The sequence below is a fragment of the Mycobacterium sp. BMJ-28 genome, assembly GCF_054404835.1.
In genome coordinates this window covers 625600-736692 of sequence record NZ_CM136783.1, presented here as the reverse complement: position 1 = coordinate 736692, position 111093 = coordinate 625600, and the positions used below count along the sequence as shown (strand labels likewise).

119 protein-coding genes and 5 tRNA genes (1 of these 124 only partly in view) are annotated in these 111093 nt (G+C 67.8%); 64 read left to right on the top strand and 60 right to left on the bottom strand.

The annotated features are described in order from the left end of the window. Together ACXPWS_RS03705 and ACXPWS_RS03700 are read right to left on the bottom strand one after the other, a co-directional pair. A protein-coding gene (locus ACXPWS_RS03705) for a cytochrome P450 (protein WP_458711139.1) crosses the window boundary here: on the bottom strand, positions 1-731 show its 5' portion. It extends 616 nt beyond the left edge of the window; 731 of the gene's 1347 nt are visible here — the first part of the coding sequence; it begins with the start codon at positions 729-731; its stop codon lies beyond the left edge, outside the window. A gap of 87 nt (positions 732-818) precedes the next feature. After that, positions 819-1415, bottom strand: a complete 597-nt coding sequence (locus tag ACXPWS_RS03700; protein WP_458713402.1) for a TetR/AcrR family transcriptional regulator — start codon at positions 1413-1415, stop codon at positions 819-821. Between the two features lie 74 nt (positions 1416-1489). Between ACXPWS_RS03700 and ACXPWS_RS03695 the strand changes: the two genes are divergently transcribed. The 4 genes from ACXPWS_RS03695 to ACXPWS_RS03680 all read left to right on the top strand — a co-directional run bounded on the left by ACXPWS_RS03695 (position 1490) and on the right by ACXPWS_RS03680 (position 5899). Next, complete coding sequence (locus ACXPWS_RS03695; protein WP_458711138.1) at positions 1490-2419, top strand: cytochrome c oxidase assembly protein; 930 nt, start codon at positions 1490-1492, stop codon at positions 2417-2419. Between the two features lie 6 nt (positions 2420-2425). After that, entirely contained in the window at positions 2426-3277 is an 852-nt protein-coding gene (locus ACXPWS_RS03690) for an undecaprenyl-diphosphate phosphatase (protein WP_458711137.1), read from the top strand. A 1-nt stretch (position 3278) separates the two neighbouring features. After that, complete coding sequence (locus ACXPWS_RS03685) at positions 3279-4823, top strand: LCP family protein (protein ID WP_458711136.1); 1545 nt, start codon at positions 3279-3281, stop codon at positions 4821-4823. A gap of 68 nt (positions 4824-4891) precedes the next feature. Then, positions 4892-5899, top strand: a complete 1008-nt coding sequence (locus ACXPWS_RS03680) for a VWA domain-containing protein (RefSeq protein ID WP_458711135.1) — start codon at positions 4892-4894, stop codon at positions 5897-5899. A 12-nt stretch (positions 5900-5911) separates the two neighbouring features. Here the strand turns inward: ACXPWS_RS03680 and ACXPWS_RS03675 are convergent, their stop codons facing one another. Next, positions 5912-6175, bottom strand: a complete 264-nt coding sequence (locus tag ACXPWS_RS03675) for a hypothetical protein (RefSeq protein WP_458711134.1) — start codon at positions 6173-6175, stop codon at positions 5912-5914. Positions 6176-6746: 571 nt separating this feature from the next. Here ACXPWS_RS03675 and ACXPWS_RS03670 point away from each other — a divergent pair. Further along, positions 6747-8165 (top strand): amidase, encoded by a 1419-nt coding sequence (locus ACXPWS_RS03670; protein WP_458711133.1) that lies wholly within the window; start codon positions 6747-6749, stop codon positions 8163-8165. Here the strand turns inward: ACXPWS_RS03670 and ACXPWS_RS03665 are convergent. The 7 genes from ACXPWS_RS03665 to ACXPWS_RS03635 are packed head-to-tail and all read right to left on the bottom strand — an operon-like array spanning position 8162 to position 15356. Then, positions 8162-9136, bottom strand: a complete 975-nt coding sequence (locus tag ACXPWS_RS03665; RefSeq protein WP_458711132.1) for a phosphotransferase — start codon at positions 9134-9136, stop codon at positions 8162-8164. The two genes, ACXPWS_RS03670 and ACXPWS_RS03665, sit on opposite strands and share 4 nt — an antisense overlap. Beyond that, positions 9133-10077: a phosphotransferase gene (locus ACXPWS_RS03660; RefSeq protein WP_458711131.1), complete on the bottom strand. Its 945-nt coding sequence runs from the start codon at positions 10075-10077 to the stop codon at positions 9133-9135. Before ACXPWS_RS03660 ends, ACXPWS_RS03665 begins: the two co-directional genes overlap by 4 nt. Position 10078: 1 nt before the next feature. Next, positions 10079-11491 carry an amidase gene (locus tag ACXPWS_RS03655; protein WP_458711130.1) on the bottom strand — a complete coding sequence of 471 codons (1413 nt, stop codon included), beginning with the start codon at positions 11489-11491 and terminating at the stop codon, positions 10079-10081. Continuing rightward, positions 11488-12735, bottom strand: a complete 1248-nt coding sequence (locus ACXPWS_RS03650; protein ID WP_458711129.1) for a M20 family metallo-hydrolase — start codon at positions 12733-12735, stop codon at positions 11488-11490. Before ACXPWS_RS03650 ends, ACXPWS_RS03655 begins: the two co-directional genes overlap by 4 nt. Continuing rightward, positions 12732-14288 carry a sodium:solute symporter family protein gene (locus tag ACXPWS_RS03645; RefSeq protein WP_458711128.1) on the bottom strand — a complete coding sequence of 519 codons (1557 nt, stop codon included), beginning with the start codon at positions 14286-14288 and terminating at the stop codon, positions 12732-12734. Before ACXPWS_RS03645 ends, ACXPWS_RS03650 begins: the two co-directional genes overlap by 4 nt. Before the next feature lies 1 nt (position 14289). Further along, on the bottom strand, positions 14290-14568 hold the full coding sequence (locus tag ACXPWS_RS03640) for a hypothetical protein (protein WP_458711127.1): 279 nt from the start codon (positions 14566-14568) through the stop codon (positions 14290-14292). After that, positions 14565-15356 (bottom strand): inositol monophosphatase family protein, encoded by a 792-nt coding sequence (locus ACXPWS_RS03635; RefSeq protein ID WP_458711126.1) that lies wholly within the window; start codon positions 15354-15356, stop codon positions 14565-14567. Before ACXPWS_RS03635 ends, ACXPWS_RS03640 begins: the two co-directional genes overlap by 4 nt. A gap of 164 nt (positions 15357-15520) precedes the next feature. Here ACXPWS_RS03635 and ACXPWS_RS03630 point away from each other — a divergent pair, with 164 nt between their 5' ends. Further along, entirely contained in the window at positions 15521-16294 is a 774-nt protein-coding gene (locus ACXPWS_RS03630) for a GntR family transcriptional regulator (RefSeq protein ID WP_458711125.1), read from the top strand. 369 nt (positions 16295-16663) lie between these two features. Further along, complete coding sequence (locus tag ACXPWS_RS03625; protein ID WP_458713401.1) at positions 16664-16810, top strand: helix-turn-helix domain-containing protein; 147 nt, start codon at positions 16664-16666, stop codon at positions 16808-16810. Positions 16811-16941: 131 nt separating this feature from the next. On the opposite strand, the gene ACXPWS_RS03620 is transcribed toward ACXPWS_RS03625, so the two are convergent. The 3 genes from ACXPWS_RS03620 to ACXPWS_RS03610 all read right to left on the bottom strand — a co-directional run bounded on the left by ACXPWS_RS03620 (position 16942) and on the right by ACXPWS_RS03610 (position 17244). After that, positions 16942-17015: transfer RNA gene (locus ACXPWS_RS03620), tRNA-Phe, on the bottom strand. 47 nt (positions 17016-17062) lie between these two features. Further along, positions 17063-17136 (bottom strand) — tRNA-Asp (locus ACXPWS_RS03615). Between the two features lie 35 nt (positions 17137-17171). Then, positions 17172-17244, bottom strand: a tRNA-Glu gene (locus ACXPWS_RS03610). Positions 17245-17413: 169 nt separating this feature from the next. Between ACXPWS_RS03610 and ACXPWS_RS03605 the strand changes: the two genes are divergently transcribed. Both ACXPWS_RS03605 and ACXPWS_RS03600 read left to right on the top strand, forming a co-directional pair. Further along, positions 17414-17489: transfer RNA gene (locus ACXPWS_RS03605), tRNA-Lys, on the top strand. Between the two features lie 148 nt (positions 17490-17637). Further along, the gene (locus ACXPWS_RS03600) at positions 17638-18531 is read left to right on the top strand and encodes a glycosyltransferase family 2 protein (RefSeq protein WP_458711124.1); all 894 of its coding nucleotides are present in this window, start codon (positions 17638-17640) and stop codon (positions 18529-18531) included. A 7-nt stretch (positions 18532-18538) separates the two neighbouring features. On the opposite strand, the gene ACXPWS_RS03595 is transcribed toward ACXPWS_RS03600, so the two are convergent. The 3 genes from ACXPWS_RS03595 to ACXPWS_RS03585 form a co-directional block, all read right to left on the bottom strand. Then, positions 18539-18901 (bottom strand): group I truncated hemoglobin, encoded by a 363-nt coding sequence (locus tag ACXPWS_RS03595; protein WP_458711123.1) that lies wholly within the window; start codon positions 18899-18901, stop codon positions 18539-18541. Between the two features lie 106 nt (positions 18902-19007). Further along, positions 19008-20141, bottom strand: a complete 1134-nt coding sequence (locus ACXPWS_RS03590; protein WP_458711122.1) for a serine/threonine-protein kinase — start codon at positions 20139-20141, stop codon at positions 19008-19010. Positions 20142-20188: 47 nt separating this feature from the next. Beyond that, entirely contained in the window at positions 20189-21184 is a 996-nt protein-coding gene (locus tag ACXPWS_RS03585) for an oxygenase MpaB family protein (RefSeq protein WP_458713400.1), read from the bottom strand. A gap of 64 nt (positions 21185-21248) precedes the next feature. On the opposite strand from ACXPWS_RS03585, the gene ACXPWS_RS03580 reads away from it, so the two are divergent. Beyond that, a complete protein-coding gene (locus ACXPWS_RS03580) occupies positions 21249-21851 on the top strand; it encodes a TetR/AcrR family transcriptional regulator (protein ID WP_458711121.1) in 603 nt (200 codons plus the stop codon). Positions 21852-21857: 6 nt separating this feature from the next. On the opposite strand, the gene ACXPWS_RS03575 is transcribed toward ACXPWS_RS03580, so the two are convergent. Further along, the gene (locus ACXPWS_RS03575) at positions 21858-22325 is read right to left on the bottom strand and encodes a hypothetical protein (RefSeq protein WP_458711120.1); all 468 of its coding nucleotides are present in this window, start codon (positions 22323-22325) and stop codon (positions 21858-21860) included. Between the two features lie 210 nt (positions 22326-22535). On the opposite strand from ACXPWS_RS03575, the gene ACXPWS_RS03570 reads away from it, so the two are divergent. From ACXPWS_RS03570 to phoU, 4 genes are all read left to right on the top strand, one after another. Next, on the top strand, positions 22536-23540 hold the full coding sequence (locus ACXPWS_RS03570; RefSeq protein WP_458711119.1) for an acyl-ACP desaturase: 1005 nt from the start codon (positions 22536-22538) through the stop codon (positions 23538-23540). Beyond that, positions 23537-24709 carry a tRNA dihydrouridine synthase DusB gene (gene dusB, locus ACXPWS_RS03565; RefSeq protein ID WP_458711118.1) on the top strand — a complete coding sequence of 391 codons (1173 nt, stop codon included), beginning with the start codon at positions 23537-23539 and terminating at the stop codon, positions 24707-24709. Before ACXPWS_RS03570 ends, dusB begins: the two co-directional genes overlap by 4 nt. Positions 24710-24928: 219 nt before the next feature. Continuing rightward, on the top strand, positions 24929-26959 hold the full coding sequence (locus ACXPWS_RS03560; RefSeq protein ID WP_458711117.1) for an LCP family protein: 2031 nt from the start codon (positions 24929-24931) through the stop codon (positions 26957-26959). Between the two features lie 85 nt (positions 26960-27044). Continuing rightward, entirely contained in the window at positions 27045-27710 is a 666-nt protein-coding gene (gene phoU / locus ACXPWS_RS03555; RefSeq protein WP_458711116.1) for a phosphate signaling complex protein PhoU, read from the top strand. A 12-nt stretch (positions 27711-27722) separates the two neighbouring features. Here phoU and ACXPWS_RS03550 read toward each other — a convergent pair whose 3' ends face one another. Further along, the gene (locus ACXPWS_RS03550) at positions 27723-28232 is read right to left on the bottom strand and encodes a MarR family winged helix-turn-helix transcriptional regulator (RefSeq protein ID WP_458711115.1); all 510 of its coding nucleotides are present in this window, start codon (positions 28230-28232) and stop codon (positions 27723-27725) included. 81 nt (positions 28233-28313) lie between these two features. Here ACXPWS_RS03550 and ACXPWS_RS03545 point away from each other — a divergent pair, with 81 nt between their 5' ends. Further along, positions 28314-29288: a quinone oxidoreductase family protein gene (locus ACXPWS_RS03545; RefSeq protein ID WP_458711114.1), complete on the top strand. Its 975-nt coding sequence runs from the start codon at positions 28314-28316 to the stop codon at positions 29286-29288. On the opposite strand, the gene pstB is transcribed toward ACXPWS_RS03545, so the two are convergent. From pstB to ACXPWS_RS03515, 6 genes are all read right to left on the bottom strand, one after another. Further along, positions 29285-30061 (bottom strand): phosphate ABC transporter ATP-binding protein PstB, encoded by a 777-nt coding sequence (gene pstB / locus ACXPWS_RS03540; RefSeq protein ID WP_458711113.1) that lies wholly within the window; start codon positions 30059-30061, stop codon positions 29285-29287. The two genes, ACXPWS_RS03545 and pstB, sit on opposite strands and share 4 nt — an antisense overlap. Positions 30062-30075: 14 nt before the next feature. Further along, the gene (pstA, locus tag ACXPWS_RS03535; protein ID WP_458711112.1) at positions 30076-30990 is read right to left on the bottom strand and encodes a phosphate ABC transporter permease PstA; all 915 of its coding nucleotides are present in this window, start codon (positions 30988-30990) and stop codon (positions 30076-30078) included. Continuing rightward, a complete protein-coding gene (gene pstC, locus ACXPWS_RS03530) occupies positions 30987-32045 on the bottom strand; it encodes a phosphate ABC transporter permease subunit PstC (protein ID WP_458711111.1) in 1059 nt (352 codons plus the stop codon). The genes pstA and pstC overlap by 4 nt, the downstream gene beginning before the upstream one ends. A gap of 47 nt (positions 32046-32092) precedes the next feature. Next, a complete protein-coding gene (gene pstS, locus ACXPWS_RS03525; RefSeq protein WP_458711110.1) occupies positions 32093-33223 on the bottom strand; it encodes a phosphate ABC transporter substrate-binding protein PstS in 1131 nt (376 codons plus the stop codon). Between the two features lie 135 nt (positions 33224-33358). Then, positions 33359-34204, bottom strand: coding sequence for a mycothiol synthase (gene mshD, locus ACXPWS_RS03520; RefSeq protein ID WP_458711109.1), 846 nt, complete (start codon positions 34202-34204; stop codon positions 33359-33361). Then, positions 34201-35007, bottom strand: a complete 807-nt coding sequence (locus ACXPWS_RS03515) for a winged helix-turn-helix transcriptional regulator (RefSeq protein ID WP_458711108.1) — start codon at positions 35005-35007, stop codon at positions 34201-34203. Before ACXPWS_RS03515 ends, mshD begins: the two co-directional genes overlap by 4 nt. Positions 35008-35156: 149 nt before the next feature. On the opposite strand from ACXPWS_RS03515, the gene lmeA reads away from it, so the two are divergent. The 7 genes from lmeA to ACXPWS_RS03480 all read left to right on the top strand — a co-directional run bounded on the left by lmeA (position 35157) and on the right by ACXPWS_RS03480 (position 39121). Continuing rightward, entirely contained in the window at positions 35157-35954 is a 798-nt protein-coding gene (gene lmeA / locus ACXPWS_RS03510) for a mannan chain length control protein LmeA (RefSeq protein ID WP_458711107.1), read from the top strand. Beyond that, positions 35951-36382, top strand: coding sequence for a thioredoxin family protein (locus ACXPWS_RS03505; RefSeq protein ID WP_458711106.1), 432 nt, complete (start codon positions 35951-35953; stop codon positions 36380-36382). The genes lmeA and ACXPWS_RS03505 overlap by 4 nt, the downstream gene beginning before the upstream one ends. A 20-nt stretch (positions 36383-36402) precedes the next feature. Further along, positions 36403-36504: an Ms5788A family Cys-rich leader peptide gene (locus ACXPWS_RS03500; RefSeq protein WP_458713399.1), complete on the top strand. Its 102-nt coding sequence runs from the start codon at positions 36403-36405 to the stop codon at positions 36502-36504. 96 nt (positions 36505-36600) lie between these two features. After that, positions 36601-37071 (top strand): DUF4395 domain-containing protein, encoded by a 471-nt coding sequence (locus tag ACXPWS_RS03495; protein WP_458711105.1) that lies wholly within the window; start codon positions 36601-36603, stop codon positions 37069-37071. A gap of 17 nt (positions 37072-37088) precedes the next feature. Continuing rightward, positions 37089-37922, top strand: a complete 834-nt coding sequence (locus tag ACXPWS_RS03490) for a sulfurtransferase (protein WP_458711104.1) — start codon at positions 37089-37091, stop codon at positions 37920-37922. Position 37923: 1 nt separating this feature from the next. Further along, positions 37924-38226: a DUF1416 domain-containing protein gene (locus ACXPWS_RS03485; RefSeq protein WP_458711103.1), complete on the top strand. Its 303-nt coding sequence runs from the start codon at positions 37924-37926 to the stop codon at positions 38224-38226. A gap of 241 nt (positions 38227-38467) precedes the next feature. Beyond that, positions 38468-39121 (top strand): heme-binding beta-barrel domain-containing protein, encoded by a 654-nt coding sequence (locus ACXPWS_RS03480; protein WP_458711102.1) that lies wholly within the window; start codon positions 38468-38470, stop codon positions 39119-39121. 298 nt (positions 39122-39419) lie between these two features. On the opposite strand, the gene ACXPWS_RS03475 is transcribed toward ACXPWS_RS03480, so the two are convergent. After that, positions 39420-40214 (bottom strand): aminotransferase class IV, encoded by a 795-nt coding sequence (locus ACXPWS_RS03475; RefSeq protein ID WP_458711101.1) that lies wholly within the window; start codon positions 40212-40214, stop codon positions 39420-39422. Positions 40215-40255: 41 nt separating this feature from the next. Here ACXPWS_RS03475 and ygfZ point away from each other — a divergent pair, with 41 nt between their 5' ends. Together ygfZ and ACXPWS_RS03465 are read left to right on the top strand one after the other, a co-directional pair. After that, positions 40256-41335, top strand: coding sequence for a CAF17-like 4Fe-4S cluster assembly/insertion protein YgfZ (gene ygfZ, locus ACXPWS_RS03470; protein WP_458711100.1), 1080 nt, complete (start codon positions 40256-40258; stop codon positions 41333-41335). Positions 41336-41474: 139 nt separating this feature from the next. After that, positions 41475-41657, top strand: coding sequence for a DUF3073 domain-containing protein (locus ACXPWS_RS03465; protein ID WP_090354456.1), 183 nt, complete (start codon positions 41475-41477; stop codon positions 41655-41657). A gap of 36 nt (positions 41658-41693) precedes the next feature. Here the strand turns inward: ACXPWS_RS03465 and purM are convergent, their stop codons facing one another. Next, complete coding sequence (gene purM / locus ACXPWS_RS03460; RefSeq protein ID WP_458711099.1) at positions 41694-42770, bottom strand: phosphoribosylformylglycinamidine cyclo-ligase; 1077 nt, start codon at positions 42768-42770, stop codon at positions 41694-41696. Positions 42771-42877: 107 nt separating this feature from the next. On the opposite strand from purM, the gene ACXPWS_RS03455 reads away from it, so the two are divergent. Continuing rightward, positions 42878-43303, top strand: coding sequence for a cupin domain-containing protein (locus ACXPWS_RS03455; RefSeq protein WP_458711098.1), 426 nt, complete (start codon positions 42878-42880; stop codon positions 43301-43303). A gap of 22 nt (positions 43304-43325) precedes the next feature. On the opposite strand, the gene purF is transcribed toward ACXPWS_RS03455, so the two are convergent. Continuing rightward, positions 43326-44867, bottom strand: coding sequence for an amidophosphoribosyltransferase (purF, locus tag ACXPWS_RS03450; RefSeq protein WP_458711097.1), 1542 nt, complete (start codon positions 44865-44867; stop codon positions 43326-43328). 163 nt (positions 44868-45030) lie between these two features. Here purF and ACXPWS_RS03445 point away from each other — a divergent pair, with 163 nt between their 5' ends. Continuing rightward, complete coding sequence (locus ACXPWS_RS03445) at positions 45031-46395, top strand: DoxX family protein (RefSeq protein ID WP_458711096.1); 1365 nt, start codon at positions 45031-45033, stop codon at positions 46393-46395. A 4-nt stretch (positions 46396-46399) separates the two neighbouring features. Here the strand turns inward: ACXPWS_RS03445 and ACXPWS_RS03440 are convergent, their stop codons facing one another. Beyond that, positions 46400-46783, bottom strand: a complete 384-nt coding sequence (locus ACXPWS_RS03440; protein ID WP_458711095.1) for a sterol carrier family protein — start codon at positions 46781-46783, stop codon at positions 46400-46402. Between the two features lie 32 nt (positions 46784-46815). Here ACXPWS_RS03440 and ACXPWS_RS03435 point away from each other — a divergent pair, with 32 nt between their 5' ends. Both ACXPWS_RS03435 and ACXPWS_RS03430 read left to right on the top strand, forming a co-directional pair. Next, positions 46816-48012: an MCE family protein gene (locus tag ACXPWS_RS03435; protein WP_458713398.1), complete on the top strand. Its 1197-nt coding sequence runs from the start codon at positions 46816-46818 to the stop codon at positions 48010-48012. Between the two features lie 40 nt (positions 48013-48052). Next, positions 48053-48475 (top strand): PPOX class F420-dependent oxidoreductase, encoded by a 423-nt coding sequence (locus ACXPWS_RS03430; protein ID WP_458711094.1) that lies wholly within the window; start codon positions 48053-48055, stop codon positions 48473-48475. Here ACXPWS_RS03430 and ACXPWS_RS03425 read toward each other — a convergent pair. The 6 genes from ACXPWS_RS03425 to ACXPWS_RS03400 all read right to left on the bottom strand — a co-directional run bounded on the left by ACXPWS_RS03425 (position 48472) and on the right by ACXPWS_RS03400 (position 55912). Further along, positions 48472-49032, bottom strand: a complete 561-nt coding sequence (locus ACXPWS_RS03425; protein ID WP_458711093.1) for an Rv0804 family intramembrane glutamic endopeptidase — start codon at positions 49030-49032, stop codon at positions 48472-48474. The two genes, ACXPWS_RS03430 and ACXPWS_RS03425, sit on opposite strands and share 4 nt — an antisense overlap. Then, positions 49032-50750 carry an alpha/beta hydrolase gene (locus ACXPWS_RS03420; protein WP_458711092.1) on the bottom strand — a complete coding sequence of 573 codons (1719 nt, stop codon included), beginning with the start codon at positions 50748-50750 and terminating at the stop codon, positions 49032-49034. The genes ACXPWS_RS03425 and ACXPWS_RS03420 overlap by 1 nt, the downstream gene beginning before the upstream one ends. Further along, positions 50747-53050 carry a phosphoribosylformylglycinamidine synthase subunit PurL gene (purL, locus tag ACXPWS_RS03415; protein ID WP_458711091.1) on the bottom strand — a complete coding sequence of 768 codons (2304 nt, stop codon included), beginning with the start codon at positions 53048-53050 and terminating at the stop codon, positions 50747-50749. Before purL ends, ACXPWS_RS03420 begins: the two co-directional genes overlap by 4 nt. Before the next feature lie 3 nt (positions 53051-53053). Then, positions 53054-53590 (bottom strand): cation:proton antiporter domain-containing protein, encoded by a 537-nt coding sequence (locus ACXPWS_RS03410; protein WP_458711090.1) that lies wholly within the window; start codon positions 53588-53590, stop codon positions 53054-53056. 676 nt (positions 53591-54266) lie between these two features. Next, positions 54267-54617: a VOC family protein gene (locus tag ACXPWS_RS03405; RefSeq protein ID WP_458711089.1), complete on the bottom strand. Its 351-nt coding sequence runs from the start codon at positions 54615-54617 to the stop codon at positions 54267-54269. A 29-nt stretch (positions 54618-54646) separates the two neighbouring features. Beyond that, complete coding sequence (locus tag ACXPWS_RS03400) at positions 54647-55912, bottom strand: M18 family aminopeptidase (RefSeq protein ID WP_458711088.1); 1266 nt, start codon at positions 55910-55912, stop codon at positions 54647-54649. A gap of 108 nt (positions 55913-56020) precedes the next feature. Here ACXPWS_RS03400 and ACXPWS_RS03395 point away from each other — a divergent pair, with 108 nt between their 5' ends. After that, positions 56021-56989, top strand: coding sequence for a Dyp-type peroxidase (locus tag ACXPWS_RS03395; protein ID WP_458713397.1), 969 nt, complete (start codon positions 56021-56023; stop codon positions 56987-56989). Further along, positions 56986-57783: a family 1 encapsulin nanocompartment shell protein gene (locus ACXPWS_RS03390; RefSeq protein WP_458711087.1), complete on the top strand. Its 798-nt coding sequence runs from the start codon at positions 56986-56988 to the stop codon at positions 57781-57783. The genes ACXPWS_RS03395 and ACXPWS_RS03390 overlap by 4 nt, the downstream gene beginning before the upstream one ends. A gap of 16 nt (positions 57784-57799) precedes the next feature. On the opposite strand, the gene purQ is transcribed toward ACXPWS_RS03390, so the two are convergent. Next, positions 57800-58474, bottom strand: a complete 675-nt coding sequence (gene purQ, locus ACXPWS_RS03385; protein ID WP_458711086.1) for a phosphoribosylformylglycinamidine synthase subunit PurQ — start codon at positions 58472-58474, stop codon at positions 57800-57802. Then, entirely contained in the window at positions 58471-58710 is a 240-nt protein-coding gene (purS, locus tag ACXPWS_RS03380) for a phosphoribosylformylglycinamidine synthase subunit PurS (protein ID WP_458711085.1), read from the bottom strand. The genes purQ and purS overlap by 4 nt, the downstream gene beginning before the upstream one ends. 101 nt (positions 58711-58811) lie before the next feature. On the opposite strand from purS, the gene ACXPWS_RS03375 reads away from it, so the two are divergent. Beyond that, positions 58812-59465: an MBL fold metallo-hydrolase gene (locus ACXPWS_RS03375; protein WP_458711084.1), complete on the top strand. Its 654-nt coding sequence runs from the start codon at positions 58812-58814 to the stop codon at positions 59463-59465. A gap of 47 nt (positions 59466-59512) precedes the next feature. Continuing rightward, positions 59513-60106 carry a phosphatase PAP2 family protein gene (locus ACXPWS_RS03370; protein WP_458711083.1) on the top strand — a complete coding sequence of 198 codons (594 nt, stop codon included), beginning with the start codon at positions 59513-59515 and terminating at the stop codon, positions 60104-60106. Here ACXPWS_RS03370 and ACXPWS_RS03365 read toward each other — a convergent pair. The 6 genes from ACXPWS_RS03365 to ACXPWS_RS03340 all read right to left on the bottom strand — a co-directional run bounded on the left by ACXPWS_RS03365 (position 60019) and on the right by ACXPWS_RS03340 (position 66693). Next, positions 60019-61659 (bottom strand): FAD-binding dehydrogenase, encoded by a 1641-nt coding sequence (locus ACXPWS_RS03365; protein WP_458711082.1) that lies wholly within the window; start codon positions 61657-61659, stop codon positions 60019-60021. The genes ACXPWS_RS03370 and ACXPWS_RS03365 overlap by 88 nt on opposite strands. A 35-nt stretch (positions 61660-61694) precedes the next feature. Beyond that, complete coding sequence (locus ACXPWS_RS03360; RefSeq protein ID WP_458711081.1) at positions 61695-62411, bottom strand: DUF2334 domain-containing protein; 717 nt, start codon at positions 62409-62411, stop codon at positions 61695-61697. A 71-nt stretch (positions 62412-62482) separates the two neighbouring features. Next, positions 62483-62977 (bottom strand): glutathione peroxidase, encoded by a 495-nt coding sequence (locus ACXPWS_RS03355; RefSeq protein ID WP_458711080.1) that lies wholly within the window; start codon positions 62975-62977, stop codon positions 62483-62485. An 11-nt stretch (positions 62978-62988) separates the two neighbouring features. Beyond that, complete coding sequence (locus tag ACXPWS_RS03350; RefSeq protein WP_458711079.1) at positions 62989-63552, bottom strand: TetR/AcrR family transcriptional regulator; 564 nt, start codon at positions 63550-63552, stop codon at positions 62989-62991. 106 nt (positions 63553-63658) lie between these two features. Beyond that, positions 63659-65809, bottom strand: a complete 2151-nt coding sequence (locus tag ACXPWS_RS03345; protein WP_458711078.1) for a S9 family peptidase — start codon at positions 65807-65809, stop codon at positions 63659-63661. Next, the gene (locus ACXPWS_RS03340; RefSeq protein ID WP_458711077.1) at positions 65806-66693 is read right to left on the bottom strand and encodes a phosphoribosylaminoimidazolesuccinocarboxamide synthase; all 888 of its coding nucleotides are present in this window, start codon (positions 66691-66693) and stop codon (positions 65806-65808) included. The genes ACXPWS_RS03345 and ACXPWS_RS03340 overlap by 4 nt, the downstream gene beginning before the upstream one ends. 30 nt (positions 66694-66723) lie before the next feature. Between ACXPWS_RS03340 and ACXPWS_RS03335 the strand changes: the two genes are divergently transcribed. Next, positions 66724-67341: a hypothetical protein gene (locus ACXPWS_RS03335; RefSeq protein ID WP_458711076.1), complete on the top strand. Its 618-nt coding sequence runs from the start codon at positions 66724-66726 to the stop codon at positions 67339-67341. 95 nt (positions 67342-67436) lie between these two features. Further along, complete coding sequence (locus ACXPWS_RS03330; protein ID WP_458711075.1) at positions 67437-68309, top strand: DUF559 domain-containing protein; 873 nt, start codon at positions 67437-67439, stop codon at positions 68307-68309. Positions 68310-68324: 15 nt separating this feature from the next. Here ACXPWS_RS03330 and ACXPWS_RS03325 read toward each other — a convergent pair whose 3' ends face one another. From ACXPWS_RS03325 to ACXPWS_RS03315, 3 genes are read right to left on the bottom strand one after another with little or no spacing between them, the layout of a single operon-like run. Continuing rightward, complete coding sequence (locus tag ACXPWS_RS03325) at positions 68325-69533, bottom strand: cytochrome P450 (RefSeq protein ID WP_458711074.1); 1209 nt, start codon at positions 69531-69533, stop codon at positions 68325-68327. Next, entirely contained in the window at positions 69533-70951 is a 1419-nt protein-coding gene (gene purB, locus ACXPWS_RS03320) for an adenylosuccinate lyase (protein ID WP_458711073.1), read from the bottom strand. Before purB ends, ACXPWS_RS03325 begins: the two co-directional genes overlap by 1 nt. Before the next feature lie 18 nt (positions 70952-70969). Continuing rightward, positions 70970-71578, bottom strand: a complete 609-nt coding sequence (locus ACXPWS_RS03315) for a TetR/AcrR family transcriptional regulator (RefSeq protein WP_458711072.1) — start codon at positions 71576-71578, stop codon at positions 70970-70972. Between the two features lie 81 nt (positions 71579-71659). On the opposite strand from ACXPWS_RS03315, the gene ACXPWS_RS03310 reads away from it, so the two are divergent. Beyond that, positions 71660-72550 (top strand): alpha/beta hydrolase, encoded by an 891-nt coding sequence (locus ACXPWS_RS03310; RefSeq protein ID WP_458711071.1) that lies wholly within the window; start codon positions 71660-71662, stop codon positions 72548-72550. 12 nt (positions 72551-72562) lie between these two features. On the opposite strand, the gene purD is transcribed toward ACXPWS_RS03310, so the two are convergent. After that, the gene (purD, locus tag ACXPWS_RS03305) at positions 72563-73831 is read right to left on the bottom strand and encodes a phosphoribosylamine--glycine ligase (RefSeq protein ID WP_458711070.1); all 1269 of its coding nucleotides are present in this window, start codon (positions 73829-73831) and stop codon (positions 72563-72565) included. Between the two features lie 116 nt (positions 73832-73947). On the opposite strand from purD, the gene ACXPWS_RS03300 reads away from it, so the two are divergent. After that, positions 73948-75180 (top strand): cytochrome P450, encoded by a 1233-nt coding sequence (locus tag ACXPWS_RS03300; protein WP_458711069.1) that lies wholly within the window; start codon positions 73948-73950, stop codon positions 75178-75180. Positions 75181-75197: 17 nt separating this feature from the next. Beyond that, entirely contained in the window at positions 75198-75791 is a 594-nt protein-coding gene (locus tag ACXPWS_RS03295) for a TetR/AcrR family transcriptional regulator (protein ID WP_458711068.1), read from the top strand. Here ACXPWS_RS03295 and ACXPWS_RS03290 read toward each other — a convergent pair. Continuing rightward, entirely contained in the window at positions 75788-76078 is a 291-nt protein-coding gene (locus tag ACXPWS_RS03290; RefSeq protein WP_458711067.1) for a hypothetical protein, read from the bottom strand. The genes ACXPWS_RS03295 and ACXPWS_RS03290 overlap by 4 nt on opposite strands. Here ACXPWS_RS03290 and ACXPWS_RS03285 point away from each other — a divergent pair. Beyond that, positions 76077-76751 (top strand): MFS transporter, encoded by a 675-nt coding sequence (locus ACXPWS_RS03285; protein ID WP_458711066.1) that lies wholly within the window; start codon positions 76077-76079, stop codon positions 76749-76751. The two genes, ACXPWS_RS03290 and ACXPWS_RS03285, sit on opposite strands and share 2 nt — an antisense overlap. Here ACXPWS_RS03285 and ACXPWS_RS03280 read toward each other — a convergent pair. The 5 genes from ACXPWS_RS03280 to ACXPWS_RS03260 are packed head-to-tail and all read right to left on the bottom strand — an operon-like array spanning position 76738 to position 81477. Further along, complete coding sequence (locus ACXPWS_RS03280) at positions 76738-77964, bottom strand: hypothetical protein (RefSeq protein ID WP_458711065.1); 1227 nt, start codon at positions 77962-77964, stop codon at positions 76738-76740. The two genes, ACXPWS_RS03285 and ACXPWS_RS03280, sit on opposite strands and share 14 nt — an antisense overlap. After that, on the bottom strand, positions 77954-78364 hold the full coding sequence (locus ACXPWS_RS03275; RefSeq protein WP_458713396.1) for a carboxymuconolactone decarboxylase family protein: 411 nt from the start codon (positions 78362-78364) through the stop codon (positions 77954-77956). Before ACXPWS_RS03275 ends, ACXPWS_RS03280 begins: the two co-directional genes overlap by 11 nt. A gap of 42 nt (positions 78365-78406) precedes the next feature. Continuing rightward, entirely contained in the window at positions 78407-79246 is an 840-nt protein-coding gene (locus tag ACXPWS_RS03270) for an NAD(P)-dependent oxidoreductase (protein ID WP_458711064.1), read from the bottom strand. Next, positions 79243-79995: an SDR family oxidoreductase gene (locus ACXPWS_RS03265; RefSeq protein ID WP_458711063.1), complete on the bottom strand. Its 753-nt coding sequence runs from the start codon at positions 79993-79995 to the stop codon at positions 79243-79245. Before ACXPWS_RS03265 ends, ACXPWS_RS03270 begins: the two co-directional genes overlap by 4 nt. Before the next feature lie 12 nt (positions 79996-80007). Further along, positions 80008-81477 carry an aldehyde dehydrogenase gene (locus ACXPWS_RS03260; protein ID WP_458713395.1) on the bottom strand — a complete coding sequence of 490 codons (1470 nt, stop codon included), beginning with the start codon at positions 81475-81477 and terminating at the stop codon, positions 80008-80010. Between the two features lie 201 nt (positions 81478-81678). On the opposite strand from ACXPWS_RS03260, the gene ACXPWS_RS03255 reads away from it, so the two are divergent. From ACXPWS_RS03255 to ACXPWS_RS03215, 9 genes are all read left to right on the top strand, one after another. Beyond that, complete coding sequence (locus ACXPWS_RS03255; RefSeq protein WP_458711062.1) at positions 81679-82275, top strand: TetR family transcriptional regulator; 597 nt, start codon at positions 81679-81681, stop codon at positions 82273-82275. Continuing rightward, on the top strand, positions 82272-83474 hold the full coding sequence (locus ACXPWS_RS03250) for a cytochrome P450 (protein ID WP_458711061.1): 1203 nt from the start codon (positions 82272-82274) through the stop codon (positions 83472-83474). Before ACXPWS_RS03255 ends, ACXPWS_RS03250 begins: the two co-directional genes overlap by 4 nt. A 12-nt stretch (positions 83475-83486) precedes the next feature. After that, positions 83487-84314: an SDR family oxidoreductase gene (locus tag ACXPWS_RS03245; RefSeq protein ID WP_458711060.1), complete on the top strand. Its 828-nt coding sequence runs from the start codon at positions 83487-83489 to the stop codon at positions 84312-84314. Then, a complete protein-coding gene (locus ACXPWS_RS03240) occupies positions 84311-85672 on the top strand; it encodes a cytochrome P450 (protein WP_458711059.1) in 1362 nt (453 codons plus the stop codon). The genes ACXPWS_RS03245 and ACXPWS_RS03240 overlap by 4 nt, the downstream gene beginning before the upstream one ends. A gap of 1 nt (position 85673) precedes the next feature. Further along, positions 85674-85880, top strand: a complete 207-nt coding sequence (locus ACXPWS_RS03235; protein WP_458711058.1) for a ferredoxin — start codon at positions 85674-85676, stop codon at positions 85878-85880. Positions 85881-85891: 11 nt separating this feature from the next. Then, the gene (locus ACXPWS_RS03230) at positions 85892-86440 is read left to right on the top strand and encodes a nuclear transport factor 2 family protein (protein WP_458711057.1); all 549 of its coding nucleotides are present in this window, start codon (positions 85892-85894) and stop codon (positions 86438-86440) included. Between the two features lie 92 nt (positions 86441-86532). Continuing rightward, a complete protein-coding gene (locus tag ACXPWS_RS03225; RefSeq protein ID WP_458711056.1) occupies positions 86533-87666 on the top strand; it encodes an NDMA-dependent alcohol dehydrogenase in 1134 nt (377 codons plus the stop codon). An 88-nt stretch (positions 87667-87754) separates the two neighbouring features. Continuing rightward, positions 87755-88171 (top strand): nuclear transport factor 2 family protein, encoded by a 417-nt coding sequence (locus ACXPWS_RS03220; RefSeq protein WP_458711055.1) that lies wholly within the window; start codon positions 87755-87757, stop codon positions 88169-88171. A 28-nt stretch (positions 88172-88199) separates the two neighbouring features. Then, positions 88200-89021, top strand: coding sequence for an SDR family NAD(P)-dependent oxidoreductase (locus ACXPWS_RS03215; RefSeq protein ID WP_458711054.1), 822 nt, complete (start codon positions 88200-88202; stop codon positions 89019-89021). Here ACXPWS_RS03215 and ACXPWS_RS03210 read toward each other — a convergent pair. Then, positions 89018-89998, bottom strand: coding sequence for an Lrp/AsnC family transcriptional regulator (locus tag ACXPWS_RS03210; protein ID WP_458711053.1), 981 nt, complete (start codon positions 89996-89998; stop codon positions 89018-89020). The two genes, ACXPWS_RS03215 and ACXPWS_RS03210, sit on opposite strands and share 4 nt — an antisense overlap. 22 nt (positions 89999-90020) lie before the next feature. Here ACXPWS_RS03210 and ACXPWS_RS03205 point away from each other — a divergent pair, with 22 nt between their 5' ends. Both ACXPWS_RS03205 and ACXPWS_RS03200 read left to right on the top strand, forming a co-directional pair. Further along, on the top strand, positions 90021-90857 hold the full coding sequence (locus ACXPWS_RS03205) for an SDR family oxidoreductase (protein ID WP_458711052.1): 837 nt from the start codon (positions 90021-90023) through the stop codon (positions 90855-90857). Further along, a complete protein-coding gene (locus tag ACXPWS_RS03200) occupies positions 90854-91699 on the top strand; it encodes an LLM class flavin-dependent oxidoreductase (RefSeq protein ID WP_458711051.1) in 846 nt (281 codons plus the stop codon). Before ACXPWS_RS03205 ends, ACXPWS_RS03200 begins: the two co-directional genes overlap by 4 nt. Before the next feature lie 5 nt (positions 91700-91704). Here ACXPWS_RS03200 and ACXPWS_RS03195 read toward each other — a convergent pair whose 3' ends face one another. Continuing rightward, complete coding sequence (locus ACXPWS_RS03195; protein WP_458711050.1) at positions 91705-92928, bottom strand: glycosyltransferase; 1224 nt, start codon at positions 92926-92928, stop codon at positions 91705-91707. Positions 92929-93010: 82 nt separating this feature from the next. Here ACXPWS_RS03195 and ACXPWS_RS03190 point away from each other — a divergent pair, with 82 nt between their 5' ends. Beyond that, complete coding sequence (locus ACXPWS_RS03190; protein ID WP_458711049.1) at positions 93011-93415, top strand: HIT family protein; 405 nt, start codon at positions 93011-93013, stop codon at positions 93413-93415. Here ACXPWS_RS03190 and ACXPWS_RS03185 read toward each other — a convergent pair. Further along, positions 93403-94905 carry a sensor histidine kinase gene (locus ACXPWS_RS03185; RefSeq protein WP_458711048.1) on the bottom strand — a complete coding sequence of 501 codons (1503 nt, stop codon included), beginning with the start codon at positions 94903-94905 and terminating at the stop codon, positions 93403-93405. The genes ACXPWS_RS03190 and ACXPWS_RS03185 overlap by 13 nt on opposite strands. Before the next feature lie 47 nt (positions 94906-94952). Continuing rightward, positions 94953-95672 carry a response regulator transcription factor gene (locus ACXPWS_RS03180; protein WP_458711047.1) on the bottom strand — a complete coding sequence of 240 codons (720 nt, stop codon included), beginning with the start codon at positions 95670-95672 and terminating at the stop codon, positions 94953-94955. Between the two features lie 126 nt (positions 95673-95798). Here ACXPWS_RS03180 and ACXPWS_RS03175 point away from each other — a divergent pair, with 126 nt between their 5' ends. The 3 genes from ACXPWS_RS03175 (at position 95799) to ACXPWS_RS03165 (ending at position 97370) form a co-directional block, all read left to right on the top strand. Next, complete coding sequence (locus tag ACXPWS_RS03175) at positions 95799-96830, top strand: hypothetical protein (RefSeq protein ID WP_458711046.1); 1032 nt, start codon at positions 95799-95801, stop codon at positions 96828-96830. Positions 96831-96848: 18 nt separating this feature from the next. After that, positions 96849-96923 (top strand) — tRNA-Thr (locus tag ACXPWS_RS03170). Positions 96924-96965: 42 nt separating this feature from the next. Further along, positions 96966-97370 (top strand): HNH endonuclease, encoded by a 405-nt coding sequence (locus ACXPWS_RS03165; RefSeq protein WP_458711045.1) that lies wholly within the window; start codon positions 96966-96968, stop codon positions 97368-97370. On the opposite strand, the gene adhP is transcribed toward ACXPWS_RS03165, so the two are convergent. After that, the gene (gene adhP, locus ACXPWS_RS03160) at positions 97367-98428 is read right to left on the bottom strand and encodes an alcohol dehydrogenase AdhP (RefSeq protein WP_458711044.1); all 1062 of its coding nucleotides are present in this window, start codon (positions 98426-98428) and stop codon (positions 97367-97369) included. The two genes, ACXPWS_RS03165 and adhP, sit on opposite strands and share 4 nt — an antisense overlap. A 110-nt stretch (positions 98429-98538) precedes the next feature. Between adhP and ACXPWS_RS03155 the strand changes: the two genes are divergently transcribed. Beyond that, on the top strand, positions 98539-99150 hold the full coding sequence (locus tag ACXPWS_RS03155) for a dihydrofolate reductase family protein (protein WP_458711043.1): 612 nt from the start codon (positions 98539-98541) through the stop codon (positions 99148-99150). 5 nt (positions 99151-99155) lie between these two features. On the opposite strand, the gene ACXPWS_RS03150 is transcribed toward ACXPWS_RS03155, so the two are convergent. Next, positions 99156-99455 (bottom strand): type VII secretion target, encoded by a 300-nt coding sequence (locus tag ACXPWS_RS03150; protein WP_458711042.1) that lies wholly within the window; start codon positions 99453-99455, stop codon positions 99156-99158. Between the two features lie 70 nt (positions 99456-99525). Here ACXPWS_RS03150 and ACXPWS_RS03145 point away from each other — a divergent pair, with 70 nt between their 5' ends. From ACXPWS_RS03145 to ACXPWS_RS03135, 3 genes are all read left to right on the top strand, one after another. Next, the gene (locus tag ACXPWS_RS03145; RefSeq protein WP_458711041.1) at positions 99526-99891 is read left to right on the top strand and encodes a hypothetical protein; all 366 of its coding nucleotides are present in this window, start codon (positions 99526-99528) and stop codon (positions 99889-99891) included. Between the two features lie 81 nt (positions 99892-99972). Then, positions 99973-101961 (top strand): DUF4185 domain-containing protein, encoded by a 1989-nt coding sequence (locus tag ACXPWS_RS03140; RefSeq protein WP_458711040.1) that lies wholly within the window; start codon positions 99973-99975, stop codon positions 101959-101961. Positions 101962-101963: 2 nt separating this feature from the next. Then, on the top strand, positions 101964-102431 hold the full coding sequence (locus ACXPWS_RS03135) for a hypothetical protein (RefSeq protein WP_458711039.1): 468 nt from the start codon (positions 101964-101966) through the stop codon (positions 102429-102431). Positions 102432-102442: 11 nt separating this feature from the next. Here ACXPWS_RS03135 and ACXPWS_RS03130 read toward each other — a convergent pair whose 3' ends face one another. Next, positions 102443-103306 (bottom strand): DKNYY domain-containing protein, encoded by an 864-nt coding sequence (locus ACXPWS_RS03130; protein ID WP_458711038.1) that lies wholly within the window; start codon positions 103304-103306, stop codon positions 102443-102445. Positions 103307-103344: 38 nt separating this feature from the next. Between ACXPWS_RS03130 and ACXPWS_RS03125 the strand changes: the two genes are divergently transcribed. The 6 genes from ACXPWS_RS03125 (at position 103345) to ACXPWS_RS03100 (ending at position 109458) form a co-directional block, all read left to right on the top strand. Continuing rightward, positions 103345-104523 carry an XdhC family protein gene (locus ACXPWS_RS03125; RefSeq protein ID WP_458711037.1) on the top strand — a complete coding sequence of 393 codons (1179 nt, stop codon included), beginning with the start codon at positions 103345-103347 and terminating at the stop codon, positions 104521-104523. A 112-nt stretch (positions 104524-104635) separates the two neighbouring features. Beyond that, positions 104636-107011, top strand: a complete 2376-nt coding sequence (locus tag ACXPWS_RS03120; protein ID WP_458711036.1) for a xanthine dehydrogenase family protein molybdopterin-binding subunit — start codon at positions 104636-104638, stop codon at positions 107009-107011. Between the two features lie 2 nt (positions 107012-107013). Next, positions 107014-107697 carry an SRPBCC family protein gene (locus tag ACXPWS_RS03115; protein WP_458711035.1) on the top strand — a complete coding sequence of 228 codons (684 nt, stop codon included), beginning with the start codon at positions 107014-107016 and terminating at the stop codon, positions 107695-107697. Further along, complete coding sequence (locus ACXPWS_RS03110) at positions 107694-108569, top strand: FAD binding domain-containing protein (protein WP_458711034.1); 876 nt, start codon at positions 107694-107696, stop codon at positions 108567-108569. The genes ACXPWS_RS03115 and ACXPWS_RS03110 overlap by 4 nt, the downstream gene beginning before the upstream one ends. Then, positions 108562-109050, top strand: coding sequence for a (2Fe-2S)-binding protein (locus ACXPWS_RS03105; RefSeq protein ID WP_458711033.1), 489 nt, complete (start codon positions 108562-108564; stop codon positions 109048-109050). The genes ACXPWS_RS03110 and ACXPWS_RS03105 overlap by 8 nt, the downstream gene beginning before the upstream one ends. Before the next feature lie 96 nt (positions 109051-109146). Next, positions 109147-109458, top strand: a complete 312-nt coding sequence (locus tag ACXPWS_RS03100; RefSeq protein ID WP_458711032.1) for a DUF732 domain-containing protein — start codon at positions 109147-109149, stop codon at positions 109456-109458. On the opposite strand, the gene ACXPWS_RS03095 is transcribed toward ACXPWS_RS03100, so the two are convergent. Continuing rightward, a complete protein-coding gene (locus ACXPWS_RS03095; protein ID WP_458711031.1) occupies positions 109459-110292 on the bottom strand; it encodes an SDR family oxidoreductase in 834 nt (277 codons plus the stop codon). A gap of 283 nt (positions 110293-110575) precedes the next feature. Here ACXPWS_RS03095 and ACXPWS_RS03090 point away from each other — a divergent pair, with 283 nt between their 5' ends. After that, positions 110576-110923 carry an intersectin-EH binding protein Ibp1 gene (locus ACXPWS_RS03090; protein WP_458711030.1) on the top strand — a complete coding sequence of 116 codons (348 nt, stop codon included), beginning with the start codon at positions 110576-110578 and terminating at the stop codon, positions 110921-110923. Positions 110924-111093 lie beyond the last annotated feature (170 nt).

Sequence of the window (111093 nt, the reverse complement as noted above, 5' to 3'; positions counted from 1 at the left end):
GCGCCGTCCTCGTAACGTGCGCCCAGCAGCAGTGCCAGCACGTCGCCGCGCTCGTCCAGGCGTGGGTCAGCCCGCGCCTGCGCGATCAGCGCCGCGATGATCTCGTCGTAACGCCGGCGGGCCCGTACCACCTTGCCCCACGGACTCCATGGGCCCAGATCGCGGCGCAGCGCCCGCGGCAGCACCGCCATCTTCGAGGCCAGCGGCACCATCGGCGGCAGCAGCTCGCGCAGTTCGTCGAAGGCGGACCCCTGGGCACCGAAAACGGTGCGCAGGATGATGTTCAGCGTGATGCGCATCATCGGTTCGAGCGTCTCGAACTCGACCCCCTCGGGCCAGGTTGCCGACTCGCGGCGGACCTCTTCGGCGACGATCGCCTCATAGGTGGACATCCGCTTGCCGTGAAACGGTGGTACCAGCAGCTTGCGACGTTCCCGGTGCTCGTCACCGTTGAGGCTGAACGTCGAACCGGGCCCGAGCACCGACCCCAGCGTGGTGGCACGGCTGAACAGGTCGGGACCCGCGGTGAACAGTTCCTTGATCAGCGTCCGGTCACTGATCACCACCGCCGTGCCGAACAACGGCACGTTCACCGTGAAGGCGCCGCCGTAGTGCCGGCCCGCGTTGCGCAGCACCCGCTGCCGTGCGGCCAGGAAGGCGATGCCCTGCACCGCCGCGGGTAGCGCAGGGCCGTCGGGCAGCCGGATCGGGTCGGTCGTGGTTTCGGCCATTTGGGCACATCCATCGTGTCGGTACTGCACTGTACCGATGACGGTACGCGCAAGTACCGCGCGCCACAAGGGTGGTGCCAGGACTTCTCAGGACAGCGGCGTGATGAGCGCGATGGTGGCCGCGACCGCCTCTTCGGTGAAATCGCTCATCCGGCCCCCGTTCTCCACGGTGGCGGCGGTCAGCTCGCGCAGCCCACCCAACAGCATGATCAGCCGCTGCCGCGAAATGGGGCCGATCCCCGCGGCCCGGAACACTTCACTGTCCACCAGCCCGTTCACCATGCCGACAAACTGCTCCATGGCATCGCGGGTGAGCTGGCGCCCGGCAACGCCGAGCGACGGGCCGTCCCGGATCCAGCTCAGCGTCAGGTCGGGCCGCGACTCGGCCGAGGCGATCCACGCCTCGATGGCCTGCCGGGCCTGCTGCTGCCACGGCGCCTGCGGATCGACCGCCGCCGCGATCTGCTGCACCTGCGCGGCGTTGGCCTCACCGAGCAAGCCCAGAAAACACTCCTCCTTACTGGAGAAATGCTCATAGAACGTGCGGCGCGAGGTCCGGGCCCGCCGCACGATGTCGGCGATCGTCGTCTTGGCATAGCCGATCTCGGCGATCGACTCTTCGAACGCCGTGAGCAGTCGCTGACGGAAGTCCGTCGCCGCGGCTTCGGTTGTCACCTGGTCCATCTCATATCGGGCAGTCATCGTACTGCCCGAGAACGCGCAGGTGGTGCACAGCGATCGCACGCATACTGGCCGCCATGTATCTGGCGGTGGCTCCGCTGACGCTGTCCACCGCGGTGACGTCGTGGACCGTCGACGTGACATCGGTCGCGCCGCTCGTGCTGGTGGGCGGCGCCTACGCATGGTGGTGCCGCCGGGCGGGCGGGGTGGGCAAGCCGCTGCCGTCGGCCAGGACGGCCTGCTTCTGGACCGGCATCGCGGCCTGGGCGTTGGCCACCATGAGCATGGTCGGGGTGTACGCGCCGGTGTTGTTCTGGGTGCGGGCACTGCAGGTGCTGTTGCTGTTGTTCGTGGTGCCGATGCTGCTGGCGCTCGGTACGCCGCTGACCGCGCTGCGCGACGCGGGCCACGCCGGACTGGTCGACAAGGTGCTCGCGAGCCGGATCGCCAAGGCGCTCGGCCACCCGGCCAGCACATCGCTATTCATGCTGGCCACACCGTGGCTGCTGTATCTCACGCCGTGGTACGTCGCCGCGCTGGAGATCCCTGCCGTCGCAGCCGTCACCCGAATCATGTTGGTGCTCATCGGGTTCGGATACTTCTACGCCCGAATCCAGGCCGATCCGGTACTACGGCGTTACCCGCAGATGCTGTCGTTGGTGATCAGCATCGCCGAGACGCTCGGCGACGGCCTGCTGGGCGTCGTGCTGTGGCTGGGGCCATTGATCGCGGCCGACTACTACCTGGCCGTGAACCGCACCTGGGGGCCCAGTCTGCGAGTGGACCAGTCGATCGGCGCCGGTGTGTTGTGGATCCTCGGCGATGTGCTCGGTCTGCCATTCCTGATGGTGCTGATGCGCGCGATGTCCACCGACGAGGCGGCGCACGCAGCGATCGCCGATGCCCAACTGGACGCCGAACTCGATGAGTCCGATACCCGTCCGGCGCTGTGGTGGGAAGCCGATCCGCAGTTGCGGGACCGATTCCGCCGCGGCACAACCGAATAGGCGAACATGCTGACCTACCTCCAGGCCGTGGTGATCGGCGCGCTGCAAGGCGTCACCGAACTGTTCCCGATCTCCAGCCTCGGCCACTCCGTGCTCGTCCCGGCCTGGCTCGGCGGGTCGTGGGGTGAGCTTGTGACACAAGGAAATTCCGGTGGACACACGCCCTACCTGGCTTTTGTGGTCGGGTTGCACGTCGCGACCGCGCTGGCCCTGCTGGTCTTCTACCGGCGGGACTGGGTCCGCATCGCCGGCGCCGTGGTGGCCTCGGTGCGCACCCGCCGCATCGACACGTCCGCGCAGCGGCTGGCATTGCTGCTGGTCATCGCCACCGTCCCGACCGGGCTGCTCGGGCTGGCCCTGGAACACCCGCTGCGCACCTTGTTCGCCACCCCGCTGGTGGCGGCGGCTTTCTTGACCCTCAACGGTGTGATTCTTGCCATAGCCGAGGTGCTGCGACGGCGGCGCCCGGGCACCCGTCCCCTCGATGATCTGAGCATGCTGGAGGCCGGCGGTATCGGCCTGGCGCAGAGCCTGGCACTGCTGGCCGGGATCAGCCGGTCCGGGGTCACCATGGTCGGCGGCCTGATCCGCGGACTGGACCATGAGGATGCCGCGAAGTTCGCATTCCTGCTGGCCACGCCCATCATCCTGGCTGCGGGAATGCTGAAGCTGCCGGAACTGGCGGGCCCGGCCGGCCACGGCGCGCTGGGCCAGGTACTCGCCGGCTCGGCCGTGGCGGCGGTGTCGGCCTACCTGTCGGTTCGTTTTCTGACGCGCTATTTCACGCACCGAACGTTGCTGCCGTTCGCCGTCTATTGCGTTATCGCCGGGCTCGTCTCGGTCGTACACTTCGCCTGATATGCCCGACGCCGCCCGGCACCGAATGCCCGAACCGCCTCGGCGCCGGCTCCGCTGGGCCCGCGTCGTCCTCGCCGTGTTCTCCACCGCACTGATCGCGGTGTCCGGGGCGGCGTGGTGGACCACCCGCGGCGTGCTCACCGGGTTCACCGTCTCGCACGCGCTGGCCGATTCCACCCACAACAGCGGCGGCCCGATCACCATCCTGCTGATCGGCCTGGACTCCCGAAAAGATCAGCACGGCAATGATCTGCCGCAGGAAGTCCTGGACCAGTTGCACGCCGGGGACTCCGAGACCGGCGGGTACAACACCAACACCCTGATCCTGGTGCACGTGGACGCGAACAACAAGGTCACCGCGTTCTCCATCCCCCGCGACGACTACGTCGACTTCCACCGGCTGCCCGGCTACACCAACATCAAAATCAAAGAGGCGTACGGGCTGACGAAGTTCTACACCGAGCAGCACCTGGCCGAACAGGGCACCGCCGATCAGGCGACCATGGAGACGGCCGGCCGCGAAGCCGGCCGTGCGGCCACCCTGGGCGCGGTGCGCAACCTCGTCGGCGTGCCCATCGACTACTTCGCCGAGATCAACCTGGCCGGCTTCTACGATCTGGCGTCCACCCTGGGTGGGATCGGCGTGTGCCTCAATCACGCTGTGCACGACGAATATTCGGGCGCGGACTTCCCCGCCGGCCACCAGACGCTCAACGCCGCACAGGCACTGGCTTTCGTGCGCCAGCGGCACGGCCTGGAGAACGGCGACCTGGACCGCACCCACCGCCAGCAGGCCTTCCTGGTGGCGGTGATGCGGCAGTTGCAGGAGTCCGGTGCGTTCACCGATATCGGCAAGCTCAACGAGCTGATGGCGATCGCGCACAAGGACATCGTGTTGTCCAGCGGATGGGACTCCGACCTGTTCCGCAGGCTCGGGGCGATCAGCGGCCCGGACGTCGTCTACAAGACGCTGCCGGTGGTGCGCTACGACACCCGAAACGGCCAGGACGTCAACATCATCGATCCCGACGCCATCAAGGCTCAGGTCCGCGAGGCCTTCTCCGACGGCAACCCGGTCACCACCGCCAAAGCCATCCCGACCAACCAGGTGCAGGTGATCGACGCCGACAGCAATTGGACGGCGTCCACCGTGGCGAGCGCCCTGACCAAGCGCGGGTTCCGGGTCGAGAAATCCGACATCACGCTGGAGAACAAGCCGACGCTGACCACCATCAGTTACGGCACCGGCGCCGGCGACGTCGCCCAGCAGCTCTCCGGACTGCTCGGTGACGTGGTGACGGTGAGCGACCCGGACCTGCCGGCCGGGCAGCTCCGCCTGGTGATCGGCAACGGTTATCTGGTGCCGTCCAAGCTCACCGCGGCGGAATCCGAGACCACCAGCACGACAACTACGACGACGTCGGCGTCCAAGACGGCCACCTCGACGCATACGCCGTGGTTCGGCACCGAAGAGGCCGCGGCGAGCGACCCGACTCCCGACCACGGTCTGCCGGTCAGCGGGGACCGCACACCGTGCGTCAACTGAAGGCCCACAGCGGGTTGACACTCGCTGCGGAGTCAGGCACCAGCCCGCGTCCTTAACCTGGGCCGACCATGACGCTGCCACTGCTGGGCCCGATCACGCTCGCCGGTTTCGCCCACGCCTGGTTCTTCCTGTTCGCGTTCGTCGCCGCGGCGGTGGCGGTGCTCTACCTGGTGATGCTGCGCAAGCGCCGGACCCGCGTGCTGCGGTTCGCCAATCTGCACATCCTGGACCAGGTTGCCCGGGCCCGCCCCGATCGCTGGCGGCACCTGTCGGCGGTGCTGCTGGTGGCCGCCCTGCTGCTGCTGACGTGCGCCCTGGCCGGTCCGACCCATGACGTGCGCATCCCCCGTGACCGGGCGGTGGTGATGCTGGTGATCGACGTGTCGGAGTCGATGCGCGCCACCGATGTGGCTCCCAGCCGGCTGGCGGCCGCCCAAGCCGCCGGCGAGAAGTTCGTCGACGAACTGACCCCCGGGATCAACCTCGGTCTGATCGCCTACGGCGGTACGGCCACCGTGCTGGTGGCGCCCACCACCAACCGCGCCGCGATGCGGCACGCCATCGATGGGCTCAAGCCGGAGGAGCGCACCGCCACCGGTGAGGCGATCTTGACCGCGCTGCAGGCGATCTCGACTGCCGACGGCCTCGTCGGGGGCGGGGACGGACCACCGCCGGCACGCATCGTGCTGGAGTCCGACGGCAAGGAGACGGTGCCGTCGGAGCCCGATCAGCCGCGCGGCGCGTTCACCGCCGCGCGCGCGGCCAAGGAGCAGGGGGTGCCGATCTCGACGATCTCGTTCGGCACGCCGGACGGGTACGTCGAACTCAACGGCATCCGCCAGCCGGTACCGGTGGACGACGCCACCTTGAAGAAGATCGCCGAGCTGACCGACGGGCAGATGTTCCACGCATCCAGCCTCACCGAGCTCAACGGGGTGTACGACAAGCTGCAGCAGCAGATCGGCTATCAGACGGTGCCGGGTGACGCCAGCGCGGCGTGGCTGCGGTTGGCGGTGCTGGTGACGGTGGCGTCCGCCGTGGCGGCGCTGACGCTGAACCGCAGACTGCCCGCCTGAGACGCAGGTCGGTCAGAACGTCGGGATGAAGGTGCCGTTGACCCAGACGCCCCAGTGGTTCCAGCCGGCATCCCACACCTGGGGGCTGCCGTTGGCCCAGACCGGCTCGACCGGCTTGGGTGGCGCCCACGCCGGGGGCGAGGCCACGGTGGGACCGGCCGGCGGGAGCGGAGGCGGCGGGACGGGCTCGGCGCTCGCGGTGGCCGCCATCACGGCCGGTCCGGCGAAAAGGGCTCCGGCGACGGCGGCGCCGACGAACACATTCTTCACATTCATTGCGCGATCCTCTCCAAGCGGGTTGTCTCCAAACACGCTGAACGGGTGATGAATACCGTTCTGGCGGGCTCGGCAAACGCGAGCGTGACGGACATCTCAAATGGCGTCACCCACGACGTTGGCGCCGATATCGGAACCGCCTCCTGAGGGGCCCCCGTCGCCGCGATACTCGGCGACGTACTCGCCTCCCGGGCGGCACGTTGGGCGGCGTACCTGGCGGAGCTCCTGCGCGGGTGTCAGATCGACCGGTGGGTCATCGAAGATTCGTCGCCGGAGGATGGCCGAATTGTGGCACGCCCGCAACCAAAATCCCTGCTGCACCGGGCGCGGCCTCACACTGACCCGCAGGCAGAACAACCCGAAGACCGGTACCAATTAGGTCGGAATGTGGATTCCTGTGAGATTTCTCCATCGCCAGAGCGCACCAGGCCATCGATCTGGAGCATATCGCCGCCGCCATCCGACGGGCCGGTGTACGCACAGCCTGACGATCCGGCAACGATAACGTAATCTGTTGTCGACCAGCTCTTTTCGTGCTGCGAAGGGGTGGCTCACGCCCTACGATGTCAGCATGCCCGACAACGAATTGTGCTGGACACCCGCGACCGAACTCGCCGACGCCGTCCGTACCGGCTCGATCACGGCCACCGAGATCGCGACCGCGTTCGCCGACCGCATCGAGTCGGTGAACCCCGGCCTGAACGCCTATATCCACTTCGACCGGGACCAGGTGCTGGCCGACGCCGCGGTACTGCACGAGGAGCTGGCCGGCGGAACGCCGCGCGGGCCCCTGCACGGTGTGCCGTTCTCCATCAAAGGCCTGACCACCATGGCCGGACTGCCGTTCGACTCTTCGCTCAAACCACTGGCGGGACATGTGGGTAGCCACGACGCCACCGTGGTGACGCGGTTGAAGGAGGCCGGCGGGCTGTTCCTGGGCAAGACCAACGCCCCGGAGTTCGGTTACTACGGCGGCACCGACAGTCACCTCTACGGTCCCACCCATAACCCGTGGAAGCACGGGCACACCGCGGGTGGATCCAGTGGCGGTGCGGCGGCGGCCGTCGCAGCGGGCCTGGGGCCATTGGCCGAAGGTGCCGACGGCGCCGGATCGGTGCGCATACCGGCGGCGATGTGCGGCGTGGTGGGCTTCAAACCGTCGCTGGGCCGCATCTCGCACACGCTCCTGGACGGCCGGCACTACACCCATATCTTCCACGGACCGATAACTCGCACCGTCGCCGATGCCGCGCTGATGTTCTCGGTGATGGCCGGGCCGTCGGACTCCGACCCGAACAGTGTGCCCGCCGACGGAATCGACTATGCGGCAGCCACCGCCGGTGACGTCACGGGGTGGCGGGTTGCCTGGTCGCCCGATCTCGGTCTGGGCCACGTCGACCCAGAAGTCGTGGCGGTGTGTGCAGAAGCGATGCGGGCCTTCGAATCTCTCGGCGCCACCGTCGAAGAGGCCACACCGGCATGGGGTAACCCGGAGGAGGCCATGTGGAAGGGACTGTGGGTTCCCGGGTATTCGTGTGAATACGACATCCTGGACTGGAAATCTCAGCAGGGGCATGTGGACGACAACCTGATCGAGATCTTCGAGCAGGCCGAAACCCTCACCGCAGTGGAAATCGGCCGAGCGGAGGCATTCCGCGGCCAGATGTGGGATACCTTCAGCGAATTCATGCGGACCTACGACATTCTGGTCAGCCCGACGCTGGCGACCCCCACATTTCCGCTGGAACGCTTCGCCCCGCAGTGGCTCGACGGGCAGTCGCTGCAACGCCAGCTCCTCGGCTGGCTGCTCACCTACCCGTACAACATGACCACCACACCCGCCATCACCGTGCCCGCGGGATTCACCGCCGATGGCCGGCCCGTCGGGCTGCAGATCGCCGGAGCGCACCGCGCCGATGCCGCCGTCCTGCGCGCCGCTGCCAATTACGAGGCGGCCCGGCCCTGGGCCGACTCCAGGCCGGCCGTCTAGAGCGACTTGAGCCAGAACGGCCAACGCGGGTCCGCCATCTTCAACCGAGCGCGCATCAGTTTCCAGCAGCCGTACTTGTGATAGTCGAAATCCCATACCGAATTCAACTGTTGGTTGACGCATGCCCAGAGACCCCATTTGGTGTCGGCCAGCGCTCCGCAGACCTGCACCCGCGCGAGCAGGCCGAAATCGCTGCGGCCGTAGAAGTCCTCGACGAGTTCGATGATCCGTTGCTCGGTATAGAACATCTCGGTGGTCAGCAACGCCAGCTCGTAGGCGCGCTCGTTGTTGGAGGCGAACTCGTAGTCGACGAGCTTCATCGGCCTGTCGTCGGCGACCAGGAAATTCCCAGGCATCGGATCGTTGTGGCAGGCAGCCAGATCCAGCCCGGAGGCAAGGAGCGCCGACTTGGCCACCTGGTACTCGCCGAGTATCAGCTCGGCATCCGCGGGCAGCCGCACCTCGAGCTCACCGACCTGAGCCAGGTGCTCGTCGATCATGTCGAACATCGTCTTGGTGACGCTGAGCAGCCCACCGTCGTGCAGCACCCGGTAGATGTCGATGATCTGGTGGGCGACGGCGACATCCTTGAAATCACCGTTGGTGCAGGCACGATAGCCTTCCAGGAACTCGATCACCTCGACACCGGTGTCGGCATCGAAATACACCAACTCCGCGCCGATCCCCTTCTCGCCGGCCCGTCGCGCGGCTTCGTTGGCCAGGACCCGATCGATGAACGTGTCGCTGCCGTCGCCGGGGATCTTGAGGAAGTAGCGGGTGTCGGTGCCTGCGACGGTGATGCGCCAGTTGCTGTTCTGCAGGCCACCGAGCACCGGGGCGTATTCGATGTGCTTGCCGCGCCAGATCTCGATCGCTGCCAACGCGGCTTCCACGCGCCGCTCGACGTCGTTGTGGGCGCTGCCGAGAGCCCGGTTACCGGTGGTGTCGCGTGTGGTCGGTGAGGCGGTCACAGGTTGTTCACCCGATCGTAGAAGGCGCTCTCGCCGAGGCCGATCCGCGCCCGCAGGAACTGCCAGTCGGAAAGCTTCGAGTATTCGAGGGTGCCCGGACGTGCGTGGTCCGCGTAGGCCCCGACCAGTCCCCAACGGACACAGTCGGCTACACCGTAGACCCGCGCGCGGTCGAACAGCGCTTGATCGAAACTGCCCCAGGCCGCCGCGAAGGCCTCACGCGCCGTCGAGTCGAACGGACGGACCTCGGCCAGCAGAACGCCGATATCCTGCAGCGGGTCCATCAGCGCCGCGACATCCCAGTCCACCAGCAACATCCGGCCGTCGTCGGCAAGCAGCACATTGGACACGTTGCCGTCACCGTGGCACGCCACCAGATCGAAACCGGCTGCCGCTATCCGCTTCTCGGCCATACCCAGCATGCGCAACATCCAGTCGAAGTCGGCCGGCAGGGTCACCCGGTTGGTCGTGGCGAGTTCGGTCAAGGTACGGATATCGTCGAAAACCGTGGCCGTGCGGGTTATCGCGCCGAATTCGTGTACTCGCGCCCGTAGCGCGATCAGCTGTTCCAGGCGGGCATCGTCGTCGAAGACATCCAGGGTCGCCGTCGAGGAGGTGTCGACCAGGTTCTCCAGGACCAGGATTCCCGCAGCGGGATCGACCGCGTACACCGCGGGGCCGACGCCGCGCAGGCCGGCCTCGGCCGCGGCGGCGAATGCGTGCGGTATGTCGATATAGGCATCCGCGTGGCCGATCATCGACTTCACGAAAGCGCTTGACGCCGAGCCGGACTCGTCGGCGCCGCGCACATCGAAACATTCGGAGTCGGCACCCCACCAACTCGGGCTGGCCATCGTGGGGGTGGGATCGGCCGTGACGGCGCCGGTGAACAGGCCCATGGCCCGCAACGGCAGCGCTATCGGGGGTGCGGTGGCGCTCATGTCAGTTACCTCCTCCGGTGGATACGGCCGCGGCGGGCGCAGGCCACACGATGGTGACGGGACGGTTCTGCTCAAGCCATTTCGTCAGTCGCAACACCTCGCGGTCAGCGAAGCGCGGGCCGATCACCTGGATACCGACCGGCATACCGGTACTCATACCGAAGCACAGCGCGCTGGCCGGCTGCGCGGTCTGGTTGAACCACGCGGTGAAACCGCAGTGCGCCAGCGGATATGCCGGGTCCAGACCGCAGTCCTCGGCGGCGAATCCCACCACCGGGATGACCGGTGCTATGACGTAGTCGAACGACGCGCAGGCGACCCGCATCCGCTCGGCCGAGCGGGCGACCGCCTCACCGTCGCGGGCGAAGTCGGTTGCGCGGTATCCGGTGCCGGGAGCGCACCACTGCCGGATCGCCTGATGCACCAGGGGCCGCAGATCGGCACGGATCGACTCGAGCTCGGTTGCCGCGCGCACCTGGAACAACCGGTCCAGGGCCGGGTAGGGGTCATCGGAGAACACCGGTGGCATCGCCGACAGCTCGGCGCCGGCGTCGCGCAACACCGCGGCCGCATCCTCAACCACCGCCAGCACCCGATCGTCGGCGCCGAAGCCGGCACCCAGCTCGGTGAGCACACCGATGCGAAGACCTTTGGGTGACAGAGCTTCCCGTGATTCCGGTGACGTCTCGGGTGCCAGGCTCCACAGGTCACGGGCGTCCGGCCGGCCCAGCACCTCGAACATGTCCATCACATCGTCGACGGTGCGACCCATCGGCCCGGCGGAGCGCATGGTCGACGGCGCGGTGTGCGGTATCCGGCCCTGAGTGGGTTTGAGAGCCACCAGGCCGCAGTGCCCGGCGGGCAGCCGGACCGACCCCGCGATATCACTGCCGACGGCGCCGAACCCGATACCGGCGGCAAGCGCGGCGCCGGCACCGGAGCTGGACCCACCGGTGCTGCGCGAGGTGTCCCACGGGTTGCGGGTGATGCCGTACAACGAGCTGACACCGGCGGCCATCATGCCGAAGTCGGGCATGGTGGTCTTACCGAGGATGACGGCACCGGCCTCTTTGAGCCGGGCAGCCGGCGGGGCGTCGACGCCTGCGTCGGGCAGGTCCGCATTGGCGGCACAACCGTGCCGCCACGGCATCCCGATCGCATGCACGCTGTCCTTGATGGTGACGGGTACGCCGTCCAACGGGCTCAGCGGTCTCCCGTCGGCCCAGCGTCGCGCCGAGGCCTGCGCTGCGGCGTGTGCACCGGCGGGGTCCAGGTAGGCGATGGCGTTGACGGCCGGATTGCGGGCTTCGACACGCGCCAGCGACAACTCCAGGACCTCTACCGGACTGATTGCACCGCTGCGGTATTCGCCGCGTAAGACATCGGCGTGGGCGTCCAGGATCGAATCGCTCATGTGCGTGCGGCCGCCTCGAGAGCTCCGGTCACCAGCTGCTGCGCGGTGGCCGTCAGCATGCGCAGGCCGGCCAGCAGATGAGCATCGGTGCTGTACTCGTACTCGTTGTGGGACACGCCGTCGACACTGGGCACGAACAGCATGACCGTCGGCACCAGCGACTTGAGATTCACCGAATCGTGCCCGGCCATCGTCGGCAGCGTCCGCCACCGCAGTCCGAGATCGTCGGCGACGCCACCGGCCAGGGCGATACCGGCCTCCTGATAGCGGGTGGAGGGTCGAAGGCTCGCCGATTCGATATCGACACGAACCTCGCCGGCCCCGGTGATCGCCGAAACCCGTTGCAGGAACGACCGGTGGGCGGCGTCGACGGTTCCGCCGTCGAGAGCGCGCAGATCCGCCGCCAGTCGGACCCGCGCCGGCACCACCACGGGCGAATTGGGCTCGACGGTAAAGCTGCCGACCGAGCCGAGCACCGTGTCGGGGCCGAACTCGTCGGCGACGGCTCGGACCGCCAGCACCACCTGGCTGGCACCCACCAGCGCGTCACGCCGGTAGCGCATATGCGTTGCGCCGGTGTGGGACTGCTCGCCGTGCACGGTGATGGCGTACTTGTAGGCCGCCCAGTTACCGGTCACCACCCCGATATCGAGACCCTCGTCTACCAGCGTGCGGCCCTGCTCGATGTGGATCTCGGCGAAGACGCCGGCCTGCAGCGGGGCATCACCGCCGTGGAAACCGATGGATGTCAACGCGTCCCGTACCGTGACGCCGTCCTTTCCGGCGGTGTCGAGGACGGCGTCGGCGGTCAGCTTGCCGGTGTACACCGCGCTGCCCATCAGGCTCGGCGAGAAGCGCGAGCCCTCCTCGTTGAACCAGTTCACCGCCGCGACGTTGAAGCGGGCGCCCTCGGGCCGGCTCGCGGCGGCGGCGGCCGCATAGGCCCCGGCCAGTACCCCGTAGGCGCCGTCGAAACGACCCGATGTCGGTTGACTGTCGAGATGGGAGCCGAGCAGGATATACGGCGCGCCCGCGACGATCTCGGCGCAGCCGTACATGTTGCCGACGGCATCGACACGGCAATCCAGCCCGTGTTCGATGAACCAGTCGCGCAACCACTCTCGGGCCCGCCCGTCGGCGGCGGTGGCGGCTTCGCGGTCCACCCCGCCTGCCGCGGTCGCGCCTATCGCCGACAGAGCGGCGAAATCGGCGAGAAACCCGGAGTCGGTCAGGCCTGAGGTCATCGGGTCTCTTCGGCCAGCTCGTGCACCTGGTCGTCCAGCGATGCCGGCGCGGTGGGCGCCGCGATCCGCATCTTGGTCTTGGCGGCTTCGAACATCTCGTTGACCCGGGCCTTGTCGACATCGTCGGTGCCGATCAGCGCGGCGGCGGCGAGGAAGACCGCCAGGTTGACCACCAAGCCGACGATACCGCCGGTCAAGCTGCCCAGCCAGCGCACGTCGTCGGGGTAGATCCAGGTCATGACCATCGCGACCAGGAAGCCCGAGAGCATTCCGGCGACCGCGCCCTGCTTGTTACCGCCCCGCCAGAAGATGCCCAGGAACAGCGGCACCGCCAGCTGGATCACGCCTTGATAGGAGATCTGGGCCAGCAACTGCAGGCGGGTCATGTTGAACGTGGCGTAGGCGACGACACCCGCGGCGATCATGAAGACCAGCATCGAGGTCTTGGCGACCTGGGTCAGCCGCTTATCCGACAGCGGCCGCTTGGTCGTGTTGACCAGGTCGTTGGCGATCTGCAGACCGCACACTTGCACGCTGCCGTCGATGTGGCCCATGGAGGCCGCGAAGACGATGGTGATACCGAGGCCGAGCAGCCAGGTACCGCCGTAGTCACTCATGATGGTGAACCAACCGGCCTGCGGGGTCGCGGCGACGTCGGGCATCACCGTCGCGGCGATACCTACCAACATCAGCAGTGTGTAGAAGACACCGGAGATCAGCACCGTGCATAAGGTGCCCGATTTCACCGACCGCACACTGGAGGCGGTGTAGATGCGCTGGAAACTCGTCGGCCAGCACAGTGATCCGATGACGCCGGTGAAGATCAGGGCGAAGATGTAGAGCGGTCCGTACTTGTCGCCGTCGCCGGGCAGCACCAGGTACTGGTGTGCGACATCGTCGAGGTTGGCAATGCTGATCGGACCACCGGCGATACCGGAGAGCAGAACAACGCACACCACTGCCGAGAACACGTAGGCCACGGTGCCCTGGAAGGCGTCGGTCATGATCAGACCGCGCATACCCATCCGGACGGTCCAGTACTGCCGGATCAGGATCACGGCCAGCCCGACGATCAGGCAGGTGGTGACCGACCAGGCGCCGTCGCTGGCGAGCTCGAAGACCGTTCCGAGGGCCTGCATCCCCAGGACCACCCAGGGGAACAGGGACACGATGCCGATGACGCTGGCGATGATGCGCACCGCCGGTGAGTCGAAGCGCTTGCCGAGCAGGTCGGGTTGGGACCGCAGGTCGTATTTCTTGCCCCAGCGCCATGCGCGAGTTGCCATGAAGTACATCATCGCCACACCCAGGCTGGAGTACGCCAAGCCGTAGAGGCCGAACACCCCGGCACCGGTGGCCAATCCGAAGAAGGCGATGAAGGTCGACCCGGGCCACCATGAGTTGACATAGCTCATGGCGACATACCACGGACCGTAACTGCGACCGCCGACGGCGTACTCGTCGAACGTCGGTGATGTCTTCTGTTGGGTCACATAGAGAATGGCGATCACGATGGCGTAGAACACAGCCAGCAGCGTGAGCATGATCCACATGTCAGCCTCCGAGAGTTTCTGCGAGTGGTTCCAGCGAGTCGTCGTCGAGTTCGCCGCGAATGCCTTCGACGATGTAGAAAGCCGCCAAGGTCAGCCCGAGCACGAGGGCGTCGATGATCCAGTACATGACCGCGAACGGAATGCCGAGTACCACGGCGCTGCTACCGCTGCCCCACAGGTAGAGCGGCGGAAAGATGGCGAACAGTAGCGCGACGGCATAGAGGGTGCCGAAGAATATGACGATCGACCGGCGGCTGAGCCCGCGGATGAAGTCTTTCACGATGGAATTCCTTGTCGCTCGGGGGTTTCGGATCCCACATGGGACAACAGCGTGTCGTGGAGGAGACCGTTGCTGGCGATTCCGTTGCCGGCGTCGAATACCCGTCGACTGTCCAGGCTGGTGAAGCGGCCGCCGGCTTCCTCGATGATGACCGGCATCGGTGCCAGGTCATAGGGTTGCGCTCGGTAGTCCACCACGGCGTCGGCCTGTCCGCAGGCCACCATCGCGTATCCGAACGCGTCGCCCCAGGTGCGCAGCACGGCACCCTGGGTGTGCAGGCCGTCGACGATCTCGGGATCCCAGTCCTCCAGCCAGGTGGCCATCACGTACGCGCCGTCGAGGGCGTCGTGACGCGAAACCCGGGCCGGCGCGCCGTTTCGCCAGCACCCGCCACCGCGCTCGGCGTGCACCAGGGTGTCGGCGCTGGGCAGGTTGATCAGCCCGAAGACGATCTCGTCATGCTCCTGGACGGCGATGAGATTGGCATACAGCGGTACGCCGCGGATGAAGGATTTGGTTCCGTCGATCGGGTCGACGATCCACCGATACACCGAGGTGCCTTGGGTGTCGGGGTATTCCTCGCCGGTGAAACTGTCCGCGGGAAACGCCTCGGCCACCGCCTCGCGCATCGCCAACTCGATCTCCCGATCGGCCCGGGTGACCGGCGATCCATCGGTCTTGGCCTGGACCGATAGGTCCGGCGTGGCGAAGTACCGGCGGGAGATCCCGCCCGCGACCTCGGCCAGCTCAAGGGCGAGCCGGACACGATCAGCACGGTTGTCGCTCACACGTAACACCCTTGGGACGAACCATTTCTGGTTCATCGGGCCACCTGTAAACGTTGCGTAACACATCCGACGCGGATCTTTACACCGCGAACACGCGGACACGACACGCCCGGGCTAGCGTGACATGACGGTCTCCGCGCGGGTAACACAGGAAGGGGTACGTCATGCTCGTGCACGAGCAAGCGCAGCAGGCCCTTCGTAGGCTGACCGACGAACTCGCCGAGCGCGGCGAGCACCGGTTGCCGACCGAACGCGCGCTCGCCGAACGCCTGGGGATGTCGCGGACCACGGTGCGCCGGGCGCTTGATCTGCTCGAACGCGAGCACCGGATTCGCCGGGTCAAGGGCCGCGCCGGCGGCGCCTACCTGACCGACGTCACCCAACGCGACGCGTCACCGCAGGCGGCCCGGCCGTTCTGCCAGTCACACAGCATCGTGCGCAGCTTGAACACCGTGAAAGGAATCCCGGAGATCCTGCACGATCAGGGCTTCCGGGACGGCACTACCGTCATCCGGGCCGGATTGGTGGCGGCGCCGGCGCCGGTCAGTTCGGCCCTAGGGGTCGCCGACGGCGAGGCGGTGGTGTCGCTGCTGCGGCTGCGGCATGCCGACGGGGAGACGCTATCCCTGGAGCAGATGTACCTGCGGCCCGAGTTGGCCGGCGTGCTGCGCACCGGGATGACCTCGGTCTACCGCACATTGCGCGCGCAGTTCGGGGTGCAGATCTGTGTCGCCGACGAGTCCATCGAGGTGGCCAGCGTCTCCAGTGCAGAAGGGAAGTTGCTCGGGCGGCCCGCCGGCACGCCGGTCCTGAAACTGGAACGCCGGGGTTTCGACCAGCGCGGCCGTGCCTTCGAGTACTCCGTCGACCTGTTCCGCGCCGACCGCACCCGCCTGCACGTGCGGACACAATCGCCGGTGACCGCGCACGCTATGTGATGCTGTCGAACGGGACATGCGGGACACCTTTCACCCCAGTGGTTTTCGAAGGGCTCATGGCGCTGACGTACGTCGAGAAGTCGCCCAGCGTCGAACCACCTGGCGGGTTGCCGCGCACCCGCGGCTGGTTCGCCTCGATCCAAGCAACGAGGTGACGCCATGGTGATGAACTGCCTCGGTTCTCGTCCATGGCCGAACGCGTGCACACAGTGCTCCTCGAGGCCCTGCGCGCCGGGCAGGCAGACATCGATCGCGTGTCCCGCCGCCTGGCGGTGAGCGCGCGCACGCTACAGCGCCAACTCCAAGCGGAGGGCGCCGGCGTCCAAGCCGTGCTGAGTCGTACCCGGGAAAGTCTCTCCCCACCACTACCTGACGATCGGAGACATCAGCGTTGCGCAGATCGCCCTGCTGCTCGGCTACAAGGACACCAGCTCCTTCTACCGCGCCTACCGCGGATGGACCGGTACCACACCCGACGCAACCCGCCTCGGCACCAAGGCGGACGCCACCCAGTGACCGCGAATGTGACACGAACGGTGTCACATTCGAGAGCCGCCCGGAGAATAAGCAATCCGACGTGTCCCATCGGACCGATCGGGACTGCCCCGGAACGCGGAAAACCACCCGCTACCAGGTGGTTTTCTAAGTGGCCAGGGCCGGGATCGAACCGGCGACCTTCCGCTTTTCAGGCGGACGCTCGTACCAACTGAGCTACCTGGCCGGAAGGCGCCGGTCTTTCGACCGGGCAAACCTTACGCCGCAATACTGCGACCCTGACGGGACTCGAACCCGCGACCTCCGCCGTGACAGGGCGGCGCGCTAACCAACTGCGCCACAGGGCCTTGCTTTCCTGCGTGCTCCGCGTTTCCGCGTTGCGTACCCCCAACGGGATTCGAACCCGTGCTACCGCCGTGAAAGGGCGGCGTCCTAGGCCACTAGACGATGGGGGCCTAATCCGAATTCCTCCGGGGTACTCGCAACTACGTTCCGTTGGGAGCTTCGATAGCTTAGGACACCGCCGCCGGAAATCCCAAACGGGATCCTCCTTCCTGGGTCAGCCCCGCCGCCGGGCGACCTGGCGTCGGCCTCCGGCCCGCAGGCAGTATTCTGTTGCTCCACGCCCCTATAGCTCAGTCGGTAGAGCTACGGACTTTTAATCCGCAGGTCCCAGGTTCGAGCCCTGGTGGGGGCACCACGCAGCGGTCAACCGCGCCAACGTTCGGCTCGCCGCTTCGATCCACGGGCAGCGCACGGCAGATTGCGGACCCCATCCCGCTGAAAATTTGCTGGAATTGGTCCGCAACGCCAACACGACGGCCGCCGCCTAGTTAGAGTTCTGTCCCATGGCCGACAGTGACGATTGCCCCGGTGGCGTCGATATCAGCGTCGTCATTCCGTGCCGCAACGGAGCGCCATTCCTGCGCAAGCAACTCGATGCTGTTCTGTCGCAACGTACTAACGCTGTGTTCGAGGTGGTCGTCGCCGACAATGGATCCACCGACGACACCGTCGATGCCATCCGTTCGTATGACGATCCGCGGGTTCGGCTCGTCGACGCCGGGGGGCGGATCGGCGCGAACTTCGCGCGTAACGTCGGTGTTGCTGCGGCCCGCGGTGGGGTGATCCTGTTGACCGACGCCGACGACGTCGTGCAGGGCGGTTGGATCGAGGCGTATCGGGTCGCGTTCCGCAACGGCGTGCAGGCCGCAGGCGGTGGCCTGGACCGGGTGCTGGATGGCGGCCGGGTGCTGGCACGGGAACGCCGGCTGTACCGGGCGACCATCGGCAGCATCTCCTTCGCCAACGGCACCAATTGCGTATTCACCCGCGCGGTGTTCGACGCGGTGGGCGGCTTCGACGAGACGTTCAAGGGCGGGGCCGACGAGGTCGACTTCTTCTGGCGTATCGCCGATGCCGGCTACGCCCTCGAGCTGGTCACCGATGCGGTCGTGTGCAAGCTGCAGCGGGCCGACCTGGGCGAGGCGTTCCAGCAGTATTTCAATTTCGGCCGCGGTGAAGCCCAACTGGTGCACAAGTTCCGCCCACGACTACTGGTGATCGCCACCGGTATCGCGATGGTGCAGGCCGTTCTCTGGGCGACGATCCGCGCGACCATCTCGCGTGTCGTGCCCGCCAGCCACCGGAAGGCCGCCTGCGCCCTCGCCTGGAATCTGGGCCTGTGGTCGGAAGGAGTGCGGTTGCTGGAGAAGTCCCCGGCCACCGCCGAGGCGCGCTGACCGTCGGTCACGCGCTGCGTGCGGTGGCGATCTCGTCGGCCAGCGGGGCGACCGCGCCGATGATCTGAGCCACCAGCTCCTCGGGCACGCCGGCCGCGGCCAGGCTGTCGGACAGATGCCCGGCCACCAGGTCGAAGTGGTGCCTGGTGATACCGCGGCCCTGATGGACCTGCCGCATCGGCGCCCCGGTGTAGGGGTCGGGGCCACCGAGCGCGGCGCCGAAGAACTCCGCCTGTTTGCCCTTGAGCCGGGCCATGTTCGTACCGGTGAAGAAGCCCGCCAGCTCGTCATCGGCGAGCACGCGGACGTAGAAATCCTCGACGACGGCCTCGATCGCCGCGGCGCCGCCGATCTGTGCGTAAATGCTCATACCTCAAGGACACCGCGCCGCGATTGCCCGGAAATGTCACGCACGTACCCACTGCGCTACAGGGATCTCACACTGCGGTCATCGGCAGCCCCGCGCGGGTCGCATCTCAGCCTTCGTGTTTGGGCTTGTGCCCGTTGCCATTTCCCTTCCCGTTCCCGGGTCCCTTGGGCGGGGCCTGCTGATCGGTGGGGACGGGGGCGATCGACGTCGGCGGCGGCACCGCCGAGGTGGGCGGCGCCGGCTCGGAGGTGGCCGTACCGGCCGGCTGCGGCGGGACCGGCCGCGACGCGGAATCGATGACGAAGGCCAGCACGGCCAGCACCACTACGACGATCGCGGCGACGGCCACGACCACGGGTCTGCGCCGCCCGCGGCGCACCGGCACCAGCATCGTCGCCGGATCGGGCAGCGGGCTGTACAACACCCTCGTCGGTGGGCGCACCGGCGGCCCGCCCGGTAGCGCGGCACGCATCTCGGCGGCGCTGGCGAACCCCAGCGCCAGCGCCCGCTCGATGACGCCCACCAGCGCGGGGTCGGCGTCGGGCCGCACGGCCGCCAGCGGCGCGCGCCGGCCCTCGGCGATGGCGGACGCGAGTTCGACCAGGTTCTCCTGCGGATAGAGCCGCCGTCCGCACAGCGCCTCATGGCCTATCACGCCCACCGCGTACAGGTCGTCGGCCACCGTGGCCGGCCGCCCCGCGATCCGGCCCGCGGACAGATACGCCATGGTGCCGAACACCTGCCCGGTCATGGTGTCGGCAGAGCCGGCGCTCTTGGCGATGCCGAAGTCGGCCACCTTGGCCGACCCGTCCTCGGTCAGCAGGATGTTCGCCGGCTTGATGTCGCGGTGCAGCACACCCGCCCCGTGCGCGCACGACAACGCCGACAGCACCTGGTCGAGCAGGATGCGCACCTGTTGCTCGGGGAGCGGGCCGTGGACCAGGGCGTCGGCCAGCGTGCGGCCGGACAGTTGTTCCATGACCAGATAGGGCGTCCCCCGGTATTCGCCGAAGTCGTGCACCGCGACCACGTGGGGATGACTCAGCCCGGCCGCCGCCCGGGCTTCGGCCTCGAAGCGCCTGCGACTGTCCGGCTCGGCGCACAAGGGCGGATACAGCAGTTTGATCGCCACCGGGCGACCGAGCGTGACATCCCAGCCGGCGCGGATTTCGGCCATACCGCCGCGGCCCAGCACCGCCCGCAATTCATATCGGCCGCCGAGAAGTTCCGGCCCGTGCATGCCCACAACGCTAGCCCGTCACCGGACCGGCCTCGAATCGGGCGGAGTCAGCCGCCTTTCGGGCAGTAGAAGTTCGGGCTGTCGCGGTACTCGACGGGCGGCAGATTGCGCGCCGGGGTCTGCACCAGGGGCGCGTCCACCGGAAGCCGACCGGTCGCCCGGTCCATCGCCGAGCGCTTGCGCGGATGCATCAGCCTGCGCTTGGGACCGTATTTCGAGACGAGTGTGATGACGTTGCACAGCCGGTCGTGCAGCCACTGCTGACGCGGCGACCAGCTGTACCCCATCAGATCCCGCACCGGCGGGTCATACAGAGCCACCGTCATGAACGTCAGGAAGCGCTGCATCACCTTCAGGTTGTGCGCCCACAACCGATCCGGGATCCAGTCCAGCGACGGATGTTTGGGCATGGTCGACAGATCCATCACCTCGCGGGCCGCCCAGTTGTTCTCCAACACGTCGGTGCACATGTGCTCCCAGTACCGCTGGAAGTCCTCCCAACTCTCGGGCACCGGGCGCATGCTCATCCCGTACATCCGGTACCAGGTGACGTGCTCGTCGAACAGCTGGCGTTTGTCCGCCTCGGTCAATCCCCCACCGAACTTCTCGGCGGCCAGCAGGGTGGACTTGAAGAAGGTTGCGTGCGCCCAGTAGAAGACGTCGGGATTCAGCGCGCTGTACCGGCGGCCCTGGTCATCGACGCCCTTGATGCCGATGTGGTAGTCGCGGACTTCCGCGCCCGTCTGCGGGGCGCGATACCCGTCGAACACCACGCCGCCGATGGGGTAGATCGACCGCATCAGCCGCGGAATCCGCTCCATGAAGAAGATCGAGTGCTCCTGCACCGCCGCCCCGAGTTGCGGGTGCATGTTCTGCATCGAACCGGCCCAGGTGCCCTGGAACAGACCCGTCCACTGACCGAAGTACCTCCAGGTCAGCGAATCCGGTCCGAGCGGAACCGGGGGTGCCTGATAACCGCCGGGCGCCACCGGGCATCCCGCGGCCGACACCGCGTCGCCGTCCGCGGGGCAAGTCTGCGACATATCTTGAGTCACGGGCGCACTTTCCCTCAGGGGCAGCCAAATTCTGACTACACTCGTTGTCACTATGGAGCTTAGGAGCAACGAGCCATCCGGTCAACGACGGGGACGGTGGTCGGGGGTGCCCATCGGCGATCGCCGGGCACTGCGGCGCAGTGATCTGATCGCCGCCGGGGTCGCCCTGCTCGGCGGGCCGGAAGGCCCCACCCTGACGGTGCGCGCGGTGTGCCGGACGGCCGGGCTCACCGAGCGCTATTTCTACGAAAGCTTCAGCGACCGAGACGAATTCGTGCGCGCCGTATACGACGACGTGTGCACCACGGCCATGACGGCGCTGGCCTCGGCGGGCACACCGCGCGAGGCGGTGGAACGATTCGTCGCCCTGATGGTCGACGACCCGACGCGCGGACGGGTGCTGCTACTGGCGCCCGAACGCGAACCGGTGCTCACCAGGTCCGGCGCCGATTGGATGCCGACCTTCATCGGCCTGCTGCAGAGCAGGCTGCGTCACGTCACCGATCCGGCACGCCAGGAGATGATCGCCACCGGCCTGATCGGCGCCCTGACCGCACTGTTCACCGCGTACCTCGGCGGGCGCCTGCGGGCATCCCGCGAGCAGTTCATCGATTACTGCAGCGACCTGGTGCTACGCCGGGTCGCCACGCACTGACCAGGGTTACTGGTCGGGCGTGCTGACCTGCTCGAGTTGCTGTTCCTGCTGGGACGCGGCCTGCGCCTCGGCGGCCTGCTGCTCGGCCAGCGCCTTGGCGGCGGCCTCATCGGCGGCAGCCTTGGCCGCCCGTCCTTCGGGGCTGGCAACCGAGGCGCCGGGGTTGGTCGCGCTGGCGTAGCCGCCATTGCAGTTCAGGTAGAACTGCACGGTGTTGGACACGTGCGCGCCGTCGTTCGCGCTGGCGAACGGGGCGGTCTGGGACCGCGTCACGACGCAGTCGCCCTCATCCAGCTTGTCGCCGACCCGGGCGGCAACGATGACCGTCTGACCCGCATCGCCCGCGGCCGACGCGGCGTCGCTATAGGTCTGGCCGGCGTACGAATCGGCAGCGGCCACGCCGGTGCCGAACAGTGCGGAGGCAACCGCCACCGCACCGACGGTGCCCGAACCCAGAACGATCAGCTTTTTCACGTGTGGCCCTACTCCCATTAATCAGGGTCTTGATGTATGCGGGGCATCGTAACGCGCTGTGCACCGGCCCGCACCTTTCCTGCCGAGGCCGTTTGGATCCACAAATGAGTGGCTACCGTTACACGACAGGCCGAATAACGAACTTGATGTCACTGGTTTACACAGATATATTGAGTGCTACCAACAGGTACAGATAACTGGGAGACACACGTGTCGCAAGACCTACCCGACGTGCAGTTGCTGCGTGAGCTTGAGCCCGTCGTCGAACAGAACATCAACCGTCACCTGTCGATGCGTAAGGACTGGAATCCGCACGACTACATCCCGTGGTCGGACGGCAAGAACTTCTATGCCCTCGGCGGCCAGGAGTGGGACCCGGAGCAGTCCAAGCTCTCCGAGGTCGCCCAGACCGCCATGGTGCAGAACCTGCTCACCGAGGACAACCTGCCCTCCTACCACCGCGAGATCGCGATGAATTTCACCATGGACGGCCCGTGGGGCTGGTGGGTGAACCGGTGGACCGCCGAGGAGAACCGGCACGGGATCGCGCTGCGCGACTACCTGCTGGTCACCCGCGCCATCGATCCGATCGAACTGGAAGAACTGCGCGTCGAGCAGGTCACCCGCGGCTTCTCCCCCGGCCAGAACCAGCAGGGCGACCTGTTCGCCGAAAGTCTCTTCGACTCCGTCGTCTACGTGACGTTCCAGGAACTGGCCACCCGGGTGTCGCACCGCAACACGGGCAAGGCGTGTGAAGAGACCGTCGCCGACCAGCTGCTCGGCCGTATCTCGGCAGACGAGAACCTGCACATGATCTTCTACCGCGACATCAGCGCCGCGGGCCTGGATCTGGTCCCCAACCAGGCGATGAAGTCGCTGCACCGAGTCCTGCGCAACTTCAAGATGCCCGGGTACACCGTGCCCGAGTTCCGCCGCAAGGCCGTCATCATCGCCGTCGGCGGCGTCTACGACCCGCGCATCCACCTCGACGACGTCGTCATGCCCGTGCTCAAGAAGTGGCGCATCTTCGAACGTGAGGACTTCACCGGTGAAGGCGCCCGGTTGCGCGACGACCTCGGCGAGCTGGTCAAGGAGCTCGAAGACACCTGCGTGAAGTTCGAGGTGGCCAAGGAGCGTCGGCTGGAACGTGAGCGCAAGATGGCCGAGAAGAAGGCGATGAAGAACCTTCTGGTATCGACCTCCGCGGCTGGATGACCCAGACGGTAGAACGCACCGCGTCGGCCCGATCCTTACAGATCGGGCCGATTGCGCTGCGCAGCCCGGTGGTGCTGGCCCCGATGGCCGGAGTCACCAACGTCGCGTTCCGCACGTTGTGCCGTGAGCTCGAGCTGGCCCGCGCCGGAACGGTGAGCGGGCTGTACGTCTGCGAGATGGTGACGGCCCGCGCGCTGGTCGAACGCCACCCGGTCACCATGCACATGACCACCTTCGCGCCGGCGGAGTCGCCGCGATCGCTGCAGCTCTACACCGTCGACCCGGACACCACCTACGCCGCGGCGAAGATGATCGTCGACGAGAACTTGGCCGACCACATCGACATGAACTTCGGTTGCCCGGTCCCCAAGGTGACCCGGCGCGGCGGCGGTTCGGCCATTCCTTACAAGCGCCGGCTGTTCGGGCAGATCGTCGCCGCGGCGGTGCGCGCGGCCGAAGGATCCGGCATCCCGGTGACGGTGAAGTTCCGGATCGGGATCGACGACGCGCACCACACCCACCTGGATGCCGGCCGGATCGCCGAGCAGGAAGGTGCTGCGGCGGTCGCGCTGCACGCCCGGACGGCCGCCCAGCGCTATTCCGGCGCCGCCGACTGGAGCCAGATCGCGGCGCTCAAACAACACGTCACGACCATCCCGGTGCTCGGCAACGGGGATATCTTCGACGCCGACGACGCGCTGGCGATGATGGCCCAGACCGGCTGCGACGGGGTCGTGATCGGCCGCGGCTGCCTGGGCCGGCCCTGGCTGTTCGCCGAATTGTCGGCCGCGTTCACCGGCCGGCCGGCGGCCACCCCGCCCACGCTCGGCGAGGTCGCCGACATCATGCGCAGGCACGGCGCGCTGCTCGCCGGTCATTTCGGCGAGGACAAAGGCATGCGCGACATGCGCAAGCACATCGCCTGGTACCTGCACGGATTCCCGGCGGGCGCCGATCTGCGCCGGGCGTTGGCCCTGGTCAAGACGCTGGACCAGCTCGACGGCCTGCTCGGTGAACTCGATGCGGACGTCCCGTTCCCGCCCGCGGCGACCGGCCCGCGCGGCCGGCAGGGCTCCCCGTCCTCGGTGACCCTGCCCGAAGGCTGGCTCGACGATCCAGATGACCTCACCGTCCCCGAAGGGGCCGATGTGATGAATTCCGGCGGCTGACAAAGCCGCTGGATAGTTGCGTCCGAAACGAAACCGATACGACGCTGTCACGTCTTCGGACTGGATGACGCTCAGGTTGTCTCAGTACGATGAGGACCCACTCGACCCCTTCCGGCTGGCGGAAGCGGGTACCGGGCTGCTAGACAACAGGGCAGCCCCCACGACCCCCGCGTGTGCAACGGCGCGCACGTCCCCGCGAACGTCGAAGGCCGGTAAGACATGAGTGACGGCGACAACGCCACTCCCGGTCTTTGGGGTCCCGCCAGCAGTTCCGGCGATGAGGATCGACCGCAGTCCGCACCGAGGCTTACCCGCTCGACCCCGCCCGGGCCAGGCGCCGCGCCGTGGGAGCGCGCCCAAGGTGTGCTGCCGCCCGATACCCGTCCCGAAGCGGCCGGCACCGGGAACCACACCGACGGCGTCGCCGTCGCCGACCTGATCGCCAAACTGGCCAACGAGACGACCGGCAGCGGTCGCCGCCGGCGCCACGCCGAGCCCGAGCCCCAGCCGCCGGCCGAGCCCGACCCGGCACCCGAAGCACCCGTCATCGTCTTCGAAGCGCCGGCCGCGCACGCCGACCCGGGCGATTCGGACACCGAGGTGATGCCCGTCGCGTCGGCCTACGCGGCCGATCTCCCGGACCTGGCGTTGTTCACCCACCCGGGCCCGCCCACCCACACGGCCTCGGCACCCCCGGCTGCGCGCCGCACCCACCACCGGGCCCGCATCATCGGCCGGGTCGCCGCCGCGCTCATCGCGGTGTGCGCGCTGGCGCTGACCGGCGGCGCGTGGCAGTGGCAGTCGATGAAGAACAACAGCCTGAACAAGGTGTCGGCGCTGGACCTCAATTCCCGCGACATCGTCGATCCCACCGCGCAGTTCGGTGATGAGAACTTCCTGATCGTCGGCGTGGACAGCCGGATCGGCGCCAACAGCGGGATGGGCGCCGGCAGCACCGACGACGCCGCGGGCGCCCGTTCGGACACGGTGATGCTGGTCAACATCCCGGCCAACCGCAAACGCGTGGTCGCGGTGTCCTTCCCGCGCGATCTGGCCATCAACCCGGTCAAGTGCCAGGCGTGGGATCCCTCCACCGGGCAGTACGGGCCGGTCTACGACGAGCAGACCGGCGAATACGGTCCCGACGAGGTCTACACCGAAACCAAGTTGAACTCGGCGTACGCGTTCGGCGGGCCCAAATGCCTGGTGAAGGTCATCCAGAAACTGTCCGGCCTGTCCATCAACCGGTTCATGGCCGTCGATTTCGCCGGCTTCGCCAAAATGGTCGACGCCCTCGGCGGGGTCGAGGTGTGCAGCACCACCCCACTGGAGGACTACGAACTGGGCACGGTGCTCTCCAACGCCGGACGGCAGATGGTCGACGGTCACACCGCCCTGCAGTACGTCCGGGCCCGCCAGGTCACCACCGAGGTCAACGGCGACTACGGCCGGATCAAACGCCAGCAGCTGTTCTTGTCATCGCTGTTGCGCTCGCTGATCTCCAAGGACACGTTCTTCTCGCTGAGCAAGCTGAACAACGTCGTCAACATGTTCATTCAGGACAGCTACGTCGACAACATCAAGACCAAGGACCTGGTCGACCTCGGCCAGTCCATCCAGGGCGTGAACGCCGGGCGGATCAGCTTCATCACGGTGCCCACCACCGGTGAGACCGACGCGGACGGCAACGAGCCGCCCCGCACCGATGATGTGCACGCGCTGTTCGACGCGATCATCAACGACGATCCGCTGCCCGAGGAACGCAACGCCGACAACACGCCCGTCCCCCCGACGCCTGCGGCACCGAGCGCCCCGTCGCCCGCCACCGGTGAGGTGGTCGACGCCGTGGCCACCGACCCGAGCCTGGTCACCGTCCGGGTGTCGAACTCCACCGGCGAGAACGGCCTGGCCGCCGATGCGGCGACCGCGCTGCAGCAGCACGGCTTCAACGTCGACACCCCCGACGACTACCCGGGCCCGTTGGATTCGACGACGGTGTTCTTCGCCCCCGGCAACGAGCAGGCGGCCGCGACCGTGGCGTCCTCGTTCTCCAACGCGACGATGGAGCGGTCCACCGGCCTGGGCGAGGTGGTGCGGGTGGTGCTCGGCTCCGATTACCGCACCGTCGCGCCGCCGTCGCCGAGCGGTTCGGCCGTGCAGGTGCACTTGATGCAGGGCACCGCCGCCGAGCCGACCCATCTGCCCGAGGATCTGACCGTCACCAACGCGGCCGACACCACCTGCGAATAGCCGCCGAACGAAAGTCTCCGGCATTCATCGCGAGTTCACCTGCGGCATCGTGACGATCCCCGGTCGCAACCGTAGGCTTAGCGCCATGCGTACCGCGTACCACGAGCAGTTGGACGGCCTCAACGACCGTCTCGGCGAGATGTGCGGCCTGGTGGGCCAGGCGATGGAACACGCCACCCAAGCCCTGCTGCAGGCCGATCTGGTGCTCGCCGAACAGGTGATCACCGATCATGAGCGGATCACCGAGATCAGCAAGCAGGCCGAGGAGGAGGCGTTCGTCATCCTGGCCCTGCAGGCCCCGGTCGCCGGTGACCTGCGGGCCATCGTCAGCTCCATCCAGATCGTCGCCGACGTCGACCGGATGGGCGCGCTGGCTCTGCACGTCGCCAAGATCGCCCGGCGTCGCCACCCCCAACACGCGCTACCCGAAGAGGTCAACGGCTACTTCGCCGAAATGGGCCGCGTTGCAGTCGAATTGGGCAACAGCGCACAGGAGGTGCTGCGCACCCTGGATCCGGACAAGGCCGCCCAGATCCGCGAAGAAGACGATGCGATGGATGACCTGCATCGCCACCTGTTCTCCGTGCTGATGGACAAGGAATGGCGCCACGGCGTCACCGCAGCCGTCGACGTCACCCTGCTCAGCAGGTTCTACGAACGCTTCGCCGACCACGCCGTCGAGGTGGCCCGCCGGGTGATCTTCCAGGTAACCGGCGAGCTGCCGGCCGATGAGGAAATCACTCCGCGCTAGCGTCACCCCAGGTCAGACTCCTGGGACGATCCGCACACCGTCCTTACCCGCGGCCAGCAGGTCGCGCAGCACCGTCTCCAGCACCTGTAGATCGGCGTTGCTGTAGCGCTGCAGGAATTCGTGCATGCCGCGGTCCATCTCGTGATGCAGTTCGCGATGCGCGGCGCACACCAGCCGGCCGTCGGCGGTCAGGCCCAGCTGGATCTCCTTGCGGTTGCCGGGCACCGGGGTGCGTTCCACCAGGCCCGCCTCGACCAGGCGCTGCACGTGCTTGGACACCGTGCCCTTCAGCTGACCCGACCGGGCGGCCAGCCCGACCACGCTCAGCGGCTCGTCGGCGATGGCGGCGAGCAGATGCATCGACAAGGTCGGCATCGCCCGGACGGTGCCCTCCAATCGCTTCGGGCAGCGCGCCACCATGAAGTCGCGCTCGGGGTCCCCGCCCTCGTCGGCGTCGAACTTGTCGCCCACCGCGCCGATCAGCGTGTTGATCGCCTCGATCAGGGCCGACTTGGTTTTCATGGAAACCATCTTGCCATCCGCCCGCCGCCGCCGTACATTGTTTCCATAGAAACCATATCGATGGAAACATAGGAGCGCGCGATGAAAGCAGCAGTAGTGCACCAGTGGGGCGCCGTCCCGGAGTACACCGACTTCCCCGATCCACAGCCGCACGACGGTGCCGTCGTCGGCACCGTCGAGGCCAGTGCCCTGACCAACCTCACGCGCGGCATCGTCTCCGGAAATCACTACGCCAGCAAGGAAATTGCGCTCCCAGCCATCCCCGGCGTGGACGGTGTCGTCCGGCTCGACGACGGCCGCCGGGTGTACGGCGGCGGCATCGGCTCGCACGGCATGATGGCAGAGCGCACCGCGATCACCCCGCAGGGCACCATCGATGTGCCCGACGGCGTCGATTCGGTGACCGCGGCAGCGCTGCCCAACCCCGGCATGTCGGCGTGGATGGCACTCGAGCACGGCGCGGCCGTGCGCGCGGGTCAGCATCTGCTGGTACTCGGCGCCACCGGGGTCACCGGCGCTACGGCCGTCCAGCTCGCCAAGTCCATGTTCGGCGCCGGACGCGTGGTGGTCGCCGGCCGGGACACCCAGCGACTGGATTGGTTACGGTCGGTCGGCGCCGACGACGCCATCGCGATGCGCGAAGAGGATCTGGCCCAGCGCATCGGCGCGCTGCATGCCGAGCGCCCCTTCGACGCGGTGCTGGATTACCTGTGGGGTGAGCCCGCGGCCACGGCGCTCCAAGCGCTGGCGGCCAGCCACCCGTCGTCGCACTACCACCCGACCCGGTGGGTGCAGATCGGCTCGATGGCCGGCCCGGACATCACATTGCCCGCCGGCGTACTGCGCGGTACCGCAATCACCTTGTCCGGCATCGGATTCGGCAGCGTGCCGCCCGACGTGCTGGGCCGGGCCCGCACCGAGGCCCTGCCCCGGTTGTTCGACATGGTCGCCGACGGCCGACTGCAGCTCAATACCCTGGCCCGGCCGCTGGCCGAGGTGGCGCAGGCCTGGACGTCGGCCGAACCGTCGGGCACCCGGCTGGTGTTGGTGCCCTAACCGAAGCGGCCCGAGATGTAGTCCTCGGTGGCCTTCTGGGTGGGGTTGGAGAAGATCTTCTCGGTGTCGTCGATCTCGATCAGCTTGCCGGGCTTACCCGTCGCCTCGAGGTTGAAGAACGCCGTCTGATCACTGACCCGGGCGGCCTGCTGCATGTTGTGCGTGACGATGACGATGGTGAAGTCCTGCTTCAACTCCGAGATCAGATCCTCGATGGCCAGCGTCGAGATCGGGTCGAGCGCCGAGCAGGGCTCGTCCATCAACAGCACGTCGGGCTGCACGGCGATGGCACGGGCGATGCACAGGCGCTGCTGCTGACCGCCGGACAGGCCGCCGCCCGGCTTGTCCAGCCGGTCCTTGACCTCGTTCCAGAGGTTGGCGCCCTTGAGGGAGCGCTCCGCGACCTCGTCGAGGGCCTTCTTGTTGCGCACACCCTGCAGCTTCAGCCCGGCCACCACGTTGTCGCGAATTGACATGGTGGGGAACGGGTTCGGGCGCTGGAACACCATGCCGATGGTCTTGCGCACACCGACCGGGTCGACGCCGGCGCCGTAGATGTCCTCCCCGTCGAGCAGCACCGAACCTTCGACACGGGCACCCGGGATGACCTCATGCATACGGTTGAGGGTGCGCAGCACGGTCGACTTGCCGCAGCCCGACGGGCCGATGAAGGCCATCACACTGCGCGGCTGAACCGACAGGGCGACATCGGACACCGCATGGAACGAGCCGTAATAGATGTTGACGTCTTTGAGGTCAAGCCGTTTTGCCATGGCAGTTCACTCCTCTAAACCTTCTTGGGGGCAAAGATCTTGGCGACGAGTCGCGCGCCGATGTTGAGCAGGGCGACCAGCAGGATCAGGGTGAGCGCCGCTCCCCACAGCCGGTCGGTGGGCACCGGGTTGGCCCCGGCGCCTGCCGAGATCTGGTCGTACATCATGCCGGGCAGTGATCCCATGAACCCGCCGAACATGTCGAAGTTCATCGCCTGGGCGTAGCCCACCAGAACCAGCAGCGGTGCAGTCTCCCCCATCACGCGGGCCAGCGCCAGCATCACACCGGTGACGATGCCCGACAGTGCCGTCGGGATGACGATGCGCATGATCGTCTTCCATTTCGGCACGCCCAGTGCGTAACTCGCCTCGCGCAGGTCCATCGGGACGATGCGCAGCATCTCCTCGGTGGCTCGCACTATGACCGGGATCATCAGCAGCACCAGCGCAAGCGATACCGCGAAGCCGGACCGCTCGAAGCCCAGCGTGGCCACCCACAAGGCGTAGATGAACAACGCGGCGACGATCGACGGCACACCGGTGAGGATGTCGACCATGAAAGTGGTGAGCTTGCCCAACCGGGTGCCGCCGCCGTACTCGACGAGATAGACGGCCACGAACACACCGATCGGGATCGAGATCAGCGAGCACACCAGGCCTTGTAGCAGCGTGCCGACGATCGCGTGGTAGACGCCGCCGCCGGCGCTGAACGTCGTCATACCGGCCTGGGAATTGGTGAACCACGTCGGCGCGGTGATGGCCTTGAAACCCTTGACGATCACCGAGTAGAGCACCCACACCAGCGGTACCAGCGCCACCAGCACCGACCCCGTCACCAGCACCGTCGCCACGTTGTTGGTGACCTTGCGGCGCGCGCTGACACCCTGGAAGGCGGGCGCCTTGACCGGCTGTTCCAAAGTGGAAGTCATGACTTTGCGCCCCTTCCGGCCACCGCGGCGCGGGCCAGCGAGTTCACGATGAAGGTCAGGATGAACAGCACGAGGCCCGCGGCGATGTAGGCACCGGCCTTGTACTGGTCGTTGAATTCGCTTGCGGTGGCGGCGATCTTGCTGGCGAAGGTGTAGCCACCGTCGAACAGCGACCATCCGAACGCGGTCTGCGTGCCGCGCAGGATGATCAGCAGCGCGATGGTCTCACCTAGCGCACGGCCGAGGCCGAGCATCGCACCGCTGATGTAACCCGACAGGCCGAACGGCAACACCGTGGTGCGCACGACCTCCCAGCGGGTGGCGCCCAGCGCCAGCGCGGCCTCGATCTGGCCGCGGGGCGTCTGCATGAACACCTCACGGCTGACGGCGGTGATGATCGGCAGGATCATCACCGCGAGCACGATGCCCGCGGTGAAGATGGTGCCGCCACCGGCCACCGACGCGGTTCCGGTCTTGAACAGGAACAGCCAGTTCAGGTTCTCGTTCAGCCAGATCGCGAACGGCTTGAGCACCGGGGCAAGCACGTACAGGCCCCAAACGCCGTAGACGATCGACGGCACTGCCGCGAGCAGGTCGACCATGTAGGCCAGCGGGCCGGCCAATCGCTTCGGGGCGTACTGGGTCAGATAAATCGCGATACCGAGGGCCACCGGCATCGCCAGCACCAGCGCGAACAGCGACACGAAGACCGTCACCTGCAACAGGTCGAAGATGCCGAAGTGCATCGCCGAGGTGTCGGTGGTGACCCAGTTGCCGCCGTAGGTGAAGAAGTTCTCTTTGTTGCGGGCCAGCGCCGGGACGGCCCGCCACAGGAGGAACACCCCGATCGCCGCGATGAGCGCGACGATCAGGATGCCCGATCCTTCTGAGAGGCCACGGAAAATGCGGTCTCCCAAGCGCACTTTCGCACCCTTGGAGGGGTTGGTGGAGATGGGCTCCGGCGCCGGGATGGGTGAGGCGATTACCTCACCCGATCCCGCGTCGGCTGGATTCGGCGTCGTCACTGTTATCCCGTCAGGGACCTGGTTGGTCATCGGTCCGCAAGTCCATCCTCACCGCAATTGTGGTTACGCGCCAGCCGTCAGGAGATCGCCGAAACGGAGGCCAGCAGGCGCTGCTTGAAGCTGTCCGGGAGGGCGACGTAACCGGCCTGGGACAGGCTGGCCTGGCCCTGGTTGGCCGACACCGTCAGGAAGGACTTGACGGCGGAAGCGGTCTCGGCGTCATAGCCCTTCGAGCAGACGATCTCGTAGGTGGCCAGCATCAGCGGGTAGACGCCGGCGTCCTTGGAGGCGTACAGCGCGTTCAGATCCAGGGTCAGGTCCTTGCCTTCGCCCTTGAACTTGGCGGCGTCGACGGCCTTCGCGGTGGACTGATCGGTCAGCGCCACGGCGCCGGCGCCGCTGTCGATCTGCGCGGTGTGCAGGTTGGCTGCCATGGCCGGGCTCTTCTCGACGTAGCCGATCGAGCCGGGGGTGGCCTGAATGGCCTGCACGACGCCGGAGGACTTCTGCGCACCCTCACCGGCGCCACCCTGGAACTCCTTGCCCGCACCCTTGGTCCACGCCTGCGGCGCGGCGGCGGCCAGGTACTTCTGGAAGTTGTCGGTGGTGCCCGAGGAATCCGAGCGGTAGATCGGCTTGATGTCCGTGTCGGGCAGGGTGGCACCCGAGTTCAGCGCGGCGATGGCCGGGTCGTTCCACTTCTTGATCTCGCCCTGGAAGATCTTGGCGAGCACCTCGGGGTTCACCACAAGGTTGTCGACACCCTCGATGCTGTAGGCCAACGCGACGGGGCCGAACACCAGCGGCAGGTTCCAGGCTTCGTTGCCGCCGCAGCGCTCGGCGGCCTTCTTCACCTGGTCGTCCTTGAGCGCCGAGTCGGACCCGGCGAAGTCGACCTGCTTGGCGATGAACTGGTCGACACCCGCACCGGAGCCGGTGGGGTTGTAGGCCAGCGTCTTGCCCGAGCAGACCTGGCCCCAGACCTTGTTGAACTCGGCGATCGCGTTCTGCTGGGCAGTCGAGCCCTCGGCGGTGACGCTGTTCTTGCCCGCGCAGTCGGCGGCGGACGCGGCCGAACCACCCGATGCGGCCGACGACGAGGAACTGCCGGCGTTGTTGTCGCTGCCGCACGCGGTGAGCGACAGTGCGGCGACGGCGGTCATGGAGAGCGTCGTGCCAAGGACCTTGCCAAAGCGATTGAGCTTCACTTATCCCACTTTCGATTGACGGCTTCGAACTCTCCGGCAACGTATGCGGTGGCGGTGGACTCTTTACGGATGGAAAGTGAACGGAAGGTGAATAGGTCCAGGGTGTTCACAGGATGCTGAGAACGGGCTCCGCACCTAGGTTCCGTAGGCCACGTCGGCGCTGAACACCTCGAACTCCAGGCGCCGGTAAGTGTTCACCGCGGCGGTGTTGTCACCTTCCACATACAGGGTGACCTCGGCATCCGGGCCCAGCCGCTGGACCAGGTGGTGCAGGCCGACCAGCGTCAACGTCCGGCCCAGGCCGCGGCCCTGCGCGGCCGGATCCACACCGACGACATATACCTCGCCGAGTGCGGCGTCGTGGATTTTCGTCCAATGAAAGCCCAGCAGCCGAGGGCCGTCGAACACCAGGAACAGTCCCGCCGGGTCGAACCAGTCCTCACCGCGGCGTTCGGCCACGTCGGCTTCGGTCCAGCCACCCTGTTCTGGATGCCAGGAGAAGGCGGCGTTGTTGACGCGCAGCAGCTCGGCGTCATCGGATGGTCCGGCGTAGGTCCGCAGCCCGGGCACGGCACCGAGTGCCGGCAGATCGGCCAGCGACCGCCGCATCTGCAGCAGTTCCCGCTTGGGCACCAGGTGCAGCGCGGCGGCCAGGGCGCGGGCAGGTTCGAGATTTCCGTGCGCCCAGATCCTGGTGTCGGGCCCGCCTTCGGCCAGCCCCGCGCGCGCCAATTCGGATCCGAAGCCGCGCCGCCGGGCGTCCGGATGCACGACCAGCTCAGCCATCCCCGGAGCCAGGTTGAGGTATCCGACCAGGTCCTCACCGTCGTGGGCGAGCAGGTGACGGGTGTCGTCGCGGGGTAGCTCCCGCAACACCTGAGCGCCGACGGGTGCGACGCCGTCATGAGCGGTGGCCGCGTCGATCAGGGCGGTGATGCGCTGCTGCCCGGATGCCGTCAGGCCGGTCTGCCAGGAGATCACTGACTGTGCAGGGGGTCGAACGCCTCGGCCGGGGACCCGAAATCCCCGTCCTCGAAGACGCCGTCGTCTTCGTCGGTTTCGGGTGCGGGCGCGCGGCCGCGGGCCGGACGGACCGCTTTGTACCCGACGTTGCGCACGGTGCCGATCAGCGCCTCGTATTCGGGTCCGAGCTTGGCCCGCAGCCGCCGGACGTGCACGTCCACCGTGCGGGTGCCGCCGAAGAAGTCGTAGCCCCAGACCTCTTGCAGCAGCTGGGCCCTGGTGAACACCCGCCCGGCGTGCTGCGCGAGATATTTCAGCAGCTCGAATTCCTTGTAGGTGAGGTCCAGCGGGCGGCCGCGCAGCCGGGCGGTGTAGGTGCCCTCGTCGATGATCAGTTCACCGAGGGTGACCTTGCCCAGGCTCTCCTGGTCGGACACCCCGCCGCGCCGACCGACCAGCAGCCGCAGCCGCGCGTCGATTTCGGCGGGCCCGGTCCCCGGCAACAGGATCTCGTCAAGGCCCCATTCGACGTTGACCGCGACCAGGCCGCCCTCGTTCACCACAGCGACCACGGGGATCGAGGTGCCCGTGGTGCCCAGCAACCGGCACAGGCCGCGTGCAGCGGCCAGATCCGTGCGGGCGTCGACGATCGCGATGTCCGCAGTGCTGGCCTCCAGCAGCGAGGACACCTCGGTCGGAGCCGAGCGGACGTTGTGTGCCAGCAAAGACAACGACGGCAGCACGGACTCCGGGTTCGGGTCTACGGTAAGTAGCAAAAGCTCCAAAAGGCCCTCCGGCGCCCTGGAAACGTCCCATGACAACGGTGTCGAAGGTCATCTTCCAGATTCATGGCTGACACGCGGCCGTTACGACCGACGATCCACTAACGATAGCGTGCTACCTGCTGATTAGCTGACTTGAACTGGGCACCGTGAACTCCGGCCGTCGGTGGATACGCCAGAATGACCGGGTGCGCAAACTGCTCGCCGGTGTCATCGCGACCCTCACCACTGTGGTGCTGGGGGCCGTCGCCGTCGATTTCGGCGCGGCGATCTATGCCGAATACCGGTTGGCCCGCAGCGTCCGCACCGCCGCCCACCTGTCGTTCGACCCGTGGGCCAGCATCTTGAGCTTTCCGTTCATCACCCAGGCCATGAACCACCGCTTTCGAGAGGTGGAGATCCGGGCCGCCGGCGTGGACCACCCGATCACCGGCAAGGTGTCCCTTGAAGCCACCCTGCACCGTGTCGACCTGCACGACTCGTCCTGGCTGATCGCGCCGGACGCCGCACTGCCGGTGGGCAAGCTGGAAAGCCGGCTGATCATCGACTCCCGACACATCGGCGACGTGATGGGCATCAAGGATCTGCAGGTCGAGGCGCCGCCCAAGGAGTCCAACGATGCCACCGACAACACCACCGAGTCCGGTATCTCCAGTGGCAACGGGTTGGTGTTCACCGGAACCCCGACCGCAGCCGGATTTCACCAACGGGTCAGCGTCTCGGTCGACCTGACCGTCGACGGCCCCAACCAGACCACCCTGGTGTTGACCCCGACTGGCGTACTCACCGGGCCCGGTACCGCCGATCAGGCGGTTTCCGAGGGCCAGACGGCAGCGGTGCTGAAGGCATTCACCTCTCAGATCCCCGGCCAGAAGCTGCCGTTCGGGCTCTCGCCCACCTCAGCGGGCGCCCGTGGCTCGGATCTCATCGTGGAAGGCATCACCGAGGGAGTAACTGTCACGTTGGACGGGTTCAGACAGTCATGAACACTTCCATGGCCCTGGTCATCGTGGTGGTGATCGCCGTGCTGGGCATCGGCTACATCGTCGGGCGCCTGGTGACGCTGCGTGCCGGCATGTTGCGGGCAGCGGCCGAGGACGCCCCGGCCGAGGACGTCGACACCTCCGACCTCGGGCTGTCCGGGACCGGTCCGACCATCGTGCATTTCACCGCCGTGTGGTGCGGACCCTGCGCGGCGGTCCGTCGCGTGGTCAGCCAGGTCAGCAGCGATCTGCCCGCGGTTGCGCATGTCGAGATCGACATGGACGCCAATCCGGCAGCCGCCCGGCGGCTTTCGGTGCTCTCGCTGCCCACCACGTTCATCTTCGACGCGCAGGGCCGGCAACGCTTCCGCGCCACGGGCGTCCCCAAGGCCGCTGACCTGCGTTCGGCGCTCGAGCCACTATTGGCTTGACCGCAGGGTCTCCAGGTATTGTGTGCGTCGTGTCCGCCCGCCTTGAGCTGCTGCTCACCAAGCGCCGCGCAGTAGATCTGTGCCGCGTCGCGGGTTGTTGCTGTTGTTGTCGTAGCTGCTGAGTAGCGGCGCTCTTTTCTGCGCCGCGCTCGGGGACCGGGCCGAACAGTCCGAGGTGCCCCTTCAGTCCAGCCCAGCCCAGCCACAGGAGCACAGACATGTCCACTACCCATAACAGCCCCGACCAGGTCGACGTCCGCGGTCCGCGGTTCGTGGCCTGGGTCACCACCGCTGTCCTGATCGTCACGCTGCTGGTGTCGGCGGTCAGCGTGCCCGCCGCGGCGGTGATCCTCGGCCTGCAGGCGGTGGTGTTCGCCATCGGCGCTGCGCTGGGCCCCCGCAAACACCCCTATGGCCGGGTGTTCGCCACCCTCGTCGCACCGCGGCTGGGCCCGGTGACCGAGAAGGAGCCGGTGCCACCGTTGAAGTTCGCCCAGCTGGTCGGCTTCGTCTTCGCCGCCGTCGGCGCCGCGGCCTTCGCACTGGGACTCGGCGCGCTGGGACTCGTGGCGACCGCGTTCGCATTGTTCGCGGCGTTCCTGAACGCGGCCTTCGGCATCTGCCTGGGCTGCCAGATCTATCCGCTCGTCGCTCGCCTGCGACGCGCAACCCCTGCCACAAGCCACTAACCGAAAGGAACCATTCCATGGCACGCTCCGACGTCCTGGTCTCCACCGACTGGGCCGAAAGCAATCTCGACGCACCGAACACGGTGTTCGTCGAGGTTGACGAGGACACCTCGGCCTACGAAGGCGGCCATATCGCCGGCGCCGTCCGGCTGGACTGGAAGACCGAACTCCAAGACCAGGTCAAGCGTGACTTCGTCGACCAGCAGCAGTTCTCGAAGCTGTTGTCCGACAAGGGGATCAGCAACGACGACACCGTGATCCTGTACGGCGGCAACAACAACTGGTTCGCCGCGTACGCGTACTGGTACTTCAAGCTCTACGGCCACCAGGACGTCAAGCTGCTCGACGGCGGACGCAAGAAGTGGGAGCTCGACGGCCGCCCCCTGGTCACCGAGGTGCCGGAGCGCGCGGCGACGTCGTACTCGGCCAAAGCGCCCAACAACGACATCCGGGCATTCCGCGACGAGGTCATCGCCGCGATCGGCGAGAAGAACCTGGTCGACGTGCGCTCCCCCGACGAGTTCTCCGGCAAGATCCTCGCTCCCGCGCACCTGCCGCAGGAGCAGAGCCAGCGTCCCGGCCACATCCCCACCGCCATCAACGTGCCGTGGAGCAAGGCGGCCAACGAGGACGGCACCTTCAAGTCCGACGAGGCCCTGGCCAAGCTGTATGCCGAGGCCGGCCTGGACGGCAACAAGCTGACCATCGCGTACTGCCGTATCGGCGAGCGTTCGTCGCACACCTGGTTCGTGCTGCAGGAGCTGCTGGGTCATCAGAACGTCAAGAACTACGACGGTAGTTGGACGGAATACGGCTCCCTGGTGGGCGCCCCGATCGAGTTGGGAAGTTGATATGTGCTCTGCACCGAAGCAAGGCGTGACATTGCCGGCAGGCGTCGACCTGGAGAAGGAGACGGTGATCACCGGTCGCGTGGTCGACGGCTCCGGCCAGGCGGTCGGCGGCGCGTTCGTGCGGCTGCTGGACGGCTCTGACGAGTTCACCGCGGAGGTGGTGGCCTCGGCCACCGGCGACTTCCGGTTCTTCGCCGCACCCGGCACCTGGACTGTGCGGGCGCTCTCGCCCGCAGGCAACGGTGACGCCAGCGTGAAGCCGTCGGGCGCGGGTATCCACGAAGTCGACATCAAGGTCGCCTGACGCCGATCAAGGCGAGGAACGAGCCGATGAGAAGTCAGGCCGTCCAACCCCGCCTGACGCCGATCAAGGCGAGGTACGAGCCGACGGGCCGCCGCGCTGGAACCCTCGGGTTCGAGCGCGGCGGCTCCGGCAGTTAGAATTCCGACGTGGTTCTCTTCTTCGAATTCATGCTTGTGGCGGCCGTGGTCGTCATCACCTGGTTTGCGCTCTACGCGCTGTACCGTCTGATCACCGACGAGGCGTGAGCACCGGCGACGCGGCCGGGCCGGGCTCGGGTGACCGGGCCGTAGCCGCGGCAGCGGAGCGGGCCAGGATCACCGCCGCCCGCAACATCCCGGCGTTCGACGATCTGCCGTTGCCGGCCGACACCGCGAACCTGCGCAAGGGCGCCGACCTGCACCCTGCGTTGCTGGCACTGTTGCCACTGGTGGGTGTGTGGCGCGGCGCGGGCGAGGGCCGAGACACCCACGGCGACTACCGTTTCGGCCAGCAGATCATCGTCTCGCACGACGGCGGTGACTATCTGAACTGGGATAGCCGGTCCTGGCGGTTGAACGCCGACGGCGAATTCGACTCCCCCGGGTTCCGCGAATCCGGATTCTGGCGGTTCGTCAACGATCCGGCCGACCCCTCCGAAACACAGGCCATCGAGCTGCTGCTGGCCCATTCGGCCGGCTACGTCGAGCTGTTCTACGGCCGCCCGATCAACCAGTCCTCCTGGGAATTGGCCACCGACGCACTGGCCCGCAGCAAGTCCGGCATGCTCGTCGGCGGGGCCAAGCGGCTGTACGGCATCGTCGAAGACGGCGATCTGGCCTACGTCGAAGAGCGGGTGGATGCCGACGGCGGGCTGGTTCCGCACCTGTCGGCGCGCCTGGGCCGCTTCGCCGGCTGAGCCACCAAAGCCGGTGTCCGGGTGGCCGACCCGGCGTGCTTGATCCTGCACGCCGCAGAAATGACCGAGATATGGGGCAGCCCCCGAGCCGTAGATCTTGGTTGGACAAAAACCAAGGGCTCGGGGGCCGGGTGGCTGCGTGGAATTCGCCAGCGCTCGCAGGTGGATTCCTCGCGCCTGGTGCTGCTAGCCGGCAGCCACCTCACATGTCCGTATGCCAATCAATTTCTCGGACCACCTCCTTCCCTGTGTACCGACGAAGGTACTCGCGGCGCGCGGACCCGACAACCGATTTTCGTCACGCACCGCGGCCCACGGCGGTGTCCACCCACGCGGCCAGCTGCCCCGCCAGTGGCGCCGGGGGCAGCACCACACCGTCCAGGGTGTGCACCCGGGCAGTCAACGTCACCGCCGACAGCAGCCAAATACCTTGTGCAGCAAGAAGTTCAGAAACAGTGAGCGGACGGTAGGCGGTCCGCGGCGCGGTGCCGAACAACGCCTGCACCGTGGTGCCCGCCAAGATCGGGAGGGTCGGCGGCGGACTGACCAGAGTTTCGCCCTGGGCGATCACCACCGATGACCGCGGGCCTTCGAGCACCAGCCCGTCGGCGCCGACGTAGATCGCGTCGCCGGCGCCGCGGCGGGCGGCCTCCCGCAACGCCGCGGTGTGACGGGCGTAGGACAGCGATTTCGCGCCGGCCAATGCGTCAGCCGGTGCACCGTCCAGCGTCACCGCCGCCAGCCCGTCCCGGCGGGCTACGGCCACCCGGTCCGGCACCGCGGAGACGGCGGCGAAGCCCGCACCCCGGCCGTGCACCAACCGCAGCACCGCTTCGCCTTCCGGCCACCGGGCGGCCGCGGTGAGGGCGGCCGCACGGAACAGCCCGGTATCCACACCGGGCAATCCCGCAATCCGCGCGGACGCGGCCAGCCTGGCCAGATGGGCCGGCAACAGGCAGGGCCGTCCACCACGCACCAGCGTCGTCTCGAAGACCCCGTCGCCGTGGGACAACACCGGGTCGGTCGCCCGCACCAGCGGCTCGCCGGCGTCGTGCACGGCGCCGTCGAGGGTCACGATGAAGCCGGCGGGCATGACGCCCGAGCCTAACGACCTGCGCGCCGTAGTCTTGGGACATGTCTGCAGTTCCCGTCCCTGACGGCGGTCCCGACGCCGGTGCCGTGTGGCACCACGGCGATCCCTTCGGCGAACAGCGTGCCGCCGCCGATGCCGCCGTGCTGGTCGACCGGTCGCACCGCGCCGTCATCACCCTCACCGGCGCCGAGCGGCGATCCTGGCTGCACACCATCTCCAGCCAGCACGTCAGCGATCTGACCGACGGCACCGTCGTGCAGAATCTGAGCCTCGACGGGCAGGGCCGTGTCGAAGATCACTGGCTGCAGACCCAGCTCGACGGGGTCACCGTTTTGGACACCGAGTCGTGGCGCGGCGATCCGCTGCTGGCCTATCTGCGCAAGATGGTGTTCTGGGCCGACGTGGCCGTCGAGCCGGCCGAGTCGGCCGTGCTCTCGCTGCTCGGGCCGGCGCTGTCGGCGCCCGCGGTGCTCGACGCGCTCGGTGTCGACGCGCTGCCGGCCCCCTGGACCGCCGTCGCGCTGCCCGGTGGCGGTTTCCTGCGCGGCGTGTATCCCGGTGAATACGACCTGGTGGTTCCGCGGGACGAGCGCAGCGCGCGGCAGTCGCGGCTGACCTCGGCCGGTGTCCGCGCGGCCGGCGTCTGGGCCTACGAGGCGCACCGCGTCGCCGCGGTACGGGCCCGGCTGGGCGTGGACACCGATGAGCGCACGATCCCACACGAGGTCGGCTGGATCGGCGGGCCCGGCGACGGCGCGGTGCATCTGGACAAGGGCTGCTACCGCGGGCAGGAAACCGTCGCACGCGTGCACAACCTGGGTAAACCCCCCCGGATGCTGGTGCTGGTGCAGCTGGACGGGTCCGGTGACCGGCCGGCGACCGGGGATCCGCTCACCGCGGGTGGCCGCCCGGTCGGCCGGCTGGGCACCGTCGTCGACCATGTCGACGACGGCCCGATCGGGTTGGCACTGGTGAAGCGGGGTATCCCGGTGGACACCGCGCTGAGCACCGGCGGTGAGGTGACGACGGCAGCGGTGATCGATCCGGACTCGGTGCCGGCCGGCGACCACGTCGGAGCAGGCCGGATCGCGGTGGAAAGGCTGCGCAGCGGCGACCGATGACGGGCGCAGGCCGCGCACTGGCAGGGCCTACCAGCGCGGCGCCGCCCGGCACGGTAAAGTGGCCGCAGGACAATAAAGACACACAGATCGGAGCCGCCTGCACGTTGGGCCGCTCCGTTATTGCGCGAGGGGGTCCCCCATGGGCCGCGGCCGGGCGAAGGCGAAGCAGACAAAGGTTGCACGAGACCTTAAGTACAGCTCGCCACAAACCGACTTCGACAGGTTGCAGCGTGAGCTGTCACATGCCGAGTCTGAAAATGACTTCGGGGGCAGTGACGGCTTTGCCGATCAACATGCCGACGAAGACGACTGGCGTCGCTGACTCACGCACCGGTGTAGCCCCGCGGTTCTGACTTGGTCAGAACCGCGGATGCTGCCCCACCAGGTTCGCGCGGGCCTCACCTTTTCCGCCCTTGGCGACGGTGCCCAGCGTCCAGCACTTCAGGTGACGTGCAGTCAGAATCGCCAGCGCGCGGTCGGTGTCCTCCGGCGCGACGATGGCGACCATGCCGACACCCATATTGAACGTCTTCTCCATTTCGGCACGCTCGACGCGGCCGCGCTGGGCGATCATGCCGAAGACGGGCGCGGGCGTCCACGTGCCGCGGTCGAGTTCGGCGACCAGCCCGTTGGGGATGACCCGTTCCAGGTTGGCCGCCAGTCCGCCGCCGGTGACGTGACAGAAGGTCCGCACCTGGGTTTCCGACGCCAGCGCCAGGCAGTCCTTGGCGTAGATGTAGGTCGGTTCGAGCAGTTCCTCGCCCAGGGTGCGACCGAATTCCTCGACGTGGCCGGCCAGATCCATCCGGTCGATCTCCAGCAGCACCTTGCGGGCCAACGAGTAGCCATTGGAGTGCAGGCCGGTGGACGCCATGGCGATGATCACGTCGCCGGGTTTCACGCGTTCGGGTCCCAGCACGTCGTCGGCCTCGACGACGCCGACCCCGGTCGCGGAGATGTCGTAGTGGTCCGGCTCCATCAAGCCGGGGTGTTCGGCGGTCTCCCCGCCCAGCAGTGCGCAACCGGCCAGCACACATCCGTCGGCGATACCCGACACGATGGCGCTGACCCGCTCGGGCACGGTCCGCCCCACGGCGATGTAGTCCTGCAGGAACAGTGGCTCGGCTCCGCAGACGACGAGGTCGTCGACGACCATCGCCACCAGGTCCAGGCCGACCGTGTCGTGCTTGTCCATCGCCTGCGCGATGGCCAGCTTGGTGCCGACACCGTCGGTGGACGAGGCCAGTAGCGGTTCCCGGTATCCGCTGCGCAGCGCGAACAGCCCGGCGAACCCGCCCAGCCCGCCGCGGACCTCCGGGCGGGTAGCTTTCTTGGCCAGCGGCTTGAACAACTCGACGGCACGGTCACCCGCCTCGATGTCCACTCCGGCCGTTGCATAAGAGATGCCGTGTTGTTCGGCGCGACCCTGACTCATCAGGCTAAAGGCTACCGGTCGGGGTCCCGCCCCGACACCGCTGGTAAGGGCCGGGTGTTCTGCGGTCCCCGCACGCGAGGGCGTGGCGTGTGACACCGTGAGCCGTCATGAAGCGATTGCGCTGGTCGGTGCTGGCCGTCGGGACCCTGCTGCCCTGTGCGCTGGCACTGCCCGCAACGGCATCCGGCACCGCCGGGGTGGGCGTGCAGGCCGAGATCCTGTCGCAGGCCACCCGCGACGGTCATGACTACATCACCAAGGAGATCACCATCGCCCCGGGCGGCAGCACCGGCTGGCACTGGCACCGGGGCCGGGTCTACGGGGTGATCAGGGCCGGCACGCTCACCCATTTCCGGGCGGACTGCTCGGTGGACGGGGTGTATCCGGCCGGCGCGCCGATCACCGAGGCCAGCGGCCCCGTGCACGACGGCCGCAACCTCGGTCCGGACCCCCTGGTTATGTGGGTGGTCTATATCGACCCGGCCGGTGCCGCGCCGGCCACCGACGCGCCGGATCCCGGGTGCGGCTTCTAGGGCCTGCCCGACGGCGGAGCCGTCATGGACGTCTGAGCGCTGACGCGTTGTCGTTGTCGTTCGCGTTCTGCAGCGGAATCCCGCTGCGCGCCGCATTGGCCAGCATGTGCTCGATGACGTTCTTGCCCAGCGCACTCTCGCCGGGAAGCTCGATCGGATAGTTCCCGTCGAAACAGGCCGAGCACAACCGCGACGACGGTTGCTCGGTCGCCGCGACCATGCCCTGCTGACTGATATAGCCAAGGGTGTCGGCGCCGATCGCCCGGCGCACGTCTTCGAGCATCTCGTCTTCGTCACCGCTGGAGCCGTTGGCGATCAGCTCGGCGGGCGTGGCGAAGTCGATGCCGTAGAAGCACGGCCACTTCACCGGGGGCGAGGCGATCCGGACGTGCACCTCCAGCGCACCGGCCTCCCGGAGCATCCGGATCAGCGCGCGCTGGGTGTTGCCGCGCACGATCGAGTCGTCGACGACGATCAGCCGCTTGCCGCGGATGACCTCCTTGAGCGGGTTCAGCTTGAGCCGGATACCGAGCTGGCGGATGGTCTGCGACGGCTGGATGAACGTCCGCCCGACGTAGGCGTTCTTCATCAGGCCCTGGCCGTAGGGGATACCCGAACCCTGCGCATAACCGACCGCGGCCGGGATGCCCGACTCGGGGACGCCGATCACCAGATCACCCTCGACGGGGTTCTCGGCGGCCAGCCTGCGGCCGATCTCGACGCGGGTGGCATGTACGGACCGCCCGCCGATGACGCTGTCCGGCCGGGCCAGGTAGACGTACTCGAAGACGCAGCCCTTGGGCGTCGGGTTGGCGAACCGGGTGGAGCGCACCCCGTCGGCGTCGATGGCCAGCAGTTCACCGGGCTCGATATCGCGCACGAAGGACGCACCCACGATGTCCAGCGCCGCGGTCTCCGAGGCCACCACCCAGCCGCGGTCCAACCGCCCCAGCGACAGCGGGCGCACCCCGTGCGGGTCGCGCGCGGCGTACAGCGTGTTCTCGTCCATGAAGGTCAGACAGAACGCACCGCGGACGGTGGGCAGCAGCTCCAGCGCGGCCTGTTCCAGCGTGGCGTCCGCCGCGCCGTGGGCCAGCAGGGCGCCCAGGATGTCCGAATCGGTGGTGGCGGCCGGGGCGCCGCGGGTCTCGATCAGGCCGGCCTCCCTGGCCCGGCGGGCCAGTTCTGCGGTGTTGACCAGGTTGCCGTTGTGGCCCAACGCGACACCGGTACCGGCGGCGGTGTTGCGGAACACCGGCTGGGCGTTCTCCCAGGTGGTGGAGCCGGTGGTGGAGTAGCGGCAGTGCCCGACGGCGACGTGGCCCGGCATGGCGGCCAGGGTCTGCTCGTCGAACACCTGGCTGACCAGGCCGAGATCCTTGAACACCAGCACCTGCGAGCCGTCGGCGACGGCGATACCGGCCGCCTCCTGGCCGCGGTGCTGCAGCGCATAAAGCCCGTAGTAGGTGAGCTTGGCCACGTCGTCGCCTGGCGCCCAGACGCCGAAGACGCCACATTCTTCTCTGGGTTCGTTCTCCGGCTGGTCGATCTGCTCGGTGGCCACGATCAGTCTGCTCCCTGGGGGCTGTGGGTGACGTAACTGAGTTTACGGGCAACCACCGCCATTGGCGGAATCGAACGGCGGATTGCCTGCGCATGAACTGCAACACCCCTGGCGGGTGAAGACATTCCGGTGCCGACGCCGCGCGCCATTACGGTGGGCGGACGTGAGCCAAGACACCGTCACGACCGACACGAGCATCGAGGAACCGGCCCGCTGGCGGCCGCTGACCCGGGTCGCGTTCCGGTTCTGCTTCCTGTACTTCGGGCTGTTCTGCCTGTGGTTCGCTCAGATCACCTTCGCCTTCACCGGGCCGGTGGCGGTGCTGCTGCCGGAGGGTTCGGTGCAATGGCAGATGCTGCTCACCGATCCGGTCACCAGCTGGGTGGGCCGGCAGGTCTTCGGGGTCGACGCGCACCTTCGACCGGACTCCGGCAGCGGCGATCAGGCGGCCATCTGGATCGCGATGTTCTGTCTGCTCGCCGTGGCCGTGGTGGGCACCGCCGGGTGGTCCGCCCTAGACCGCCGCGCCACCGGCTATCCGCGACTGGCCGCCTGGTTCGCCGTCTTCCTGCGGCTGTGCCTGGCCGGTCAGATGTTGTTCTACGGTGTCGCCAAGGTCATCCCGACCCAGATGCCGGAACCACCGCTGGTCGCCTTGCTGCAACCTTTTGGCGAGTTCAGCCCCACCTCGGTGCTGTGGCTGCAGGTCGGCAGCTCGCCGGCGTACGAGGCGCTGCTCGGCACCGTCGAGGTGCTCGCGGGCCTGCTGCTGTTCATCCCGCGCACCGCCACCCTGGGTGCGCTGGTCGCCGCGCTCAGCATGGCGCAGGTGTTCATCCTGAACATGACCTTCGACGTGCCGGTCAAGATCTTGTCCAGCCATCTGCTGCTGATCAGTCTGGTGCTGCTCGCGCCCCGGGCCCGGCGGTTGTTCGATGCCGTCGTGCGGGAACGGGCCTGCGGCCCGGTGACCGCGACACCGTTGTTCGGCAGCGCCCGGGCCAATCGATGGACCACCGGAGCGCAACTGGCCCTGGGGGTTTGGGTGCTGGCCGGATTGCTGTTGCAGAACTGGCAGGCCTGGAGCAGCTACGGCGGCGGGCGGCCGAAGCCCGAACTGCACGGTATCTGGTCGGTCAGCTCGTTCAGTGTGGACGGCCGGCCGCTGCCGCCCCTGACCACCGACGAGAAGCGTTGGCAGAAACTTGTTTTCGACCAGATCGGCGCCGCGACCTTCCAGGCGATGGACGGCACGCTGCACACCGCTCCCGCCGAAGTCGACGCCCGCGCCCACACCCTGGCACTCACGACACCGCTGCCCGAACCCGACGGCGCGTCCGCCCCGAAGCCGGACCCGACGCCGTTCGCGAGGTTCACGTACACCCAGCCCGGCCCGGACCGGCTGACCCTGACCGGCACGTTGCAGGGTGCACCCGTGACCATCGAGCTCGACCGGTTGGACCCGAACGGTTTTCCGCTGCGCAACCGCGGATTTCACTGGGTCCAGGAGTACCCGTACTTCCGTTGACCCGTCAGTCCGGCAGCGGTACCAGCGGCAGCCAGTCCGCGATCTCGCCGGCCCGCGAACCCGACATCGACACCCCGGACGCCGCGTCGATATCCAGCAGGCCGGTGGCCAGCAGCAGCCACGTCCGGGCATCGGTCTCGACGACATTGGGCGGGTTTCCGCGGGTGTGCCGCGGACCGGCGATGCACTGCACGGCGACGAACGGCGGGATTCGCACTTCGACGCTGGCACCGGGGGCCAGCGTGGCCAGGGTGCGGGCGGTGAGCCGCACCGCGGCGGCAATCGCGGACCGATCGGGGGCGCCGACGGTGTCGTCGCGCAGCCAGTCGGCGACCGCGAGCACCGCGGCCCGTGTCTGTTCCGGATCTGCCGTACCGCGCGCCGCCATGCCACTAGTGTCGCAATGTGGCCGTCGACCGCATGGCAGCGCCTTACCGGACGGCCGGAGCGATCGCACTGGCGCTGTTGACCGGCCTGGCGGTGCTCATCTATCTGCAGTTCCGGGGTGACTTCCGCTACCGGGTGGAACTGACCGTGCTGTCCCCGCGGGCCGGGCTCGGTGTCGACCCGGGCTCGAAAGTCACCTTCAACGGCGTGGAGATCGGCCGGGTGCACACCGTCGCTCCCGCCGAGGCGGACGGGACACCACACGCCCGGCTGTCGGTGCAGATCGAACCTCGCTACCTGTCCCTGATACCGGCCAACGTCACCGCCGATATCAACGCCACCACCGTCTTCGGCAACAAGTACATCGCCCTGCGATCGCCGGAAATGCCATCACTACAACATCTTTCGCCGCAAAGTGAGATCAAGGCAACGTGGGTGAGCACCGAGTTCAACACCTTGTTCGAGACGGTGATGGCCATCGCCGAACAGGTCGATCCGGTGAAGCTGAATCTGACGCTGACCGCCGCGGCTGACGCACTGGACGGGATGGGCGCGAAGTTCGGCCAATCGCTGCAGGACGGCAACGCCATCCTCGACGACGTCAACGCGCGCACCGGCCAGTTCCGGCAGGACACCCGGTCGGTGGCCGCGCTGGCCGATCGATATGCCGACGCCGCGCCCGACCTGTTCGACGGGCTGGCCAACGCGGTGCACACCGCCGCGACACTCAACGATGAGCGCAGTGCCGTCGATGCGGCCTTGCTGGCCGCGGTCGGCTTCGGCGACAACGCCGGCGACATCCTGGAGCGCGGTGGACCGTACCTGGCCCGCGGCGCTGCGGACCTGATCCCGACCGCGACGCTGTTCGACTACTACAGCCCCCAGCTGTTGTGCACCATCCGCAACTATTACGACGTCGCACCGCTGATGGCGACGACGTTCGGCGGCGACAACGGCTTCTCCCTGGACTCGGCGGGCACCGTGTTCGGCTTCGGACTGCCCAACGCTTACGTGTACCCGGACAACCTGCCGCGGGTGAACGCGCACGGCGGCCCCGAAGGCAAGCCCGGCTGCTGGCAGAAAATCACCAAGGACCTCTGGCCCGCACCGTATCTGGTGATGGACACCGGGTTGTCCATCGCGCCGTACAACCATTTCGAATGGGGCTCACCGATTTTCAGTGAGTACGTGTGGGGCCGTCAGGTCGGCGAGCCGACCATCAATCCCTGACGGTTGACCTCAACCTCCGTTGAGGCCCTAGCGTGACCGTATGACGTTCAAACCGTATGAGATCGCCTTCTTGAACAGTGTGGAACTGGGCCGGCTGGCCACCGTCCAGCGCGACGGCACACCGCAGAACAGTCCGGTGGGATTCACCTACAACGAGGAACTGGGCACCATCGACATCGCCGGCTACCGGATGTCGGCCAGCCAGAAATTCAAGAACCTCGCCCACCACGACAGGGTGGCGTTCGTCGTGGACGATATCGCCTCCCGCAACCCGTGGCGGGTCCGCTGCCTGGAGATCCGGGGCACCGCCGAGCAGGCGAGCGTGCCCGCCGGCACCGGAGCGGCCGGCGACCCGCTGGACACGGCGATCATCCGGGTGACGCCGCGCCGGATCATCAGCTTCGGCATCGACGACCAGAACACCGACCCGCACGATCTGGTGCCCGATATCCGCGACGCCTAGGAACGCCGCTGCACCAGCAACGCGGCGACCGCGCCCGCCTCGTTGATCGCCAGGTGCGCCAGCATCGGCGCCACCAGGCTGCCCGACCGGTGGTACAGCCAGTCGAAGCCCCAACCGGCCGCACCGGTCACCACGACGGTGACCCACACCGGTTCGCCAGTGCGCCGGGCGTCGCCGATATGGCTGAGCCCGAAGGCGGCGGCGGTCAGCGCACCCAGGCCGCCCCGGAAAACCACCTCCTCGGCCCAGACGGTGCCCACCGGGATGCGCAGCAGCAGCCAGCGGGCCGGATCGCCGGGCAGGTGGCGGGCCGCCATGCCGGCGCGCACCGCAGGCAGGACCGACGACGCAGCCACCCCCACCGCGATGGGGGCCGCCACCGTCAGACCCAGCCGGATACCCGCGCGCAGCGCCGTGCGCGCCAGGCCGATCCGGCCGCCACGCAGGGCCACCAGTGCCGTCCCCGCGATGGCGAGCACCGGCGTGCGGGCTAGTACGGACTTGCCCGCCGCCAACATGGCAGCCAGTACCAGGGTGCGAATTACGTTGAGGTACATCAGTATTGGTCGGCTTCGGCGTCCCGGTGCAGCGCGGTGCGCACCCGTTCGGTATCCGCGGGCGTCCAGCCTTGCGGCGGCGCGACGGCCACCCAGCCGTCCAGCACCGAGTCACCGTAGTTGTGCCCGTGTCCGCCCGGCACCCCGGCCGCGTTGGTCATATCGGCGCCCACCTGCCAGAACGTCACGATCGGATACCACCGCATGGAGGCGGTGCGGTCGGCACCGGGCGGTTCGGTCAGCCAATCCGGCCGGGAGAACAGCAGTTTCGGCGACCACCAGACGATCGGGTCGGATGCGTGCTGCAAGAACAGCACCCGGGCGCCCTCCCACGGTGCCGCGGCGATCTTGGCGACGGCATCGGCACTCTGCGCCTGGGAGAACCGGACCGTGCGACCGTTGTCATAGCGTGGTTCGACCTCACGGGTGCCCGGGTCCCGGCGATCCACCAGGCCACTCCACAGTGCGCTCTCGTTCGGCGGCCCGACCCACAGCACCGAGGAGAAGTCCATCGCCGCGATATCGGGCAACCAACCGAAGGCGCCCTGCCCGGCGAGTGACCCCAAGCTCTCGCCGTACAGCGCCAGCTTCGGCCGGTGCCCCGGCGGTAGCTTCGACCAGCGGTCGTGGATGGCGTCGATCATCATCCGGCCGGTCTCGACGGACTTCTGCCGGTCCCCCAGGAACGAGATCCAGCTCGGCAGATAGGAATACTGCATGCCGACCAGGGCGGTGTCCCCGTTGTACATCAGCTCGATGGCCCGCGCCGCAACCGGATTGATCCATCCGGTGCCCGTGGTCGGGACGATGACGAGCACCTTACGGTCGAAGGCACCCGTGCGCTCCAGCTCGCTGAGCAGCACGGCCAACCGGCTTTCGACGGTGTCGGCGGTCTCCAACCCGGCATAGACCCGGATGGGCTCCTGGGCCGGGGTGCCGTTGATCCGGGTGAGCTCGGCGGCATCCGGGCCACCGGCCACGAAGTTGCGGCCCTGGTAGCCCAGGCCGTCCCAGGACGCGAAAGAGGTGGGGCTGCCTGATCTCTCCGGCTGCAGCGGCTGACTCACTCCGGCCCGGGTCGTCGAGTTCTGCGGCTGGAAGACGCCGCTGGCACCGAGCAGGAAGCCGCGGTAGAGCACCCCGTTGACGAGCGTGATGATCAGCACCACGACGATGGCGGTGCCGATGAAGAACGCCACTTCGTGGTGCAGATGCCAGCGCCGGATCAACTGGCGGGCAAGTAGTTTGACCGCGTCGACGAGCACCCGCCAGGTGCCGACACACGCCGCCCCGACCAGCAGCGCGATGATCAGGGTGCGCAGGTAGTCGGCGGTGCCGGGGCCGGCCATACCCATGGCCGCCGACACCTGTCGCTGCCACGCCGCGGCCGGGATGAGCACCAGCAACGCCGACCCGACCGAGGCGGTCACTGTCACGGCCTTGAGCACCCTGGTCACCCGCGGAGGGGGCGGCCACCAGGTCCGGTGCGCAAGGGCGAAGCGGTGCAGCACCTTTCCCACCACGACGCCGATGCCGTATCCGATCGAGGCGTTGATGCCACCGATCAGTCCGGCGAAGAGCCAGTCGCGCGGCAGCAGCGACGGCGTCAGCGACAGGCAGAAGAACAGTGCGCCGAACACGACGCCGACGAAATCGAGGCGGACCAGGCTCCAGCCCCACTCCAGAAGTGGGTGCCGGTTACCGGTCCGCTCGATCACCCGAACAACCCGGGCAGCACTCCCTCGGACGTCGATCGCAGTTCGGCGAGCGTGACGGTGAACTGACCCTGCACTTCCACCGAATCGCTGCCCTCGTCGGCCACACCGACTCGGGTCACCGGAAGGCCGCGGGCCTCGCACATGGCCCGGAACCGGCTCTCCTCGGTGCGCGGCACCGCGACCAACACCCGGCTCGCCGATTCGGAGAACAGGTAGACGAAGGGGTCCACGCCTTCGGGCAGCACGATACGGCTACCGGTCTCGCCTGCCAGCGATGCCTCGATGACGGCCTGGATGAGCCCGCCCTCGCTCAGATCGTGCGCCGCCGAGATCAAGCCGTCGCGCGAAGCCGAGGTCAGCACCTCCGACAGCAGCTTCTCGCGGCCCAGATCGACCTTCGGTGGCACCCCGCCCAGATGGTCGGCGGTGACCTGAGCCCAGATGGACCCGTCGAACTCGTCGTAGGTGTCGCCGAGCAGCAGCAGGGTTTCACCGGGTTCGTTGCCCAGGCCGGTCGGGATGCGGCGCGCCACATCGTCGATGACGCCGAGCACCCCGACCACCGGGGTCGGCAGGATGGGGGTGCTGCCGGTCTGGTTGTAGAAGCTGACGTTGCCGCCGGTGACCGGAATACCAAGGGCCGCACAGCCGTCGGCCAGGCCACGCACCGCCTGGGAGAACTGCCACATCACACCGGGGTCTTCCGGGGAACCGAAGTTCAGGCAGTTGGTGACGGCGACCGGGGTGGCGCCGGTGACGGCGACGTTACGGTAGGCCTCGGCCAGTGCCAGCTGCGCGCCGGTGTACGGGTCCAGCTGGGTGTAGCGCCCGGAGGCGTCGGTCGACACCGCGACACCGCGGCCGGTGGCCTCGTCGATACGCAGCACGCCGCCGTCGGCATGCTCGGCCAGCACGGTGTTGCCGCGCACGTAGCGGTCGTACTGCTCGGTGATGAACGACCGGCTGCACAGGTGCGGGCTGCCCAGCAGCCTAAGCAGGGTGGCACGCAGTTCATCGCCGGTGCCGGGGCGGGGCAACCCCGCCGTGGTGTCGGCAATCAGCGCGTCCTGGGTGTCCGGGCGCGCCACCGGCCGCTGGTACACCGGGCCCTCGTGAGCGACGGTGCGCGGCGGCACGTCCACGACGGTCTCGCCGTGCCAGGTGATCTCGAGCCGGTCGCCGTCGGTGACCTCACCGATCACCGACGCCAGCACGTCCCACTTGCGGCACACGGCCAGGAACGCCTCGACGTTCTCCGGCGTGACGACGGCGCACATGCGTTCCTGTGACTCGCTGGACAGGATCTCCGCCGGCGTCATGTTCGCGGCGCGCTGGGGCACCGTCTCCAGCTCGACCCGCATGCCGCCATCGCCGGCCGACGCGAGTTCGGATGTGGCACAGGATAATCCGGCACCACCGAGGTCCTGGATGCCGACCACCAGGTCGGCCGCGTAGAGCTCGAGGCAGCACTCGATGAGCACCTTCTCCATGAACGGATCACCGACCTGCACCGCGGGCAGCTTCTTGCGGCCCGGCCCGGATCCCTCGTCACCGCCGAAGGTCTCGCTCGCCAGCACCGACACCCCGCCGATACCGTCCAGACCGGTGCGGGCGCCGAACAGGATGATCTTGTTGCCGGTGCCGGAGGCGAAGGCCAGGTGCAGATCCTCCTTGCGGAGCACGCCCACGCACAGCGCATTCACCAGCGGGTTGCCCGCATAGGACGGATCGAAGACGGTCTCGCCGCCGATATTGGGCAGGCCCAGGGAGTTTCCGTAGCCGCCGATGCCGCGCACCACGCCGTCGAGCACGCGCCGGGTGTCGGGGGCGTCGGCCGCCCCGAACCGCAGCTGGTCCATCACCGCGATCGGGCGGGCGCCCATCGCCATGATGTCGCGCACGATGCCGCCGACGCCGGTGGCCGCGCCCTGGTAGGGCTCCACGTAGGAGGGGTGGTTGTGTGACTCGACCTTGAAGGTGACGGCCCACCCGTCGCCGATGTCGACGACGCCGGCGTTCTCGCCGATTCCGGCCAGCATCCCGGCGCGCATCTGGTCGGTGGTGGTCTCGCCGAAGTAGCGCAGATGCACCTTGGAGGACTTGTAGGAGCAGTGCTCGCTCCACATCACCGAGTACATCGCCAGTTCGGCGTCGGTGGGGCGGCGGCCCAGGATCTCGCGGATGCGCTGGTACTCGTCATCCTTGAGGCCGAGCTCACGGTAGGGCTGCGGATGTTCGGGGGTGGTGGCTGCCCGCTGGACGGTGTCTACTTCGGGGCTGTTACCAGACGTCACCGGCATAGTTTATTCGTTCTTGGCGTGGCGGCCGACCAGCACCGGCCCGAGCACGCCCCAGAGCAGCACGCTGCCCAGCACCACCAGGATGGTGGACAGCAGTACGGCGCGTTCTGCGGCGTCGTCGAGCACGTTGAACGCCAGCAGTCCCAGCACGATGGTCGCCGCGCCGCGCGGGGCGAGTACGGCCACCAGGTGCCGTTCCGGCTGGCTCAGGCCCGACCTGACCAACGCCAACACCACCGGGACGAACCGGACCACGGTGACCACCAGCACACAGAACACCACCAGGCCGACCGAGACACCTTCTTCCAGGACGTACCAGGCCACGGCACCGAAGACGAACCAGAGCACCGCCGACAACAGGAACGCGACGTCGTCGAGCAACTCCAGTTCCCGCCGCTCGTCGGAGTACCGCCGCAACCCGTTGAAGGCGATACCGCACACGAAGGCCGCGACGAACCCGTTGCCGTGCGACGCCACGTTCACCGTGTACGCCAGCACGGGCGTGCACACCAGGATCAGCCGCCGGGACCGGTCGGACATGTTGGCCCCGGCGGTCCGCCGCGTTCGAGGCGATGGCGGTGACCGCGCCGATGGTCAGGCCCAGCACGACGGCGCTCAGCAGGTGCGGGACGGCGTCGCGCACGGCGTGCATCAGGCTCTGCGCGCCCGCGTGCTCGCCACCGGCGATGGCCAGCGCGAAGACCAGGATCGGCGCCACCACGCCGTCGCTGTAGCCCTCCTCGACGTTGAGCAGGTTGCGGACCCGCGCCGGGATGCGGTCGTCGTGCAGGAAGGACGCCACCGGCGCGAAATCGATGGGCACCACCACACACGCGACCGCCAGCAGCGCGGCCCAGGACAGGCCGGGCAGCAACCAGCTGCCCAGCAGCACCGACACGGCCAGGCTCAGGGGCAGCGCAATCACGATGAGCCGGACCGCGGGCCCGAACATGCCGCCGAAGAAGCCGCCGCGCACATGCGTGGCGTGACCGAACAGCAGGATGGCCAGGATCAGCTCGATGATCGGCAGGATCACATCGGTGTCCAGGCTCGCCGCGAGCGCGTGATGGGTACCGACACCCACCGCCGCGCCGGTGACGACCAGGACCATGGCCGGCGTGATGCGCCGGCGGTCCAGCTGTCGCGCGAACAACGCCCACACCGCCAGCGCCACACTGATGCCGACGACCGACCACGCCATGCCGGCGGACACCCGTCAGGACGCCGCGGCCACGCAGAAGGCGTTTCCGTCCGGGTCCGCGAGCACCACCCAGCGGAATTCCGCGCCGAAGTCGTGCCGGCCCGTCTCGGTGGCACCCAGGGAGACCAGGCGGGCCACCTCCGCCTCCGGATCGGCGGCGGCGAAGTCGACGTGCACCCGGTTTTTACCCGGCGTCGGATCCTCGACCCGCTGGAAGCCCAGCCGCAACCCGCTCGACAACGTCACGAACACGAACTCCCCTGGCAGCAAAGGATTCAGCGCACCGCCGGTGGCCGTGGCCCACCAGGTCGCGAGGCGGTCGGGATCGACTGAATCGAACGTGATCATCTCCACACCAAGAGCCATACCGGGAGCCTAGCGACCATCCCCGACGGCTACGGCGCAGACGAACCTGCCGGCGCCAGAAACGCCTGGAGTGCGGCCGCGTAGGCAGCGACATCGCGCGCGCCCATCACCTCGCGGGCCGAATGCATGGCCAGCTGCGCGGCACCCACGTCGACCGTCGGGATGCCGGTGCGCGCCGATGTCATCGGGCCGATGGTCGACCCACACGGCAGGTCGGCCCGGTGTTCGTAGCGCTGCAACGGCACCCCGGCCTGCCTGCACGCCAGCGCGAAGGCTGCCGCGGTGCGCCCGTCGGTGGCGTAGCGCAGATTCGGCTGCACCTTGAGCACCGGTCCGGCGTTCACCGCGATGAGGTGTCCGGGTTCGTGGCGGTCCGGATAGTTCGGGTGGGTGGCGTGCGCCATGTCGCCGGAGGCCACCATCGACTCGCTGCACCGGCGCAGGAAGTCCTCCCGGCTGCCCCCGGCGGCGAGCACGATGCGCTCAAGCACCGTCGGCAGCAGGTCGGACTGGGCGCCGTGATCGGATTGCGAGCCGACCTCCTCGTGGTCGAACAGCGCCAGCACCGGGATGTGGCCGGTGGGTGCGGCGTCGAGCAGCGCCTCCAACCCGGCGTAGCAGGTGGCCTGATTGTCCAGCCGCGGCGCGCTGACGAAATCGCCGCCCGCGCCGGTGATTGCCGATGCCGTCAGGTCATGGGTCATCAGGTCGAAGCCGAGCACGTCGGCCGCGCGCACCCCGGCACGTTCGGCAACGAACCCGACGAAGGACCGCTGCTCCCCCAGCCCCCAGATGGCGTTGACATGGCGCTGCGGGTCCGGGCTGACGCCCTTGCGATCCTCGGACAGGTGGATGGCCAACTGCGGCACCCGCAGGATCGGATCGTCGATCCGCACCAGCCGATCCGACACCCCCGAGCCGTCCAGCACCGACAACCGGCCACTGATCCCCAGATCGCGGTCCAGCCAGGAGTTCAGCCACGCACCCCCGTACGGCGCCAGCGCCACCACCTGCCAGCCCGCGACCACCCGGTCCGGATGCTGCTTGACGCGCAGGTTCGGACTGTCGGTGTGCCCACCGACGATCCGGAACGGCACCTGGCCGGGCGTCGAATCCCAAGCCACCAGCGACCCGGCCCGCACCGTGAAGAAGCGTCCCGAGGCAGGCCAGGCGTCGGCCTCGGACAGCTCGGTGAACCCGGCGGCCTCCAGCCGGCGCGCGGCGGTGACGCAGACGTGGAACGGGGACGGCGACGCGTCGATGAACTCACACAGGCTCTGGGGGCTAGCTGGCATCTTTTCATCTTGACCGGTGTGGACCGCCGCGGCCGCGCTAGGGTCTGCGATGTGTCCGATCTTGTTCCTCAGGCGGTGCTGGCACCGCTGACGCCGGCCGCCATCTTCATGGTCGCCACCATCGACGCCGGCGGCGAGCAGTCGGTGCACGACGCGCTGGCGGACATCTCGGGACTGGTCCGCGCCATAGGTTTTCGCGATCCCACCAAGCGGCTGTCCGCGATCACCTCGATCGGCTCGGACGCCTGGGACCGGCTGTTCGCCGGGCCACGACCGGCCGAGCTGCATCCGTTCATCGCCTTGGACGGCCCGCGTCACCACGCCCCCTCGACGCCCGGCGATCTGTTGTTCCACATCCGCGCGGAGTCCTTGGACGTCTGTTTCGAGCTGGCCGGCAAGATCGTCGCCGCGATGGACGGCGCCATCACCATCGTCGACGAGGTGCACGGGTTCAAGTTCTTCGACAACCGCGACCTGCTCGGCTTCGTGGACGGTACCGAGAATCCGGACGGCGGGCTCGCGGTGCGCGCCAGCCAGATCGGGGACGAGGACCCCGATTTCGCGGGCGGTTGTTACGTGCACGTCCAGCGCTACCTGCACGACATGTCGGGCTGGAATTCGCTGTCGGTGGAGGAGCAGGAACGCGTCATCGGGCGCACGAAGCTCGACGACATCGAGCTCGGCGACGACGTGAAGCCGGCCAACTCGCACGTCGCGCTCAACGTCATCGAGGACGAGGACGGCAACGAGCTGAAGATCCTGCGGCACAACATGCCGTTCGGTGAGATCGGCAAAGGCGAGTACGGCACGTATTACATCGGGTACTCGCGCGCCGCGTCGGTCACCGAGCGCATGCTGCGCAACATGTTCATCGGCGATCCGGCCGGCAACACCGACCGCATCCTGGACTTCTCCACCGCGGTCACCGGATGCCTGTTCTTCACCCCGACCGCGGACTTCCTCGACGATCCCCCACCCCTGCCCGGCGACGACGCAGCCGTCCCCGGAGTTCCGGTAGCACTGCCCACTCATCCCGGTTCGCTGTCGATCGGCAGCCTGAAAGGAACACCGCAATGAACAACCTGTATCGCGAACTGGCGCCGGTCACCGAAGCCGCCTGGGCCGAGATCGAGCAGGAGGCCACGCGGACCTTCAAACGCCATATCGCCGGGCGCCGCGTCGTCGACTGCGCGGGGCCGAGCGGGGCCACCACCGCCGCGGTCTCCACCGGGCACCTGCTCGACGTGGCCTCACCCGGTGACGGTGTGCTGGCCCACCTGCGCGACAGCCGCCCGTTGGTGCGGTTGCGGGTGCCGTTCACGATCAGCCGCGAGGCGATCGACGATGTGGAGCGCGGGTCTCAGGACTCCGACTGGGACCCGGTGAAGGACGCCGCCAAGAAGCTGGCGTTCGCCGAGGACCGGGCGATCTTCGAGGGTTATGCGGCGGCCGACATCCAGGGCATCCGGGCGGCCGGCTCCAACCCGGGACTGGCGCTGCCCGAGGATCCCCGCGACTATCCCGATGTCTTCGCCCAGGCGCTCTCGGAACTGCGGCTGGCCGGTGTCGACGGCCCGTACTCGGTTCTGCTGTCGGCCGACGCCTACACCAAGGTCAGCGAGACCACCGAGCACGGGTATCCGCTGCGCGAGCACCTCAACCGGGTGGTCGACGGCGACATCATCTGGGCGCCGGCCATCGATGGCGCATTCGTATTGTCCACCCGCGGAGGCGATTTCGATCTCCAGCTGGGCACCGACGTGTCGATCGGCTACCTCAGCCACGATGCCGACTCCGTGCAGCTGTACCTGCAGGAGACGTTCACGTTCCTGGTCTACACCGCCGAAGCCTCGGTGGCGTTGTCCGCCTGACTCGCCTCCGGCGGGTTCAGGCCGTCAGCACCGCATCCAGGGCCGAGTAGAACAGTCCGAGCCCGTCATCGGACGGCCCCGTCAGCGGTTCGGTGGCGTGCTCGGGATGGGGCATCAGCCCGACCACCCGGCCGTCGGCGGAACTGACCCCGGCGATACCGCGCATCGACCCGTTGAGGTTGTCGCGATAGCGGAACACCACGCGGCCGTCCCCCTCGAGCTCGTCGAGCACGGTCTCCGAGGCCACGTACCGGCCCTCGCCCGACTTCAGCGGCACCAGCAGGTCGGCGTCCTGTTCGTAGCGGGTGGTCCAGGCCGTGGCGTTGGACGCCACCTGCAGCCAGACGTCCCGGCAGATGAAATGCAGCCCGGCGTTGCGGGTGAGCGCGCCCGGCAACAAGCCGGATTCGCACAGCACCTGGAAACCGTTGCAGATGCCCAGCACCGGCAGCCCGCCGCGGGCGGCGTCGACCACCGAACGCATCACCGGCGCGAAACTGGCGATGGCGCCGGCCCGCAGGTAATCCCCGTAGGAGAACCCGCCGGGAACCACGACGGCGTCGACGCCCTTGAGGTCGGCGTCGGCGTGCCACAGGGCGACGGCCTGGCCACCGGCCAGCCCGACCGCGCGCGCGGCGTCGACGTCATCGAGCGTTCCGGGGAACGTGATCACACCAATTTTCGCGGTCACGACGGGTCCCGGCTCACCACGAAATCCTCGATGACGGTGTTGGCCAGCAACGATTCGGCGACCTCGGCCAGCGCCTCGTCGGACACCGAGTCGTCCACCTCGAGCTCGAAACGCTTGCCCTGGCGGACATCCGAGATACCGCCATGGCCTAGACGCCCCAGCGCGCCGACGATCGCCTGCCCCTGCGGGTCGAGGATCTCGGCCTTGGGCATCACGTGCACTACGACGCGGGCCACGGGTACTCCTTCATGAGTCGGCGGGTCCAATCCGGCAGCCTGCCGTGACGGTCCTGATCGGCTGTAACTCTACCGACGTGAATACAAGCCACAATGGAGCCATGCAACTCGTGCACTTCGGCCACTCCTGCCTGCTGGCCAGCTTTCCCGACGGCACCGGCGCGGCGACCACGGTGCTGTTCGATCCCGGCAACTTCTCGCACGGGTTCGAGGGCGTCACCGGCCTGGACGCGATCCTGATCACCCATCAGCATCCCGACCACGCCGACACCGCCCGGCTGCCCGCCCTGCTGGAGGCGAACCCGCAGGCCAAGCTGTATGCCGACCCGCAGACCGCAGCGCAGCTGGGAGGACCTTGGACGGCGGTGCACGCCGGGGACGCGTTCACCGTCGGGCATCTGGCGGTGCGCGGTGTGGGCGGCACGCACGCCACCATCCACCCCGACATCCCGGTGATCGACAACACGTCCTACCTGATCGGCGACGGGGAGCACCCGGCCCGGCTGATGCACCCCGGCGATGCGCTGTTCGTCCCCGGTGAGCCGGTCGACGTGCTGGCCACCCCGGCGGCGGCCCCGTGGATGAAGATCTCCGAGGCCGTCGATTATCTGCGGGCGGTGGCCCCGGCCCGCGCGGTACCGATCCATCAGGCCATCATCGAGCCGGCGGCGCGCGGCATCTACTACGGCAGGCTGTCGGAGATGACCGACACCGACTTCCAGGTGCTCGAACCGGAGAACGGAACGGAGTTCTGAACCGGCGGGCCCTGCTGCGCTGGTGGCCGCCGGTCGGGTTGACGGCCATGGTGGTGCTCGGCCTGCTGGTGGGCGGCCGGAACACCGCCTTCGACGCTTTTGCGCTGCGCGCCATGAACCGGGTGTTCGGCCCCGAGCCGATCTGGATGCTGTACTTCACCTGGGGTGTGGCGATGGTGGCGCTGCTGTTCTGCGCGGTGGTGGTGGCGCTGTGGCGGCGACGCTGGCGCCTGGCGGTGGTGGTGGCGCTGTGTCCCATCGTCTCGCTGATCGGATCTCGCGTGCTGAAGAAGGCGTTCGGTCGGTCCAAGGGCGAGGGTGCGGGCTGGGCCTACGCCTACCCCAGCGGGCACACCACGGTGGTCACCACCGTCACGGCGATGGTCGTGCTGGCCTCCGGCTACGCCGCGTGGCGGGTGGCGCTGGCCGCCGTGGTCAGCGTGATCGGCGGACTCGGTATGGCCGCGACCGATCTGCACTACCTGACCGACATCTTCGGCGGTTGGCTCTTCGCCACGTCGATGGTGTGCCTGGCCGTGCTGGCGGCCGGACCTCAGGCGGTGTCCCGGGCGGCGGCCCTGCCGGCTGCCCTGCCGGAGAACACACATCCACCCAGGAAGGTGCCCTCCAACGATCGGTAGCCGTGTACGCCGCCGCCGCCGAACCCGGCGGCCTCGCCCGCGGCGTACAGGCCACCGAACGCGCTGCCGTCGGCGGTGAGCACCCGCGACTCCAGGTCGGTTTCCAGCCCGCCCAACGACTTCCTGGTCAGGACGTGCAGTTTGACCGCGATCAGCGGGCCCGCCTTCGGATCGGTCAGCCGGTGCGGGGCGACGACCCGGGCCAGCCGGTCCGGCAGGTATCCGCGGGCCCCGCGAATCGCGGTGATCTGTCCGTCCTTGGTGAACCGGTTGAGCACTTCGCGGTCGCGAGCCGTCACCTCGGCTTCCACCGTGGCGTAGTCCAGCGGCAGCACATCGGCTACCGCGTTCATCGCCGTGACCAACTCACGCAGCGAGTTGGCGGTCACGAAGTCCACGCCGCGGTCGACGAAGGCCCGTACCGGCGCCGGGCCACCGTCGCGGCCCCGGGCCAGCACTTCGCGCACACTGCGCCCGGTCAGGTCCGGATTCTGTTCCTGTCCGGACAGCCCGAATTCCTTGGCGATGATGCGGGCGTTGAGCACGAACCAGGTGTAGTCCTGACCGGTGGCCGCGATGTACTCCAGGGTGCCCAGGGTGTCGAAACCCGGGTACAGCGGCACGGGTAGCCGTTTCCCGCTGGCGTCCAACCACAGTGACGACGGACCGGGCAGGATCCGGATGCCGTGATTGGGCCACACCGGGTCGTAGTTGGTGATGCCCTCGGTGTAGTGCCACATCCGGTCGGCGTTGATCACCCGGCCGCCGGCCGATTCGGCGATGCCGATCATCCGGCCGTCGACGTGCTCGGGTACGCCGGAGAGCATCTGTCGCGGTGGCGTACCCATCCGGGCCGGCCAGTTCTTGCGCACCAGATCATGGTTTCCGCCGATACCGCCGCTGGCCACGATCACCGACTGGGCCCGGAATTCGAAGTCGCCCAAGGTGTTCCGCGAGGACGCCACACCGCGGTCGGCGTCCGAGGGTTCCAGTACCGCGCCGCGAACGCCCACCACCGCGCCGCCTTCGACGATGAGCTCGTCGACGCGGCGCCGGTGCGCGAAGGTCACCTTCGAGTGCCCGAGCAGCCGCCGGGCGAAGATGTCCACCAGCGCCGGGCCGGTGCCCCAGGTGATGTGGAAACGGGGGACCGAATTCCCATGTCCCAGAGCGCCATAACCACCGCGTTCGGCCCACCCGACCATGGCGAAGGTCTGCAGCCCACGCTCGCGAAGCCAGCTGCGCTTCTCGCCTGCGGCGAAGTCGACATAGGCGTGCGCCCACTGCCGCGGCCAGTGATCTTCGGCGCGGTCGAATCCCGCTGCGCCCAACCAGTCCTGCAACGCCAGTTCGTGGCTGTCGCGGATGCCCAGGCGGCGCTGCTCGGGGCTGTCGACGAAGAACAGCCCGCCGAAGGACCAGTAGGCCTGGCCGCCGATATTGGCGGCGTTCTCCTGGTCGACGATCAGCACGCGGCGGCCGCGTTCGATCAGTTCGCATGCGGCGACCAGCCCGGCCAGTCCCGCACCCACCACGATGACGTCGGCGTCCATGAGGCCAAGGCTAGCCCGGCAACCTGATCCGAACGTCAGGCAGCGTCCGGCTTCGTCATTCCCGCGGCGGCCGGGGCGGCCCAGCGGTACACCCCGGGTACGCACTGGTGCATCAAGGCCAGGTCGACGGCGTCCAGGATGGCCTGCCGGGTACCGGTGCGGCGCAGTTGGCGGGCCGACACGGCCAGGCGCACGATGCCACCGCGGCGGGCGCTGCGGTCGGCCGACAGCACCAGCGTCCGGCACCACCACGGTTCGGTCAGAAAGCCCTCGCCGATGCCGAGCACCCTGCCCCGAACGGTGTGCTCGCGGACCAGATCGGTGATGCCCGCGACCCCGATCAGCAGTCGGAATCCATTGCGCGGCAGCGCGGTCACCGTGCCCTGGGACACCGTCCAGCCGGGCGCCGCGAACAGCCGGGTGCGCAGCCCGAGTTGCTCCAGTACGCGGTCGGCGCCCATCAAGCGCAGGTTCGCCTCGTGCGCGGGCAGCACCGCGAACTCGCCCCGGCGGGTCTTGGTCGCCGCCTCGTCGAAACCGTGCAGGACCAGCGCGTCACCGCGGCCGCGCCGGTCGGTGAGCCAATCCACGCTGGCCCGGTCCCGCTCCAGGCGGTAATCACCCTTGAGCCGGGGCGCCACCATCAGCGACACCGGGACACCACGAGCGTCGAGTTCGTCACGGAACGCGTCGACCTCGGCCAGGGTGCGGTCCCTGATTCCGGAGATGGAGACGATCAGTTCTCCTGCCACGTTCACAGTGTGGCAACGTCAGGTGTCGCAACGGTTGCGGACACCCGGACAGCGGTTGACTTTTAGGACAGTTATCCCGCCAGGACCGCTTCTATCGCCTCGATCACCTCGGGGGCGTCGGGCTCGGTGCGCGGCCGGAACCGGTTGACCACCGTGCCGTCCGGCGCCAGCAGGAACTTCTCGAAATTCCACTGGATGTCGCCGGCCTGACCGTCGGCGTCGGCGCTCTGGGTCAGTTCGGCGTACAGCGGATGCCGGTCGTCACCGTTGACATCGGTTTTGGACAGCAGCGGGAAGGTCACCCCGTAGGTGGTCGAGCAGAACTCCTCGATCTCCTCGGCGGTGCCGGGCTCCTGGCCCATGAACTGATTGCACGGCACGCCGACGACGGTGAGGCGCCCGGCGTAGGTCTGCGCCAGCTTCTCCAGCGCACCGTACTGCGGAGTGAGGCCGCACTGGGATGCGACATTCACGACCAACGTTGGGCCACTGGATAATTGGGCCAGGGTGGTGGGGGTGCCGGACAGCGTGGTCAGCGGCAGGTCTTTGAGGTGTCGGGGGCTCACGACATCCGACGCTAGCCGTCGAACAGGATCGCCGCCAGCCTCTGCACCGTGGCGATCGGATCACCGTCGGTGCGTGTCTTGTCGAAGGCATCGTTGAGCCACAGCTGAGCGAAGCCGTGCACCATCGACCACGCGGCCAGGGCGGCACCGTCGGGATCGGCTTTGGCGTGCGGGTCGGCCAAGGTGCCGACGCCCCGGTTGAGTTCGGCCCCCGCGGCGGCCGAGGCCGCCAGCAGGTCGGGATCGGCGTCGTCGTAGAGCGACTTGTCGAACATCACCTCGAAATGCCCGGGATGGTCCAGCGCGAATCGGACGTAGGCCTTGGCCGCGTCGATGAACTGCGGGCGGGCTTCGGTCAGCGCAGCGGTCAGCAGCCGGAATCCCTCCGCGGCCAGGGCGGTGAACAGCCCGCGCCGATCGGTGAAGTGGTGCGCCGGTGCCGCATGCGAAACCCCGGCCGCCCTGGCGAGTTCGCGCAGCGAGACGCCGTCCGCGCCGCGTGCGGCGACCAGCGTCGCTGCCTCGGCGAGGATCGCCGCGCGCAGGTCGCCGTGGTGATAGGTCTGCTTTCCCACCCGCGCATCCTATCTTGACAGCGGCTAGTTTCCGGGGTGGCCGTTCTCTTCGCTCTCGCGCTCGACGGCCTGGCGGCGCGCACCGCCGGCGTCGATGACGGCGAACCTAACCCTGCGGACCGCCGTAGAGGCTGCCTACCTGGCCGCTGCCGTAGTTGTCGCGGTCGGCGGTGGCCAATAGCCACGCGTACTGGAAGGCCGCTTCCTTCCAGCGTTCGTAGCGTCCGCTGATGCCGCCGTGTCCGGCCACCATCTCCGTCTTGAGCAGCACCGGGTGGTCGTCGGTCTTGACGTGCCGTAGTGCGGCAACCCATTTCGCGGGCTCGACGTAGTACACCCGGGTGTCATTGAGTGAGGTCATGGCCAGAATGGCCGGGTAGTCCTTGGCCTCGACGTTCTCATACGGCGAGTAGGACTTCATGTACTCGTAGACAGCCTTGTCCTGCAACGGGTTTCCCCACTCATCCCATTCGGTGACGGTCAGCGGCAGGGATGGGTCCAAGATGGTGGTCAGCGGGTCGACGAACGGCACCTGGGCCAGCACGCCGGCGAAGGCCTGCGGCGCCAGGTTGGTCACCGCACCGATCAGGAGCCCACCGGCGCTGCCGCCGAGAGCCACCAGATTGCCCGCCCGGGTCAGATCGGTGTTCACCAGATGTTCTGCCACCGCGATGAAGTCGGTGAACGTGTTGCGCTTCTGCAGCATCTTGCCGTTCTCGTACCAGGACCGGCCCAGCTCGCCGCCGCCGCGCACATGCGCCACCGCGAAAACCATGCCGCGATCCAGCAGCGACAGCCGCGCGATGGAGAAGCGCGGATCTTCACACGACTCGTAGGCCCCGTAGCCGTACAGCAGCGCCGGAGCGGGGAAAGCCAGTCCGGCCCGGTGCACGATCGAGATCGGGATCCGGGCCCCGTCCTGCGCGACCGCCCAGTCCCGGCGCTCCACGTAATCCTCTGGCCGGTAGTCGCCGAGCACGGGCTGCTCCCGCAGCAGCGTGCGCTGCCCGGTGGTCAGGTCCAGGTCGTAGACGCGCACCGGGATGACGAACGACGTCGCCGCGACGCGCAGCTTCGGCGACGACCAGTTCGGGTTGCCGGACAACCCGGCCGACATCAACTCCGACTCGAACGCGATCTCCTCGGGTACACCGTAGGAGCCGTCGGCGTTGATGGGCCACAACTGGATTCGCGGCAGCGCCTCCCGGCGGTAGCTCACCACCAGATGGTTCTCGAATGCGTCGACGTCATCCAGGCGGACGTCGTCGCGTCCTTCGATGAGGGTGCGGAACGCGGTCGGGTCACTCACCGGGGCGTCCACCAAGGTGAAGTTCAGCGCCCCGTCGTTGTGCATGATGAGGAAGCGGTCCTCGCCGCCCACCACCGCGTGTTCGACGGAGTACTCCACCGTGTCGCGGCGCGGCAGTACCACGGTGAACTGCGCTTCGGGGTCCGCGGCGTCGGCATAGTGCACCTCGGTGGTGACCGCGCTGCCCGCCGCGATCAGCACGTATTTGTTGCTGCGGGTGCGTCCGACGCCCAGCCAGAAGCGTTCGTCGGGTTCGTGGAACACCTTCTGCGCGGAAAGACCCGACGCCAGCCGATGCCGCCACACGGTGTCCGGCCGCCACGCCTCGTCGACGGTCACGTAGTAGACGGTGCGGTTGTCCGCCGCCCAGGTGACCCCGGCTCCGATCCCGACGATGGTGTCGTCGTACAGCTCGCCGGTCCGTAAGTCCTTGAACCGCAGCGTGTACCGTTCGTCACCCTTGACGTCGACGGAGTAGGCCAGGATGTTGCCGTCGACGCTGACGCTGATGGCGCCCAGGGAGAAGAACTCGTGGCCTTGGGCTTCGATGTTCTCGTCGAGCAGGACCTGCTCGCCGGGGATCGCGGTGTTCTCGTCCAGCTCCGGCGGAGTCCAGTCATCGGGATCGACGATCGGGCAACGGCATTGCACGCCGTACTGCTTGCCCTCGAAACTGCGCCCGTAGTACCACCACTGGCCGCGCCGGGTCGGCACCGACAGGTCGGTTTCCTTGGTGCGGGCCTTGATCTCGTCGAAAATCTTCTGCCGCAACGGCGCCAGGTGCGCGGTGGCCTGTTCGGCGTAGGCGTTCTCGGCCTCCAGGTGCGCGATGACCTCTGGGTTGTCCTTCTCGCGCAGCCATTCGTAGTGGTCGATGAACACGTCGCCGTGGTGCTCACGGCGGGTGTCCACCCGCTTGGCGACCGGCGCCTCGTGCAACGATGTCATGCACCGATCCAATCGTCGAAGTTCAGTCCGGAAATGCGTTCGTAGGCCTCGATATAACGGGCCCTGGTGGCCGCGGCGATCTCCTCCGGCAACGGCGGGGGTGGGGTGTCGCCGTGCCGGTCCCAGCCGGAGTCCGGTCCGGTCAGCCAGTTGCGGACGAATTGCTTGTCATAGCTGGGCTGCACCACGCCGGCCTGGTAGGAGTCGGCCGGCCAGTACCGCGACGAATCCGGGGTCAGTACCTCGTCGGCCAGCACCAGCTCACCCTGTGCATCCACGCCGAACTCGAATTTGGTGTCGGCGACGATGACGCCCTTGCTCAGCGCGTGGTCGGCGGCCTTGGAGTAGATCTCCAGGGTGCGGTCGCGCAGCTGGGCGGCGCGGTCCGCGCCGACCAGCGCGACCACGTCGTCGAAGGAGATGTTCTCGTCGTGGTCCCCCAGTTCGGCCTTGCTGGCCGGGGTGAACAGCGGCCGGCCGAACTTACTGGCCTCGCCCAGCCCGGAGGGTAATTCGATACCGCACACGGACCCGCTCTGCTGGTAGTCGATCAGGCCCGATCCGGTCAGGTAGCCGCGGGCCACGCATTCCACGGGCAGCATCTCCAGTTGCCGCACCACCAGCGCGCGGCCCAGCACCTCGGCCGGGATGCGCGCGTCATCCGGCGGCCCGGCCAGGTGGTTGGCCACCCCGAGGTGGTCGAAGAAGAACACGCTCATCGCGGTCAGAATCCGGCCCTTGTCGGGTATCTCGGTGTCCAGGATGTGGTCGAAAGCCGATATCCGGTCCGAGGCCACGAACAGCAGGTGGGCGTCGTCGATGCGGTACAGCTCGCGAACTTTGCCGCTGGCCAGATGCCGGTAGTCGGTCAGAGCGGGGCGCATCCGCCCACCCTATGTGCTGGGATCGGAGCCATGAGCTCGCGGTACCTCCCCTACGCCACCAAACCCGGCCGGCTGCTGGCGCAGCTGTTCAGCGATATCGCGGTGATCATCTGGACCGCGACATGGGTGATGGTGGGCGGGGCCGTGTACTCGGCCGTCGCCACCATCTCCGAGGTGGGCCGTCAGGTCCAGGGCGGCGCCGACGGGGTGTCCGGCAACCTGGCCTCGGCCGGGGACAGCGCGGACGACGTCCCGTTGATCGGTGGCACGCTGGCCGGGCCGCTGAAGGCCGCCAGCCGCGCGGCCGACGAGATCGCCGGTGCCGGCCACAGCCTCGATGTCACGGCGAGCTGGCTGGCGTGGGTGCTGGCGCTGGCCGTGGCGGCCACCCCGATCCTCGCCGTGGCGATGCCCTGGTTGTTCCTGCGCGTGCGGTTCTTCCGCCGCAAGCTGATGGTGTTGTCGTTGGCCTCCAGCCATGCCGGCCAGGAGCTGCTGGCCATGCGCGCCCTGGCCAACCGGCCGCTGGCCAAGCTCACCGCGGTCGACCCCGACCCGATCGGCGCCTGGCGTCGCGACGACCGGATGGCGATCCGCGGCCTGGCCCTGCTGGAATTGCACGCCGCAGGCATTCGGCTCAAGTCCTGAGCGATTTGTGGAGCGCAAGCCGTAACCATTACGGGTTTTACTCCACAAATCGCTGAGGTTGGAACCGATCGGCGCTGGACCGCGTCGGAACCGACATGCTCCAGGATTTACTGCGCGACCACGACGGAGTCATCACCCTGGCACAGGCCCGAATGGCGGGGCTCAGTCAGGACGACGTCGACTACCGCGTTCGCAGTGGCCAGTGGCGGCGGTGCGCACGCGGCGTCTTTTTCGCCGACGACCGGCAGTTCACCGACGCCGCGCGGGTCCGTGCCGCCGTGTGGTCGTACGGGACCGACGCAGTCGCCAGCGGGCTTGCCGCAGCCTGGTGGCATCAGCTGACGCGGTACGCGCCCGAAGTGGTCGAGGTGACAGTGTCCAGAAGTCGCCGGCTCCGATTCCAGCCCGGCACCAAACTTAGGCGCCGAGATCTCGACCCGGCCGAGGTCATCGAACGATCGGATCTCCGCGTCACGGCCCTGCCGCTGACCGTCGTCGAGGCCGCGGCCCGGCGCGGGGGCGGCCCCAAGATCATGGATACTGCCCTGCAACGACATCTGGGACTACCCGAACTGTGGAAGAGCCATCTCAACAACAAGGGCAGGCATGGGTCGCCGCGCGCTCGCATCCTCTTGCTCGGAGCTGCAGACGGCACCCGATCCGAAGCCGAAAGGCTGCTCGGGAGAATTCTGCGACAGGCCGGCATCGTCGGCTGGATCGCCAACCATCGCGTGGCCGGTTACAAAGTCGACTACGGGTTTTCTGCCGCGAAACTCGCCCTGGAAGCCGATGGCTGGGCGTTCCACAGTGAGCCTGATGACTTCAATCACGATCGCGTCCGTCAGAACGCGCTGATTCTCGCGGGCTGGCAGGTGCTGCGATTCACCTGGCTCGACCTCAACGAATACCCCGAACGCGTGGTTGCAGAGATCAAGGCAGCGCTGAACCGGCGATTTGTGGAGCGATAGCCGTAACCATTACGGCTATCGCTCCACAAATCGCAAGAAGAGATGACGCATCCCGGTGTGCCGGTTGCTGCGCGTCCACTCCACCGGTGCCACCAGCTCGGCAGCGCAGAACCGCGCCAGCAGCTCCTCGAACAGCACCCGCAGCTCCAGACGGGCCAGGTTGGCACCCAGGCAGTAATGCACCCCGTAACCGAAACCCAAGTGCGGATTCGGTTTACGGGTGATGTCGAAGACGTCCGCATCGGGGAACACCGACTCGTCGCGGTTGGCCGAGCCTTCCCACACCTGCACCTTCTGCCCCGCCTCGACCGGGCACCCGCCCAGGGACACCGAGCGGGTCGCGGTCCGCCGCTTGGACGGCGACGGCGAGGTCCAGCGCACCATCTCCTCGATCGCACTGGGCAGCAACGACATATCCGCGCGCAGCATCTGGAGCTGGGCGGGATGCTCGATCAGCGCCAGCAGTCCGCCGGCGACGGCGTTGCGGGTGGTCTCGGCGCCCGCGCTGAACAGCAGGCTGAAGAACAGATACAGCTCCAGATCCGACAACTCCGCATCGGCGGCGTTGGCCACCACCGACAGCATGTCGTCGGTCGGTTCGGCGCGTTTGGCCGCGATCAGTTCCTGCCCGAACGTATACATCCGCGAGCCGGCTTCTTCTGCGGTCATCTGCCCGACTTCAGCGGTGCGCGCGCCACCGAAGTCGAACTGCGGCTCGATCGCGTGGAAGAGCCAGTGCCGTTCCGATTCCGGTATGCCCAGCAGGATGCAGATCATCTGCATCGGCAACTCGGCCGCCACGTCGACCAGGAAGTCCAACGGCACACCCGGCGCCACCGCGTCCAGCAGCCGGCCCGCCCGCGCCCGCAGGTCGTCTTCGACCCGGCGGATCATCCGCGGGGTCAGCCCCGAGGACACCAGCCTGCGGATCTGCGCGTGCCGGGGGTCATCCATCATGTTGAGCACCTGGCCGGCGACGGACAGGTCCTGCAGCAGGGTCCCGCCGAACGGCCGAGACCCGCCGGTCACCGATGAGAAGGTGGCCGGATCACGAAGTACCGCAAGCGTTTCGGCATAGCCGGCGACCGACCAGAACCCTTCCCCGTCCGGGGTGTGCTCGGTGGGCTCATGCCAGTACACCGGTGCCGTACGCCGGTGCACGGCGAACAGTTCATGGGGAAAGCCCGCGGCGAAGCGGTCCAGATCGGTGAGATCCGCCAGCATCACAAGATGGCACCCGAGGTGTACTTGGCCGCCTCCGGGTAGCGGCTCACCAGTTCGTCGACCGCGCCCACCACCGCATCCACCTGAGCCGACGCCGCCCCACTGAACGCCGCCCGGTCGGCCAGTGCCGCGTCGAGCGCGACCCGGTCCAGCGGCAGCCGCGGGTCGGCCGCCAGCCGGTCCAACAGGTCTGGCTCGGCACCCTTTTCCCGCATCGCCAGCGCGACGGCCACCGCGTGCTCCTTGATGACCTCATGGGCGGCTTCCCGTCCCACGCCGGCGCGCACCGCGGCGATCAGGATCCGGGTGGTGGCCAGGAACGGCAGGTAGCGGTCCAGCTCGCGCTGGATGACCGCGGGGTAGGCGCCGAATTCATCGAGCACCGTCAGGAAGGTCTCGGTCTGGCCGTCGACGGCGAAGAACGCATCGGGCAGCGCGACGCGGCGCACCACCGAACAGAACACGTCGCCCTCATTCCATTGCGCGCCTGCCAATTCGGCTGCCATCGAGGCGTACCCGCGCAGGATCACCTGCAGACCGTTGACGCGTTCACAGGACCGGGTGTTCATCTTGTGCGGCATTGCCGAGGACCCGACCTGTCCCGGCGCGAAACCCTCGGTGACCAGTTCATGCCCGGCCATCAGCCGGATGGTGTGGGCGAACGACGACGGCCCGGCCCCCACCTGCACCAGCGCCGAGAGCACATCGTGGTCCAGCGAGCGCGGGTACACCTGCCCGACGCTGGTGAAAACATCTGTGAATCCCAGGAATTGAGCGACCCGACGCTCCAGGTCGGCCAGCCGGTCGGTGTCGCCGTCGAACAGGTCGAGCATGTCCTGTGCGGTGCCCATCGGGCCCTTGATCCCGCGCAGCGGGTAACGGTCGATGAGGTCGCGCAGCCGCTGCAAGGCCACCAGCATCTCCTCGGCCGCTGACGCGAAGCGCTTACCCAGCGTGGTGGCCTGGGCCGCGACGTTGTGCGAACGGCCGGCCATCACCAGCTCGCGGTAGAGCACGGCGCGCTCGGCCAGTCGCGCGACGACGGCCACGCCGTGCGCGTGCACCAGTTCCAGCGACCGCCGGATCTGCAGCTGCTCGACGTTCTCGGTGAGGTCGCGACTGGTCATGCCCTTGTGCACGTGCTCGTGGCCGGCCAGCGCGTTGAACTCCTCGATGCGGGCCTTGACGTCGTGGCGGGTGACGCGTTCGCGCTCGGCGATCGAGGCCAGGTCGACGTTGTCCACCACCCGCTCGTAGTCCTCGACCACCCCGTCGGGCACCGGCACGCCGAGTTCGGCCTGCGCGCGCAGCACGGCGATCCAGAGTCTGCGCTCGGCGACGATCTTGGCAACGGGGGACCAGATGGCCACCATTTCATCGCTCGCGTAGCGGTTGGCCAGGACGTTCGGGATGCTCACGACCACACAGCTTACGAGTCAGTCGAACGGCGCGAGAACGTCGATCACGTCCATCAAGGTCGCGCGGGCGGTCTCGCGCGGGGTGTCGCCGTCGTCGACGAGGGCGGCGACCACCGCACCGTCGACCGCACGGACCATCGCCGTGAGTAATTCGGTGTGCACCGTTCGGCCGGATCGCTCGACCACCTCCACCACGGCGTCGGTGCGCTGACGCAGGATCCGGCGCTGGATATCACGCAGTTCGGGCTGGCGCGCGCAGGCGATGTAGCGCTCGTAGCGGGAGATCAGTTCCGGCACCCGGGACCCGGGATCGTCGCCGACCAGCAGATCGACCAGCAGATCGGCCGTGGACTCCGCGCCACGCCTGCGCCGGGACAGCGTCGCCACCTGTGTCTTGAGCTGTTCGGCCTCGCGCGCGCCGAGCTGTTCGACGGCTTTGGCGATCAGATCTTCCAGCGAGGAGAAGTAGTACGTCGTCGACGCCAGCGGCAGACCGGCCCGTCGCGCCACAGCCCGATGGCGCACCGCGTCGATTCCGCCTTCGCACAGCAGATCGGCCGCGGCCGTGACGAGTGCACCCCGTCGCCGCTCTCCCTTGGGGGTCACCGCCGCTGTCACGCCTTGCATGGTGCCAGCAAATGGCCTGCTGTATGGGGGTTTTTCGGCAAACGCCAAGCCACTGCACAAGATCGCCCGGCGCCCGATGGCATGATGGCCCGCATGCCAGACGTGACGCGCCGGACCGTGATGCGGTGGGGCCTCGGCGCGGCGGCGGGTGCGGCAGGTGCCTACGCACTGGGCTCGCTGCCGAACGCCCCGAAAGCGGCCACCCCATCGGTGGCGATGACGAGTGTCGGCGCGCCGCTGGCCCCGCCACCGGCCGCGCCGGCCCCCACCTATGTCACGGGATCGTTCGTCTCGGCGGCCCGCGGCGGTATCCCGACCAACTGGGCGATCGCCCGCCCGCCCGGCCAGACGGCGCCGCTGCGCCCGGTGATCGCCCTGCACGGGAAGGGCAGTGACGCCGCGACGGTGATGGCCGGCGGGGTGGAGGATGGCCTGGCCCAGGCGGTGGCCACTGGGATTCCGCCGTTCGCGGTGGTGGCGGTCGACGGCGGCGGCGGGTACTGGCACAAGCGCGCCGACGGCGACGACGCCGGCGCGATGGTGCTCGACGAGCTGATCCCGATGCTGGCCGGTCAGGGGCTGGACACCTCCCGGGTGGGTTTTCTGGGCTGGTCGATGGGCGGCTACGGGGCGTTGCTACTCGGTTCGCGGCTGGGCCCGGCGCGTACCGCGGCCATCTGCGCGGTCAGCCCGGCCCTGTGGACCTCGTCGGGGGCGACGGCGCCCGGCGCTTTCGACGGCGCCGATGACTATGCGGCCAACAGCGTGTGGGGTCAGCCCGCGCTGGGCTCCATCCCGATCCGGATCGACATCGGCAACAGTGATCCGTTCGCCTCGGCGACCCGGCAGTTCATCGCCCAGCTGCCCACCCCGCCGTCGGGCGGCTTCTCACCCGGCGGCCACGACGGTGCGTTCTGGAGTTCGCAACTGCCCGCGGAGGCCGCCTGGATGGGTCCGTTTCTGGTCGCCTGAGACAACCCGGCGCTAGACCGAGATGCGGCCTTCGGCCGCGGCCAGCCCGATGTCGGTGCGAAAATGGCCGCCGGGCAAGCGAATCGAGTCGATCAACCGGTAGGCGGCGGCCCGCGCCTCGAACAGGTCGGCACCGGCGCCCACGACCGACAACACCCGCCCACCCGCGGACACGATGGCACCGTCGTCGCGCCTGCTGGTGCCGGCGTGCAGCACCCCGTCGGCCTCGGATCCGGTGATCACGTCGCCGACGCGCGGCCGCCCCGGGTAGTTCTCGGCGGCGACCACCACCGTGACGGCAGAACCGACGCGCCACTGCAGCGGTGGCTGCCCGGCCAGCGTGCCGGTGGCGGCGGCGTGCAGCAGTGTGCCCAGTGGTGATTCCAGCAGGGCCAGCACGGCCTGGGTCTCGGGATCGCCGAAGCGGCAGTTGAATTCGACCACAGCAGGGCCGGTCGAGGTGATCGCCAGCCCCGCGTACAACAGTCCGGAAAACGAGCTCCCACGCGAAACAAGCTCGGCGGCAACCGGTTTGACCACTTCATCGACGATCTGGGCCAGCACGTCGGCCGGCAGCCAGGGCAGCGGGGTGTAGGCGCCCATCCCGCCGGTGTTGGGGCCGGTGTCGCGGTCGCCCACCCGCTTGAAGTCCTGGGCCGGCAGCAGCGGCACCACCGTCTCACCGTCGACGAGGCAGAACAGCGACACCTCGGGCCCGTCCAGGAACGACTCCAGCAGCACCGGGTGGCCGGCGTCGAGCAACGAGGCGGCGTGCGCGCGGGCGGTTTCACGATCGGCGGTGACGACGACACCCTTGCCGGCGGCGAGTCCGTCGTCCTTGACCACCCAGGCCTGCTGGCCAGCCGCGGGTCCGAAACGGTCCAGGGCGGCATCGAGGTGGCCGGGGTTGTCGACGATCTCGCTGCTTGCCGTACGCACCCCGGCGACGGTCATCACGTCCTTGGCGAACGCCTTGGACCCTTCGATGCGGGCGGCGTCCTTGGAGGGCCCGAAGCATGCGATGCCCGCTGCCCGGACGGCGTCGGCGACACCCAGCACCAACGGCACTTCGGGACCGATGACCACCAGGTCGGCGGCCAGCCGCCGGGCCAGCGCGACGACGGCCTCACCGGACGTCGCATCGACGTCGTATTGCTCGGCGACCGTGGCCGTACCGGCGTTACCGGGCGCCACGGCCAGGTAGTCGACGCCGGGGTCGCGGCTCAGCGCCAGCAGCAGGGCATGTTCACGGGCACCGGATCCGATCACGAGGACGCGCACGAGTGCCCACCTTATCGCTCGCCGCCCATGCACACTCCGAAGCCGCGGCCATACAGTTGCTCATTCAGTGTATGGTCGATGCAGCGAGTGCGGTAGCTCACATCAGGAGGATGTCGATGACGACCACGAATGCCTGTCCGTTCCTGCCCCCGGGGATCGACTTCACCGATCCCGACGTGCTGTTACGTGGCATCCCGGTGACCGAGTTCGCGGAGCTGCGCAAGACCGCACCGGTGTGGTGGAACGAGCAGGGTGAGTCGATCTTCGACGACGGCGGCTACTGGGTGATCAGCCGCCACGAGGACATCAAGGCCATCTCGCGCAACGGCGATCTGTGGTCGACCAACGTCAAGGGCGCGGTCATGCGGCTGCCCGACGGGGTCACCGCCGACCAGCTCGACCTCACCAAGGCGCTGCTGATCAACCACGACGCGCCCGAACACACCCGGCTGCGCAAGCTGGTGTCGCGGCTGTTCACCCCGCGCTCGGTGGCCGCCCTGGAGGAGAAGCTCGCGGTCGCTGCCCGGGATATCGTGGCCGCCGCCGCGGCCAAGGACTCCGGCAATTTCGTGGACGACGTCGCGATGGGCCTGCCGCTGCTGGCCATCGCCGACCTGATCGGTGTCCCGGAGGAAGACCGCGAGAAGATCTTCCACTGGTCGAACGCGATCATGAACACCGACGATCCGGATTTCGACTCCGACCCGACGATGGCCAATGCCGAGTTGATGGGCTATGCCTACAACATGGCCGAGGCCCGCCGGAAGTGCCCGGCCGACGATATCGTCACCCGGCTGGTGCAGGCCGACCTGGATGGTGAGTCCATCACTGACGTGGAGTTCGCGTTCTTCGTCATCCTGCTGGCGGTGGCCGGCAACGAGACCACCCGCAACGCGATGACCCACGGGATGAACGCGTTCTTCGAAAACCCGGACCAGTGGGAGCTTTTCAAGCGGGAACGGCCCGACACCGCCATCGAGGAGATCATCCGGTGGGCCACCCCGGTGCATTGCTTCCAGCGCACCGCCACCGCCGATACCGAGCTGGGTGGGGTCGCGATCCGCAAGGGACAGCGGGTCGGCCTGTTTTACAGCTCGGCCAACTACGACGAGGAAGTCTTCGACAAGCCCTTCCAATTCGACATCTTGCGCAACCCGAACCCGCACCTGGCGTTCGGCGGCAACGGCGCGCATTTCTGCATCGGCGCCAACCTGGCCCGCATGGAGATCAAGCTGATGTTCAACGAGATCGCCGACCGGATTCCGGACATCTCGAAATTGGCCGAACCCCAGCGGCTTCGCTCCGGCTGGATCAACGGGGTCAAGGACCTGCAGGTTTCCTACCGGTAGTCCTTTAAGATTCCCGGGTGCGCACCCACGGCTGGTCCGGCGACGCCCCGGCGTCCGACGAGGAGGCGGTCGGCCGGATTCTGTCCGCCGCGGGTAAGGCCATCGATGAGCGCGGCGCCGATTTCTCGATCGCCGATGTCGCGCGCACGCTGGGCGTGACCCGGCAGACGGTGTACCGCTACTTCCCCAGTACCGACGCCTTGCTGATGCAGGCCGGTGTGGTGGCGGCCACCGATTTCCTGGACCGGCTGGCCAACCATATCCAGGGCCTGACCGATCCGATGGACGCCGCCGTCGAGGCGATCGCCACCGCGCTGGAGTGGCTGCCCAAGGACAAGCACATCGGGTTGCTGCTGGCCCCCGGTCGTACTCCTGCGCTGACCGAATCGGTCACCTCGGATATCGCCCTGCAGTTCGCGCAGTCGGTGGTGCGCCGGTTCGATGTGGATTGGGTCGCGGCCGGATTCGACGACGCCGACCTCGACGAACTCGCCGAGCACCTGCTGCGGATCATCCAGTCCTTCGTCATCGATCCCGGCCGCCCGCCGCGTACCGGTGCCCAGCTGCGCTCCTACCTACGCCGCTGGGTCGCCCCGGCGCTGCGTCCTTAGGGCGCCACCCACCCGTCCGGCCGGACCGGACGGGTGTCCTCGGGAGTGATGTCGGCGCCGTCGGGCGTCTGGTAGCGCAACCGTGGCAGCGCCCCGCCGGTGCGCCCGTCGACGAAGGTGGTGCGCGGTTCCTCGTCCTCGAACGCGTGGTCCGCGCCCCATTCGCGCAACGCCACCACGAGGTGGAACAGCTCCCTGCCGCGCGCCGTCAACACGTACTCGCTGTAGGCCGACCCGGCGATGTTCCTGGTCTGCTCCGCGGTGTTCGGTTGTGCCGCCGCCGTCATGCTTGCCGTCGCGGCGTGGCTGGCCCGGGCGCTACCGCGCGACACCATCGCCAAAGACCCGGTTGCCTATCGTCGCTCCGTCACCTCGGTGGTCGAATTATCCCTGCACGACCGGACTTTCCTGGTTCGCAGCCTGATCGGCGGATTGATGTTCGCGAGTTTCGGCGCCGTCTGGGGCGCGATGGCCCTGCCGCTGGCCACCGAGCCGTGGCATCTCACGCCCGCACAGATCGGACTGTTCGGGATCGTCGGTGCGGCCGGCGCCCTCGGCGCGGCGGGAGCCGGACGGTGGGCCGACCGCGGGCGCGCCGAGTTGGCCACCGGCCTGCTACTGCTGGCCTTCCTGGTGTCCTGGCTGGCCATCGCACAGACCCCGAGGTCGCTGTGGCTGCTGGCGGCCGGCCTGTTGGTTCTCGACTTCGCCGGCGAGGCATTGCACGTCATCAACCAGCATCTCATCGTGGCTTCCGGGCCCGGCGAGACGAACCCGGCCACCACCCGGCTGATCGCCGGATACATGGTGTACTACGCCGTCGGCACCGGCGCCGGGGCGCTGGCCGCCACGGTCGCCTACGCTCGCGGCGGGTGGACGCAGGCCAGCGTGGTGGGGGCCGGCCTGGCCGCCGCGGCCTTGGCGGTGTGGGCCGTGGACAGGTCCATCAGACGACGGTGAGCGGGAGTGACTTGCGTTCCTCGAACACCCACGACGCGCCGCCGCTGAACTCGCACACCTCGACCTCGGGCAGTTTCTTTGCCGCGGTGTCGGTTTCGATGATGCGCACGGTCCAATCCGTCTCGGTGCCGGAGACCTCGGCGCGCAGGTGCGGGTCGACGGCAGTCACGATCGCCTGCAGCGGGGCGTCGACCACCGGCGAGACCAGCGAGATCCAGGAACCGTCCTCGTAGGCCGGTGAGCGGCGCACGTGCACGAAGCCCGGGTCGATGTCGGCCGACACGTAGGCGGCCGGGTTGAGCAGCGGGTGCAGTTCCAGCACCCGCAGCGCACCCGCCGCGTCGCCGCTGCACTTGAGCGCCTTGTGGATTCGCTCGGCCGCCACCCCGGCGATGCCGATCAGCTGTTTGGTGCGAATCGACCGGGCCAGCGCCACATCGTCCTTGGCGCGTTTCTCCACGGCGATGGTGAAGGACTTCACCAGCAGGTGCATCTGAAGGCACACCTCGTCCGCGATCCGCACCAGCGCCGAATGCGAGAACGCCGCGAAGTCGACGTCGGCGAGCAACTCACCCGAATAGTCGGCCATGCCTTCGTCATCCGGATCTATCGCATCCAGTTCACACGAGTGGGCATGGGTGGCGCCGACGACATCCATCGCAGGAATGAACGGCACCTCCGGGTAGGACTCGTCGATGATGACGGTCCACCGGCAGTGCGGGTGCTGATCGGTCGATGCCCTGGGCGGCCGGTGAATCGGCCGGACCTGGGCCTTGCGATTGGTGGCCAGCGCGGTGGCGTCGAAGGTGGGGTCCTCGATGTCATGGCACATGCCCTTGACGTATTCCTCGCCCATCGGCTCCACGTCGAGCAGCGCACCGCAGTGATCCAGGTAGAACTCGCCGTGCCAGCGGTCATGCACGACGTAGCGGAAATCCATGAACTGCGGCGGCGCACCGATGTCCAGCTGCAGTCCCTTGAACAGCGTGAAGATGTCGACGCCCTCGTACTTGAGCGCCTTCTGCATCCGCCGGGTGTAGAGCGGGCTGGACGCCGCCCACTCCTCGATGGCGATCTGGAGCATCTCCTCGCGGCCGAAGGACGAGATGCACCAAGCCATTCCGGACCGGTCGATCAACTGGCCGATCAGCAACAGCTCGGGGACCAATGTCGCCAACTGGTCGCGGCTGAGTGCGGCGTACCTACTTGTCATCGACGTTGCCCCCGGAGTGCATCTTCACCGCGGCGTTCACATTGCCTCTTTTGTCTTCCCCGGTGCCCTTCTCGGCGGCCTTCTTGCGGTTGCGCACCACCTTGCTCACCGCGCCGTCCAGCTTGGAGCCCAACGGGAAACCGAGGTAGTGGGTCAGGAACACCGAGACCTCCTTGAGCTCCTCGGCGGTGATCTCGCCGTTGTGCAGCGCGGCGTTGACCTGGATCTCGGCCAGATCCGAGTTGCCCACCGCGGTGACCGCGGCCAGCGTCAGCAGACGCTTGTCCCGCATGGACAGTCCCGGCCGGGTCCAGATGGTGCCGAAGAGATGCTCGACGGTCAGATCGAAGTACGGGTCGCCCTGGATGTCGGGCATCTCCCAGCCGTAGACCTCGTTCATCTTCTGCAGGCCCTGCTTGCGGCGATCGTCAGAACTCACTGCCTACTCCTTCGTGTGCGGTACTCCGAGACCGTCAGCCAGGCGGTCCAGCGCCACCTTCGCCAACGGGAGGTCCACTCCCACCACGTCACCGAGCCCGAGCGCCAGCGTCAGGTCCTTTTCGGCGAGACCACGGGTGTGGGTGAACATCTGATAGAGCCAGTGATCCGGTGACAGCGGCGCGGTGTCGTCACGCAGGATGATCGCACCGGGACCGCCACTCTGCGCATCGCTGTGCCGGACCACCCGGCCCAGCTTCTGCAGGTCGATGCCGGCCGCCTCGGCCAGCGCCATCGCCTCACAGGACGCCGCGAATCCGATGAACGTCAACATGTTGCGGGCCAACTTCATCCGGGTTCCCGCCCCGGGTTCGCCGGCGCGCACCACCAGCGACGCCCATTTCTTGAAGACCGGCTTGACCACTTCATAGGCCTCGTCGCCGGCGCCGACCATGACGGCCAGCTCACCCTTGTCGGCGGCACCCGCGCCGCCGCTGACCGGGGCGTCGACGATGTGAATACCCTTGGGGGCCAGCTGCTCGGCCAGCTCGGGCGCGGTACCGGGCTCGATGGTGGAGTGGATCGCGATGACCGTGCCCGGTGCCGCGTGCTCGCCGAGTTGGCCCACCACCTCGCGCACCTGGGCATCGGTGAGCACCGTCACGCTGATGACATCTGCCTTGGCGACCTCGGCCACGCTGGTGGCAGGCGTCGCGCCCAATTCCGCCAGCGGGGTCATCGACTCGGCGCGGACGTCGAAGACGATCAGCCCGCCCGGCCAGTCGGCCAACCGTTTGGCCATCGGTGCGCCCTGGTTGCCCAGGCCGATGTACCCCAGCTTCATGAGCGGATGATCTGTCCGCCGTCGACGTTGAAGATCTGCCCGGTGATCCAGTTGGCCTGATCCGAGAGCAGGAACAGGCACATGCCGACCAGGTCCTCCGGTTGTCCCATGCGCGACAGCGGGATTCCCTTGACGATGTCGGCGACCATCTCCTGCGGGGTGGTGCTGCGGTTGGCCTCGGTGTCGATCGGGCCGGGCGCGATGGCGTTGATCCGGATGTTCTGACCGCCCAGCTCGCGGGACAGCTGCTGGGTGAGACCGTTGATGCCCACCTTCGCCAGACCGTAGAAGTTCGCGTACATCCATGCCGCCGTGGACGATTGGTTGACGATCGCGCCGCCGCCGCGCTTGGCCATCTTCTTGTAGACCGCGCGCGTGCACCACAGCGCACCGTCGAGGTTGACGCTCATGAACTTCTTGTAGTACTCGGGGTCGACAGTCACCAGGAAGTCCAGCTTCATCCCGCCGAAGATGGCGGCGTTGTTCACCAGGTAGTCGATACCACCGAACTCCGAGAGCGTGGTCGCGGCCATTTCCTTGGCCGACTCCGGGTCGGACACGTCGACGCGCACCGCAAGGGCGTTTCCGCCCTCGCCCTTGATACCGTCGGCGACCTTCTGGGCGCCCTCGAGGTTGATATCGGCGACCACCACGGCCGCACCTTCACGGGCCAGTGCCTCGGCGTACGCCTGGCCGATCCCGCCACCGGCACCGGTGACGATGCCCACCTTGTTGTCGAACTGTCCCATAGTGGTTCTCCTTCAGTTGGCGATCGTCGCGATGAGCTTGGTTTCCAGGTATTCCTCGAAGCCGGCCACACCCATCTCGCGGCCGACCCCGGACTGCTTGTAGCCGCCGAACGGGGCGTCGGCCGAGTACCAGACGCCGCCGTTGACGTTGACGGTGCCGACCCGCAACCGGGAGGCGACAGCCTGTGCGCGGGCGTCGTCACCGGAGAACACCGTGCCCGACAGCCCGTACGGCGAGTCGTTGGCGATCCGCACCGCGTCGTCGTCGCCGTCGTGGGCGATGACCGTCAGCACCGGGCCGAAGATCTCCTCGCGGCTGACCCGGGCCGAATTATCCAGGCCCGCAATGACGGTCGGTTCGATGAAGTAGCCGGTATCCCGATCGGCGGGTCGACCACCGCCGCAGGCGAACCGGCCGCCCTCCTGCAGTGCCAGGTCCAGGTAGGACTGCACCCGGTCACGCTGGCGCGCCGAGATCACCGGACCGCACACGGTGCGCTTGCTGTTCGGGTCACCCGGCTTGATCCCGCCGAGCGTCGCGGCCGCCGATTCGACGGCGTCGTCGTACCTGGCCCGGGGCACCACCAGACGGGTGGTGATGGCGCAGCCCTGGCCGGCGTGCATGGCGACGGTGAACGCCGCCATCGCGCAGGCGCCGTTCAGGTCGGCGTCGTCGAGCACCAGGAACGCCGACTTCCCGCCGAGTTCCAGGAACACCTTCTTGATGGTGAGCGCGGCGTCGGTCATCACGGCGCGTCCGGTGGCCGTCGACCCGGTGAACGAAACCATGTCCACCCGCGGGTCTTTGGACAGCAGCGCGCCGACGCCGTGGTCGTCGGAGGTGACGATGTTGATGACTCCGGGCGGGAATTCGGTGTGCTCGGCGATGAGTTCGCCGAGCACGGCGGCCGCCCACGGGGTGTCGGGCGCCGGCTTGAGGATCAGTGTGTTGCCCGCGGCCAGCGCGGGGCCGATCTTGGCCAGGTTGATCTGGTGCGGGAAGTTCCACGGGGTGATGGCACCGACCACGCCGACCGCCTCACGTGCCACCGTCCGGTTGGTCGGAATGCCCTGCGGGGTCGCATGTCCGAGGTCGGTGCGCCACTGGTAGTTCTCGGCGGTGTCGGCGGAGAATGCCAGATCGTCGACCGGGCCTTCCAGCTGTGCGCCGGAGGTCAGCATGCGCGGCGCGCCCACCTCGGAGATGGTCAGCTCACGCAGGTCTTCGATGTGGTCCTGCATCGCTGTGCGCAGTTGGCGCAGGCAGCGCACCCGAAGCGCGGTGTTGGTCGACCAGTCGGTGTCGTCGAACGCCGTGCGGGCCGCGCCGATGGCGGCCGACATGTCGGTTTCGTCGGCGTCGGCGGCGACGCCGAGCACTTCCTCCGTCGCGGGGTTGATGGTCTCGAAGGTCCCACCATTCCCGGTGACCAGCTTGCCGTCGATGAGCAGTCTGCTCTCGCGGTCGGCGATCAGCGACATCCGCACTCCCCTTACCTGCATCGGGCCAACCCGGACCGAACCGTTTCTGGACAACTGTCCGGTGGCGTTCATCCGAACGATAGCCGCAGGCGCGCCGCAGTGGCAAGAGTGCGATGCCGGGGAACCGTCAATAGCACCATTTCAGTGCATCTTTGATGCGGAAGCTTGCCCAATCACCCGGCCTTCGGATAACTTGGACATGTGTCCAGCGATGCCGTGGCTGCCGTTACCAGCGAGGCGGCCGAAACTCCGCGCAACCGCCGGCAGGAAGAGACCTTCCGCAAGGTCCTCACCGCCGGGATGGAAATGCTGCGCGAGTCGTCGTACTCGGACCTCACGGTGCGTGCGGTGGCCGCGCGCGCCAAGGTCGCCCCGGCCACCGCCTACACCTACTTCTCGTCCAAGAATCACCTGATCGCCGAGGTCTACCTGGATCTGGTCAAGCAGGTGCCGTACTTCACCGATGTCAACGACTCCATGCACAGCCGGGTGGAGCGGGCACTGCGCAGCCTGGCGCTGGTGGTCGCCGACGAGCCCGAGGTCGCCGCCGCGTGCACCGCCGCGCTGCTCACCGGTGGTGACCCGACGGTGCGTAAGGTGCGCGACCGGATCGGATCCGAGATCCACCGGCGCATCCGGTCGGCCGTCGGTCCGGACGCAGACCCCCGCGTCGTGGCGGCCCTCGAGATGACCTACTTCGGCGCGCTCGTCAATGCGGGCAGCGGCGCCTTCACCTATCACCAGATCGCCGACCGGCTCAGCTACGTCGTCGGCCTTCTCCTAGGAGATGAGAAATGACCTTGAACACCGCGCCACCACTGCTCGACCCGTACGACTACGACTTCCACGAAGATCCGTACCCGTACTACAAGCGGCTGCGCGACGAAGCCCCGCTCTATCACAACGAGCAGCGCAACTTCTGGGCGCTGTCCCGGCACAAAGACGTGGTGGCCGGCTTCCGGAACAGCGTCACCTTGTCCAACAAGCATGGTGTGGCACTCGATCCGATCTCCCGCAATGACGAGGCCCACCGGGTGATGTCGTTCCTGGCCCTCGACGATCCCGGCCATCTGCGGCTGCGCACGCTGGTGTCCAAAGGTTTCACCCCGCGACGCATCCGCGAGCTCGAAGGACGGGTCATCGAGATCGCCCACCAGCATCTGGATGCGGCACTGCAGAACCCCACCTTCGACTACGTCGACGAGTTCGCCGGCAAGTTGCCGATGGACGTCATCTCCGAATTGATGGGGGTGCCCGACGAGGATCGGGTCCGGATCCGGGCGCTGGCCGACGGCGTGATGCACCGCGAGGACGGCGTCGCCGATGTGCCCACCTCGGCCATCGAAGCCTCCGGCGAGCTGCTGGTCTACTACGCCGACATGGTCAAGCGGCGCCGCAAGAACGTCTCCGACGACCTCACCTCGGCACTGGTGGAAGCCGAGATCGACGGGGACAAGCTCACCGACGACGAGATCATGGCGTTCCTTTTCCTGATGGTGGTCGCAGGCAATGAGACCACCACCAAACTCCTTGCCAATGCCGCCTTCTGGGGCTACAAGAATCCAGACCAGCTGGCCCCGGTGTTCGACAACCACGACCTGGTCACCCCATGGGTCGAAGAGACGCTGCGCTATGACGCCTCCAGCCAGATCCTGGCCCGCGCGGTCGTGGAAGACCTGACGTTCTATGACACCGTGGTCCCGAAAGACGATGTGCTGATCCTGCTGATCGGCTCGGCCAACCGCGACGAGCGCGTCTTCGAGAACCCCGACGAATACCGCATCGACCGCGAAATCGGTCCGAAGCTGGTGAGTTTCGGCAGCGGAGCCCACTTCTGCCTCGGCGCGCATCTCGCGCGCATGGAGGCCCGGGTGGCGCTGACCGAGTTGTTCAAGCGAATTCGTGGATACGAGGTGGACGAGGCCAACGCCGTCCGCGTCCATTCCAGCAGTGTCCGCGGATTCGCTCACCTCCCGATCACCGTCGAGCTCCGCTGAAAGGCCCGCTGCATGCCCCGTTTTGAACCGCTACCCGACCGTCGACCCGCCCTGGTCGCCGGCGCCTCGTCCGGCATCGGTGAGGCGACCGCGATCAGGCTTGCCGCCAACGGTTTTCCCGTCGCGCTCGGCGCCCGCCGGGTGGACAAGCTGCAGGAGATCGTCGAGCAGATCCGCGCCGACGGCGGCGAGGCCATCGCCGTGCACCTGGACGTGACCGACCCCGATTCGGTGAAGGCCGCGGTCGAGCAGACCACCTCCGAACTCGGCGAGATCGAGGTCCTGGTGGCCGGCGCCGGTGACACCTATTTCGGCAAGCTCGACGCGATCAGCACCGAGCAGTTCGAATCCCAGATCCAGATCCACCTGGTCGGCGCCAACCGGGTGGCGACGGCGGTGTTGCCCGGCATGATCGAGCGCCGCCGCGGTGACCTGATCTTCGTCGGATCCGATGTGGCACTGCGCCAGCGACCGCACATGGGCGCCTACGGCGCGGCCAAGGCCGCCCTGGTGGCGATGGTCACCAACTATCAGATGGAGCTGGAAGGCACCGGCGTGCGCGCGTCGATCGTGCATCCCGGCCCGACCAAGACCTCGATGGGATGGAGCCTGCCCGCCGAGCTGATCGGACCCGCGCTGGAGGACTGGGCCAAGTGGGGCCAGGCGCGCCACGACTACTTCCTGCGCGCGGATGACCTCGCCCGGGCGATCACGTTCGTCGCCGAGACCCCGCGCGGCGGCTTCATCGCAAACATGGAGCTGCAGCCCGAGGCTCCGCTGACCGAGGTGAAGGACCGCCAGAAGCTGGCGCTCGGCGAAGAAGGGATGCCGCAAACGTGACCACTGTCGAAGAGGTACAGCGCGTTTCGGGTGGCGAAGGACAGGAACACGGTCACCTGGAAGAGTTCCGCACCGACCCGATCGGGCTGATGCAGCGGATCCGCGAGGAGTGCGGTGACGCCGGCTGGTTCCAGCTCGCCGACAAACAGGTGGTGCTGCTGTCCGGGTCGCAAGCCAACGAGTTCTTCTTCCGTTCCAGCGACAGCGAGCTCAACCAGGCCGAGGCGTATCCGTTCATGACGCCGATCTTCGGCGAGGGCGTGGTCTTCGATGCCGATCCCGAGCGCCGGGCCGAGATGCTGCACAACACCGCGCTGCGCGGCGAGCAGATGAAGGGGCACGCCGCCACCATCGAGAACGAAGTCAAGAAGATCATCGCCGACTGGGGCGACGAAGGCGAGATCGAGCTCCTCGATTTCTTCTCGGAGCTGACCATCTACACCTCGACGGCCTGCCTGATCGGGCTGAAGTTCCGCGAGCAGCTCGACAGTCGGTTCGCCCAGTACTACCACCAGCTGGAGCGCGGCACCGACCCGCTGTGCTACGTCGATCCGTACCTGGACATCGAGAGCTTCCGCATCCGCGACGAGTCCCGCGTCAAACTCGTTGCGCTGGTGCAGGAGATCATGGACGGCCGCATTGCCAACCCTCCCAAGGGAAAGGAGGATCGTGACCTGCTCGACGTGCTGGTCTCGATCCGCGACGACGACGGTAATCCGCGCTTCACCGCCAACGAGGTCACCGGCATGTTCATCTCGCTGATGTTCGCCGGCCACCACACCAGCTCGGGCACCTCGTCATGGACACTGATCGAGTTGCTGCGCCATCCCGACTACTACGCCAAGATCCAGGCCGAGCTCGACGAGCTGTACTCCGACGGCCAGGAGGTGAGTTTCCATGCGCTGCGCCAGATCCCGAACCTGGACAACGCCCTCAAGGAGACGCTGCGCCTGCACCCGCCGCTGATCATCCTGATGCGGGTGGCCCAGGACGAGTTCGAGGTCGCCGGACACCCGATCCACAAGGGCCAGATGGTGGCGGCCTCACCGGCGATCTCCAACCGGATCCCCGAGGACTTCCCCGACCCCGACGCGTTCGACCCGGCCCGCTATGAGAAGCCCCGCCAGGAAGATCTGATCAACCGGTGGACCTGGATCCCGTTCGGCGCGGGCAAGCACCGCTGCGTGGGCGCGGCGTTCGCGCAGATGCAGATCAAGGCAATCTTCTCGGTGCTGTTGCGCGAGTACGAGTTCGAGATGTCGCAGCCGTCGGAGAGCTACCGCAACGACCACTCCAAGATGGTGGTTCAACTGGCCCAGCCGGCCAAGGTGCGCTACCGCAGGCGAAACAAGGCCTGAGATGGGCTGCTACCGCATCGAACTCGACGAGGACCTGTGCCAGGGCCACGCCATGTGCGAACTGGAGGCACCTGACGTTTTCCAGGTGCCCAAGCGCGGCGTCGTCGAGATCCTCGACGCCGAGCCGCCCGATGACCTCCGCGAGGACGTCGAACGGGCCATCGACATGTGTCCCACCCGAGCACTGTCCCTGATCGAAAAAGACTGAAAGGCCGAACAATGACTTCATCGTCCAAGCGCGAAGCACTCGAGGACTGGACCCAGCGCTGGCTCAAGGCCAACCAGGACGCCGAGGCCGCCGGTGACTGGAAACCGTTGGCGGACTTCTACACCGAGGACGCCACCTACGGCTGGAACATCGGCCCCAAAGAAGACGTCATGTGCATCGGCCGGGACCAGATCCGGGATGTCGCACTCGGTTTGGAGATGGAAGGCCTGGAGAACTGGGTGTACGAGTACCAGAAGGTGCTCATCGACGACAAGCAGAACGAGATCGTCGGCTTCTGGAAGCAGATCGCCAACAAGTCCGACGGCAGCACAGATGAGATCTACGGCATCGGCGGAAGCTGGTTCCGGCTCAACGATGACCTGCTCATCGAATGGCAGCGGGACTTCTTCGACTTCGGCCATGTGCAGAAGGCGTTCATGGACCTGATCACCTCCGGTGACCTCACCCCGACGATGCAGAAACGCATCGAGCGGTCGGTGGCCGGCGAGAAGCTGCCCGGCTACTACCCCCTCGGCGAAGCGCCCGTCCCCATTTGGTGAGGTCACCACCAAGCGGTTGCTTGGGGGCACTGTGATGTGGCTAACTAGAGCCTCTAGTCTGGTGTGAGAGGCTCTCGTCGAAAGCAGGAGAAATGAAGACCAAAGGCGCTCTGATCTGGGAATTCAACCAGCCGTGGTCGATCGAGGAGATCGAGATCGGCGACCCCGTCAAGGACGAGGTCAAGATCCAGATGGAAGCCTCGGGGATGTGCCACTCCGACCATCACCTGGTGACCGGCGACATCCCGATGGCGGGATTCCCGGTGCTCGGTGGCCATGAGGGAGCCGGCATCGTCACCGAGGTCGGTCCCGGCGTCGAGCACCTGGCCCCCGGCGACCACGTGGTGCTGTCCTTCATCCCGTCCTGTGGCGAATGTCCGGCCTGCCAGGAGGGCCTGCGTAACCTGTGCGACCTGGGCGCGATGCTGCTCGGCGGGACCGCGGTCTCCGACGGCACCAACCGCATCCACGCCGTCAAGAACGGCCAGCCCGTCATCCCGATGACCCTGCTCGGCACGTTCAGCCCGTACATGGTGGTGCACAAGAGCTCGGTGGTGAAGATCGATCCGACCATCCCGTTCGAGGTGGCCTGCCTGGTCGGCTGCGGTGTCACCACCGGTTACGGCTCGGCCGTGCGCAGTGGCGATGTGCGCCCCGGTGACGACGTCGTCATCGTCGGTGTCGGCGGTGTCGGCACCGGCGCGCTGCAAGGTGCGCTCAATGCCGGGGCGCGCAACATCTTCGCCGTCGACCCGGTCGAGTTCAAGCGCGACAATGCACTCAAATTCGGTGCCACCCACGCCTACCCCGACATCTTCACCGCGATGGCCGGGGTTGCCGAGGTCACCCAGGGCCGGATGGCGCACAAGACCATCGTCACCGTGGGCGAGCTCAAGGGCGAGGACATCGACCACTACATGAACATCACCGCCAAGGGCGGCACCGTGGTGGCCACGGCGGTCGCCAACATGGCCAGCAACGACGTGAAGCTCAACCTGTCGATGCTGACCCTGCTGCAGAAGCGCCTGCAAGGCACCATCTTCGGCGGCGGCAACCCGCACCACGACATCCCGCAGCTGCTGTCCATGTACAAAGCCGGCCGCCTCAACCTCGACGATATGGTCACCCGCCAGTACAAGCTGGAGCAGATCAACGACGGGTACAAGGACATGCTGGAGGGTCGCAACATCCGCGGCGTCATCCGCTACACCGACGCCGACCGCTGAACCTCACCTCGCGCGAAACGGTATTCCGGCAGGAAAAGTTCGAGTAGACACCTGCCGGAATACCGTTTCGGCGAATTCAAGGAGCACCATGTCTGAATCACCCGTCGTGACCGCATCCCAGTCCTCTTGGCGCTGTGTGCAATCCGGTGACCGCGAGGGCTGGCTGGCCCTGATGGCCGACGACGTCCTGGTGGAGGACCCGATCGGGGACGCACTCACCAATCCCGGCGGTACCGGGGTGCGCGGCAAGGAAGCGCTGGCGGCGTTCTACGACACCAATATCGGGCCGAACAAGCTGACCGTCACCTGCGAGGCGAGGTTTCCGTCCAGCTCGCCGACCGAGATCGCCTACATCCTGGTGTTGCGCACCGAGTTCCCGAACGGCTTCGTGGCCAGTGTGCGCGGTGTGTTCACCTACCGGGTGGACGACGCCGGCCTGATCACCAACCTGCGCGGCTACTGGAACATGGACGCCATGGAGTTCACCGAGGCGAAGACCGATTAGCGAGCTGCTGGCCGGCCGCGCCGCGGTCGTGGTCGGCGGCACCCGCGGGATCGGGCTCGCCGTCGCCGAACTCCTGGCCGCCAACGGCGCCGCGGTCGTGGTCAACGGCCGCGACGAAGTAGCCACCACGGCTGCGGCACAACGTGTGTCGGGTATCGGCATCGCCGGTACACCTGCCGACCCGCAGGTGGCCGACAATCTGATCGACGCGTGTGTGGCGGCGCACGGGCGGCTGGACATCCTGGTCAATTGCGCCGGTACAGCCGAGCCCGCCGGATCGTCGATCCTCAACGTCAGCTCGGCACAATTTCGCGACATGCTCGACGCACACCTGCTGACGACCTTCGAGACATGCCGGGCGGCGGCGCCTCATATGGTGCGCCAAGGTGGCGGCGCGATCGTCAACACCAGTTCCTTCGCCTTCCTCGGCGACTACGGCGGCACCGGATATCCGGCGGGTAAGGGCGGCGTCAACGGCCTGACCCTGGCCATCGCCGCGGAGCTGAAAGAGCATGGGGTGCGCGCCAACGTGGTCTGCCCGGGAGCACGCACCCGGCTGTCCGAAGGTTCGGACTACGAGCGGCACATCGCCGAGCTGAACAGGCGCGGCCTGCTCGACGATGCCAGCGCCCATGGTGCGCTGGACGCCGCCGCGCCGGAATACGTGGCCCCCACCTACGGCTACCTGGCCAGCGATCTGGCCAAGGACGTCACGGGGCGGGTCTTCATTGCCGCCGGCGGCTTCGTAGGTGAATTCGCCAAGCCCACACCGGGTTTCATCGGATATCGAGACCACAAGGACACCTCGCCCTATGCGATCGCGGACGTGCACGCGCTGATCGGCGGTTAACCGGCGCGGATCAACCGGCCGTGCGCAATCAGCGAACCGACCTGCTTGAGACGCTTGCTACGGATGCTGACGTCATAGGCCAGGATATGGTCGACGGTGGCCAGTCGCTCGGCCAGGTAGCGATAGAAATGCTCGACGTCGCGACATATCACCACGACCATCAGGTTGGCCGAGCCACTGATCGCGACGACCGAGGCCACCTCGTCGTGCACCACGATCTGTTCGGCCGTCGCGGTGAGATGCCGTGGTGGGGTCGAGATCCAAATGGTGGCGTTGAGCGTGAACCCGAGCCGTTCGGGCAGCACATCGAGGTCGTAGGACAGGGTGTCGGAGTCCTGTAGTGCTGCCAACCGGCGCTTGACCCGCGCCGGTGACCATCCGGTGAGTGCGGCCAACGCACTGTCGGAGATACGCCCGTCATCGGCCAGTGCGTCGAGCAGCCGTTGGTCATCGGGGGACGGTGCGCCAGGTCGATTCGGGCGTGCGGTCTGCGACGGCTGCAACGCGGCGATCTGCTCCTCACCGAGAGGGCGGCCGTGACCGGTCCAGTGACCACCGGATGCCTGTCCGAAAACCTTGAGCACCAAGTTCACTCGGACATCGAGAACCGCAGACGTGCGGGGCAACCGGTGCAGCAAGCCGTCGCCGGTATCACCGATCGGCGCACGGACAACACAGATCAGCTCGGTACCACCGGACAGCACATTGGCGTGCGTCACCTCGGGCCAACGAACCAGGGCCTCGGCCAGCTTGGGTACGTTGTCCGGTTTGGCGTGCACCCGCACGATCCACTGGCACTCGCCGTAGACCCTCGGGTTCACCACTCCGACCACCCGCAGGACGCCGTCGCGGCGCAGCGCCCGATAACGCCGGGCGACCGTCTGCTCGCCGGCGCCGATGACCTCGGCGATCCGCCGGAACGGTGCCCGCGGCGCAATCTGCAGCGCGTGCAGAATATGACCGTCCAGAAGCTCCATGATGTTGATAACACTACGTACCTTGCTTGCCGAGAGCCTGTTTTTGCCACTTTGGCGCCGATTTCTGGTTGCGCGAGCCCCAACGGTCGATGCTGAGGACATGCATCTGACCGGCAACACCGTCCTCATCACCGGTGGCGGCACCGGGATCGGGCGGGCCCTGGCCATCGCCCTGCACCGCCGCGGCAATCAGGTACTGGTTGCCGGCCGCCGCACCGCGCCGCTGCACGCCCTCGCACAGGATTACCCGGGTATCCAATGGCATGCTCTTGACCTCGCCGACACCGAGTGCATCCGGCGTTTCGTCGCGATGCTCGAGCACCGCCGGCCCGACCTGAACGTGCTGATCAACAATGCCGGCGTGATGGCCCTGGAGAATCCCGCCGCGCCGGATCCGGCGACGTCGGCCTCGGTCGTCGCGACCAATCTGCTCGGGCCGATCACCCTGACTTCGCTGCTGGTGCCCGGTCTGCAAAACAGACCGGATGCCGTGGTCGTCAATGTCACCTCAGCGCTGGCGTTCGTGCCGTTGGCCATCGCGCCGACCTACAGCGCAACCAAAGCCGGTCTGCATGCCTATACCGACGCCATCCGTATCCTTCTGCGCCACAGCGGCATCCAACTCATCGAGATTGCACCACCCCGTGTCGCGACCGAGATGCACGGACCGGCGCACACGGATTCGGTCGATGCGGAGGCGTTCGTGACCGAGGTGCTGACCACGCTCGCCGCACACCCCGATGCGACCGAAATCGTCGTCGAGGCCGCCCGAACGCTGCGTCATGCGCAACGAGAGGGCCGATACGACGCGACACTTGCCGCCGTCAACTCCACCATCGAAGCGAAGGACGTCCTGTGAAACTGGGAATCGGGTTGCCGAACCACATTGCCGGGGTGGCGGGTACGGGCATCACAGAGTGGGCGCGCCGCGCCGAGGAACGCGGATTCGAATCCGTCACCACGATCGACCGGCTGTGCTACCCGGGTCTCGACTCGCTCATTGCACTGGCCGCCGCGGCCGGCGCCACCACCGATGTGGCGCTGGTGGCGAATGTCCTTCTCGCCCCGGTGTATCCGGTGGTGCCGCTGGCCAAGCAGATAGCCGGTGTGGCGCAGATATCCGGCGGACGACTTGTCGTCGGCCTGGGTGTGGGCAACAGGGCCGACGACTATGCAAGCACCGGAACGGACTTCGACCGCCGAGGGAAGATCCTCGACGAGCAGGTCGAGCGGATGCGCCGACTCTGGACCGGCGACGGCGATGCTGCGTTGTGCACACCCGTATCGGTTCCCTTGCTGTTCGGCGGGCGGTCGTCCGCCACGGTCCGGCGGGTGACGACCGTCGGCGACGGCTGGGCCGCCGGCGCTGTCCGCCACTATGACGTCCAGACCGAACTGGTCCAGCGCATTCGCTCCGGCTGGGCCGGCGCCGGCCGGGCAGGCAACCCATATCTGCAGGCATCGGTGAACTTCGGGCTCGGACCCGAGCAGGCGATCGCCGCCGGAAAGAACCACCTGGCAAGGTATTACGGGTTCAACCCGGAGTACGCGCAGGTGAACGTCGACGACATGGTCAGCTCGCCCGACGACGCCCGTGACACGGTCCGACGGTATCGGGACCTCGGGTTCGATCGGCTGCTGTTCCATCCGACGACCGCCGGGGTCGAGCAGCTCGACCGGCTCGCCGACGCGATCCTCTAGGCCGGCTAGTGCCGGTGCACCCCGAACACCTGGCGCAGCGCGACGAACCGCACCAAGGTGGCCACCAGATTCGCCAGCACCAGCACCGACAGTTCGACGGCCTTGTCCCGGGTCAACCCGAAGTGGTGCAGCACCAGTAGCGATCCACTGGTGATGGCCAGCCCGAACAGGAAGACCAGCAAGCCGCTGGCCTGGTGGCGGGCCACCCCGGCGCGGCCCCGAATGCCGAAGGTGAACGCGCGGTTGGCCGCGGTATTGCCGATCGCGGTGAGCAACAACGCCGTGAGGTTGGCCGCCTGGGCCCCCATCGCCGCGTGCAACAGGATGAACAGCAGGGCGTAGACGACGGTGCTGATCACCCCGACGATGCAGAACCGGGCCAGCTGCCCGACCAGCCCGGCCGGCACACCGGAGACCGTCGGTTCACGGCCCAGACTGGCTTGCAGTTCGCGCAGCGGCAGCGCACCGGTCGCCAGTGCGCGGCCCACTCGCCAGCAGCCCTTGAGATCGTCTATCGCGGTCGCCACGATGTCGACGCGCGAGTCCGGGTCGTCCACCCAGTCCACGGGAACCTCGTGGATGCGCAGCCCGGCCCGCTCGGCGATCACCAGCAGTTCGGTGTCGAAGAACCACCCGGTGTCGGCGACCAGCGGCAAGAGTTGACGTGCCACGTCGGCGCGTACCGCCTTGAACCCGCACTGGGCATCGGAGAACTGTGCACCGAGCGCACCACGGAGGATGAAGTTGTATGAGCGCGAGATGAATTCGCGTTTGGGACCACGTGTCACCCGGGCCGAGGCCGCCAGCCGCGAGCCGATGGCCACATCGGAATGCCCGGAGAGCAGCGGCGCCACCAGCGGCATCAGTGCCGACAGATCGGTCGACAGGTCGACATCCATATAGGCCACCACCGTGGCCGGCGAGGCCATCCACGCCGTGTACAGCGCCCCGCCGCGGCCCTTGCGGTCCAGATGGAGCACCTCGACACCGGGCAGCTCGGCGGCCAGCCGCTGCGCCACCTCCAGCGTGGAATCGGTACTTGCGTTGTCCGCCACGGTGATCCGGGTGGCATAGGGCACCTGTTCGGCGAGGTATCGGTGCAGCCGGGTCACGCTGCCCGGAAGATCCCGTTCCTCGTTGTAGACCGGGATGACGATGTCCAGAACGGGGGTCTCCCGCGCGGCCGGGTACGGGCCCCGGTCCGCCCGGGCACCAGCCAGCTCGGTCATGTCGTTCACACTCGGGTAACAAGCTGCCACCGCACTGACGCCGCCCTGGGAGCTTGCTGGTCGCTGACTATGCTCGGTACCCATGGCGACCGTCTTCACCATGATCATCAACGGGGATCTGCCCGGCCGTTTCGTCTACGAGGACGACGAGGTGGTGGCGTTCCTGACCATCGAGCCGATGACACAAGGACACACCCTGGTGGTGCCGCGGGCCGAGCTGGACAACTGGCAGGACCTGGATCCGGCCGTGTTCGGCAAGGTGATGTCGGTGACGCAGCTCATCGGCAAGGCGGTGACCAAGGCTTTCGACGCCGAGCGCGCCGGCGTCATCATCGCCGGGCTGGAGGTGCCGCACCTGCACGTGCACGTGTTCCCGGCCCGCGACCTCAGTGATTTCGGTTTCGCCAACGTCGACCGCAACCCGTCCGCGGAGTCACTCGACGAAGCGCAGGCCAAGATCAAAGCGGCGCTGGCTCAGCTCACCTGAGCTGTACCGGAAGCCGCCGGGGCGGCTGCCCCATCCAATGTCGCCGCCGGGGCGGCTCCGGTATCGGATGTCACCGCGTCCGCGATCCGCGGCAGGTTCACCCTGAACTCACAACCATGGCCGGGCGCGGTGCGCACCGAGACCGTCCCGCCGTGCGCATAGACCAGCGAGTCGACGATGGACAGGCCGAGTCCGGTGCCGCCGCTGGCGCGGGTGCGTGAGGAGTCGGCGCGGTAGAACCGTTCGAACACCCGCTGCGCATCCTCGCTGCTCATCCCGGGCCCCTCGTCGCAGACCTCGACCACCGCGTGGTCGGCGTCGGTACCGACCCGGACGGTGATGCCCGCCGACTCCGGGGTGTGCTGCAGGGCGTTGGCCACCAGATTGCTCAGCACCTGACGCAGCCTGGCCTCGTCGCCCAGCACCTCGGGGGTGCCCGGCCCGTCGAACACCTCCATCCGGATGCGGCGGGCCGGGGCCACCGACTGCGCGTCGTGCACGGCGTCGCTGGCCAGCGCCAGCAGATCCACCCGGTGCCGTTCCAGCGGCCGCTGCACGTCCAGGCGGGCCAGCAGCAGCAGGTCCTCGACGAGCAGGCCCATCCTGCGGGCCTCGCTCTCGATCCGGCCCATCAGCATGTCCACATCCCGGGCTGCGCCCTGGCGGTAGAGCTCGGCGTAGCCGCGGATGGTGGTCAGCGGGGTGCGCAGTTCGTGGCTGGCGTCGGTGATGAAGCGCCGCATTCTCTCCTCGGACCCGCGGGCCTGTTCGGCCGAGGCGTCCGAGGATGCCACCGCACGCTGGATCTGCGCCAGCATGCCGTTCAGCGCGAGCGACAACCGTCCCACCTCGGTGCGCGGATCACGTTGCGGCACACGGCGTTCCAGCTCTCCTGCGGCGATCGCAGCCGCAGTCTGTTCGACCTCCACCAACGGGCGCAGGCTACGGTGCACCACGGCGAAACCGGCCACCCCGAGCACCAGCAGCACCGCCAAGCCGATCCCCACCTGGGCGTAGATCAGCGAGCGGACGGTGGACTGCACCTCGGACAGGTCGATGGCGACGGTGGTCAATTCGCCATGCGGGCCGCGCACCGTCATCGCGCGCCATTCCACCCTGGACCCGTCGACCGATCCGAGCGTCACCGGCACCGGGCCGACGTTGTTGTCATCGGGCAGATCCGGTTCGGCGTCGCGGTCGTTGACCGCCATCCAGATGTGGCCGTCCGGGCCGATACCGCGGACGTAGAAGTTCGACGGCGGCCGGGCGGGGTTGGGATCCTCGGTGGGCTGGGTAGGTGTCCGCCGGGGTGCCTGCGCCCAGCTGCGCGAGGCGTCCAGCAGGGTCTGGTCGATCCGGTCGACCTCGGTGTGCGACATGATCGAGGTGACGGCCAGCCCGGAAGCGAGCAGACCGCACGCCACCAGCACCAGGGTGGCCGCGACAAGGCCGACCCGCAGCGGTACGCCGCGCCGGCGTTGTTCGGTCATGTACTCATTGTTGGCCGGGATGGCCCGGCCGTCCGGTCATTCGGGCATCAACGCGGTTCGCGCAGCACGTAACCGACACCGCGCAGGGTGTGCAGCAGCCGCTTCTCGCCGGTGTCGATCTTGCGGCGCAGGTAGGACACATAGGACTCGACGACGTTGACGTCACCGCCGAAGTCGTAGCGCCACACGTGGTCGAGGATCTTGGGCTTGGACAGCACGGTGCCGGCGTTGATGATGAAGTAACGCAGCAGGGTGAACTCGGTGGGCGACAGCGAGACCGGCTCGCCGGCCTTCCACACCTCGTGGGTGTCCTCGTCGAGTTCGATGTCGGCGAAGGTCAACCGGGCGTTGCGGGGCTCTTCGATACCGCGGCCGGTGCGGCGCAGGATGACCCGCAACCGGGCCACCACTTCTTCCAGACTGAACGGCTTGGTGACGTAGTCGTCGCCGCCGAGGGTGAGGCCGGCGATCTTGTCCTGCAAGGTGTCGCGGGCGGTCAGGAACAGGGCCGGCGCGTCGATCCCGTCGGCGCGCAGCCTGCGCAGCACACCGAAGCCATCCATGCCGGGCATCATCACGTCCAGGATCACCGCGTCGGGTTTGATCTCACGGGCCTTGTCCAGGGCGGCCGGTCCGTTGGAGGCGGTATGCACCTCGAAACCCTGGAACTTCAAACTCACCGAGAGCAGCTCGACGATGTTCAGCTCGTCGTCCACCACCAGGATCCGCGCTTCAGGAATGCTCTCAGGTACCGCCGCCATAGCCATACAACTACTGTCCACCTACCGTTTGGACTGATCCTGCATACCCACTGTGAGATTCCTGTGAACCTGGGAGTCTGATGTGAGGGTAAACCCCCCGACCCGCCCTGTGCACCCACCTAGACTGGCGCCATGAAGCTCGGCAACACCGTTGTGCAGTTTGCCACGGCCCCTGTCCGGCTCGGACTGGCCGTTGCCGACCTGGGTTTGAGCATTGCCGGCGGGACGCTCAAGACGGTGCAGCGTTCGCTGAACGACCCCACTTCGCCGAGCGGCGCGACCTCGTTCGCCGGCATGCTCGGCCTCGACGATGCCGTCGAGCGGGCCAACCGGCTCGCCCGCCTGATGGACGATGACGCCCCGCTGGGCCGCGCCCTGGCTCCCGAGGGCCCCGTCAACCAGTTACTTCGCCAGGGCGGATTGGTGGACCAGCTCACCGCGCCGGGCGGCCTGATGGACCGGCTCACCGCGGAGAACGGCCCGGTGGCCCGCGCTCTGGCCAAGGACGGACTCATCGATCAGCTCACCGCCGAAGGCGGACTGATGGACCGGCTCACCGCCAGTGGCGGCGTGGTGTCCCGGGTGATCGAGCCGGGCGGCCTGGCCGACCGGCTGCTCGCCGAGGAGGGTGTGGTCGAACGGGCCCTGCGCGCGGACGGCGTCGCCGACCAGCTGCTGTCCGAGAACGGCCCGGTGGGCCGGGCCCTGGCCCCTGGCGGACTGGTCGAGCAGGTGACGGCCGAGGGCGGCCTGATCGACCGGCTCACCACCGACAGCGGCGCACTCTCTCGCCTCATCGCACCCGGCGGCCTGGCCGATCAACTGCTCGCCGACGACGGGCTGATCGAGCGGGTGCTGCGCGAGGAAGGGGTGGCCGACCGGCTGCTGGCCGAGGGCGGACTGCTGGACACCCTGACCGATCCGGACGGACCGTTGCTCAAGCTGGCCGATGTCGCCGACACCCTGAACCGGCTGACCCCCGGATTGGAAGCGCTGGCGCCGACCATCGACGCGCTGCACGAGGCCGTCATCACGCTCAGCCAGGTGGTCAACCCCCTGAGCAATATCGCCGGGCGCATCCCACTGCCGCGCCAACGCAACCGCCGCAGCAACACCGGGCCGCGCGCCGTGGTGTCCGAGCGCGTGATCGACGAGGACCGCTAAGCTGTACGACGTTCCACTGCCTCCGTAGCTCAGTGGTAGAGCACTCGCCTTGTAAGCGAAAGGTCGTCAGTTCAATCCTGACCGGGGGCTCCACGCTGCGTCCGACTTGTCGGTGCCTGCCCGTAATTTCGAGCCATGCGAGTCTGTCTCGGTTGCGGTATTGAACTCACACGGCGCAGTCAAAAACTCTACTGCAGCAATCCATGTCAGATTTCGTCTCGACGTGCGGTACGAACGAATCTCTGGTTGCAATCCGGCCAGGGAAGGGCAGGATCCCTGCGAGGTCACTACATCCGCGAGCACGTCGCCGCGGAGCAATTGGGCTGCTGCGCCATCTGCGGCGGCTCCACCACCTGGCACGGGCAGCACTTGGTTCTCGTGCTGGACCACATCGACGGCAACCCGGACAACAACCGGCGCGAGAACCTGAGACTCATCTGCCCCAACTGCGACTCGCAGTTGCCGACCTACAAAAGCCGCAACCGCGGGAACGGCCGCAGCTTCCGCCGGCAACGCTACGCCGACGGCAAGTCGTACTAGCGGTAGTCGATGACAACCCGACCGTCGATCTGACCGGACTCCATCCGGGTGAATATGACGTTGATGTCCTCCAGTCGCGCACTGTGCACGGTCGGGTGGATCAGGCCGCGGGCGTAGAAGTCCAACGCTTCGGTCATGTCCTGGCGGGTGCCGACAATCGATCCGCGGATGGTCAGCCCCTTGAGGACGATGTCGAAGATCGGTGCCGGGAACTCGCCTGGGGGCAGCCCGTTGAACACGATGGTGCCGCCCCGGCGCGCCAGCCCGATCGCCTGCCCGAAGGCTTGCGGGTGCACCGCGGTGACCAGCACTCCGTGTACCCCGCCGGTAGCCTTCTGCACCTCGGCGACGACGTCTGCGGTGCGGGCGTTGACGGCGACTTCCGCACCGAGGCGGGTGGCCAGGGCGAGCTTGGTGTCGTCGATATCCACCGCGACCACCCGCAGGCCCATCGCGCGCGCGTATTGCACCGCGATGTGGCCGAGCCCCCCGATGCCCGAGATGGCCACCCACTGTCCGGGCCGAGTATCGGTGACCTTGAGGCCTTTGTAGACGGTGACGCCCGCGCACAGAATGGGTGCCACCTCGAGCGGGTCGGAGCCCTCGGGGATGCGCGCCGCGTAGGCGGCGTCGACCAGCATGAAGGAGCCGAAGCTGCCGTTTACGGTGTAGCCACCGTTGCGCTGGCTTTCGCAGAGGGTTTCCCACCCGGTACGGCAGTATTCGCAGCGGCCGCATGCCGACCACAACCAGGCATTTCCGACCTTGTCGCCGACTTTCAGGTCGTCGACGCCGTCGCCCAGCGCGATGACGGTGCCGCATCCCTCGTGTCCGGGCACGAATGGAGGTGTCGGCTTGACCGGCCAATCACCATGTGCAGCATGCAAATCTGTGTGGCATACGCCGGATGTTTCGAGTTTGACCAGCACCTCCCCGTAACCGGGGGTGGGCAGGTCGAGATTCTGCACCTGCAGCGGCTCGCCGAAGCCGGTGACGACAGCGGCGCGCATGAAATTGGTGGTACCGGAGGCGGCAGGAGTGCTGAGGGTGCTGGTCATGGTGTGATTCCAGTCCTGAAGAGGCTTCATGGGTAGGGTCTTTGGGCCTCGATCGAAACAAGGAAGCAAGCCCCTCGATGATTTCTCGGCCCGCACCGGGTCTGACCGGTATGACCTTCACGACCGCGCACATGTCGATATCCCTGGACGGCTTCGTGGCCGGCCCCGACCAGTCCCGCGACGACCCGATCGGGCGCGGCGGGATGGGGTTGCACCAATGGCATTTCGACGCCGAGCTGCCCGGTCACCAGGTGGACGCCGAATGGACGGCGCGGTTGCTGCGGCCGCGGGGCGCCTATGTGATGGGACGCAACATGTTCGGGCCCATCCGCGGCGATTGGTCCACCGACGAGCCGTGGCGCGGCTGGTGGGGCGACGAACCTCCCTATCACGCACCGGTCTTCGTGCTCACCCACTTCCCGCACGGGCCGATCGAGATGGCCGGTGGTACCACCTTCCACTTCGTCACCGGCGGAATCGGCGAGGCGCTGGCTCAGGCCCGGGCGGCCGGCGACGGTGATGTCGACATCGCGGGCGGCGCATCGGCGGTGCGCCAGGCATTGGCCGCCGGCGAACTCGACGAGCTGACCCTGGACATCATCCCGGTCCTGCTCGGGCGCGGCGAACGCATCTTCGATGCCACCACCACCGCCGAGCTCACCCAGCTGGAATCCGCGGCATCACCGTGGGCCACCCATATCCGCTACCGGGTCGGCCGCTGAGCCGGTCAGCCGACCGCGTCACCGAGTCGGGCGCCGAGTTCCTCATCGGCCTGCCGGTAGGAGGTCGCGGCGACCGTCAAATTGCTTGCGTAGGTGACCAATTCGCCGTACACGGTCGAGGCGGCGCGGCCAAGCGACTCGGCCGCCGACCGGCAGGCCGAGCCGGAGCGCAGATCGGCCAACGCGGCGGCGGCACCGGCGAGCACCCCGCCGACGTCGAGGTCCGCCACCGTCTGCGCGACCCCGGACTGTGCCGCCGCCGCGGCGTGTAACGCCGCCGGATCGACGTGCAACGGTGCGGTCATGCGGTCCAGTCTAAGGTCGGCGTGAGGCAGCACCGCGCGCCGATTTCGGCGTCAGATGAGGAGGACGATCATGGCCGAGGCCGGATTCTGGGTGGCATGGGGCCTGCCGGCGCGGGGACGCGAAACCAACGCCCTGGACCTGCTCAAGAAGTCCCGCGACTACCTGCAAGAGGCGGTTCGGGACGGGCAAATCGAGCGGTTCGACACCGTCATCCTGCGCCCGCAGAGCGTCGAGTTGGGTGGGTTCTTCCTGATCCAGGGCAGCACCGTGCAGATCGACGCCCTGCGCCGCGACGCCGGCTTCGAAACCTGGATCAACCAGGTACAGCTGGTCGCCGACCGGGTGGCGGCGGTGGACGCCTGGGTGGATGCCGGCATCGACGAAGCGATCGGCCTTTATGAGGACGCACTTCGCGAAGCCGGTTTGAGTGATTGATGTAACAAACGCGGTCTGCGCAGCGACTATTGAGGGGATCGCACCGACGGGTGCCCCGAGCGATTGACGGAGGACGCAGGGATGGGTGCAGCAGCCTATATCGGTCGGGTCGGCGGCTTGGCCGTCGTGCTGGGAGTGGGCACCGCGATCGCGACGGGCCACGGCGTCGCGTCGGCCGATGACACCGGCTCGTCGGACACCTCGTCTTCCTCGACCGGCACCAAGAACAGCACCGAGCCCAAGGCCACCGACCCCAAGCCTGCGGATCCCAAACCCGCCGACCCCAAGACCACCGATCCCGCTGACGGGAAGGCCACCTCCACCGAGCCCGTCGGCACCGCGGAATCCGAACCCAAGACCGGTACCAAACCCGACACCAAGACCTCGGAGCCGGACACCGAGAAGCCGGTCAAGCCGAAGAAGACGGCGCGCACCGCCGAGAACAAGACCGGCAAAACCGCCAAGGCCACCGTCGGCACGACGGCCGCCGACCCGGCCCCGGCCCCCGTCGCGGCGAAGACTCCGGCGGCTCCGACCGCGGCCATATCCTCCACCGTGCAGCCCGCCGCGTCGGTCGCCGTGTTCGCCAACGCGCTGAACATCGCCGCCGCTCAGACCGCGGCCCCGACCCCCCGCACTCCCGTTCCGATCCCGGCCGTGCTGCGCAAGCCGGTCACGGCCGTGCTCAAAACCGTGTCCGGCGTGCTCGACTGGGCCTTGAGCTTCGCGCCCAACTCGCCGGCCCAGCCGGTGCTGGGGTGGACGCTGCTGGCGTTCGCCCGCCGTGAAGTGGAGAACCTGCTGACGGCGGTCAAGCCACGCAGTGCCGCCGCCACCGGCGGGGTCGCCGTCGACACCACCAGCCTCGCGCTGGCCGCGGCCGCGGTGAACCCGAGGCCCGGCTTCCCCACCCCGGGGCAGCAACTCAGTCCGTCGACCAGCTTCGTCGACTGGGTGACCGGAAACTACGCCCCGAACGACACCTTCAACCGGTTCGGCATCTGGGGCACCGACGTCGGCACCATGTGGGACAACGGCATTGCCGACGACCCGACCACCCCGATCAACGAGCACCAGGTCCTCATCGCCTTCGGTGATACCTTCGGTGGCCCCAACATGACCGGCACGTGGCGGCTGAACACGCTGTTCCGCAGTTCGGACACCACCCTGTCCAACGGGATGAGCATCCCGGACGGGCAGTGGCTCAACGGCAACATGTTCGGCGGGTCGCCGCTGTGGGGCGAAACCTATGCCCGGCAGATCATCCTGCCCGAACGGTTGCCGTCCGGCCTGCCCGGTGGTGTGACGCTGATCCCGACGGCCGGTATCTCGGTGCCCACGCCGGGCACCAAATACGGTGCGACGCAGTACCTCAGCTTCATGTCGGTCAAGCAATGGGGCGCCGCGGGGCAGTGGACCACCAACTATTCGGCGATCGCCTATTCCGAGGACAACGGCGAGAACTGGTACATCTCGCCCAAGAGCGTGCGCACCAACTTCGGTGGCAACGCACGGTTCCAGCAGGCCGCGCTGGTCCGGCCCGGCGATGGCTACGTGTACTCCTACGGCACCCCGAACGGCCGGCAGGGTTCGGCCTATGTGTCCCGGGTGCTGGAGAAGGACATCCTGGACGCCACCAAGTACGAGTTCTACAGCAAGGGCAGTAAGGGTGGCATCTTCGGCATCGGTGCCTACGCCGCCGGCTGGTACAAGAACGATCCGTCCAAGGCCAGCCCCGTGTTCGGCCAGGAGAAGGGGGCGTGCGGAATCGCCAAGCCCGGCAACCAGGTCAGCGAGATGTCGGTGCAGTACAACCAGACGTTGAACAAGTACGTGGTGCTGCATGCCGACCAGTTCAACAACATCATCATGCGCACCTCGGACAGTCCGGAGGGAACCTGGTCGGCGCCGACGGTGCTGATGTCGCAGCAGAACGGCGGGATCTACGCTCCGATGCTGCATCCGTGGTCACCGTCGACGGTCGGCACCGGGACGGACCTGTACTGGAATCTGTCGCTGTGGAGCGAGTACAACGTCATGCTGATGAAGACCGACCTCACCAAGCTGTAGCCATGCTGCGCCTTTCCGCCCTGCTCACCGTCGCCGCGTTCGCCTTTCCGGCAATCGCGTCCGCGGATCCCGCTGCGCCGCAACAGGACACGCCCTGCCCCGCGGATCTCGGCGACGCCGCCACGCTGCCGTTCGGGCAGTCCTTACCGCTGGTATGTCGGGACCAACGGTGGCAGTCGGTGACGGTACCGGGCGATCCCAGCGACCGCTGGGTCAGCTTCGGGCCCGCCATCGCCCTGCACGGCGAAGGCCTGCGCAACCCGAATCTATTGTCCGGCACCTGGACGGCGACTCCCCTGGACCCCGGGACCCGGTGCGCCGCCACCCAGCATGCCGTCATCAGCGCCGGTGTCGTCGGCGCCCCCGTCACCGCGCAAGGCCGGCCGGGACAGCAGCTTTCGCTTCAGGTGCTGCCCAGCCTCTTCGACATCACCATGACGGGGCACTGCCTCTGGGTGCGTACCGGTTAGGGGCACAGCCGTCAGTCTGCGAAGGTGATGTCGTCCGCCGAACAACCGCTGACCCGGCGATTTGCCGGGAATGTGGGCGGGTTGGCACCGGCGATGACCTGCTGCCGGTAGTAGGCGCGGCCGGCATCGGCCGAGCATTCGAAGGCACCGTTGAGAACCCGGAAGCTGGCGGAATCCGCGCCGGGGATCTCCTTGCCCATCCAGTACGCCCGCCGGGCGTCGGCCGCGTACGCATCCTGCAGGTAGTGCAGCGACGCGCCGTCGGCGCCGGCGATGGGTTCGCTGAAGTAGTAAGCCCGGCCGGCATCGATGGCGTAGGCGCCGCCGAGTACCCGGAAACTGCGCGGATCGGCGCCCGGGATCTGGTCGCCGTTCACATAGACGGCGGCACCGTCCTTGCCGAACAGGTAGTGATCGGCGTCGGAGACGATCTCGAAGTGCCGCGAATCGTGCGACAGCACGCTGCCGTCGGCCCGGTATACCGCGGCACTGTCCCTGGACAACCCCCCGTCGAGCAGCTCGAAGTGAGCCGGATCGGTGCTGAGCACCCGGTCGCGGACGAACACGTGGCCGCCGTCGCGGGCATAACCGGGGCGGGGCAGCAGGTCGAAGGTGGCCGGGTCGGCCGGGGCCAGCCGACGGCCGTCCAGGTACACCGCGCCGTGGTCGCGGCCGTACGTCGCGTCGAGCGCCTCGAAGGTGCGGGCGTCCGCGTCATCGATCTGGAATGCCTTGCCCGGGAACGCATTCAGATAGTAGACGGTGCCGTCCCGGATGTGGTAGCCGGCGGCGTCGAACAACGAATTGGGCTCCGTGGAGCAGCCGGGCAGCACAGCTGTCAGCACCAACGTCATCGCGGCGAGCAATCTGTGCATGCCCCATCATGACCGCTGACGCACATAGACTCCACAACGTGCGCGAGGTTCTCGACAACCTGATGGCCATCTGGCGGGCCGGCGGCACCGCCGGTTTGGCCACTGTGGTGCGCACGATCCGATCGGCCCCGCGCCCGGCCGGGGCGGCCCTGGTCGTCGCGCCGGACGGCTCGGTGTCCGGCTCGGTGTCCGGTGGCTGCGTCGAGGGCGCGGTGTACGAGCTGGCGACCGAGGTGGTCGGCACCGGAACACCGGAGCTGCAGCGCTACGGGATCAGCGATGACGATGCCTTCGCCGTCGGCCTGACCTGCGGCGGCATTCTCGACGTCTTCGTAGAACCGGTGTCACAGAACACGTTTCCCCAACTCGGCGAGGTGGCCGAGGCCATCGCCGCGCATCGCCCGGTCGCGGTCGCCACGGTGATCGCCCACCCCGACCGGCGCTGGCTGGGCCGGCGGCTGAGTGTGGACCCCGATCGGTGCGCCGGAACGCTGGGCTCCGAACGGGCCGACGCCGCGGTCGCCGATGATGCCCGCGGGCTCTTACTGGCCGGGCGCACCGCGGTGCTGTCCTACGGTCCCGACGGGCAACGCGTGGATGAGAGCTCGGGCGAGTCCGATACCGGCATGGAGGTGTTCGTCGCCAGTTACGCCCCGCGGCCGCGCATGTTGATCATCGGTGCCATCGACTTCGCGGCGGCACTGTCCCAGCAGGCGACCTTCCTCGGTTACCGCGTGACGGTCTGTGACGCCAGGCCGGTCTTCGCCACGCCGGCCCGGTTCCCCAGCGCCGACGATGTGGTGGTCGACTGGCCGGACCGCTATCTGCGGGCTCAACAGGAGCTGGGCGCCATCGACAGCCGCACCGCCATCTGCGTGTTGACCCATGACCCCAAATTCGACGTGCCGGCACTAGCCGTGGCGCTGCGGCTGCCGCAGGTGGGCTATATCGGGGCGATGGGATCCCGGCGCACCCACGTCGATCGCCTCAGCCGGCTGGCCGAGGCCGGACTGACCGGCGCCGACCTGGCCGGCCTGTCCAGCCCGATCGGGCTGGACCTGGGGGCGCGGACGCCGGAGGAGACGGCGGTGTCCATCGTTGCCGAGATCATCGCCCGCCGCTGGGGCGGCGGCGGGCGCCCGCTGGCCGCAGTCGACGGACGCATCCATCACGAATTGGCCGATCAACAGGCCGTCACCAGCGAGAACATGCGGTAACGGCACTCTCTTCTTTTGGAATGCCCGCTCTCGCGTTACGATAGCGTCACTCGCGAATGGTGTGATCAGCGCCACTTACCCGCGGAAGTGATCGTCGGACAGGAGCCACCCAGTGACGGGAACCGTCGCCACCAGATACGCAGGCACCCGCGTCCCACGCGTTGAGGACAACCGATTGCTGACCGGCAAGGGCACCTTCGTCGACGATGTGCAGCGACCCGGCATGCTGCACGCCTGCTTCGTGCGCAGTCCGTTCGCTCACGCAACCATCTCCGGCATCGACAGCGCCGCCGCGCTGGCCCTGCCCGGCGTGCATGCGGTGTTCACCGCGACGGACATCAATCCCGGCGTGCACGAGGCCTGGCACGCCGTCGCAGGCAAAGACGTGGCCGACACCCCACGGCCGCCCCTGGCCGAGGGCGAGGTGAAGTTCGTCGGCGATCCCGTGGCGATCGTGATCGCCGAGAGCCGGCGGGTGGCCGAGGATGCCGTCGACCTGGTCGACGTCGACTACCAGCAGCTGCCCGCCATCGCCGACTTCCGCAAGGCGCAGGACTGCGGTGTGAGCGTGCACGACGCCTACCCCGACAATGTGGCGGGCGGCATGGGTGGCGTGCCACCGGACGAAGAGGTCTTCGCCAATGCGGCATTTGTCGTGCGGGAGAACATCTATCAGCAGATGTACGTCCCGGTCCCGATGGAAACCCGCGGCATGGTCGTCGAATGGACCTCCGGCACATCCGAACTCACGGTGTGGGCATCCACGCAGACGCCCCACGAACTACGCGCCTTCGCCGCGCGGCTGCTGGGCATCCCCGCTCAGGGTGTACGGGTGATCATGCGTGACACCGGCGGCGGATTCGGCCAGAAGGTCGTCCCGATGCGCGAGGACATGGCCATCCTGCTGGCCGCGCGCCGGGTTGCCACCGCGACGTCGAACGCGCGATCGGGCACGGCCCTCAAGTGGATCGAGGATCGCCGCGAGAACCTGATGTCGGCCGGCCAGTCCAGGCACGTCGACGGCACCGTCCGGATGGCCTTCGACGCCGACGGCAAGATCCTGGCCGCCGATATCGACTTCGTGCAGGACATCGGCGCCTACCCGACTCCGTATCCGGTGCTCACCACCGCGGCCATCGGGATGTTCTTCCCCGGCCCGTACCGGGTGCCCAAGGCCAGCTTCAATTACAAGACGGTGTTCTCCAACACCGCAGGCCTGCACGCCTACCGCGGCCCGTGGCAGTACGAAACCCTGACCAGAGAAATGCTTCTCGACGTCGCGGCACGCACGATGGGGATGGATCCGGTCGAGCTGCGCCGGATCAACATCCTGCGCGGCGACGAGATGCCGTACTTCAACCCCAACGGCATGCCGTATGACAACTGCGCCCCGGCGGACACCTTCGAGCAGGCCGTCAAGATTCTCGACCACGAAGGCTTCCGCAAGGAACAGGCCGAAGCGTTGGCGCAGGGCCGCTATATCGGATTGGGCTTCTCCGCCTACATCGAGCCCACCGGCGCGGCCACCGGACATCTGGCCACCGAGGGCGCCACCATCCGGATGGAGTCCACCGGCCGGATCAACGTCTACGTCAACGGCGGGTCCAGCGGGAACAGCCTGGAGACCACCGTCGTGCAACTCACCGCGGATGCGCTGGGCGCCAACATCGACGATGTGGCCACCATCCAGGGCGACACCGCGGTGACTCCCTACGGCGCGGGCACCCAGGGCAGCCGCAGTGCGCCGATGACCGCGGGAGCGGTGCATGAGGCAGGCGCCATCCTGCGTGGGCAGATCGTCGGGATCGCCGCCCAGATGCTCGGCGCCGCAGCCGAGGACATCGAACTCGCCGACTCGCGCGCGATGGTGCGCGACGATGCGGGACAGGTTGCCAAGAGTGTCAGCTTCGCCGATATCGCCTACCGCTCGCACTACGAACCCATCATGCTGGCCGGCGCCTCCCCCACCCTGGAGGCCACCGCGCGGTTCAATTCACAGGCAATGATCCACTGGGCCAACGCAACCCATGCCTGCACCTGCGAGGTCGACATCGAGACCGGCCATGTCACGCTGACCCGCTACATCGTCAGCGAGGATGTCGGTCCGATGATCAACCCGAATGTGGTGGAGGGCCAGGTGGCCGGCGGCACCGTGCAGGGCATCGGCGGCGCGCTGCTGGAACAACTGTCCTACGACGAGGCGGGCAACCCGCTGTCGTCCACCTTCGTCGATTACCTGCTGCCCACCGCCACCGAGGTGCCACCCATCGAGTTCGGCCACGTCGAGATCCCCGGGCCCGGTGTCGGCGGATACAAGGGGGCGGGCGAGGGTGGTGCCATCGGATCGCCGCCGGCGGTCATCAACGCGATCAACGATGCGCTCGCGCCTCTCGGCGTGACCGTCACCCAACTGCCCGCCAGCCCGGCGGCGATCGTCGCACTCATCGAACAGGCGCAGGCACCGGCCTCCTCAGGAAAGGACCACTAGGCGTGGAACTCCACAACGAATTCCGGGTCGCCGTGCCTGCGGCACAGACCTGGGAGGTGTTCACCGACGTCGAGCGCGTCGCGCCCTGTCTGCCCGGCGCCACTCTGCTCACTGTCGACGGTGACGACTTCACCGGGTCGGTCAAGGTCAAGGTCGGCCCGATCACCGTGTCCTACAAGGGTGTTGCGACCTACCAGGAGAAGGACGCGGCCGCGCAGCGCATCGTACTGCGCGCCGAAGGCAAGGAAACCCGCGGCAACGGCACCGCGGCAGCCACAGTCACCGCCCAACTCAAAGACGAAGGCGATGCCACCAGCGTGGTGATCACCACCGACCTGGCGATCTCGGGCAAGGCGGCTCAATTCGGCCGCGGCGTGCTCGCCGACGTGTCGAGCAACCTGATCGAACAGTTCGCCCGCAGCCTGGAAGCCGAACTGCTCGGCGACGCCGCCCGCACCACGTCGGCCCCGACGGCCGAGAACGCCGCCGTGGCAGCGCAACCCGCCGCCGACTCGGTGGATCTGCTGAAAGTGATCGCCGTACCTGTCGCCAAACGATTCGGCCCGCTGCTGGGTGCAGCGGCCGTGGCAGGTGCGGTCGGCTTCCTGGTCGGTCGCCGCAAGCGCAAGACCGTGCCCACCGTGCCCGCCGAGTTGCAGGCCCTGTTGGCCCGGCTGCTGTCGTGAAAGCCGCCCCGTTCGCCTACCACCGGGCCGACTCCGTCAAGGAGGCGGTGTCCCTGCTGGCCGAGTTCGGCGATGAGGTGAAGATCTTGGCCGGCGGGCAGAGCCTGGTGCCGATGCTGGCCATGCGGCTGACCCACTTCGAGAATCTGGTCGACATCTCCCGGGTCGACGAGTTGCGGGGCATCGACCCGGCCGGTGACGAGGTGGTCGTCGGCGCGGGCACATCGCACGCGCTGGTCGGAATGGACGACGAGATCGCCGAGTCCGTACCACTGCTGACACTCGCCACCCCGCATATCGGGCATTTCCAGATTCGCGCCAGGGGAACCCTGGGCGGTGCCGTCGCCCATGCCGACCCGGCCTCGGAGTTCGCCGCGGTGGCGCTGACCCTGGACGCCACCATGGACGCCGTATCCGCGCGCGGCGACCGCCGGATCGCGGCGGCCGACTTCTTCACCGGGCTGTGGGAGAACGCCCTGGCCGCCGACGAATTGCTGAGCGCGGTGCGGTTTCCGGTGTGGTCTGGCCGGTGTGGTTTCTCGGTTCACGAATTCGCACGCAGGCATGGCGATTTCGCGATCGCCGGTGCCACCGTGGCCGTCGAGCTGAATGGCGACGACCGCGTCGCCCGTTGCGCCGTCGGGCTGCTCGGGTTGGGTTCGACACCACTGCGCGGCACCCCCGCCGAGTCCGCGGTGGCGGGCCGGCCGGTGGGCGATATCAGCGCGGAGGAGTTCGGCAGGCTGGCACTGTCGGACCTGCAGGACATCCCGTCCGATCTGCAGGGATCGGCGTCCTACCGCACCAGAGTGGGCGCCGCGATGGTCGCGCGGGCCTGGACCGAGGCAACCACGGAGGCCCTCCATGCATGAACTACCGGTTGGCATTTCGGTCAACGGTCGGCGCTATCAAGGCACGGTGGAGCCGCGCGTCACCCTCGCCGACTTCCTGCGCGAGGACTGCGGGCTGACCGGCACCCATCTGGGTTGCGAGCACGGTGCCTGCGGCGCCTGCACCGTGCTGTTGGACGGCCAGGCGGTGCGCGCGTGCCTGGTGTTCGCGGTGCAGACCGACGGTCAGGAGGTGACCACCGTCGAAGGCATCGCCGCCGCAGACGGGCAGCTGTCACCGGTACAGGCCGCCCTGCGTGAATGCCACGGCCTGCAATGTGGTTTCTGCACACCGGGGTTCGTCACCTCGATCACGGCGCTGCTACGGGACAACCCGGAACCGACCGACGACGAGATCCGCGAAGGCCTGTCCGGTAATTTCTGCCGCTGTACGGGCTATCAGGGCATCGTGAACGCGGTCCATCGGGCAGCCGAGACGCTGCGCACCGACGCCGGCCGGTAACGCCCGCGCCACCACCGGCGATAGTCCCCACGATGTTAGCCCGCCTACGCGGCAGGCAAACTGCAGACCGATGATGCCGACGGAATGGGACGACTGATGACGATCAAGCGCACGGTGGCCGCGGCGATCCTCGCCGCGGGCGCGATGACCGCCCTGGCAGCTCCGGCGCCGGCCGACGACAGCACCGACCAGCAGTTCCTGCAGGCGCTGGACCAGCTCAAGATCAAGGTGGGCAGCGACGACAAGGCCATCGGGCTGGCGCATTCCACCTGCGATGTGCTGTTCCGCGGCAAACCGCTGTCCTACGCGATGTACCACATCAAGAACCAGACCGAGCTTTCCGACGATCAGGCCACCAAGTTCGGTGGCGCCTCGCTGCGGATGTACTGCCCCAAGTACCTGCCCTGATCAGTCGACGACGCCGCGCAGGGCGTCGTGTCCGAACACCGGCCCCAGCATCGCGGACATGTCCGGGCCCCGGCGCAGTGAGTGGCCGCCGTCGACGTTGATCAGCTGGCCGGTGATCCACGCGGCCGCATCGCTGAGCAGAAAGATCGCCGCATTGGCGATGTCGTCCACCTCGCCGGGCCGCGGCAGCGGTGTGCAACTCGCGTAATCGGCGCTGATCTCCGGTGAATCCAGGATGGGCGCCACCATCTCGGTTCTGATCAATCCCGGACGAATGCTGTTCACCCGGACCCACGACGGGCCGAGTTCGTCGGCGGCCAGCTGCAGCAGATGGTCGAGTGCGGCCTTGCTCGGACCGTAGGCGGCGAACCACCGGTGGGTGTTACTCGATGCGATCGACGAGATGCCGACGAACGATCCGCCGCCACCGCGCACCATCGCCCGTGCGCTGTGCTTGAGCACGTACATGGTGCCGTTCACGTTGAGATCCACCGTCTGCCGCCAGAGCTCGGAATCCACCTGGGTCAGCGGGCCGATCGTGAGCGATCCGCCGGCGCAGTGCACGACGCCGTGTAGTCGCCCGGTCCAGGCCGTGGCGGCTTCCACCGCCCGGGCCACCTCGTCCTCGTCGGTGACATCGGCGGGCTCATAGCGGACGCGGCCCTCGCCGCCCGCGGCGGCGATCTCCTCGACCACCGCGGAAAGCCGATCGGCGTTGCGGCCCACCAGCATTGCGTTGCCGCCGCTGGCAATCACCGCGGCCGCAACACCCTTGCCGATACCGCTGCCACCGCCGGTCACCAGCACCGTTCGATCCGCCAACGAAAGCTGCACCCGCGATCCCTCCAACTGGGTTGGGCCTGGAATGGACGAGAAACTGAAACACGTTCTCGTCATAGAACCACGCCGCACCGGCGGCGTACAGCAATTCGCCTGCCAGTCATCGCACAGCAATTGGTCAGACGATGCACAGATTTGGCACGGGCGCCCCAGTTTTTGCGCTCTTGCCAGGACTTTCTCGCTCTCGTCAGCGTAAACTCGCCCCAGGGGTCACATCCCATCCGGACCCTCGATGTCCGGAAGATCCGGTCAGCAAATCACAGAAAGCGTGACGCCCATGGCGACCTTCGCGTTCCCCGCCCGTCGAATGATCCTGGCCGGCGGTTTCGCCGCGGCGGTCTTCGCGGCACCCGCCCTCGTGGCATTCGCGGTCGAGGCGCCCGCCTCGGGACCCACCCTGGCGGCGTGTCCCAGCGGAGAAACCGAGGACACCTTCACCGGGTCCTGCTCACCCGATCTGGTGCCCAACTCCCCCGAATTCGGAAACACCGCGCCCGACGGCGACGGCCTGCCCAGCGTCGACGGGGTCCCGTGCACCGGCGGCAACTCCGGTCAGTGCATCGGCCTTTCCGAGGATCAGCCGCAGTTCGTGCAGCCGCACACCAGCGTGAGCTCCAGCCCCTAGCGGCTGTCGCCCACCCGGCCGGGGTGCCCACTACGGGCGTCCCGGCCGTTTTTTGTGTGCACCCGCGGGGACCAGTACGGACCCTGTTGACAGCCAACTGGCGGAACCTGTGCAGATTACTCTCAGCTTCCTTAGAATCTGTCCGACGTCTAGGTCAATAACTACAGAAA

Coding starts and splice junctions, on each gene's coding strand:
- ACXPWS_RS03700 (WP_458713402.1), bottom strand. CDS start 1,415: ATGGACCAGGTGACAACCGAAGCCGCGGCGACGGACTTCCGTCAGCGA.
- ACXPWS_RS03695 (WP_458711138.1), top strand. CDS start 1,490: ATGTATCTGGCGGTGGCTCCGCTGACGCTGTCCACCGCGGTGACGTCG.
- ACXPWS_RS03690 (WP_458711137.1), top strand. CDS start 2,426: ATGCTGACCTACCTCCAGGCCGTGGTGATCGGCGCGCTGCAAGGCGTC.
- ACXPWS_RS03685 (WP_458711136.1), top strand. CDS start 3,279: ATGCCCGACGCCGCCCGGCACCGAATGCCCGAACCGCCTCGGCGCCGG.
- ACXPWS_RS03680 (WP_458711135.1), top strand. CDS start 4,892: ATGACGCTGCCACTGCTGGGCCCGATCACGCTCGCCGGTTTCGCCCAC.
- ACXPWS_RS03675 (WP_458711134.1), bottom strand. CDS start 6,175: ATGAATGTGAAGAATGTGTTCGTCGGCGCCGCCGTCGCCGGAGCCCTT.
- ACXPWS_RS03670 (WP_458711133.1), top strand. CDS start 6,747: ATGCCCGACAACGAATTGTGCTGGACACCCGCGACCGAACTCGCCGAC.
- ACXPWS_RS03660 (WP_458711131.1), bottom strand. CDS start 10,077: ATGAGCGCCACCGCACCCCCGATAGCGCTGCCGTTGCGGGCCATGGGC.
- ACXPWS_RS03655 (WP_458711130.1), bottom strand. CDS start 11,491: ATGAGCGATTCGATCCTGGACGCCCACGCCGATGTCTTACGCGGCGAA.
- ACXPWS_RS03650 (WP_458711129.1), bottom strand. CDS start 12,735: ATGACCTCAGGCCTGACCGACTCCGGGTTTCTCGCCGATTTCGCCGCT.
- ACXPWS_RS03645 (WP_458711128.1), bottom strand. CDS start 14,288: ATGTGGATCATGCTCACGCTGCTGGCTGTGTTCTACGCCATCGTGATC.
- ACXPWS_RS03630 (WP_458711125.1), top strand. CDS start 15,521: ATGCTCGTGCACGAGCAAGCGCAGCAGGCCCTTCGTAGGCTGACCGAC.
- ACXPWS_RS03600 (WP_458711124.1), top strand. CDS start 17,638: ATGGCCGACAGTGACGATTGCCCCGGTGGCGTCGATATCAGCGTCGTC.
- ACXPWS_RS03595 (WP_458711123.1), bottom strand. CDS start 18,901: ATGAGCATTTACGCACAGATCGGCGGCGCCGCGGCGATCGAGGCCGTC.
- ACXPWS_RS03590 (WP_458711122.1), bottom strand. CDS start 20,141: ATGCACGGGCCGGAACTTCTCGGCGGCCGATATGAATTGCGGGCGGTG.
- ACXPWS_RS03585 (WP_458713400.1), bottom strand. CDS start 21,184: ATGTCGCAGACTTGCCCCGCGGACGGCGACGCGGTGTCGGCCGCGGGA.
- ACXPWS_RS03580 (WP_458711121.1), top strand. CDS start 21,249: ATGGAGCTTAGGAGCAACGAGCCATCCGGTCAACGACGGGGACGGTGG.
- dusB (WP_458711118.1), top strand. CDS start 23,537: ATGACCCAGACGGTAGAACGCACCGCGTCGGCCCGATCCTTACAGATC.
- ACXPWS_RS03560 (WP_458711117.1), top strand. CDS start 24,929: ATGAGTGACGGCGACAACGCCACTCCCGGTCTTTGGGGTCCCGCCAGC.
- phoU (WP_458711116.1), top strand. CDS start 27,045: ATGCGTACCGCGTACCACGAGCAGTTGGACGGCCTCAACGACCGTCTC.
- ACXPWS_RS03550 (WP_458711115.1), bottom strand. CDS start 28,232: ATGAAAACCAAGTCGGCCCTGATCGAGGCGATCAACACGCTGATCGGC.
- ACXPWS_RS03545 (WP_458711114.1), top strand. CDS start 28,314: ATGAAAGCAGCAGTAGTGCACCAGTGGGGCGCCGTCCCGGAGTACACC.
- pstB (WP_458711113.1), bottom strand. CDS start 30,061: ATGGCAAAACGGCTTGACCTCAAAGACGTCAACATCTATTACGGCTCG.
- pstA (WP_458711112.1), bottom strand. CDS start 30,990: ATGACTTCCACTTTGGAACAGCCGGTCAAGGCGCCCGCCTTCCAGGGT.
- pstC (WP_458711111.1), bottom strand. CDS start 32,045: ATGACCAACCAGGTCCCTGACGGGATAACAGTGACGACGCCGAATCCA.
- ACXPWS_RS03505 (WP_458711106.1), top strand. CDS start 35,951: ATGAACACTTCCATGGCCCTGGTCATCGTGGTGGTGATCGCCGTGCTG.
- ACXPWS_RS03495 (WP_458711105.1), top strand. CDS start 36,601: ATGTCCACTACCCATAACAGCCCCGACCAGGTCGACGTCCGCGGTCCG.
- ACXPWS_RS03490 (WP_458711104.1), top strand. CDS start 37,089: ATGGCACGCTCCGACGTCCTGGTCTCCACCGACTGGGCCGAAAGCAAT.
- ACXPWS_RS03485 (WP_458711103.1), top strand. CDS start 37,924: ATGTGCTCTGCACCGAAGCAAGGCGTGACATTGCCGGCAGGCGTCGAC.
- ACXPWS_RS03475 (WP_458711101.1), bottom strand. CDS start 40,214: ATGCCCGCCGGCTTCATCGTGACCCTCGACGGCGCCGTGCACGACGCC.
- ygfZ (WP_458711100.1), top strand. CDS start 40,256: ATGTCTGCAGTTCCCGTCCCTGACGGCGGTCCCGACGCCGGTGCCGTG.
- ACXPWS_RS03465 (WP_090354456.1), top strand. CDS start 41,475: ATGGGCCGCGGCCGGGCGAAGGCGAAGCAGACAAAGGTTGCACGAGAC.
- purM (WP_458711099.1), bottom strand. CDS start 42,770: ATGAGTCAGGGTCGCGCCGAACAACACGGCATCTCTTATGCAACGGCC.
- ACXPWS_RS03455 (WP_458711098.1), top strand. CDS start 42,878: ATGAAGCGATTGCGCTGGTCGGTGCTGGCCGTCGGGACCCTGCTGCCC.
- ACXPWS_RS03440 (WP_458711095.1), bottom strand. CDS start 46,783: ATGGCGGCGCGCGGTACGGCAGATCCGGAACAGACACGGGCCGCGGTG.
- ACXPWS_RS03435 (WP_458713398.1), top strand. CDS start 46,816: ATGGCAGCGCCTTACCGGACGGCCGGAGCGATCGCACTGGCGCTGTTG.
- ACXPWS_RS03430 (WP_458711094.1), top strand. CDS start 48,053: ATGACGTTCAAACCGTATGAGATCGCCTTCTTGAACAGTGTGGAACTG.
- ACXPWS_RS03425 (WP_458711093.1), bottom strand. CDS start 49,032: ATGTACCTCAACGTAATTCGCACCCTGGTACTGGCTGCCATGTTGGCG.
- purL (WP_458711091.1), bottom strand. CDS start 53,050: ATGCCGGTGACGTCTGGTAACAGCCCCGAAGTAGACACCGTCCAGCGG.
- ACXPWS_RS03410 (WP_458711090.1), bottom strand. CDS start 53,590: ATGTCCGACCGGTCCCGGCGGCTGATCCTGGTGTGCACGCCCGTGCTG.
- ACXPWS_RS03405 (WP_458711089.1), bottom strand. CDS start 54,617: ATGGCTCTTGGTGTGGAGATGATCACGTTCGATTCAGTCGATCCCGAC.
- ACXPWS_RS03400 (WP_458711088.1), bottom strand. CDS start 55,912: ATGCCAGCTAGCCCCCAGAGCCTGTGTGAGTTCATCGACGCGTCGCCG.
- ACXPWS_RS03395 (WP_458713397.1), top strand. CDS start 56,021: ATGGTCGCCACCATCGACGCCGGCGGCGAGCAGTCGGTGCACGACGCG.
- ACXPWS_RS03390 (WP_458711087.1), top strand. CDS start 56,986: ATGAACAACCTGTATCGCGAACTGGCGCCGGTCACCGAAGCCGCCTGG.
- ACXPWS_RS03375 (WP_458711084.1), top strand. CDS start 58,812: ATGCAACTCGTGCACTTCGGCCACTCCTGCCTGCTGGCCAGCTTTCCC.
- ACXPWS_RS03370 (WP_458711083.1), top strand. CDS start 59,513: ATGGTGGTGCTCGGCCTGCTGGTGGGCGGCCGGAACACCGCCTTCGAC.
- ACXPWS_RS03365 (WP_458711082.1), bottom strand. CDS start 61,659: ATGGACGCCGACGTCATCGTGGTGGGTGCGGGACTGGCCGGGCTGGTC.
- ACXPWS_RS03345 (WP_458711078.1), bottom strand. CDS start 65,809: ATGACATCGTTGCACGAGGCGCCGGTCGCCAAGCGGGTGGACACCCGC.
- ACXPWS_RS03340 (WP_458711077.1), bottom strand. CDS start 66,693: ATGCGCCCCGCTCTGACCGACTACCGGCATCTGGCCAGCGGCAAAGTT.
- ACXPWS_RS03335 (WP_458711076.1), top strand. CDS start 66,724: ATGAGCTCGCGGTACCTCCCCTACGCCACCAAACCCGGCCGGCTGCTG.
- ACXPWS_RS03330 (WP_458711075.1), top strand. CDS start 67,437: ATGCTCCAGGATTTACTGCGCGACCACGACGGAGTCATCACCCTGGCA.
- ACXPWS_RS03325 (WP_458711074.1), bottom strand. CDS start 69,533: ATGCTGGCGGATCTCACCGATCTGGACCGCTTCGCCGCGGGCTTTCCC.
- ACXPWS_RS03315 (WP_458711072.1), bottom strand. CDS start 71,578: ATGCAAGGCGTGACAGCGGCGGTGACCCCCAAGGGAGAGCGGCGACGG.
- ACXPWS_RS03310 (WP_458711071.1), top strand. CDS start 71,660: ATGATGGCCCGCATGCCAGACGTGACGCGCCGGACCGTGATGCGGTGG.
- ACXPWS_RS03300 (WP_458711069.1), top strand. CDS start 73,948: ATGACGACCACGAATGCCTGTCCGTTCCTGCCCCCGGGGATCGACTTC.
- ACXPWS_RS03285 (WP_458711066.1), top strand. CDS start 76,077: ATGCTTGCCGTCGCGGCGTGGCTGGCCCGGGCGCTACCGCGCGACACC.
- ACXPWS_RS03290 (WP_458711067.1), bottom strand. CDS start 76,078: ATGACGGCGGCGGCACAACCGAACACCGCGGAGCAGACCAGGAACATC.
- ACXPWS_RS03280 (WP_458711065.1), bottom strand. CDS start 77,964: ATGACAAGTAGGTACGCCGCACTCAGCCGCGACCAGTTGGCGACATTG.
- ACXPWS_RS03275 (WP_458713396.1), bottom strand. CDS start 78,364: ATGAACGAGGTCTACGGCTGGGAGATGCCCGACATCCAGGGCGACCCG.
- ACXPWS_RS03270 (WP_458711064.1), bottom strand. CDS start 79,246: ATGAAGCTGGGGTACATCGGCCTGGGCAACCAGGGCGCACCGATGGCC.
- ACXPWS_RS03265 (WP_458711063.1), bottom strand. CDS start 79,995: ATGGGACAGTTCGACAACAAGGTGGGCATCGTCACCGGTGCCGGTGGC.
- ACXPWS_RS03260 (WP_458713395.1), bottom strand. CDS start 81,477: ATGTCGCTGATCGCCGACCGCGAGAGCAGACTGCTCATCGACGGCAAG.
- ACXPWS_RS03250 (WP_458711061.1), top strand. CDS start 82,272: ATGACCTTGAACACCGCGCCACCACTGCTCGACCCGTACGACTACGAC.
- ACXPWS_RS03245 (WP_458711060.1), top strand. CDS start 83,487: ATGCCCCGTTTTGAACCGCTACCCGACCGTCGACCCGCCCTGGTCGCC.
- ACXPWS_RS03235 (WP_458711058.1), top strand. CDS start 85,674: ATGGGCTGCTACCGCATCGAACTCGACGAGGACCTGTGCCAGGGCCAC.
- ACXPWS_RS03230 (WP_458711057.1), top strand. CDS start 85,892: ATGACTTCATCGTCCAAGCGCGAAGCACTCGAGGACTGGACCCAGCGC.
- ACXPWS_RS03225 (WP_458711056.1), top strand. CDS start 86,533: ATGAAGACCAAAGGCGCTCTGATCTGGGAATTCAACCAGCCGTGGTCG.
- ACXPWS_RS03220 (WP_458711055.1), top strand. CDS start 87,755: ATGTCTGAATCACCCGTCGTGACCGCATCCCAGTCCTCTTGGCGCTGT.
- ACXPWS_RS03210 (WP_458711053.1), bottom strand. CDS start 89,998: ATGGAGCTTCTGGACGGTCATATTCTGCACGCGCTGCAGATTGCGCCG.
- ACXPWS_RS03195 (WP_458711050.1), bottom strand. CDS start 92,928: ATGACCGAGCTGGCTGGTGCCCGGGCGGACCGGGGCCCGTACCCGGCC.
- ACXPWS_RS03190 (WP_458711049.1), top strand. CDS start 93,011: ATGGCGACCGTCTTCACCATGATCATCAACGGGGATCTGCCCGGCCGT.
- ACXPWS_RS03185 (WP_458711048.1), bottom strand. CDS start 94,905: ATGACCGAACAACGCCGGCGCGGCGTACCGCTGCGGGTCGGCCTTGTC.
- ACXPWS_RS03180 (WP_458711047.1), bottom strand. CDS start 95,672: ATGGCTATGGCGGCGGTACCTGAGAGCATTCCTGAAGCGCGGATCCTG.
- ACXPWS_RS03175 (WP_458711046.1), top strand. CDS start 95,799: ATGAAGCTCGGCAACACCGTTGTGCAGTTTGCCACGGCCCCTGTCCGG.
- ACXPWS_RS03165 (WP_458711045.1), top strand. CDS start 96,966: ATGCGAGTCTGTCTCGGTTGCGGTATTGAACTCACACGGCGCAGTCAA.
- adhP (WP_458711044.1), bottom strand. CDS start 98,428: ATGACCAGCACCCTCAGCACTCCTGCCGCCTCCGGTACCACCAATTTC.
- ACXPWS_RS03155 (WP_458711043.1), top strand. CDS start 98,539: ATGACCTTCACGACCGCGCACATGTCGATATCCCTGGACGGCTTCGTG.
- ACXPWS_RS03150 (WP_458711042.1), bottom strand. CDS start 99,455: ATGACCGCACCGTTGCACGTCGATCCGGCGGCGTTACACGCCGCGGCG.
- ACXPWS_RS03145 (WP_458711041.1), top strand. CDS start 99,526: ATGGCCGAGGCCGGATTCTGGGTGGCATGGGGCCTGCCGGCGCGGGGA.
- ACXPWS_RS03140 (WP_458711040.1), top strand. CDS start 99,973: ATGGGTGCAGCAGCCTATATCGGTCGGGTCGGCGGCTTGGCCGTCGTG.
- ACXPWS_RS03135 (WP_458711039.1), top strand. CDS start 101,964: ATGCTGCGCCTTTCCGCCCTGCTCACCGTCGCCGCGTTCGCCTTTCCG.
- ACXPWS_RS03130 (WP_458711038.1), bottom strand. CDS start 103,306: ATGCACAGATTGCTCGCCGCGATGACGTTGGTGCTGACAGCTGTGCTG.
- ACXPWS_RS03105 (WP_458711033.1), top strand. CDS start 108,562: ATGCATGAACTACCGGTTGGCATTTCGGTCAACGGTCGGCGCTATCAA.
- ACXPWS_RS03100 (WP_458711032.1), top strand. CDS start 109,147: ATGACGATCAAGCGCACGGTGGCCGCGGCGATCCTCGCCGCGGGCGCG.
- ACXPWS_RS03090 (WP_458711030.1), top strand. CDS start 110,576: ATGGCGACCTTCGCGTTCCCCGCCCGTCGAATGATCCTGGCCGGCGGT.